This is a genomic window from Mesorhizobium tianshanense (assembly GCF_007830515.1).
Classification (GTDB): Bacteria; Pseudomonadota; Alphaproteobacteria; order Rhizobiales; family Rhizobiaceae; genus Mesorhizobium; species Mesorhizobium tianshanense.
Map to the genome: position 1 here is coordinate 1 of NZ_VLKT01000009.1, position 108,990 is coordinate 108,990.

Consider the following 108,990-nt stretch of genomic DNA (forward strand, 5'->3'; position numbering starts at 1 on the left):
TATGCCCTCTGCTGACTTCTGCACCGCGATCAGCGCGCCTCACGGCGGGCTCAGTCCGGAATTCCGGACACGGCACAGATCTCCCGAGGTAAGATCGACCGCCTTCCCCGCACACCCGCCGGATTTACCACCCCGGTCCTTGATGACCATGGACTTCGCGGTCATGTGCCCGCTCGTCCGGCCGGGTAGGCCTCGTATCCGGTTCTTGTCCATCGGGTCGCGGGTTTGCTCCACGCTTCCTTCAGACCCCGCCTTGCGACGACGCCCTTGCGCTTCGCTAACCCTTCGCCGCCATCAGGCTGGGTAGAGGACTTACACCTCCAAGCTGTCGATCATGCTCGGCACACACAAAAAACCGCCTGCGGGGGCAGGCGGCCTTTCGCCTTTGATAAAGCTGGTATTTCGATTACGCCCGTTTCGGCGGCCGCACGACCCTCAGGCGATATTCCTCACGAGTAATGTCGCCGGCGACATAGGCCGCCGTCGCTTCCTCCAGCACCGGATCGTGGGCGTAGCCCTGCCGGATATTGGCCGCGCGAGCCTGATCCGTCGCCTTGCGACGCCGGGCAACGGCCTCCGGCGAGTTGTCGGGACGGGTCGAATGAATGTTCATCAACAAATCTCCAATGGCAAAAAACCTTAGCAGAAAAACCGCTGAAAATCGAGCGGTTTGCCGCATTTATCGGCCTCGTGAAGGGATGCGCCCGGCTCAAGGCTCGGGGGTTACGGAAGGGGCGTATCAGATAACGCTGCGGCGTCAGCTCCAGACTTTGCAGTCGTGCTGGCTGGCGCGATAAAACCGCGTGTCCTCACTGGTGATGCCTGTGCGCGGCGCCTTTTAGCTGCGCCACGTGTTCAAACGGTCCCTGTCCAAGGCCGCCACCACAAGCAAATCGTGTCCTTGCCAGGCACTTATGGTCAAAATCATATGGGATCAGGAGTGCACAGGCAGTGAGTTTGGACGCCGACCAATGATGGCGCTGACCATGCGAGCCGTCACCGGTGCCAGCGTTAGGCCGAGATGGCCGTGGCCGAAAGCAAGTATGATGTTGCTGCCGCCACGCGATGAGCGGATCACTGGCACTGAGTTAGGCACGGAAGGCCGAAAGCCGAGCCAGGTGCGGTCCGGTTTGCCCAGTGTCGGAAAGATTGCCCGCGCGCCGCGTTCCAGAAGTTCGATCCGACGCGGACTGGGCGGGGCGTTCAGCCCACCTAACTCGACGGTTCCGGCAACTCGCAGCCGGTTGGCCATCGGCACCAGGTAGAAGGCGCGTGCAGTTGGGCAGACCGGACGCGAGAGCAGCGGCGTCTGCATGTCGAACTCGACGTGGTAACCGCGCTCGGTGTCGAGCGCTACGTGGTCGCCGGCTTGTGCAGCCAGCATCTTCGAATGCGCGCCGGCGGCAATGACGACGGTCTTGGCCAGGAGATCAAGCGCTTCGCCTGTGACATGGACTTGACCGTCGCCGCGCGCGATCCGTTCCGCTCTTGCGGTGATGAAACGAACGCCCGCCGCTGCCGCGGCTTTGGCCAGGCGTTCCATCATCGCGCCCGGATCTGTGAGATTGACCGCGTGGGGAAAAAGCACACCGCCACCCTCGAAAGGCGGCAGCTTCGGCTCGATTGCCGCAACCTCATCGGCGGTCAGAAACTCCTGCCCGATACCGTATTTCGTACGCAAACCGATGTCGGCGGAAGCTGAGGCGAATGCCTGTTTCGAGGAATAGAGATAAAGGCAGCCGTTCTGCCTCAGCAGATCATTAGCGCCGATCTGCGAGGCCAGTTCGCGCCACCCTGAAAGTGAATCCATAAGCAGTGTGGCGATCGCCGCAGCGTTCTTTTCCGCATTTTGTGGCAGCGACTGCCAGGCAAAGCGCAAGAGCCAGGGCATCAGCGCCGGCAGGGCCGAACGGCGGATCGACAGCGGGCTGTCGCGTTTGAACAGCAGCGACGGAAGGTTGCGCAGCACAGCTGGCGTGCCGACCGGGATCACCGCATAATCGGCAACCGTGCCGGCATTGCCGTAAGACGCGCCAGAACCCGGCTTGTTCGGTTCGACAAGCGTCACCTCGCGTCCCTCAGCCGCCAGCCGCATTGCGGTCGCCAGCCCAATGACGCCGCCACCTATGATGGCAATCTCGGTCGAATCCGGTGGCATCGATTCAGACCATCGTATCGAAGAGGCGGCGATCGCCCGAAAGGATGCCGCGCAGACTTTCCAAGGCGCGGCGGAGATCTTCACGAGAGCGGGCAGCACCGACATTAATGCGAACCGCGTGCGGAATCGAATCGCGACCCACGGCGAAAGCTTCCCCCGAAAGCACACCGACGCCGCTCTGATGCGCCGCACGCGAGAATGCGTTGCCGTTCCATGGTTCCGGCAGTTGCAGCCATGCATGGGTAGCGACATCGTCAGTCATGACGTCGAAGCCTGACAGGAGCTCCCTGACAATTGCCTGTCTATGCGCGAACTCTTTGCGCTGGCCGGCGATCACGCTGTCGACCAAACCGTCCTCGATCATGCGCGTGGCGATCAGCGCGTTGAGCGGACTGGTGCTCCAGCAATTGATGCGCAGCATCGCCGCGATGTCGGCGATCATCGATTTCGGCGCCAGCACCGCACCAAGCCGCAAGCCCGGCGCCACGCATTTGGACAAACCACCAATATGGATGGTGATGTCGGGATCAGAGGCGACGAAGGCAGGCGGCGACAGTTCCTTCAGCGGGCGATAGACGTCGTCCTCGATAATCAGCACATCATGCTTGCGCGCGATCGCCGCGATGGCCTGACGTCGCCCGGAATCAAGAGTGATGGTTGTCGGGTTGTGCAGTGTCGGCACCAGAAAAACCGCGCGCGGCTTATGTTCTGCGCACATCGCCTCGAACACTTCCGGGCGCATGCCGCCGCGATCCATGCCGACGGGCCTGAGGGTAAGATCGAGCGAGCGGCAGAGCGCGCCGATTCCTTGATAGGTGACCGCATCCGCAAGGATGGTATCGCCGGGCCGCGCCAATGCGCCAAGTACGCAAGCCAGGCCGTGCTGGGCGCCATTGGTCATGACGATCTGCGCCGGCTCGTTCACACCGGCCATAGCCGAAAACCAGCCGGCCATCGCCTCGCGCGCCCAACCAGGTCCCTCTGGCGCGTGGAAATCCTGCAACGCCGCGTAGCGACGGTCGAACGGCAGTTGAGGCATCAATGTCGCCAGCGCCTGCAGATAGCCGGTGGTTGCAGGGCGGTTGACGGAGAGATCGATGAAACCTTGCTCGTCGACGGGAGCGGATTGGAAGCTCGCTGTCATGGCGGGATCGGCGATGATCGAGCCACGCCCCGGCCGGCTTTCGACCAACCCGCGTTCCTGCAGGGATGCAAAGGCGCGTGTCACCGTTGTCAGATTGACGCCAGCCATGCGGGCGATGTCGCGCTGCGGCGGCAGCCGGTCGCCGGCGGCCAGCCTCCCTTCGGCGATCTTGTCAGCGATCAGGTCAGCGATCTGACGATAGATCGGCACGTCGCCTGTCGTGAACTGCGATTTTTCGAACATGCGCTGTGGCGAATCCTCTGCCTGCCATTTAGTGCCACAAGGTACGCCGTCATGCAATCATGCAGATTCCTGGAAATTGTATGACATATAATTCGCATTTTACGCCGTTGACGTGCTTCGAGAATGGGTGCTAGCGTAAGAGGGCTGAATTGTATGGTCATACAAATTAAAGCTGGGCACGACCCAAGCGACCAACAAAAAGAGGAGAACGACGATGACACTGCATGCCCTGAAACTGACGGCACGAATCCTGACTATCACGTCGGCTCTTCTGCTTGCCGGTGCCGCCCACGCTGAAACGCTGCGGCTTTCAACGCTGAAGCAGCCTGGCTCGGAAGGCGAAGCGGCTGCGCTGAAATTCGCCAAGTTGGTCGGCGATCGCACGGAAGGCCGCATCGAGATCAAGGTTTATCCGGCCAGCCAGCTCGGTGACTGGACGGAGGTCTACGAACAAGTCATGCAAGGCGCGGTCGACATGGCGATGCAGCCGCTCGCGACCGCCGATGACAAGCGGCTGGCGATCACCTGGTTCCCCTACGCATTCACCAACTACGACACAGCCAAGCAATCGCTGTCGCCAGGTGGCGCCGTCTTCGGCATCGTCAGCGAGGCAATTTCCTCCAAAGGCTTGACGCCGCTCGGCGTTTATGGCGAAGGCATGGGCGGCGCCGGTTTCGCGAAGGCCGTGGAGAACCCCGCCGATCCGGAACTGAAGCGCAACTTGAAGGTCCGGGTGTGGCCGGGCGGCACAACGCATCGTGTGCTTCTGGAACGCTTCGGCTTCAACACCGCAACACTGCCCTGGGCAGAGCTCTATACCGGCATGCAGACCGGCGTGGTCGATGGGCAGATCGGGGGCACAGCCGGCATGGCGCTGGAGTCTTTCAAAGACATCACCAAGACCTGGGTTCAGTACAACGATCATTTCGAAGGCGACTGGTTCATTGTGAATTCTGAAAAATACGCATCGCTGCCGGAAGCCGATCAGAAGATTCTGCTCGAGGCGGCTCAGGAGGTTAGCGCCGCGCGGTTCGAGCAGGTCAAGGCGGCGGACGCCAAGCATCTCGAGACGATGAAGGCCGCGGGCATCGAGGTGGTGACGTTCGATGACGCGACGCTGGAAAAGCTCGCCACCGTGGCGCGCAAGGATGTGTGGCCACAGATCGCCGACGAGCTCGGTGCGGAGACGCTCGGCCAGCTCAAGTCCTCGCTCGGCATCAACTGATCCAAGGGTAGGTCCCGGCCGCTCGCTCGGCCGGGACCACTCCGCCTGCGTTGCTTCGCTGGGAGGGCGATCCGTTGAAGGACGACGAAACGACGGTCGCGGTGGCACTGCCCGGGAGCATTCATTCCGGAGTCAACACGCCTCCCTTCCTCTCGGGAACGGCGCTTTCCATCTGGAACGCCAAGCTGCGGCTGCAGCGCTTCCTGCTGCTCTTGTGCGGCGCGGTCTTGACGGTATTGATCACGGTTCAGGTCTTCACCCGCTACGTGATGGGCATCTCGCTCTTCGGCATCGAGGAACTGGCAAGCTTCGTCGCCGTCTATCTCTATTTCATCGGCGCCTCGCATGGCGCCTGGGAACGCGGCCACATCTCGGCCAGCCTGGTCGAACTCGTTCTGCCTGAGGGCAGAGCTCGGGAGGCGATCGCGGCCTTCGCAAGCCTCATCACGCTCATACTGTGCGGATGGATGGCGCTGTGGGCCTGGCAGTATCTGGCTTTCACGCTGAAGCGCGGGACGATGTCGCTTGAGACCGGCATTCCGATGGCGTGGGTGCACGGCGTCATGCCGGTGTGCCTTACATTGATGACGGTCTACTTCGCGGTCGAGTTCCTCGACCGTCTCCGCCGCTTCGGCAGGGGCGGTGCTTAATGAGCACGCTGATCATCGTCGACGCGCTGCTGCTTACACTCCTCCTGGTCATCGGCGTCCCGGTTCCCTTCTGCTTCGCCGGCGCGGTGCTGCTGCTGATGACGTTCGGTGATCTCGGCGCCGCGACCTTCCTGGTCGGCGCTGGCTATTCGAAAATATCCTCGCTGGTGATCATCGCCATCCCGCTTTACATCCTCGCCGGTGGCATCATGAGCCAGGGCGGCATCGCCGCGCGCCTCGTCGACCTCGCTGACAGCCTGTTCGGGCGTATGAGGGGCGGGCTCGGCATCGTCGTCATCCTGACGACCGCCATATTTGGCGCGATCTCCGGAATGGCGTCGTCGGCAGTCGCCGCCATCGGCACCATCATGATCCCGCGCATGGAGGCGCGGGGCTATGACCGTGGCTATGCGACGGCGTTGGTCTCGGCATCCTCGGTGTTGGCACTGCTCATCCCGCCCAGCGCCTCGATGATCCTGTATGGATGGGTCACCGGCACCTCTATCCTCGCCTGCTTCCTAGCTCCGGTGGTGCCCGGCCTGCTACTTTGCCTTTTCCTAGGCTTCTGGAATTTCGTGCTGACGCGTAGCATGCCGATCGCCGGGCCTGAAAAGACCGACGCGCGCGAATTCGCCCGGGAGGTTGCGCGCCGCACCAAGCGAGCCAGCCTCGGGCTGGTAATGCCGGTCTTGATCCTCGGCTTCATCTATGGCGGCGTAACCACGCCAACCGAAGCCGCGGCAGTCGCCGTCGTCTACGCCATCCCGGTTTCGATCTACCTTTACAAGGACATCAATTGGCGCGATCTGAGCGAAGTGGTCTGGCGGAGCGGCCAAACGACGGGCGTGCTCCTGCTTTTGATTTTCTTTGCCGCCATGCTTGGCCGGGTTTGGACCCTGGAGAACGTGCCGCAGCAGATCATGGAGGGTTTTCTCACCATCAGCGAGAACCCGATCATCCTGTTGCTGCTCGCCAATCTCTTCCTGATGATCGTCGGCATGTTCATGGAAGATGTCAGCGGCATACTGCTCGCCTCGCCGCTGCTGATGCCGGTGATGACGCAAGCCGGCGTCGACCCGATCCACTTTTCTGCGATTGTTGCCACCAATCTCGGCATGGGGCTGATCACGCCGCCGACTGCGCCGATCCTCTATTTCGCCGCGCTGATCGGCAAGGTACCACTGGCGCGGATGCTGACGCCGACGCTGGTTTTCGTGTTCTTCGCCTATATGCCGGTGGTGCTTCTCACCACCTTCGTCCCAACCCTATCGATGACGCTGCCGCGGATGGTGCTTGGACTGCCTTGACCCCTTATCTCGCCGACGATGGGGCGGCTGTTTGACTAATGCATGTCGCCCAAAAGTGCGCAGCGGTTTTGGGACAACGACAGGCATAAAACAAGAACCTGAGGGCGCGTCGGATGAATCCCTTTGAATCCCTTCAGACGCGACGCGCTTTAGGCGTGACCGGCCGCCAGGCTGAGATGCGCGAGGTCGATGCCGATCGAAGCGAGAATCCGGTCGTATTTGCGCTCGATGTCGGTATCGAATAGGAGCTCGGCACTTGCCGGGCAGGTCAGCCAGCCGTTCTCGGCGATCTCGCTTTCCAGCTGGCCGGCGCCCCAGCCCGAATAGCCGAGCGCCATCAGCGCGTGCCGGGGCCCACGGCCCGACGAAATGGCGCGCAATATGTCGACGGTCGCGGTCAGGCAGATGTCGTCGGAGACGGTCAGCGACGATTCCACCCGGTAGTCGCCCGAATGCAGGACGAAACCGCGGCTGCGGTCCACCGGTCCGCCGTTACGCACGACGAAATCGCGGGCCTGCGCGGGCAAGCGGATCGCCTCCTGTTCGTTCAAAATGCCGAGTTGCACGAGCAGATCCGGAAACAACATCTGCTGCGTCTGGTTGATGACCAGGCCCATCGCGCCTTCGTCGCTGTGCGCGCAAATATAGATGACGGACCGCGTGAAGCGGTCGTCCTTCATGCCGGGCATGGCAATCAGGAACTGGTCATCGAGAAAGCCGCGTCCCGCGGCCATCTTCTTGTGGCGCAACAAGTCCATAAACGGGAGCGTAACGCGTTTCCGGAGCGCCGAAAAGATGCGCCGCGCGCGATTTGGTCTCTGGCGCGCATCTAAGGCCACGCAAAGCTGTGCCCGAGGTCACGCAAATATGATAACAGCGACGCCATGAAATCATTGTGCAGCCATGAACGGTCGTTCAAATCACCGCCATGCAAAGCTTGAAAATCCTGCTGATCAGCGCCGCTGTTGGATGTGGAACCGGCCTTCCCGCCGCAGCCTCCTCGTCGATCTGGTATGACACCGAGGGCGGCAAAGTGCGACTTGTGACCAGCGGCAAGCCCGACCAGGCCGGGCGCATCCATGGCGTCCTCGATATTGCGCTCAAGCCCGGCTGGAAGACCTACTGGCGCGATCCGGGCGACGCGGGCGTGCCGCCGCAACTCGATATCTCGGCCAGCACCAACATTGCCGACGCGACGTTTTCGTTTCCGCCGCCCCAGCGCCATGACGACGGCTACGGCAAGTGGGCCGGCTACGACTATCCGATTTCGCTGCCGGTGACGTTCACGCTACCGGCGCCGAACGAGCCGGCTGTCATCGATGCCGATATCTTTCTCGGCATTTGCGAGACGATCTGCATCCCGGTGCAGACAAGGCTGACCGTCGATCCCGGCGCCGATCCGGACAATGCCGAAGACGCCGCGCTGGTGAAGGCGGCGCTGGCAACCCTGCCTGCCCCCGCAAGCCCTGATTTCGGCATCAACATCCTGCCGGGAGACCACGAGACACTGATTGTCGAGGCGAGCTTTCCGGGCAATCCGGAGGCGGCGGATTTCTTCGTCGCCGGCGAGCGGGACTACATGTTCGGCGTGCCGGTTCGCAGCGAGAAGGACGGCAAGCTGGTGTTTACCGTGCCGATCCTCGACAGACCGACGACAACGCCGACCGATGGCGGACTTTACTACACGCTGACAACTGCCGACGGTGCGGTCGAAGGCCTGCTGCCTTTCCCTTGATCCCGAGCAAGGATGTTCAGGTCGAACATCCTTTGCTCCAAGCTCCCGACGGTTGCAGGAAACGTTTGATTTCGCTATCGCAGGGATACTTCCTTCCATTTGTCAAATGAGGACCATCAAGATGATTGCCGTTGGCGACAAGCTGCCCCAAACGACCTTCAAGACGATGACCGACGACGGCGCAAAAGCGATCACGACGGCCGAGATTTTCTCGGGAAAGAAGGTGGTGCTGTTCGGCCTTCCCGGCGCTTTCACACCGACCTGCAGCAACAATCATCTGCCTGGCTATCTGGACAATTACGACGCCATCCTGGCGCGCGGCGTCGACACCATCGCCGTCGTCGCCGTCAACGATGTTCACGTCATGGGCGCCTGGGCCCGCTTCAGCGGCGGTGAAGGCAAGATTCTTTATCTTGCCGACGGTAATGGCGAGTTCGCCAAGTCGACCGGCCTCGAAGCCGATCTTTCCGGCGGCGGCATGGGTCTGCGTTCGAAGCGGTTCTCGATGATCGTCGACGACGGCAAGGTCACCGCGCTCAATGTCGAGACAAAGCCCGGCGTTGATGAATCCGGTGCGGCTCACATTCTCGAACAGCTTTCCGTTTTGGCGGCAGCATAGGGGCTCGTGCGCTAGCTCTTCGGAATTGCCTGCCTTTTGGGGACCTCAACGATGTTCGACATCTTCTGGCGCGCTGTGGCGATCGGCATCGGCGCCACGGCACTCATGGACTTCTGGGCAATTTTCCTGAACACGGTGTTTGCTCAGCCGCGGCCGAACTGGGGACTGGTCGGCCGCTGGGTCTGGCATCTGAGGGACGGCAAGGTTTTCCACGATGATATCGGCGAGGCAGCACCCTACGCGCAGGAATCGGCGCTGGGCTGGGCCTTCCACTATTTTGTCGGCATCGTCTACGGAATCATCCTGGTCGTGCTGGCAGGAGCGGCGTGGCTGGCCACGCCGACCTTCCTGCCGGCCTTCATCCTCGGCATCGTCACCGTCGGCGCCGGCTGGTTCCTGCTGGCGCCCGGCATGGGCGCCGGCTGGGCCGCATCAAAACGCCCCAACCCAATGCAGATCCGCGCCCTCAACCTGGTGTCGCATACGGTGTTCGCGCTCGGACTTTTCGGCACGGCGCTGCTGATCCGCTGAACATGGCGGATCAGTGTCCTCAATAGCTCTGGGTCGAGCGCCGGACGGGTTTTGATGCCGCCGGCTTCCTGGCCTGAGTGCCTTCCTTCGGTGCAGCAGCGACAGCAGGCTTGACCGGGCCTTTCTTGAACGGCGCCATGCCTTCACGAGCGAGCTCGTCGGCGCGTTCGTTTTCCATATGGCCAGCATGGCCCTTGACCCAATTCCAGGTAACCTGATGGCGCATGTTGGCTTCGTCCAGCGCCTGCCATAGTTCACCGTTTTTGACTGGCTTTTTGTCGGCGGTCTTCCAGCCGTTCTTCTTCCAGCCGTGGATCCACTTGGAAATGCCATCCATGACGTATTTGCTATCGGTGTGAAGGTCGACCGAGCAAGGCTCCTTCAACGCATTCAGCGCCGAGATGGCAGCCAGCAACTCCATACGGTTGTTGGTGGTCGCGGCTTCGCCGCCCGACAGCTCTTTTGTGACACCGTTGAAGCGCAGAACCGCCCCCCAGCCGCCAGGCCCCGGATTGCCCGAACAGGCACCATCGGTGAAGATTTCAACGCGCTTGGTCATGTCAGTCCGTATTCGGAAGGAGAGCTGATCGCCCGATGGAAGCGCATCCGCCTGATATATTCGGTCGGGTCGCGTTTTATGACCAGCCCGCCGTTGGCAACAGTCAGCCAGTCGTAAAGCCGGGTCAGCATGAAGCGCAGTGCCGAGCCGCGCGCCAGCATCGGGAGCGCGGCTTTCTCGTCGCCGCTCAAGGGCCGTACGCTCTGGTAGCCGGCAAGCAGCGCCGTGCCCTTGGTCAGGTTGAAGGAGAAATCCTTTTCGAAGCACCAGGCGTTGAGGCAAGTGGCGACATCGTAGGCGTAGAGATCATTGCAGGCGAAATAGAAGTCGATCAGCCCAGACAGTTTTTCACCGAGGAAGAAGACATTGTCCGGGAAAAGATCGGCATGGATGATGCCTTGCGGCAGGCCTTTGGGCCAGCTCCGCTCGAAATCAGCGAAGTCGGCGTCGACCTCGGCCGCCAGTCCCGGCTCGACCTCGTCGGCGCGAGGGCGAGCGGCGCTCCACAGCTTGCGCCAGCCATCGATGGCAAGGGCGTTCGGGCGGGTCATCGGGAAGTCGGCGCCGGCAAGATGCAGTGCCGCTAGCGCCTTGCCGACCTCGCCGCAATGCGCTGAGGTCGGCCGCCGCAGCGAAAGGCCTTCGAGGAAGGTGATGATGACCGCCGGCCGGTCGGCAAGCGTTCCGATGACGCCGCCATCATGCGCGGTAACCGGAAGCGGGCAGGAAATGCCCTTCCTGGCGAGATGGCCCATGAGGCCGAGGAAGAACGGCAGGTCGGCCTTGTCGACGCGCTTTTCGTAGAGCGTCAGGATGTAGGAGCCGCTGGTCGTGTGCAGCAGGAAATTCGAATTCTCGGTGCCTTCGGCGATGCCCTTGTAAGACAGGAGATCGCCGACCGGATAGGCCTTCAGGAACGCGCCGAGCTCGCTTTCGTTGACGTCGGTGTAGACCGCCATGGGCTGTTCACGCGGCTCCGTTGACGAAGGCCATGTCGGCCTTCGTCAGTTCGACATCGCGCAAGACCCGCATCACCGGAAAATCCTCCGTTTCCGTCGCCGTCACCGCCAGCTCGATCGTGACGTCGAAGCGCTGCCGGAACGCATCGATGATCTCGTCGACGATGATTTCCGGCGCCGACGCACCCGCCGACAGACCGAGCGTCGAGATGCCGGCAATGTCATTCCACGGAATTTCGGAGGCGCGCTGTACGAGAAGCGACATCGAAGCGCCGGCGCGTTCGGCCACTTCGACAAGACGCCGCGAATTGGAGGAGTTGGGAGCGCCGACGACCAGGAAGAGATCGGCACCCGTGGCGGTCTCCTTCACCGCTTCCTGGCGATTGGTGGTGGCATAGCAGATCGATTCGGCGGCGGGCGCCTGCAAATCGGGAAAACGATCCTTAAGTGCCCGGATGATACCGGCCGTGTCCTCGACCGACAGCGTCGTCTGGGTCACGAAACCGAGCGCCTGCGGGTCGGCGGGTACTAAATTCGCAGCGTCGGCTTCGGTCTCGATCAGGGTGACGGCGCCGTCCGGCAATTGCCCCATCGTGCCGATCACTTCTGGGTGGCCGGCATGGCCGATCAGAAGCACATGGCGGCCGAGCCGCTGATGGCGCATCGCCTGCTTGTGAACCTTCGACACCAGCGGGCAGGTGGCGTCGAGATAGAAGAGGTTGCGCGCCTGGGCGTCCGCCGGCACCGACTTCGGCACGCCATGCGCCGAAAAGACGACTGGGCTCTGGCGATGCTCTGCCGGTATCTCGGAGAGCTCCTCGATGAACACCGCACCCAGACTTTGCAACCCCTCGACGACATAGCGGTTGTGTACGATCTCGTGGCGGACATAGACCGGCGCGCCGTATTTCTTCAGCGCCAGCACGACGATCTGGATGGCGCGGTCGACGCCGGCGCAGAAGCCCCGCGGCTGGCAGAGCCTTATCGTCAGCGGTGGCTTTGGGGTTGTGTGAAGCATGATTCCGGGCCGGTTGGTCATATCGTGAACTCAAGTCGTGAGCTCAAGGCGCGAAATGAGGTGTGCACCCCTGCCCTGTCAAGGGTGCCGGTGGCGATCAGTCCTCTTTCGCCGGGCGGCGAAGCCTGAAGATGAGGACGCCGGCAAGGGCGGCGGCAAGGCCGTACCAGGTCACGGCGTATTGCAAATGGCTGTTCGGCAGGTCGATGATGGTAACGCCGCCAACCGGCAGCCCACCCGGGTTCGGCGTGGCGTCCGCGTCGATGAAGAATGGCACCAGCCCCGCGCCGGCCGGCAGACCGGCGCTCGCCGCCATCGCGTCGCGATCCTTCCAGTAGAAGATGTTCTTCTGCGGATCATTGTCGGGCAGCATCATCGAGGGCTTCGCCGGCAGCGGGTTGCGGGCGAGCCCCGTCACCGTCACCCGGCCCGCTAGCTGGCTTTGCGGGCGCTTGGCCGCGTCCTTGAGATCGTAGGGCACGAAGCCGCGGTTGATCAGGACGAAGCGGCCATCCTCCAGATGCAAGGGAGTGAAGACATCGAAACCGGACTGGCCTTCCCAGGTCGCGAAGAAATGCCGCTCGCCTCGATGCAGGAAAGTGCCGGTTACCGTCACCGGCGTGTAGTCGACGTCGCCGGTGGCGGCGAACCGCTTTTCGACCTCGGCCAACGGCACAGGCGCCGAGTGCGTACGCTGGTCGATGGTCTGGAGAAGACCCTCCTTCCAGTACAGGCGCTGGACCTGCCAGGTGCCGAGCGTCAGCAGGGTAAACAACAGCACGAGACCGAGGCCAAGCAGCAATGCCGTCTTCGGCCGCGAACGGCCTGCAACCGAACCCGATGTCGCGCTCATTCGCCGCGATCCAGCCTGCCCTCGGCTGCCTTGTTGCGGTATTGCAGCGTCAAGAGCACACCCTTGATCAGCCTGAGCGCGCCCAGGCAAAGCACCAAGGTCAGCGGTATCCACAGCACGAGATGCAGCCAGAGCGGCGGATTGAGCGTCACCTCCATCCACAGCGCCAGCCCGACGACGATGAAGCCGATGATCAGAATGACGAACACCGCCGGCCCGTCGCCGGCATCGGCATAGGAATAGTCGAGGCCGCAATTGGCGCAGCGTTTGCCGACGGTGAGGAAGCCGGAAAACAGTCGTCCCTCACCACAGCGCGGGCAACGGCCGTGGAGGCCGGCCGAAATCGGATCGATCGGTGGCCAGATCGCCTTGTCGTCGCTCATTACACTACCTTAGTGCCGTTCGCCCCAAAAGATAAGGCGGCCACGTCGCCGCAGCCGCCCACTCAATTCCTCAAAAGGATTTCAGTGGCCTTCGATCACCGCGCCGCTCGAGGCCCAGACATAGACGGACGTGAACAGGAACAGCCAGACCACGTCGACGAAGTGCCAATACCAGGCGGCCGCCTCGAAGCCGAAATGCTGCTTGGGCGTGAAATCGCCCTTCATCGCGCGGACCAGGCAGACCAGCAGGAAGATCGTGCCGATGATGACATGGAAGCCGTGGAAGCCGGTCGCCATGAAGAAAGTGGCGCCGTAGATCGAATCCCTGAAGCCGAACGGCGCGTGCATGTACTCGTAAGCCTGCACCATGGTGAACAGCATGCCGAGACCGACAGTCAGCACCAGGCCGTTGATCAGCCCCTTGCGGTCGCCATGAATGAGCGCGTGGTGCGCCCAGGTCACAGTTGTGCCCGACAGAAGCAGGATGACGGTGTTGTAGAGCGGCAGGTGGAAGGGGTCGAGAACCTCGAGGCCCTTGGGCGGCCAGACGCCGCCGGTGAAGGCGGTGCGGGCGTATTGCTGTGCCTCGCCGGGAAACAGGCTGGCGTCGAAGAAAGCCCAGAACCAGGCGACGAAGAACATCACCTCGGAAGCGATGAACATGATCATGCCATAGCGCAGATGCAGCGACACGACATGTGTGTGGTGGCCTTCATGCGCTTCCTTGATGGTGTCCGACCACCAGGCATACATAGTGTAGACAATGATCAAAAGACCGATGAAGAACAGCCACGGATTGGCGATGTTGAAGCCGAAGAGCGAGAAGTCGCCGCCCTTGAGATACTGCATGTAAGAGACGCCGCCGATCGCGGTGACCAGCGCGCCGATCGAGCCTAGGAACGGCCACGGGCTCGGGTTGACGAGGTGGTAGTCATGTTCTGGTTTTGCGTGCGCGTCTGCCATATCAACCCCCGAGGCTTCCTTCGGTATGTGAAACTTTGTTGCTCTTGCCTTTGACCGGCGCTGATGAGACCACCGGTTTGTCTTTCTCGTTTTTCTCGATCGGGAACATCGTGTAGGATAGAGTAATCGTCGTCAGGTCCTTCAGTTCCGGCACATTGACGATGTCGGGATCCACGTAGAACACGACCGGCATGTCCAGCGTCTCGCCGGGCTTCAGCGTGGTGTCAGTGAAGCAGAAACACTCGACCTTGTTGAAGTAAGGCCCTGCCAGTTCCGGCTGCACGTTGAAGGTCGCGCGGCCGGCGGTGGCGTGGCTGAACTTGTTGGTCGCGCTATAATGCGCCTGCGCCGTCTCGCCTATCTTGACGGTGATCGAGCGGGCGACCGGCTGGAACTGCCACGGCACGCCGGCTGTGTTGGCGTCGAAACGGATGGTGATATCGCGGTCGAGCACGCGGTCGGCATATTGCTGCGTTGCGCGTTTCACGGTGCCGCCGTAACCGGTCGCCTGGCAAAACATCGCGTAGAGCGGCACCGCCGCGTAGGCCATGCCGATCATGCCGCCGAAGAAGGCGACGCAGACGCCGGCGACGATGCCGTTGGTGTTCTTCTTTTGGGGACGGGTCACAGCCTGATGGTTCATCTTGAGCCTCACATCGTTCCGGTGAGGTTGTGACCGAATTTCACGACAGTCGCGATATAGAAGATGACGACAAGCACCGCCAGCGCCAGGCCGATGGCTACCGAGCGGTTGCGCCGGGCCTTCTGCTGGCGCTCCGTCAGCGCGACGAGTTCAAGCTTGTTGTCGGCCATGGTCATGCTCCACCCGTAGCCAGGGCGCGCCCGACAACGCAGTCGGCAAGGTAGATGGCGAAGATGGCGAAGAGATAGAGCAGCGAGTAGCCGAACAACGCCTTGGCCGGCTTCATCACATGGTCGTCGTCGGACATCCGCAGCACCTTCCACGCATACCAGACGAAGCCAGCGCCAAGCAGGACCGCAAGGACACCATAGGCTGATGTGGTGAAACCGAGCGCCCAAGGCAGCACGCCAACCGGCGCAAGGATCAGCGCATAGGCGAAGATCTGGCGTCGGGTCGAAGCCTGGCCGGCGACATTCGGCATCATCGGGATGCCGGCCCTGGCATAGTCCTCGGACTTGAAGAGAGCGAGCGCCCAGAAATGCGGCGGCGTCCACAGGAAGATGATCAGGAACAGGACGATGCTTTCCAGGCTAACCGTTCCGGTCGCAGCCGTCCAGCCGATCACCGGCGGGATGGCGCCGGCAGCACCGCCAATGACGATGTTTTGCGGCGTCCAGCGCTTCAGCCACATCGTGTAGACGACGGCATAGAAGAAGATGGTGAAGGCCAGGAGCGTCGCCGACAGCCAGTTGACCAGCACGCCAAGCGTCATCACCGACAGCACCGACAGCACCAAGCCGAAACTCAGCGCCTCGCCGGGCCGGATGCGGCCGGCCGGCACCGGACGGCCGGCGGTCCTGGTCATCACCGCATCGATATCGGCGTCATACCACATGTTGAGCGCGCCGGAGGCGCCAGCACCAATGGCAATAGCCAGGATCGCGATCACCGCCAGAAGCGGATTGATGGTCACGGGTGCTGCGACCAGGCCGACAAAAGCGGTGAACACCACCAGCGACATGACGCGCGGCTTCAGCAGGGCGAAGAAATCGCCCGCCGTCGCTTCCGACATGCGAAAGCCCGGTTCATCAATCAATTGGTCGTCGACAAGGGCCATGCGTACTTAAAGTCCATCATTCCGTTGGCCAAAACCGCCGGGCGGGCCGGCGGTTTCGTATTCGCCCAGGCTGCCGCCTATTTGATCTTCGGCAGCTTTTCCCACTGGTGGAAGGGCGGCGGCGAAGGCAGTTGCCATTCGAGCGTCGTCGCCCCCTCGCCCCATGGGTTGGCGCCGGCCACCCGCTTCTTCTGGAAGGCCTCGAAGACGCCATAGAGGAAGATGACCACGCCGACGGCCGAAATGTACGAGCCGTAGGACGACACCATGTTCCAGCCGGCAAACGCATCGGGATAGTCGATGTAGCGGCGCGGCATGCCGGAGAGGCCGAGGAAGTGCTGCGGGAAGAAGACGAGGTTGACGCCGATGAAGGTGATCCAGAAGTGGGTGTTGGCGATGACGGGCGAATACATGTAGCCGGTCATCTTCGGGAACCAGTAGTACCAGCCGGCGAAGATCGCAAAGACCGCGCCCAGCGACAGCACGTAGTGGAAATGCGCGACCACGTAATAGGTATCATGCAGCGGGCGGTCGAGGCCGGCATTGGCAAGCTGGACGCCTGTAACGCCGCCGACGGTGAACAGGAAGATGAAGCCGATCGCCCACAGCATCGGGGTCTTGAGCGAAATCGACCCGCCCCACATAGTGGCGATCCACGAGAAGATCTTCACGCCCGTCGGCACCGCGATAACCATGGTGGCGAAGACGAAATAGCGCTGCGTGTCGAGCGACAGGCCGGTCGTGTACATGTGGTGCGCCCAGACGATGAAGCCGACCGCGCCGATCGCGACCATGGCATAGGCCATGCCGAGATAGCCGAAAATGGGCTTCCTCGAGAAGGTCGAGACGATGTGGCTGACGATGCCAAAGCCCGGCAGGATCAGGATGTAGACTTCCGGGTGCCCGAAGAACCAGAACAGGTGCTGGAACAGGATCGGGTCGCCGCCACCATCGGGCGTGAAGAAAGTGGTGCCGAAATTACGATCGGTCAAAAGCATGGTGATGCCGCCGGCCAGAACCGGCAGCGACAAAAGCAGCAGGAAGGCGGTGATCAGCACCGACCATGCAAACAGCGGCATCTTGTGCATGGTCATGCCAGGCGCGCGCATGTTGAAGATGGTGGTGATGAAATTGATGGCGCCGAGGATCGAGGACGCACCGGCGATGTGGATCGACAGGATCGCCAGGTCCATGGCTGGTCCGGGCTGCCCCGATGTCGACAGCGGCGGATAGATCGTCCAGCCGCCGCCGACGCCGTAGGCGCCAGGCGCGCTCGGCACGAAGGCCGAGATGATCAGCAGGATGAAAGCCGGCGGCAGCAACCAGAACGAGATGTTGTTCATGCGCGGGAAAGCCATGTCCGGCGCGCCGATCATGATCGGCACCATCCAGTTGGCGAAGCCGCCGATCAGCGCCGGCATGACCATGAAGAAGATCATGATCAGCGCATGCGCGGTGGTGAAGGCGTTGTACATGCTCTTGCCGCCGTCGAGGGCGGCGTCGGCGTTCAAGCCGTAGACCATCTGCGCCAGACCGGTGAAAATCTGGATTCCCGGCTCCTGCAGTTCCATGCGCATGACGACCGAAAGGGCACCGCCGACGCAGCCCGCGATGATCGCGAAGATCAGATAGAGCGTACCGATGTCCTTGTGGTTGGTCGAATACACCCACCGGACCCAGCCATGATACGGCTTATGGTCGTGATCGTCGTGAGCTGCAGCGTCTGCCATGTTCGGCTCCGTTCCCTGATCTTTTGTGGCCGCGGCATCAGTTGCCGGCGGCCGCTACCTTGTTTGCGCCGTCCACCTTAGCCATCAGCGCCTTGTTGGCGCCGGGAAGGTCGGTGCCAGCTGCCGCCAGCCAGGTCTTGTACTGGTCGTCGGAGACGACGCGGATCGCGATCGGCATGAAGGCGTGGTCCTTGCCGCACAGCTCCGAACACTGGCCGTAGTAGAGGCCTTCCTTTTCCGCCTTGAACCAGACCTCGTTGATGCGGCCCGGAACCGCGTCGGTCTTGATGCCGAAGGACGGCATCGCAAAAGCGTGGATCACGTCGGTCGCCGTCACCAGCACGCGGGTCATGGTGTTGACCGGCACCACCATCTCGTTGTCGACAGCGAGCAGGCGCGGATAGACGGCACGATCTTCCTTGCCGGCCGCCGCGCGGTCAGCATCCGCAAGGATCGCGGAGTTGAAGGAAAGCGTGTTTTCGATCTGGTATTCGTAGTCCCAGTTCCACTGGTTTCCCGTCGCCTTGACGGTCAGCTTGGCTTCCTCCGGCGGGGTGTATTGCGCGGTCAAGAGCTGGAACGAGGGGATGGCGAGGCAGAGCAGGACCACGACCGGTCCAACCGTCCAGATCACCTCGATCAGCGTGTTGTGGCTGGTGCGCGAGGGGGTCGGGTTGACGCTCGCGCGGAATTTCAAGATGCAATAGGCGATAAGAGCGAGCACGAAGAGCGTGATCGGCACGATGAACCACAGCGTGTAGTGCTCGAACCAGGCGATCTGCCGCATAATGTCGGTGGCGGCGGGCTGGAAGGTCACCTCCCACGGCGCAGGCTGGGCCGCGTGTGCGGACGCACCGGTGAACAGTGTGGCGGCGGCCCAAGCGCTTGCTAGGAATTTGGCGCCTGCTAGGAATTTTCTCATTGCCCTCATTATCTCCCAGTTCCTCGCGATCGGACCGCAAGAATATCGAACAACGCCAGGACGGGAATCCCGGACAGTCCCAAGGCTGGTTCAAACCATACTCTATTTGCCTCCGCAAGAAAGGAGCGGACGAAACCGTGCGGCATTTTTGCGCGCAAGCGCGGATGCGCCTTTTGGCGGCGGCCGCGGCGGTGGCGGATCGCGGAGGCCCAACCGGCGGAGTGTCCCGCCAAAATAGGCCGGCCGGTCGCAATTCGGGCGAATTTGGCACGGAAAAAGCGCACAATTCCCCTGGTCGTAGCAGGCTGGCAGTGGTCTCGTCCTTTACTTGCCCTTGGCGCGGCTTAAAGTGCCGTGATTCGCAATGGAGCCGTCATGAACTCTTGGCTTTGGGGACTTGGGCTTACGAGACTTAAGCTTGAGAGATTTGGGCTTTCGAGAGCCTTGCCGAAGGTCATCCTTCTCGCTGCCTCGTTTGGCATTGGCCTGTCCGGTGTCATCCCGGCCAATGCCGCGCAGCCAAGCGGCAAGGTGCAGTCGACGCATGGCGCGTGGTCGATCATCTGCGACACCCCGGCTGGCGCCACATCGGAACAATGCGTGATGATGCAGAACGTCGTCGCCGAGGACCGTCCCGAGATGGGGCTTTCCGTCGTCGTGCTGCGCACCGCCGACAACAAGGCCGAAATCCTGCGCGTGCTGGCGCCGCTTGGCGTGCTGCTGCCTAACGGGCTCGGCCTCAATGTCGACGGCAAGGACATCGGCCGGGCCTATTTCGTGCGCTGCTTCCAGGACGGCTGTTATGCCGAAGTCATTCTCGAAAAGCCGCTGCTCGACACGCTGAAGACCGGAACGTCGGCCACCTTCATCGTCTTCCAGACGCCGGAGGAAGGCATCGGCATCCCGGTCGAACTCAAGGGCTTCGCCGACGGTTTCGCCGCCCTGCCTTGAGACTGGGCCAGGATCCCAAAATCCTAACCAACGAAAAGAGATTGTGACCGGCTTTGGCGATGACAGTGGTCATTGCCGATTGTCTGGGCGCACCTTCGCGCCTACATCGTGAGGACAAACTCTTTCCACGGACGGACCTGCCATGAACAGCCTCATCGGCCAATTCGACATTTCCGACGATCGCATCAAGCAGATCGTCGCCGAGACCATCAACGGCGCCGACGATGGCGAGTTGTTCCTCGAATACAGCGAGAGCGAAGCGCTGATGTTCGACAATGGCCGGCTGAAAACCGCCAATTTCAACACCGACCAGGGTTTTGGGCTACGCGCCGTCGCCGGCGAAGCCAGCGGCTACGCGCATTCCAGCGATCTTTCCGAAGCATCGCTGCTGCGCGCGGCCGACGCCGTATCAACGGTCAAGGGCGGCTATTCCGGCACGCTCGCCGCGGCGCCCGCCCGCACCAATCGTCATCTCTATGGCGACGAGAACCCGATCCCTTCGCCCTCCTTCGAGGCCAAGGCCAAGCTCCTCCAGGAGATCGACGCCTGGCTGCGAGCCGAGGATCCGCGCGTGCGGCAGGTAACGGCGTCCCTCGCCGCCTCCTGGCAGCATGTCGAGATCGTGCGTGCCGACGGCCAGATGGTGCGCGACATTCGCCCGCTGGTCAGGATCAACGTGTCGGTGGTGGTCGGCAATGGCGACCGCCAGGAAAGCGGCTCCTACGGCATGGGCGGACGCAAGGGGTTTGGCGAATTCCTGGTCGAGGAGAGCTGGAAGCACGCGGCCAAGGAGGCGCTGCGGCAGGCGCTGGTCAACCTCGAAGCCATTCCGGCGCCCGCCGGCACCTTCGACATCGTGCTCTCCAGCGGTTGGCCGGGCGTGATGCTGCACGAGGCCGTCGGCCACGGGCTGGAAGGCGACTTCAACCGCAAGAAGACATCGGCATTCGCCGGGCTGTTGGGCCAGCAAGTGGCCGCGAAAGGCGTCACCGTCGTCGACGATGGCACGATGGCCGAGCGGCGCGGCTCGCTGACCGTCGATGACGAAGGCACGCCGTCTGCCCACAACGTGCTGATCGACGACGGCAAGCTTGTCGGCTACATGCAGGACCGCCAGAATGCCCGGCTTATGGGCATGAAAGCCACCGGCAACGGACGGCGCCAAGGTTACGCGCACCAGCCGATGCCGCGCATGACCAACACCTACATGACATCAGGCGACATGGAGCCGGAAGAGATCATCGCCTCGGTCAAGAACGGCATCTATGCCGTCTCCTTCGGCGGTGGCCAGGTCGACATCACGTCGGGAAAATTCGTGTTCGGCTGCACCGAGGCCTACATGATCGAGAACGGCAAGGTGACGCAGCCGATCAAGGGCGCCATGCTGATCGGCAACGGGCCGGACGCCATGCACCGGGTTGCGATGGTCGGCAACGACATGAAGCTCGACACCGGCATCGGCATGTGCGGCAAGGCCGGACAGGGCGTGCCAGTTGGCGTCGGCCAGCCGCATCTCAGGATGAACCAGATGACGGTCGGCGGCACGCGGGTTTGATGGAAGCTGACAACCTCGCTTCGTAGTCTTGAATTCGGCGCGGTCTCCATCTATCTTACGTTTGTCTTACATCAAGAGGGCAAGCAGTGATGGCTGGCGCGGAAAAACTCATAACCACCGTCTCGACCAAGGGACAGGTCATCCTGCCTAGCGCGATCCGCAAACGCAGGGAATGGGACGCAGGCACGCGCCTTCTGGTCGAGGATACCCCGGAAGGCGTGCTGCTGAAGTCAGCGCCGGTCTTCGCCGAGACACGGCCAGAAGACGTGTTTGGGTCCCTGCCTCATAAGGGCAGGCCGAAGACGCTGGAAGAAATGGATGCCGGTGTGCTCGCCGAAGCGCGGCGGCGCCATGCTCGCGATTGATACCAACCTGATCGTCCGCTACCTGACGGGCGATCACCCGACGCAGTCTTCCCGCGCCCGGGCGCTGATCGACAGCCAGCTAGTCTTTGTCGCCGTCACGGTGATCCTGGAAGTCGAGTGGGTGTTGCGCAGCACCTATGGTTTTGCGCCGCTCGAAATCGCTCGAACGCTACGGGCGTTTAGTGGACTCCCCACGGTGGAGGTAGAGGACGGAGCGGTCGTGTCGTCCGCGCTCGACCTCTCCGAAAGGGGATTGGATTTCGCTGACGCACTGCATCTGAGCAAGTCCGCTCACTGCACTGGCTTCGCGACTTTTGACCGCAAGTTCATCAAGGCCGCAAAGGCGGCCGGATATGACGGCGTGCAAGAAGCGTAGCGGACTCCCGGCCAACCACCCATGCTGTCCCGGTGCGGCACGAAGTTGTCAGGCATAGATACCGGCGCGGACGGCTTCCAGATAGGCAAACACCTTGTCCGTCTTGCCCTCGCGTACGAGATCGTAGGCGGTCTCTCCTGCCCAGCCGGGGATCGGCTGATGCTTGAACCAGATCGCCGCACGTTGCTCGCTATCCGCCATTTCCCCCGCCATCGTCAGAATGCGGACGATGGGGCTAAGCGCCGCGTCGACCTTGCGCGCGCCAGCCTTAGCGGCAAGCGTGCTGCGCGGGACACCGATCAGGCCAGCCAGTTCGGACAGGTTGACGCCGAGCAGTTCGGCAACCCGCCTCGCCGAGAGGAATGACGACTGTTCCTCGACGAAGCACAACGCTGGAATTTCGAAGGCTCCAGAGTTCATGACAACCTCTGAAAAAAGCGTCTGATGAACCTCTACTCATTTCACAGACGGTTCAAGCTTCACTATTGTCAATCCAGGTTTCTCCTTCCCTATCGCCTTCGCCTCGGCTTCTCCAGCAGCGCGACGGCCTCGACATGCGGCGACCACAGGAACTGGTCGATCGGGGTAATGCTTTTCAGGGCATAGCCGCCATCGATGAGAATGCGCAGATCCCTGGCCAGTGTCACCGGATTGCAGGATACCGCCGCAACCACCGGCACGTCGGAACGGGCGATCTGCTTCGACTGGTCCTCGGCGCCGGCGCGAGGTGGATCGAACACGACGCCGTCGAAGGTATTCAACTCCTTGGAGGTAAGCGGCCGCCGGAACAAGTCGCGCCGTTCGCTGGTCACCCGCTTCAATCCGATGGCGAAACGGAATGCCCGGTCGAGCGCCGAAAGCGCTGCCGCGTCGCCCTCCACCGCATGGACTTCCGACTTCGCGGCTAGGCGTAGCGCAAAGCTGCCGCAGCCGGCGAAGAGATCGGCGACCTTTTTGGCGCGTGCGAGGTGCCGGCCGACGATGTCCGCCATCGCCTGCTCGGCGGCCTCGGTCGCCTGAAGGAAGGCGCCCGGCGGGACCGCGACAGCGATGCCGCCGAACATGACAACGGGCTTTTTGGGCTCGATGATGATCTCGCCGTCGACCGAAAGCCTGGCCAATCCCTCGGCGATGAGGAAGTTGGAGGCGATGCGGCGCTGGTGCTCGCCAAGCTTGCCGGAATCGTGAACCGCGACATCGAGGCCGGAACCGGTCATCGTGACCGTCATGCGAAACGATTTGGTCGATGCGCAAACCAGTTCGGCGAGTGCTTTCAGACGGTCGAGCTTTGCGACGATCCCCGGCAGCGAGATCGGGCATTCCTGGATGGAAATGATTTCGGAGGACAGCGCGCGAACAAAGCCGAGCCGCATGCCGGCCTCGCTCCGTCGGGCGGTGAATACGACACGGCGACGCGTCTGCGGCGCGCACGGCACCAGCGCGTCGACGTCGCAGACAATGCCCTTGCTGTTCAGCGCATGCGCAACCTTATCACGCTTCCAGTGCCGGTAAGCTTCAGCCTCCAGATGCTGGACGGCGCAGCCGCCGCATTCGGTGAAATGCCGACAGGCGGGATCGATGCGAAGCGGCGACGCGTCCAGCACCGACATCAGCGTGGCGCGGTCCTTTTCGCGCGCGGCGGTGACGGTTTCATCGGGCAGCGTGAACGGAATGAAAACCTCGCCGGTTTCGGTTTCGGCAACACCGTCGCCCTGGGAGCCAAGTCTCGTGATCGTAAAGCGCGCGCTCATCGGCTCCCGATCCCCCTGTTCTTGACCCCGGCGAGCAGGAACTCGCGGTTGCCGTCGCCGCCCTCGATCGGGGACAGATGCAGCCCCAGTGAGCGCCAGCCGGGGACGCCGTCGAGCCAATCCTGCAGCAGGCCGGCGACCCGCGCGGCGTCGTAGGGGTCTTTCAGCAGGCCGCCCTTGCCGATCGCCTCGCGGCCGGCCTCGAATTGCGGCTTGACCAGAAAGACAGCCCTGGCGCCATCCTTGGCGATGGCGAGCGCCGGCGGCAGCGCCAGTTTCAACGAGATGAAGCTGACATCGCAGACGATGAAATCCGGAATGCGACCGGCAAGATCGGCGGCCGAAAGATCGCGGGCGTTCAATCCCTCGATGTCAGTCACGCGAGGATCGCCAGCGATATCCGGATGCATCTGACCATGCCCGACATCGATCGCCGTGACATGCGCCGCGCCGCGTTCGAGCAGCACCTGGGTGAAACCGCCGGTCGAGGCGCCGATGTCGAGCGCTTCGCAGCCGGCGGGATCGAGACCGAAATGGTCGAGCCCGGCGATCAGCTTCAGCGCAGCGCGCGACACGTAACCCTGCGCCGGATCATCGACGGCAATGAGGCAATCAGCCAAGACGGTCTGGCCAGGCTTGCGGGCGACGGCGCCGTCCACCGTGACGGTACCACGCTCGACTGCATCGCGGGCGCGCGAGCGGCTGGGAAACAGACCGCGCTGGACGAGCAGTTCGTCGAGCCGCTGGCGTGCGCTGGCTGGCAGAGGGGAATTCATCGGCCTTCATGGCGAAAGCCTGTCACGAAGGCAAGGACATTGGGGAAGACAACGAACATCTTCGGAAAGCGGCGAACGCATCAGGTCGCCCCACGATCAGTTGAATATCGTACCAGGTCCGGCACAATGCCAGGATGATATGCCGTTTTGCCGCCTGAACGCGAAGGAGGACGGGATGCTGACCGGAACCTGCCATTGCGGCGCCGCCCACTGGACGTTGGAGGGCGATCCCGGCTCGATAACAGCCTGCAATTGCACGCTTTGCCGCCGCTATGGCGCGCTCTGGGCTTACGATTATCTTGATGAACGCATCCACCTTGCGGGACCGACAAATTCTTATACGCGCGCTGGAGAGCATGCCCCGTCGCTCGAGATTCTGTTCTGTCCGACATGTGGCTGCGTCCTGGCCTGGCGTGGTTTGCGCTCCAGTAGCGCCGGTCGCACGCGAATCGCCGTCAATGTGAGGCTTGCGCCGCCCGACGCCGTCGCCGACCTCCCAATCGACCATTTCGACGGCCTCCATAAATTCGAGGATCTGCCGGGCGATGGCCGCTGCGTGCGCGATATGTGGTTCTAGCTCCTAATTTAGAACATCGTCCGCGACCGCCGGCATCAGATCGTCGTTGCCGGAGGCTTCCTTGCGAGGATGCAGCGCCGGCGCGGCCTCCGGCGAAACGACCAGCTGCGGCATCTGTCCATAGGAAAAACCGCCGCGGATCTCGCCGATCTTGCCGGCGACGATGTCCATCACCGCTTTTTCGAGGTTCCTATCATAGGGCGTTTCGGCCGAGGCCGGCATGGCAACGACGGCCAAAAGCGCCACGCCGCACAGAAGCGTTTTCATTGGTTCGGTCTCCCTGCCTGATCAAATCCTAGCAGAGTGCAGTTGAAAAACGGCCAAGAGACACGGTAAGCAAAACGCCAAATGGCAGCGTAAACAGTCAGTTACGACCGCCCGCCGGCAAACTGATTCAAGCCGTTGAGATTTTGATTCAGGCGCTTTGAGCGCTGGCGGCGTGTCCCAGCGCCACAAAGACGGTGCGCACGATGCCGGCGGCATCCAGCCCGGCATCGGCATACATCTTTTCGGGCTTGGCGTGATCGACGAAGGTGTCGGGCAACACCAGCGGGCGTACCTTCAGGCCGCTTTCCAGCAGCCCTTCATGAGCCAGGAATTGCAGCACGTGGCTGGCGAAGCCGCCGACTGCGCCCTCTTCCACCGTCACCAGCACCTCGTGCGAACGCGCCAGCCGCCGGATCAGATCCTCATCGAGCGGCTTGGCGAAACGAGCATCGGCGACCGTGGTGGAAAGCCCTGCCGCGCCGAGCTCCTCGGCCGCAGCCAGGCAGTCCTGCAGCCGCGTGCCGAAGGACAGCAGCGCAACCTTGGTGCCCTCCCGGACGATACGGCCCTTGCCGATTTCGAGGACCGAACCACGCTCCGGCATGTCGACGCCGACGCCGTTGCCGCGCGGGTAGCGGAAGGCGATGGGACCGTCATCATAGCTTGCCGCCGTGCGCACCATGTGGCGCAGTTCCGCCTCGTCCGCAGCGGCCATGACGACGAAACCGGGCAGTGTCGCCAGAAAGGTCGTGTCGAAGGCGCCGCAATGGGTCGCCCCGTCGGCACCGACGAAGCCGGCGCGATCGATCGGAAAGCGCACCGGCAGGTTCTGGATCGCCACGTCGTGGACCACCTGATCGTAGGCGCGCTGCAGGAAGGTCGAATAGATCGCGGCGAAGGGTTTTAGGCCTTCGGCGGCGAGGCCGGCGGCGAAGGTTACCGCATGCTGCTCGGCGATGCCGACATCGAAGGTCCTCGACGGGAACACCTCGCCGAAGAGGTCGAGGCCGGTGCCGTTCGGCATCGCGGCGGTGACGGCTACGATGCGATCGTCTTCCCGGGCCTCCTGGATCAGGCTTTCGGCAAAAACCTTCGTGTAGCTCGGCGCGTTGGCCGGCGCCTTGGCCTGCGCGCCGGTAATGACGTCGAACTTGTTGACGCCGTGATATTTGTCGGCAGCCGCCTCGGCCGGTCCATAGCCCTTGCCCTTCTGGGTCACGACGTGGATCAGCACCGGGCCGTCCGCATTGTCGCGGACGTTCTTCAGCACCGGGATCAGGTGTTCGAGATTGTGTCCGTCGATCGGGCCGATGTGATAAAAGCCAAGCTCCTCGAACAGCGTGCCGCCGGTGACGTAGCCGCGCGCATGCTCGACCGCCCGCGTGATCGCGCGATCAGCCCGCTCGCCGAGATAGGAGGTCAGCTTCTTGCCGAAATCACGCAAGCCCAAATAGGTCTTGCCCGAAGCCAGACGGGCCAGATAGGCGCTCATCGCGCCGGTTGGCGGAGCGATCGACATGTCGTTGTCGTTGAGGATGACGATCAGCCGAGCATCGAGGGCGCCGGCATTGTTCATCGCCTCAAAGGCCATGCCGGCCGACATGGCGCCGTCACCGATGACGGCAATGACATTGTTGCGGCCATCGGCGAGATCGCGCGCCATTGCCATGCCGAGGCCGGCGGAAATGGAGGTCGAGGAGTGGGCAGCGCCGAACGGATCGTATTCGCTCTCGGCGCGGCGGGTGAAACCGGACAGGCCGCCCTCTTGCCGCAGCGTGCGGATGCGATCGCGGCGACCGGTCAGGATCTTGTGCGGATAGGCCTGGTGGCCGACGTCCCAGATCAGCCGGTCGTCCGGCGTGTTGAAGACATAGTGCAATGCGACCGTCAGTTCGACCACGCCGAGGCCGGCGCCGAGATGACCGCCGGTGTGAGACACGGCGTCGATCAACTCGGCACGGAGCTCCGATGCCAGCTGCGGCAGCTCGCTTTCATCGAGCGTCCTGAGGTCGGCTGGGATACGGACCTTGTCGAGGAGCGGCGTTTGGAGCTTTGCGTTCACTGGTGGTAGGGCCTGCTTTTTATTCATGTGCGAAATAGGCCGCTGGCCGGCGAATGTAAATGCGTGTCAGTGACGCGGGGTAGATTCAAACTGTTAGAACGTCCCTTGCGCGTCCAAAAGGACGCGCGGCGTTTCAAACTAATTGTCCGGCAGCGGTATGAACTCTTCTTCATCTCCAGGAACGATATCGAAGCGGCCTGTCTTCCATTCTTCTTTCGCCTGTTCGATGCGTTCCTTGGACGATGAGACGAAATTCCACCAGATGTAACGCTTGGAGCCGAGCGAGGCGCCGCCGAACAGCATGAAATGCGCGCCTCCCTCCGACGACACGACGATCTCGTCGCCGGGCCGGAACACCAGCAGCCGCTCCGCCGGAAAGCGGTCACTAGCGATCGAAACCTCGCCTTCCAACGTATAGATGGCGCGCTCCTCGGCATCGGCAGGGATTTTGACGCTGGTGCCGGGCGCCAGCCTGAGATCGGCGTAGAGCGTGTCGGAAGCGGCCATGACCGGAGACCGTAGCCCGGAAAACGCGCCGATGACGATGCGGCCGCTGACGCCTTGGGCGTCGATTTCGGGCAGACTTATCGCCGCCGTGTTCTCGAAAACCGGCGCGACCTCCTCCTTGCCGTCCGGCAGAGCCAGCCATGTCTGCAGGCCAGAGACCGACATCGGCGCGCCGCGCAGCTCTTCCGGCGTGCGCTCGGAATGGACGATGCCGCGGCCGGCGGTCATCAAATTCACGTCTCCGGGCTGGATCACCATTTCGGTGCCGAGCGAATCGCGGTGCCGGATCTTGCCGTCAAACAGGTAAGTGACCGTCGACAGGCCGATATGCGGATGCGGACGGACGTCAAGCGCCTGGCCGGCCCGCAGAATCGCCGGCCCCATTCGGTCGAAGAAGATGAATGGACCGACCAGACGGCGCTTCGCGGTCGGCAGAGCGCGGCGAACCTGGAAGCCGTCGATGTCCTTGGCGTTGGGAATGACCATCAGTTCGATCTGGTCGCTGGCGAAAGCATCACCAGGCAGAGGGTCGTTTCCGGGGAAGAAGCTCATGCGCGCTCCTCAGGCGAAGCGGAGTGCAGATCTGGCTTTCGCCTTGGCCGCCACCTCTTCGCGATTGCGCGGATGCTGGGTCGTCTCGAGGCTGTCGAGCAAATCGCGTGCCGATGCGGCTATGGCCTCGACGGCGTGGTCGAACGCATGCTGGTTCTGTTTCGACGGCCGCGTCGTTCCGCTCAGCTTGCGGACAAACTGAAGTGCGGCATCGCGGACCTCGTCATTGGTTGCCGGCGGATCGAAATTGAACAGGGTCTTGATGTTTCTGCACATCGTTCGCAATCTCCTCTCGTCCTGGAGCCGTTTCAATCGGGATGAGTTTTATCCTCAATCATGATCATGTCCAAAAGCCGGTGAGGCGCGACCGTCATCCGGGGCCTTGCCTCAGTCCGCATCCAGCGGCTCTGTGCCCACCGGCTTGCCGTCGCGCGAAAGCCTGATCTTCTCGACCTTGTCCTCGGCCGCCTTGAGCAGCCGATCGCAATGCACCTTCAGCGCCTCGCCGCGCTCGTAGATGCGGATGGACTGGTCGAGCGGCACGTCGCCGCGCTCCAGATCATCGACGATTTTCTCCAGCGCGTCGAGCGCCTGCTCGAAGCTCATCGCCTTGACGTCTTCATTGATCTCACCAGCCATCGTCTATCCTTTCATCAGTCGCCCGACATGGGCGGCGACCGAAAATGCCAGTCCCTGCAGATCGTAGCCGCCCTCGAGCAGGCTGACGAGCCGGTTGCCGCTGTGGCGCCCGGCACGCTCAATCAACTGGCCGGTCGCCCAGTCGAAATCGTCCTCGGTCAGGTTGATCTCGGCCAGCGGATCGCGGTGGTGCGCGTCGAAGCCAGCCGAGATGATGATGAGGTCAGGTGCGAAATCGTCGAGCGTCGGCAAGATGCGCGACAGGAAAGCATCGCGGAAGACATCGCTGCCGGTCTGCGGCGCCAGCGGCGCGTTGACGATGTTGCCGGCGCCGGTTTCGCTCACAGCCCCGGTCCCAGGGTAAAGCGGCATCTGGTGCGTCGAGCAGTAGAGCACCGACGGGTCGTCCCAGAAAATGTCCTGCGTGCCATTGCCGTGGTGCACGTCCCAGTCGACGATGGCAACGCGCTCGGCCTGGTGGTGCCTTTGCGCGTAGCGCGCCGCGATCGCCGCGGTGTTGAACAGGCAAAAGCCCATGGCGGTGGTCTTCTCGGCATGGTGGCCGGGCGGCCGCGCAGCGACAAAGACATTGTCGGCGCGCCCCTGAAAGACATCGTCGACAGCGGCGTTGGCGGCGCCGATCGCCGTCACGGCCGCCTGCCAGCTCTTCGGGCTGGCCGTGGTGTCGGCGTCGACGCGGGCAATGCCTGTATCGGGTATCGCGGCACGGACCTTCTCGACGAATTCCTGCGGGTGCGCGAAGAGGATGGTGGCCTCGTCGCCTTCCGGAGCGTTAGCACGATCGAGGGCCGCAAAGGCCTCGTCGTCGAGCACGCGCTCGATGGCGCGCAAGCGGTCGGGCCGCTCCGGATGACCGGGAGGGGTTATGTGCTCTAGGAAGATCGGGTGTGTGTAAAGCCTGGTGACCATGCCCCCCGATATAGGCGCGCCTGACGGCTTTGACCATGTTTTCGCGCAGCCAAGGGCGAACGTTCAACAGGGTTTAAGCGGCTGGCGTCGGCTGGCTCCAGCGCGAACCATCGAGAGAAGCCAGCGCCTTATCCCTGAGTTGCCTGAATTTCGAGGAAGCCTCGGTCAGCCGCCGGTCCCAGTCGGCGTCCGGAACCTGGTCCTCGATGGTCTTGAAATAGACCTGCATCAGCGAAGCGACGGCGAACGGTTCGATGAAGGCGGCCTTGAAGGCCCAGGCAAAGACGATGGCCAGCACGAAAGCCCAACCGCCGAGTTGACCCGGCATGAAATACAGGACCGCGCCTGCCGGCGCCAGCATAGCCAAGAAAATGACGAAGGACACGCCCCACATGATGACCGCCAGCCATATGGCGTTCTTGACCATGGTCTTGCCGTTCTGCGCGTAAAGCACGACCCCTTGCCGCGCCGTCTCAAAGGGCGAGGCGGAATTGATGCGGATGTTGTAGCCGAGGATGATCTCGTCGACATAGGTCAGCGACAGGCGGATGACCGTATTGATGAAGCTGACCAGTCCACCGAGCCCTGGAATTGGCAGGAACGCTGCAACGCCGCCGAGCAGGCTGGTGATGGCGCGGATGGCGCCCTTGACCAATTGGTCGAGCACGAAAAGGGTGTTGGCCTCGGCGAAGCGTTCCTTCACGACATTCCTGGCATAGGCGATCTGGTTCTGGCCGCCGGGCACGTCGCGGCCATCGATCAGGTGGACCATCGCGGCAATGTGGCCGGCCTTGACGATGTAGAGGATGTATTCGCGGATCCAGTAGACGGCGAGCGAGACGACGCCGAAGCCGACCACCCCGCCCCACAAGGCAAATGACAGCGGTCCGTCAGGATCTGTGGAGATGTGGCCGACGCCATAGCCGACGCTGGCGCCCGTGCCGGTCGCCATGATGTAGGCCAGTGTGATGCCGAAATAGACGATCATGCGAAAGACGATGAAGGGCCACGTCCGCAGCATGATGGACAGCGACTTGCCGACTTGGAAATCCCACATGCCCCAGCTCTCCCCTCAGAGATGACTGAGAAGATGACCTCAAGTTGGCGGTTGTCAATCTTGGGTCGAACCGATCAATGCCGGCTGGTTCGAGTTCTGCGGCCTGCCAGCGTGCTTGAGCAGCCCCTCCAGAAGCACGTTGAATGCCTTCACCGCCTTTTTCGACGTCGCTTCTGGATCGTCCGAATTTGCGATCCACTGCGCGGCATGCAGCGAGGCGCCGCTGATCAGCCTTGCTGCGGCTTCGGGGTCAACGGCAAGGATGGTTCCCTCGTCCCTCAGCTTTTGAAGGTTCTCGCTCATCGAGCGGATGCATTCATTCTGGCTCGGCCATTGCGATGGATCGCCGAGCACAGCCGGTCCATCGCGAAGGACAATGCGCTGGATCTCCGGTTCCAGCGCCATCTCAATATAGGCCGTGCATTCGTCGACAAAGCCCTGCCAGAGACTGTCCGCCCTGGCCGAAACGACTTTCAGCCGGCCCACCATTTCCGCGTCGATCTCGGCGATGACCGCCTGGAGAAGGCCCTTCTTGTCGCCGAAATGATGATAGAGCGCGCCGCGCGTCAGCCCGGCCGACGCGGTGAAGTCGTCCATCGAGGCTTCGGCGTAGCCCACGGTGCCAAAGGCGTGGCGCGCCGCGGCAACCAGTTTGGCGCGGGTCTCGGCGATCATCTCCTTGCGTGGTCTGTGCCCCATTCGCCCATTTCCTTCACATACGTCTCGTATATTATTTGACATACGCCTCGTATGTCATTATCTCATTTGCATACGTCACGTATATAAGTGGCCCGGCCTCAATAATCCAGGAGTCTTCTCATGCCCAATCCCTATCGCGAAATCTTCAAGGCAAAGGGAGCCAAGGGCTTCGCCGCAGCCGGTTTCGTTGCCCGGCTGCCGATCGCCATGGCTCCGATTGGCATCGTCGCGATGCTGTCGCAGACATACGGCGAATACTGGCTGGCCGGCGCCGTCTCCGCGACATTTGCGCTGGCCAATGCGTTCGTCGCGCCGCAGGTATCGCGACTGGTGGACCGCCTCGGCCAGTCAAGGATCGTGGTGCCCACCACGGTCATTTCCGTCATCGCATTCGTGGTGCTGATTGCGGCGGCCAATCAGGACTGGCCGATATGGACGCTATTCGTGTCGGCGCTGCTGGCCGCCGCAATGCCCAGCATCCCGGCAATGGTGCGCGCGCGCTGGACGGAGATCTTCCGGGATCGCCCCGAGATGAACACCGCGTTCGCCTTCGAGTCGGCGGCCGACGAGTTGGTCTACATCGCAGGCGCATCGCTATCGGTGGGCCTGAGCGTCGCCCTTTTCCCGGAAGCGGGGATGTTGGCGAGCACATTGTTCCTCGCTTTCGGCTCGACGGCCTTCATCCTGCAGCGCTCGACCGAGCCGCACGTACGTCTGGTGGACCGTGGCTCGAGCGGCTCGGCTATCCGCCTGCGGCCGGTCCAAATCATCACCTTGGCCCTGATCTTCATCGGCGCGACCTTCGCGACCACGGAAGTGAGCACCGTTGCAATCACCAAGGAGCTTGGCCAGCCAAGCGCGGCCAGCCTCGTCATCGGCGTCTACGCCCTCGGATCGTTCGTCGTCGGTATTGTCATCGGCGCCCTGAATCTCAAGGTGCCGCTGCAGATTCAGCTTGCCATCGCGGTCGCCATCATCGCGCTCACCACGCTGCCGCTCCTCGTCGCCGACACTGTGCCTCTTCTGGCGCTCGCCGTCTTCGTCAGCGGCGTGGCGATCTCGCCGACCTTCATCACGGCATTCGGCCTGATCGAGCGGCGCGTGCCGGAGGCGATGCTGACCGAGGGTGTCACCTGGGTCATGACCGGCATCGGCATCGGCATGGCGCTCGGCTCCTTCGCCGCCGGATGGGTGGTGGATGCCTTTGGCGCACAGAACGGGTTCCTGGTGTCGGTGGCGGCGGGCACAATCGCATTGGCCATCGTGCTCGCCGGCCAGCGCAGTCTTGCCACGCCGGATTGCGACACCTCCGCATGCGACGCAGCCGCGGTTCCTGCCGAATAGTCGCCTGTGCGTCCGGTCCAGCTCACGGACCGGACGCAGGTCTCTTTGAAGAAGCCCGGCTTTTTAGGACTGTTCAAGCCGGTTGCGAATCTCGTCCCCGTCAACAACGACAACAGGACTCCCCAATGCCTCGACCATATCAGGGTTCAGATGGGGTATGGTCTCAGCGCGCCCAACCATTGGCGGGCACTCTCCAGCGCAATAAACGGCAGAATTGGTGACACGCAGAATCCCCCACAACGCTTTGTAGAGACGCGGATCATCTGGCGGCCGCGCGACGGTGAAGCCGGAACATCGCGACGCGTCATCAGGATCAAGGTTGAGATAGAGGTCGGCTTGAGCAAGGGTCGGCGAGACCTCGTAGGTGACGACCCAGCATGAGAATTCAGGCTCACGCCTGGTGATAAACGGCGCGAAGGCGTCGTCTACGATCGATGTGGGGAAATAGCTCTGCTCCCCATCCCTAAAACAACCGAGATATGCCTCGAAGCTCATCTCAATTGCCTCCAGTAGCCTAGAGAATCTCGGTTTTCGCTATATGGATGCCAAAGCCTTCCAACCCGACATAGTGGCGTTCGCGCGAGGCGATCAGGTTGATCGAGGAGATGCCGAGATCCTTAAGTATCTGGGCGCCAAGCCCGATCTCGCGCCACTCGTTCTCGCGGCGGCGCGCCTCTTCATGGTCCTCGCGGTCGCCGCTGGCCGGCCGCTTGCGCTCCTGATGGGCGACGCCGACCGAGCCCTCGCGCAGGTAGACGATGACGCCGCGCTTGCGCTCGCCCATCGCCTTCATGATGCCGTCCAGCCGGTGGCTGGTGCCGAAGACATCGCTCACGACATCCTCGGAATGCAGCCGCACCGGCACATCCTCGCCATCGCGGATGTCGCCGAAGACGATCGCCACATGGTGCATGGAGTCCCATGGCAGCGTGTAGGTGAAGACCTGCGCCTTGCCGCCTGGCGTGTCGATGTCCGAACAGGCGACGCGCTCGACCAGCGTTTCCTTGCGCTGGCGGTAGGCGATGAGGTCGGCGACCGAAATCTGCTTCAAACCGTTCTTTTCGGCGAAGGCCTGCACCTGCGGGCCGCGCATCACGGTGCCGTCGTCGTTGACCAGTTCGGAAATGACGCCGACCGGCGGCAGGCCGGCGAGCTTGCACAGGTCGACCGCAGCCTCGGTATGGCCAGAACGCATCAGCACGCCGCCTTCGCGCGCGATCAGCGGAAAGATGTGGCCGGGGCGGACGAAATCGGAGGCGCCGACATTGCCGTTGGCCAGGTTGCGCACGGTCAATGTGCGGTCCTCGGCCGAAATGCCTGTCGTGGTGCCGTGCTTGAAATCGACGCTGACGGTGAAGGCGGTGGTGTGGGCCGAATCATTGTCAGCGACCATCGGCTGCAGGTTGAGGCGCTTGGCTTCCCCACGCGGCATCGGCGTGCAGACGATGCCGGAGGTGTTGCGGACGATGAACGCCATCTTTTCCGGCGTGCAATGGACGGCGGCGACGATCAGGTCGCCCTCGTTCTCGCGCCCGTCATCGTCCATGACGACGACGATCTCGCCACGTTCGAAGGCGCGCAGGGCTTCGACGATTTTCTTCTGGTCGTAAGGCATGGATGCTCGCTTCGCTCGTAGGGGAGTAGGGCAGTAAGGGAGTAGGGAAAAGGAAAAAATTGGCTGTCTCGGTGGGCGGCGTAACATACTCCCCTACTGCCTTACTCCCCTACTCCCTTCCCGTTTGCCCGCGATGACGCAGATAGTGATCGGCAATGGCGCAGGCAACCATCGCCTCGCCGATGGGCACGGCGCGGATGCCGACACATGGATCGTGCCGGCCCTTGGTCATGATCTCGACGTCGTTGCCGTCCTTGTCGATCGACTTTCGCGGGGTCAGGATCGACGAGGTCGGCTTGACGGCGAAGCGCGCGACGATCGCCTGGCCGGTCGAGATGCCGCCAAGAATCCCGCCGGCATTGTTGGACAGGAAGACCGGCTTGCCATCATTGCCCATGCGCATCTCGTCGGCATTCTGTTCGCCGGTGATGCGGGCGGCCTCGAAGCCGTTGCCGATCTCGACACCCTTGACGGCGTTGATCGACATCAGGCCCGAGGCAATGTCCTGGTCGAGCTTGGCGTAGATCGGCGCGCCGAGGCCTGCCGGAACGCCCTCGGCGACGATCTCGATGACCGCGCCGACCGAGGAACCCGCCTTGCGGATGCCGTCGAGATATGCGGCAAAGACGGCGACCGATGCCGGATCGGGTGTGAAGAACGGATTTTCGGCGTCGCCGATGAAATTCCAGTTCCAGTTGGCGCGGTCTATTCGTTTTTCACCCATCGACACCAGCGCGCCGCGCACGATCATGCCGGGCACGACCTTGCGGGCCAAGGCTCCGGCCGCCACCCGCGCCGCCGTCTCGCGGGCCGAAGAGCGGCCACCGCCGCGATGATCGCGCAGGCCGTATTTGGTGTCGTAGGTATAATCGGCATGGCCCGGCCGGTACTGGCGGGCGATTTCGCCATAGTCCTTGGAGCGCTGGTCGACATTCTCGATCATCATCGACACCGGCGTGCCGGTGGTGATCATGGTCTCGCCGTCCTCGTCCAGGATGAAGCCGGACAGGATCTTGACCTCGTCGGGTTCGCGACGCTGCGTGACAAAACGCGATTGACCCGGGCGGCGCCTGTCGAGTTCCGCCTGGACCTCCGCGCGCGTGAAGCGGATGCCTGGCGGACAGCCGTCGACCACGCAGCCGAGCGCCGCGCCATGGCTTTCGCCCCAGGTGGTGACACGGAAAAGATGGCCAAACGTGTTGTGAGACATCAAAACCAGCCCTGCCGGCATCGAAGCCGGCTTAGCGCATGACCCCGAAAATCGGAGCGATTTTCGGAAAGGATCATGCGCAAAATCAAAAAGTGCTACAGCGTCCTTTGCGCGTCCAAGACGACGCGCGGCGCTGCAGTCTGCCTTCTATTGGCGTTTCCCGCAGTGGTCAAACTGTGATCTGGCGGATTTAGTTTTGACACATTCGGTTGGTTTCTGCTTCCCTCCACCCGTCTGTTGAACACCCTCGCCGCACCGTGCCGGCGCAATGATAAGAGGACGATGATGCGTATCCTGATCGGCGCCGTTGCCGCCACATTGCTGATTTCCACTGCCGCCTTCGCCGGCCAGGCCGAGGGCCTGATCAAAGAGGTCGACAAGGAAACACTGACGCTGACGCTCGACGACGGCAAATCCTACAAGCTGAATGCCGAAACCGATCTCGAGGCACTGAAACCCGGCATGGATATCGTGATCGCCTACGACGAGACAAACGGCGAGAACGTCATCACCGACATGCAATTGCCGGACAGCGAATCGACCGAATAGAGTCTTTCCGGCGGACCCGAAGGTCGCGCTCGGGGACTATATCATCAAGGGATGCGAATTATTGCCTCAAAACCGTTCTCGCGACCACGAGCAGGCGACGCAAGTTCGAGAGTGGCACCCATTCGCTGGATGAGCATCGCAGCAATGGCCAGACCAAGTCCTGAGCCCGTCGCTGTGGTCGCGCCACGCTTGAATCGCTTGGTCAGTGCCTGAAGCTCTAAAACGGGGACCACCGGTCCCGCGTTTGCGATGGCGATGGTTCCGTCAATACGGACGGAAACTGTGACCGGAATGTCGGGCAGTCCATGAATGAGCGCATTCTCTATCAGGTTGCGAAGGACGATAGCGAAGGCGTCGACGTCGACCTTGCGGATCAACGTGCCGCAGCCGTCGATATCGAGAATCAGTCGTCCGGCATTTTCCGGCCTTCGCCCGAAGTCCTCCACGACCAGCCGGACCGCCGGGACGAGATCGATCGCATGATCTGCGATGCCGATCCCCGACTCGGCCCGCGCGAGCTGAAGCAGTTTTTCGACGAGATGGCCGAGACTTGACAGAGATGTCTCGATGCCACGGGCCCGCGCTTTCGCCGGGCCCTGGGGAAGTTCAACGATCAGCCTCTGCGTTTGAGCGAGCGCGCCTGCGATCGGCGTGCGCAACTCATGTGCACTGTTGGCGGCGAACTCGCGCTCGGCGTCGAGGGCCGTCCGCAGACGTTCGAGAAGGCGGTCGACAGAGGCGGCGATGGTGTCCAGTTCGACTGGGAGACCGATCATTCCCATCGGTGAGAGATTGCCGCCGTCGCGCGCTCCGATCTCCCGTCGCAGTACTTCGATCGGCCCCAGCGACCGCCGGATCACGATCCAGATGACGGCCATGCTCAAGGGCGCGAGCACGAGGAGCGGAATGACAAGCGACAGTGCGCCTTCCATGGTCGCTTCGCGGCGATGAGCGAGCGGATCGGCAATCTGAAGAAACAGCGTGCCGCTGACGGCCTCCTCCGTATAGATGCGATGCGTAGCAGTGTCCCAGAAACCGCGACCCAACGGCGCGTCGAACGGTTGCGCCGGCGCGTCATGCGAATGCATAAGTACACGCCCCTCACGATCGCGAACCTGGTAGGTTAGATACTCTTCGTGCTCGAGCGCGCCGTCACCGATGCGACGTGGGTCCGGGGAATGCGCGCGCTGAAACAGATCATCGACCACCAGCGGCATCAGGCGCTGCGCCGTTTCCTGCAGGGCGCTGTCGAAAACCTCGTCGAACTCCTCGCGCATCACGAGCGCGCCAAAGGCGGCGGCGCAAACCCAAAACAGGAGCGTTGCGGCGCCCAGCCACAACATCAGCTTGCGCGTCATGCTGGCCGACCTCGTCATGTGTCGGCGAGCCTGTACCCGACGCCACGCACGGTCGCTATTCGGTCCGCGCCGATCTTCTTGCGGAGCCGGCTGACATAGACCTCCACCGCATTGCTCGCGATCTCCGAACCGAAAGAATAGAGTGCATCCTCGATCTGCGTCTTCGACACAATTGCACCGGACCGATGCAGAAGGCTGTCGAGCACCGCCCATTCCCGTGCGGTCAAGTCGACTGCCTGGCCGTCGCGATCGACGCGTCGTTCCGCCGGCACTATGGTCAGCGTCCCGATAGAGAATTTAGGTTCCGGACGGAGCCCGTAGCGACGGGCCACGGCATGGATGCGCGCGGAGAGTTCGCCGAGATCGAACGGCTTGACCAGATAGTCGTCAGCACCTGCGTTGAGTCCATCGATACGATCCGAGATCTGATCGCGGGCGGTCAGGATGATGACCGGAGTTGCATTCAGCCGCTTGCGCATCTCGCGCAAGTAGTCGATGCCGTTGCCGTCCGGCAAGTGAAGGTCAAGAAGGACAAGCCCGTAGGAGGCCACAGCAGCGTAATCCCGCGCTGTTGACAGGGTCCTGGCCCAGTCGACCGCGTGACCATCCGCCGCCGCATGTTCACGCACAGCACTGCCAATGGCCTTATCGTCTTCGATGAGCAGTATTCGCATCAGCTGTGCCGAGGTTCCAGGTCGAGGGCAAGACTCTTCCCTTATACGACAGAACCTGACGCCACGCTGAATCGCCGTCGCGCAACATCGACCGACGCTTTCAGGTTGCTGTCAGCTACGGCTGCCAGAAGGGCCGGCGTTGGAACAACCCAATGGAGACCCCCATGAAGAACATCCTGATCGGAGCACTTTTCCTGAACGCGACTGCCGTCGGCGCCGCACTGGCCGGCGAGAAATGCGACGTGCCGGTCGCCGAATGGCAACCGCGCGAAGCGCTACAAACCAAGCTTGAAGCTGACGGATGGCAGATCCGTTCGATCAAGACGGAGGACGGTTGCTACGAGGCTTATGCGGTCGATTCGAAGGGGAACAAGGTCGAAGCGTACTTCGATCCCAAAACCTTCAAGCGTGTGGACGGCGAGAGCGAAGGCTGAACCGATGCGCGCCACCGTGAACGTCTGGGATCCGTGTGTTCGGATCTTCCACTGGAGCCTCGTGGCCAGCTTTGCGGTGGCGTGGTTATCCGCCGATAAGATCAAGGACCTGCATGAATGGGCCGGCTATGCGGCGGCAGCACTCATCACATTCCGGCTGGCGATCGGTTTCGCCGGGTCTCGATATGCTCGCTTCACGCAATTCATCCGCGGTCCGAGGGAGACACTCTCCTACACCGGGGATGTGATCTTCAATCGCGAAGCGCGCTATCTTGGCCACAATCCGTTGGGAGCATTGATGGTTGTTGCCTTGCTGGCCTCGACGGTACTCGTTGCCGGCACGGGCTGGCTACAAACGACTGACGCCTTTTGGGGCATCGAATGGATCGAGGAGGCACATGAGATGCTGGCTAACGTCATGCTGGCTCTGGTCGCGCTTCACGTCGGCGGCGTCGTCCTGGGGAGCTTCCGTCACGGCGAGAACCTCGTGCGCGCCATGATCACCGGGCGCAAGCCCGCGCCTGAACCCGGCGATGTCGCGTGACAGGCAATCGTCCAAGCGCTGCAAGCGCAGCGTCCGTGTTGCACAATCTTTCTGGGCCGGAACTGGAACGCACCGTTACAGGAGCTTTTAGAGGAGCTTTTGTTCGGGCCGGCCTTCTTTTCGGGCCGATGGCACTGGCCCTGAGCTTTTTGCTGCTGCCATCCGATCTGTCGCACGACCGCAGGCACTTGAACGCCCGTTGCTCATCAGACGTCCGGCTACAGGGTGTGAGGCACAAGTGCCCGGAAATTCAGAATCCGTTCGGAGTTTCGCCATGACTTTTGTCCAATCGGCCAATGCGATTTTCCGTCGCCTAAGGCCGTTCGTCGTGCTCTTTCTCGCCGCACAGTTCCTGATCAGGCTTGGTTTGACCGTGGTCTCAATCGGCAATCTTTCGCTCGATCCGCTGGATTGGATGGTTCCATTTCTCACCGGATTCTGGTTCGACATCGTCACGCTGCTTCCAATCTTCGCGGTCTTCCTCGTCGTCCCTTCTCTCCTGCCGGCCTCGTGGGCCGGAAAGCGGTTCGATCGCGCGGTCGGGCTCTTAGCTTTCGCACTCTTCCTGTTCCTGATGGTCATGCAGGGGGTTGGCGAATATTTCTTCTGGGATGAGTTCACGACCCGCTTCAATTTCATTGCGGTCGACTATCTGGTCTACACGCAGGAAGTGCTCCAGAACATCATGGAGAGCTACCCGGTCGTGCCGCTGCTTGCTGGCATCGGCTTGTTGGCAGCCAGCGGCACCTTTCTGTTGCGCCGTCAGGTGACGGCAGGGTTCGCGCCACATCCGCCTTTTATGAACCGCCTGGCGATCTTCGCGGCGACAACGGGAGCGGCCGTCGCGGGCGTGTTGCTGACGCCCGATTCGATCACACGGCCGATGCCGAGCGCGATCGCCCGCGAACTCGGCGGCAACGGTCTCTATGGTTTGGTCAGCGCCTTCTTCTCCAATGAGATCGATTTCGCGAATTTCTACCGAACCTTGCCCGAGAGACAGGCGGCCGAACGGGCGCGCGACCTTCTGGCCGAAAACCACGAGCCGTTCGAAAGTGCCGACCTGAACGACATCACACGCGACATCCGGGCCGAGGGCCCGATGCTGCGCAAGAACGTTATCCTGGTCGGGATGGAAAGCATGAGTGCCGAGTTCATGGGCGCCTTTGGCAATCCGAAAGGGCTGACGCCCAATCTCGACCGGCTGGCGTCCGAAGGTCTGCTTTTCACGGAAATGCGAGCGACGGGCACGCGCACAGTACGCGGGCTGGAAGCGATTGCGCTTTCAGTCCCGCCGACCCCGGGGCAATCGATCCTGCGTCGCCCGGGCAGCAACAATCTCTTTACCATTGGCTCGGTGTTCCAGGATTCCGATTACGACACGCGTTTCATCTATGGCGGCTACGGCTATTTCGACAACATGAATGCGTTCTTTTCCGGCAACGGCTTCGGCATTGTCGACCGCGGCACGATGAACGCTGCTAATGTGAATTTTGCCAACGCGTGGGGGGTCAGTGACGAGGTTCTCTATGACGAGGTGATCCGCCAGGCCGACGCCTCGGTGAAGGAAGGCAAGAACTTCTTCAGCTTCGTCATGACCACATCGAACCACCGGCCATTCACCTATCCGGACGGTGCAATCGATATCCCGTCGCCAGGTGGTCGCGACGGGGCGGTCAAATATTCCGACCATGCGATTGGCGAGCTGGTGAACAAGGCCGCGGCGAAACCGTGGTTCAAGGACACAGTATTCGTTTTCGTCGCCGACCATACGGCAAGCGTCGCCGGCAGGATCGAGCTCGATATGGATAAGTACCACATACCATGCATCATCTGGTCGCCAGGCTTTGTCGCCCCCCGACGGATCGACCGCCTGGCGAGCCAGGTCGATATCGCGCCGTCGCTGCTTGCCATGTTGCACGCCAGCTATCGCAGCCGCTTCTTCGGCGACGACCTGATCAATGCGGACGAACCCGAGCGGCCGGTCTACATTTCCAACTACGAGAAGGTGGCGATGATCCTGCATGGTCGCACGACCATCCTTGAGCCCAAAAAGCAGATCGTCCAGCTGAAGGGTGACGAGGTGGTGCGGCAAGACGCCATCGATCAGCAGGCAGTCGACAGTACGGTGGCCATCTATCAATATGCCTCGCATTGGCGCGATATTTCACGCCGCATTCCAAGTGCTCTCGACAGCGTCACACTGGCACTTGGCCGGCGTTCTGTTGGGCAGCCAGCCCAACCCGAAGCGACCCGGGCTTCCGTCCAGGACCATACCCACCATACCGGTGCGCTCACAAAGCCGGCGCGCCAGCACATATTGGGAATGCCAGGTCGGTCCCGGTGATCTTACGAGGAGCGAGGACCGCTTAATAACCCTTTCAAGAGCTTCGTGCCTCGCATGGCAACGCATGGCAACGACGTAGGGTTGAACTCGGTCGTTCAGAGTGATTGGGTTTTGACCCCTTAAAGCCACTCCAGGCGCTGGCCCGCCAGCCTGAGCAGCCGATCCTGAGGCACATCCAGCTTTGCGGCTTCTTCCTCGGACATTCCGAGCACCACGCGGAACAGGGCACGCACGACGCCGCCATGGGTCACGCAGACCGTCTGGCGGTCCAGCGCATCGAACCAGGGTTTTACCCGTTCGAGCAGCATCTGATAGCTTTCGGCGCCCTCGCCGGGCGGTTGGAAATTCCATTTGTCGAGGCGGCGTTGCCTGGTCGAACCGGGATCCTTCGCCTTGAGTTCGGCAAAGGTGAAACCCTGCCAGTCGCCAAAGCTCAACTCTACGAGGAGCGGCTCGGTACGATAGGCGTACGGATCGAGCTTCATCGCCGTGCGCAGGCGCTCCATCGTCTCGCGTGTGCGCCGCATCGGGCTGGCGACAAAGTCGAAATCCTGGGGGTTATGGACGAGTTCGGCCAGCCGGCGCCCGTTGCGGCTGGCCTGCTCGCGGCCGAGCGCGTTGAGGTCGGTGTCGGCCTGCCCCTGCAGCCGGGACTCGGCGTTCCACTCCGTCTGGCCGTGGCGCGCGATGTAAACGAGCGGATACATCAGGTCATCCGGAGAGAGGTCGAGGGCAGGCTGGGAAGCGGGAGAATTCGAGGACGATTTAATCCTTGACGGTCGAAATATCAGGCGCGTCGACCGCCTTCATGCCGACGACATGGTAGCCGGAATCGACATGGTGGATCTCGCCGGTTACGCCGCGTGAAAGGTTGGACAGGAAATAGACGGCTGAATCGCCGACCTCCTCTTGCGTCACTGTCCGCTTCAGCGGCGAATTGTATTCGTTCCACTTCAATATGTAGCGGAAATCGCCGATGCCCGAGGCGGCCAGGGTCTTGATCGGACCGGCGGAGATTGCGTTGACGCGGATCTTCTTGGCACCGAGGTCGACGGCCAGATAACGCACGCTGGCTTCGAGCGCCGCCTTGGCCACACCCATGACGTTGTAGTGCGGCATCACTTTTTCCGCACCGTAATAGGTCAGCGTCAGCAGCGAGCCGCCATCGGTCATCAGCGCCTCGGCGCGCTTGGCGATGGTGGTGAAGGAATACACCGAAATGTCCATGGTGCGCAGGAAATTGTCGCGCGTCGTCTCGACATAGCGGCCCGTCAGTTCGTCCTTGTCGGAAAAGGCGATGGCGTGGACGAGAAAATCGAGCTTGCCCCAATGCTTGGCGATACCGTCGAAAACCGCATCGAGGGTTGCCGGATCGGTCACATCGCAATGGCCGGCGATATGGGCATTGAGTTCCGCCGCCAGCGGCTCGACGCGCTTCTTGAACGCCTCGCCCTGATAGGTCAGCGCAATCTCGGCGCCGTGGTCGACGCAGGCCTTGGCAATGCCATAGGCGATCGACCGATTGTTCGCGACGCCAAGGACAAGCCCCCGCTTGCCGGCCATAATGCCTTGTCCACTCGCCATGTGAGCGCTCTCCGCAAGATTTTCCCGCTTGTGGAGTGCCTATCGCACAGGCACGGAGACCCTTCAAGCGCTCAAGACGGACAGTTCGGGGGACAAAGGCGTCCAGTCAGCGTTTTCGGTTGCGCATCAGCGCTTCGAGATCGCTATCGCCACCTTCAGGCAGCATCAGCCGCACATGGGCGTAGAGATCGCCGTGACCGCCGGTTTTTTCCGGCAGGCCCCTGCCCTTCAGCCGCAGGACCTTGTCCGAGCTCGACCAAGCGGGAACATTGACCGCGAGCCGGCCCATCGGCGTCTCGACCGCCACCTTGGCGCCCAGCACGGCATCCTCCAGTGCAACCGGCAGATCGGCATGGAGGTCGCGGCCTTCGACGCGGTAGCGCGGATGCCGCCGGAAGCGGATCTTGACCAGCGCGTCGCCCGGCTGCCCCGGTCCTTGCTCGCCCTGGCCCTTCAGCCGGATGGTCTGGCCGTCCTCGACATAGGCCGGCAGCTTGACGGCGACCTTGCGTCCGTCGGGGAACATCGCCGTCACCTTCTCAGCGGTAGCCGCTTCATCGATGGTGATGTCGAGCGTTACGTTCAGGTCGGCGCCGGAGGGCGCCTGCCGGCCAGCGCCCATGCCGGCACCGCGGGAGAAGGTCTCGCCGAAAATCTGGCTGAAGATGTCGCTGTTGCCGTCGAACGGATCGCCGCCCGGACGGCCCGAGCGAAACTCGAAGCGTGAGCCGCTTGGCCCTTGCTGCCGGCGAAAACCACCAAAAGGATCGGCGCCGCCCGCGGCACCCTCGAAACCCTGGAAACGCGGCTTGCCGTCGGCGTCGATCTCGCCGCGATCGAAGGCCGCCCGGCTCTTCTCGTCGCCGACGATCTCGTAAGCCTGGTTGGCCGCGGCAAAACGATCTTTCGCCTTGGGATCATCCGGATTCTGGTCCGGATGATACTTCTTGGCGAGTTTTCGATACGCCGATTTTATGTCCTTGGCCGATGCGTTCTTAGCAACGCCCAGCACCTCATAGGGGTCGCGCATGCTTCCTGCCCTGGAGAAGGAGTGAGTCCACGATTGCCCCCTATATGCGCTCGCATAGGAAGAAATTCCAGTAGCGTGCGGTCATATGATGGCGGAAAATCAGAGCGCCTTGAAGTCCTGCATCCGCCAGGCGCCGGCGCCGGCCAGGCACACCTCGCCCTTGAACAGCGCGACACCGTCGAAGCTTTCGCGCGACGCGGTGAAGCGGCGGCAAAGTCGGCCGTTGTCCCTGGACTCCGCCAGTTCGGTGATCGAGCCGCGCGAACCGGTGTCGGAATTCGCCCAGGGAACGGCCTGCCCGCCAAGTTCCTGGATATCGGCGGAAGACACCGCGTTACCGATCGTCGCCTCGTCCGAGGCGCGATCCTGATCGATCGGCGGGGCGGAAGCAGTCGTGCTGCTGGTGAGGATCGTGCGGTCGACCTCCGCCTGCTCCAGGCTAAAGCCGCCGGCACCGCAGGCGGCAAGCGGCAAGGCGGCCAGCACGATCGCGACCTTGACCGCAGCCTGGGCGCTGGCCGAAGCGATAAGGCTCCATTGCCTGCTGTCAAAAGGTTGCGCGATACGCGACAATCGGCAATCTCCCCAGCCGGCAATAGAATTTGGAAAAACTATGAGCGAAACTGAGTTAACAAGCAGTGACTTTACCGAGGCTGCCGAGCCATTCCGCCTCTTTGCCGCATGGCTCGATGACGCGACGAAGAGTGAGATCAACGATCCCAACGGCGTGGCACTGGCGACCGTCGATGCCGACGGCATGCCGGATGTACGCATGGTGCTGCTCAAGGGGTTCGATGAAAGCGGGTTTGTCTTCTACACGAATTTCGAGAGCGCCAAGGGCCGTGAGATTCTCGGCAGCATGAAGGCGGCGATGTGCTTCCACTGGAAATCGCTGCGCCGGCAGGTGCGCGTGCGCGGGCCGGTAGAGATCGTCAGCGACGCGGAAGCGGATGCCTATTACGCGACGCGCCCGCGCGGCAGCCGTATCGGCGCCTGGGCGTCGAAACAATCGCGGCCGCTGGAGAGCCGCTTCGCGCTGGAAAAGGCCGTTGCCGAATACACGGCGCGCCATGCGATCGGCGAGATTCCGCGGCCGAAACACTGGTCGGGCTTCCGTATCGTGCCGCAGACGATCGAGTTCTGGCACGACCGGCCTTTCCGGCTGCACGACCGCGTCGTCTTTTCCCGCAACGCCAAGGGCGGCTGGGACAAGACGAGGCTTTATCCCTGAACCTTCCGAAGACGGTGCGGCAAGATATGAATTCATGCCGTTTCAAGTCGCAAAGAGGTGAACCATGAGCCTGTTCCTGGCATTCCTCGGCGTCTCGTTCATCGTCATCGCCACACCCGGACCGGACACGGCCATCACCATTCGCAACACGCTGCTCGGAGGTCGCGCCGGCGGCGTGTCCACCGCGCTTGGCATCGCCAGCGGCCAGACGATCTGGGCGCTGGCCACCAGCGCCGGCATTGTCGCCCTGCTGGTCGCTTCGGAGCCGCTGTTCCTCGCCGTCAAATATGCCGGTGCTGCCTATCTCGTCTATCTCGGCGTCAAGGCGCTGCAGGAGGCGCTGCGGCCATCGCACCAGGCGGAGGCGCTGGCCGTCGCCAACGCTGACGGCGACAAGCGCCTTTCGCCAGGGCCTGATTAGCGATCTCGGCAATCCAAAGATGGCCGTGTTCTTCGCCAGCCTTTTGCCCCAGTTCGTGCCGCCGGGCCAGGAAAGCTTCGCGGCGTTGCTTGGTCTCGGAGCCGTCTTCGCCGTCATGACCTTCACCTGGCTGGCTCTTTACGCGACGGTCGTCGCCAAGGCGGGAGATTTCCTGCGCCGGCCATCTATCCGCCGCATCATAGAGGGTGTGACCGGAATGCTGCTGATCGGTCTCGGCATTCGCATCGCGACCGAGCACCGCTAGATGGAGCGCACTTTCACCGACTGTCCTGGATGCCCCAGGGTAATCCTTGACGAACCACCTTGGTTCACCAATAATCATCAAGAACCAAACGAAAGATAAGACCATGACGGCTTTTACCGTGCGCGTCCCGGACGAAACCGCAAACAGGCTTGACCAGCTTGCCGAAAAGCTCGACCGCTCGCGCTCCTATGTGGCCGCGCAGGCCATTGAGGACTTTGTAGCCCGTGAAGAATGGCAACTCGCCGAGATAGAGGCCGGGTTGGCCGAAGCCGAGCGCGGCGATTTTGCCAGTGATCGTGATGTAGCCGCAGTTATCGGAAAATACGTCAAGTCCGCCCGCCAGGCATGAGCCGCAAGAGAATCCGCTGGACCAAACGAGCGCTGCGTCGGCTTGACGAAATCGGCGCACACATCGAGAAAGACAACCCTGAGGCGGCCGCCCGAGTCATTGCGCGCATCGTGACGGCGGCGGAACATCTCGCCGAGCAGCCGGCCATGGGGCGCATGGGGCGCATCAAGGCGACGCGGGAGCTCGTTTTGGTTGATATTCCGTATATCGTCCCCTATCGCGTCAACGGCGACACTGTCGAAATCGTCGCCGTCATGCACGCCGCCCTGCGGTGGCCGCGGACCTTGTAAAGTCGCCCAACACCGTGGCCCGCGTCATCAGGCCACACCGCCTCAGCCTGCCTTCCTAGTCATGAAGGCCATCAAGGCGGCGCGGGCCTCGTCGGACTTCAGCCGCTCGCGGAAATGCTCGCTTTCCTGGCCGATGCGGGCAACAAGCTCCTCGCGCGAACCGCGCATCAGGTCGCGCGCGATCTTCAGCGCTTGCGGCGGCTTGGCCGCGATCTGGCCGGCGGCGGCAAGCACGGAGGCTTCGAGCTCGTTTTCCTCGACCACCGCGTAGATCAGTCCGGCGGCCTTCGCCCGCTCGGCCGAAAAGCCTTCGCCAAGCCCAAGAAGCGCGAAGGCGCCTTGCCGACCCAGTATCTGCGGCGCAAGCAGGCTCGACCCCGCCTCGGGCACCAGGCCGAGATCGACGAAGGGCGTGCGGAACATTGTGCGCGGCGTGGCGAAGGTCAGGTCGCAATGCAGGTTGAGCGTGGTGCCGATGCCGACCGCGATGCCGTCGACGCCGGAAACCATGGGCTTTTCCGCCCTGGCCAGCGCCATCAGGAAATCCCAGACTTCCGCGCCGCCCTCGCCGCCGGTGGCGACGACCATGAAATCGGCAAGGTCGTTGCCGGACGAGAAGGCGCCTGGCACGCCGAGGAAGACATGGACGCGGACCGCTGGATCGGCATCGCCCTCGGCGAGGGTTTTGGACATTTTCGCATACATGGCGCGCGTCAGCGCGTTCTTCTTGTCCGGGCGGTTCATGCGGATGATCTGGATGGCGCCCTGGCGCTCGACGAGGATATGCTCTGTCACGGGTGATCCTTTGTGAACGTCAGGCCTTTGTGAAACGCCAAGCTCTGTGAAACGTCAGGCAGAAATCAGCGTCTTTCCGGCGGCGGCAAGGCTTTCGGCGCCGCCGATGACGCGCTCCTTCAGCGCGCCCGCTTCGCCAAGCAGGTTTTCGGCGAAGAAGCGGCAAAGCGCGATGCGATCCTGGTCGGCAAGTGCGCCGCGCGCCAGATAGGCGCCGCCCGCCGCAAGCGAGATCAGCCTCAGATACGGCGTCGCGCCGGCCAGCGCCTCGTCCGAGCGCCCGTCGGCAAGCAACCCTTGCAGGAAGCGCGTCGCCTGGCCGAGGTCGTCGAGCGCCCGGTCGAGACCATCGGCGGTGCGGCCGAACCCCCCAAGATTCGAGGTCCGCACTTGGTTGGCGATCGCTTTCAATTCGGCGATGTAGCCATGCACGTGCTCGCCGCCGGCAAGCGGCAGCTTGCGCGCCACCAGATCGATCGCCTGGATGCCGTTGGTGCCTTCGTAGATCGGCGCGATGCGCGCGTCGCGATAGAGCGCTGCAGCACCCGTCTCCTCGATGAAGCCCATGCCGCCATGCACCTGCAGACCGAGCGAAGCGACCTCGACGCCGACATCGGTGGAGAAGGCCTTGGCCAGCGGCGTCAGCAGATTGGCACGCTCCTGCCAGTGGGTAGCTTCACCGCCGTCCGAGACCCGCGCGACGTCGATGGCATGCGCACAGGAATAGCTGATGGCGCGCGCAATCTGGGTCAGCGCTTTCATGGTCAGGAGATTGCGCTGCACGTCCGGGTGATGGACGATCGGCGCCATGCCGTCGCCGTCATAACTCGCAGCCTTGCCTTGCCGGCGGTCATTGGCGTAGGCGATCGCCTTCTGCGTGGCTGTTTCGGCGACCGCCACGCCCTGCATGCCGACGGCGAGCCGGGCGTTGTTCATCATGGTGAACATGCAGGCGAGGCCCTTGTTTTCCTCGCCGATCAGCCAGCCGATCGCGCCAGGCACCATCCCTTCGAAACCATCGCCATAGATCATGGTGCAGGTCGGCGAGGCGTGGATGCCTAATTTGTGCTCCAGCCCGGAGCAGAACACGTCGTTGCGTGCGCCCAGCGCGCCATCGTCGCCGACCAGGAATTTCGGCACCAGGAACAGCGAAAGGCCCCGCGTGCCGGCCGGCGCGTCCGGCAGCCGCGCCAGCACCAGATGGATGATGTTGTCGGTGAAATCGTGCTCGCCATAGGTGATGAAGATTTTTTGCCCGAAGATGCGGTAGGTGCCGTCGCCGGTCGGCTCGGCACGGGCGCGCAAGGCAGCGAGGTCCGAGCCCGCCTGCGGCTCGGTCAGGTTCATCGTGCCCATCCATTCGCCGGAGACGAGCTTTTCCAGGTATTTGGCCTTCAGCGCCGGCGAGGCGTGCTTGTCGAGTGCTTCGACCGCGCCCATGGTCAGCGTCGGGCCGATGCCGAAGGCCATGGCGGCGGAGTTCCACATTTCGAGCGCTGCCACACCCAGCATGGTCGGCAGCGCCTGGCCGCCAAATTCCTGCGGTGCGGACAGCGCGTTCCAGCCGCCGTCGACCCAGCGGCGATAAAGTTCCTTCCAACCGGGCGGCGTGGTGACGGCAGCGCCGTTCAGCACCGCGCCTTGTTCATCGCCGATCTTGTAGAGCGGCGCGACCTCCTCTGTGGCGAAGCGGCCGGCTTCCGCCAGAATGGCGTCGACGAGGTCTTCGCCAAGCTCGCCAAAAATGCCGGCGTCGAGCGCCGGCTTCAGGCCGGCCACATGCTTCAGCGTGAAGGCGATTTCCTCGACTGGTGCCCGATACATGCCGCTCGCTCCTCCTCTGTCCGGCAGGTCAACTTAAGGTCCGTGGCGACACAAAACCATCCGCTTTTGGGTCGCCTCTCTCACCTTCTTTTTACGTAAACGTCAAATTTTGTCACGCAGATTTTGCAATTGCTGCGGCGCACGCTAAACTTGGCAAAAAGCCGCACCGTTCGACCGGCGACGGACGAAGATACCGGACACGACCGCCCATGCTCGCCAGATCTGACGCCTATCGCTGCATCGAATGCGGCCTGCCTTACCGAGCGGCAGGTTTTTCCTACCATCGGGGCAAGATCGAGGACGGCGCCGCCTATTGGTCGGATCGCGGCATTCTGTGTTCGCCCCAATGCTCGCTGGCCCATCACTGCAAACGCCAGGCCGAGGGAACGCTGCCGCAAACGCCGGCACCCGACCCGTTCTAAATCCAGCCGCTCTACCGCCAGTGACCGCCGGTCAGCGGTCATGCTGGTTGTGAAAAAGGTCTCATGTTTGAAATCTAGACCGCTGGGCGTTCCTTGATCACTCGACATCGAACGTTGCAAAGCGGCAAGATGCCGCCTATATCTACGGCAGATTGCCGAAGTATGCAAGGAGTCCGTCATGTCTACTACCATTGTCGAAGAGGTTGCCCGCAAGCTCGGCGGCCAGACGGTTCTTGGGGCCATTGTTCGGTCGCAGGCCGATCTGGCGCTCGCCGTACGTAACCGCCTGCCGCTGGCGACGCTCAAGGGGCTGACCCTTGCGGGGCTGAGTGATCAGGAGATCGAGAAATTCGTGATCCCCCAGCGGACCCGCCGGCACCGCGCCGATAAGCACCAGCCGCTGACGATCGATGAGTCCGATCGGGCCGTCCGACTCCTCCGGGTCCAGTCGCTGGCGGAAGATACCTTTGGCGACAAGGACAAGGCCAATCGCTGGTTACGCCGGCCTCTCACCGAACTTGGCGGCGAGACGCCTCTGGCGGTTGCCCAGACCGAGGCGGGCGCCCGCGTCATCGAAACCATTCTCGGCAAGATCGCCTGGGGCGCCGCCGCCTGATGCTGCTGTGGCGTCTGTCAGGCAGGCAGCACGCCTGGGCGCTTGACGGCGGCTATGGCCTGCATTTTGACGGCAGATGGAACTCGCTGGGACATGCGGTCACCTATTGCGCGACCTCTCCCTCGCTCTGTGTCCTGGAAAAACTCGTTCACATCGAGGATCCGGCCCTGCTTCCTGAACTTGTGATGGTCACTTACGATGTTCCGGATGCACTCGGCGTCGAGACCGTCGGTCTTGATGAACTTCCGCCGGACTGGCGCCGTCACGAGGCATGGACACAGCAACGAGGGGATGCCTGGCATCAGGCGCGCTCGACGCCATTGCTCCGGGTGCCGTCAGCAATTGTGCCGATCGTCCGTTCGCCTGATCTGAACATGGTCGTGAATCATAATCATTCCGCTGCAAGTGAGGTGAAGATCATTGCCGCCGACCCATTCGTCCTCGATCCGCGGCTATTCTAGGATGAGAACGCAATTAGGAATGGCCGAGTTAGGGTGGCTAGCCACCGTTGAGCTGTTCATCCCGACGCTCGACCGCTTACGTCGGAAAGGCCGCGCTTCAGAGCCGCCCGCTATCGTTGTTCCTGTCTATGGCAACAGCGTTGAAGCTATTTGACCGACAATCACGCTCGTCGCTTTGCCCTCAAACTTTGGGGGTGCGGTAATGATAGCTTCGCCAGCGCCCACTCAGCCTCGTCAGGACTCGAAGCATTTCCTTAACCATGGCGGTTCAGGATCGGGCTTTGGCCAGCAAGGATCTGCCGTTTGAAAACGCCGGCGCACCCTCTTCGCCGCTTCAAGTCTTTGTTTGTGCATGTCGTTATCCCAAAGCCGCTACGCGCTTTGGGCCGGCCTGCACTGGCGCTTCTCGCCATAATCGCCGCGATGGCGCTGGCGCAGGCGGCAAAAGCCTCCGACTTCTCCCGCCCGTGGAAGGATGCCGACCGGGCGCTGGTGATCGACGCCTACGAATACAATTCCATCGATTGGGCTAAGCTTACAACCGACAAGCGCATCGTCGGCTTCATCAACAAGGCGTCCGACGGGATGCCGCCAGCCTATTTCTGTTTCGGCAACGAAACCGAGACGAGGCTCTGCAAGGCGCTGTGGAAGCGCCATGCGGTGGCACAGGAACTGTTCCAGACGCGCAAGGTGGTGGCCAAGGCGCTCGGCCTGAAATGGGGCGCCTATCATCTCGCCCGCCCCGGCAACCCCGTGGGGCAGGCCAATAATTTCATCGATTTCGCGAAACCTGGGCCAGATGACCTGCTTGCTCTCGACATCGAGGACGACGACCCCACGCAATGGATGTCGCTCGAGGATGCCGAGGAATTCGTTCGCCATGTGCATCGGCGGCTTGGCCGCTTTCCGGTGCTCTACACCAACGGCAAGACCGCCAGGCACATCGCCGACAACAAGTACAAATACACGCTCCTGTCACGGCTGCCGCTCTGGTATGCGCGCTACAAGCCCGACATCGGCGTGCATTTTCCGATGGGCAACTGGCAAGGCTACGCGCTGTGGCAGTTTTCGGCGAAAGCCAATTGCGGCCGGTTCCGCTGCCCCTACCGGGTCGCGGGCACGCCGAACGATATCGACGTCAATGTCGCGCCGATGGATGCCGCCACACTGCGCGCGCAATGGCCGTTCGGCGGCCTGATCGACGTTCAGCCGGACTACCTCGCCTCGATTCCGGTGCCCCTGTCGCGCGAGGCCGGGCTAGCCGGCGACACCATCACCTACGCCACCGTGGCGACACCGCCGTCCTTCGGAGAAATGGTCGCCGTGTTCAGCGCACGCTGGGCCAAATTCCGCGATAGCTTTCAAATGCCTGCTGTGAAGGCGGCGCCACGCACTCCGCGCGGAATTGCCGAATATGTGGCCTCGACGCGGAAGGAAAATCGCTCCGCATCAGCCCTCGAAGCTACGCCCGTCGCCGGCGATCCGGTCAGCACCGCCTCGACCGAGTTCGATCACGGGGGCTGAAATCTGAAAACCCGTTCGAAGGGTCAGCGCGCCTGCTCGCGTGCGACGGCCTGCCAGCCAATGTCGCGGCGGCAGAAGCCTTGCGGCCAATCGATCCGGTCGAGTGCGGCATAGGCCCGTCTCTGCGCCTCGCCGACCGTGCCGCCGACAGCCGTGACGTCGAGCACGCGGCCGCCATTGGCGACCAGCGCACCGCTGTTGATGGCGGTGCTGGCATGAAAGACCTCGACGCCGTCGCGTGCGGCCTCTTCGACGCCGCGGATGACCGAGCCCTTTTCCGGCGTGCCGGGATAGCCCCTGGCCGCCATCACCACGGTGAGTGCCGTCTCGTCACGCCAGCGCACCGAAGTATGCGCAAGCTGGCCATCGGCGGCAGCGTTGAGCAGGACCAAGAGATCGTCCTTCAACCGCATCATCAGCACCTGGCATTCCGGATCACCGAAACGGGTGTTGTATTCGATCAGCTTCGGCCCCTCGTCTGATATCATCAGCCCGGCAAACAGCACGCCGGAAAACGGCGCGCCAAGTTCGGCCATGCCGCGCATGGTCGGCTCGACGATCTCGCGCATGGTGCGGTCGATCATCTCCGGCGTCATCACCGGCGCCGGCGAATAAGCGCCCATACCGCCAGTGTTCGGGCCAATGTCGCCATCACTGAGGCGCTTGTGGTCCTGTGCGGTGCCGAACGGCAGCGCGATGGCGCCGTCGCACAGGCAAAAGAAACTCGCTTCCTCGCCGACGAGAAACTCCTCGACCACCACCTCCGCGCCGGCTTGTCCGAAGGACCCTTCGAAACAGGCATCGAGCGCGGCCAGTGCCTCGGCCAACGTCATGGCGACGGTGACGCCCTTGCCGGCGGCCAGCCCGTCGGCCTTGATCACGATCGGCGCGCCCATCTTCTCGACGTAGGCCTTGGCCGACGCGAGGTCGCCGAAACGGCCATAGGCGGCGGTCGGGATGTCGTATTTCGCGCAAAGGTCCTTGGTGAAACCCTTCGAGCCTTCGAGCCGCGCTGCAGCTTTGGACGGGCCGAAAACGCGAATGTCTGCGGCGCGAAGGTCGTCGGCAATGCCGGCGACCAGTGGCCCTTCCGGCCCGACCACGACGAGATCGATCTTTTTCTCGGTGCAGAACCGGGCCACCGCCGCGTGATCGGCAATGTCGAGCGTCACCAGCTCGGCTTCTTGGCCGATGCCTGGGTTGCCCGGCGCCGCGTAGAGCTTCGTCAGCAGCGGCGAGGCTGCGATCTTCCAGGCCAAGGCATGTTCGCGGCCGCCGGAGCCGATCAACAAAACACGCATGCCCAGATCCCTTGCCATTCCACGATCAGGACTGCGCTATTGCGCCCCGGACGATGGGTCAAGACATTTGGGTGATTTGACACGACTTGCACACGGGAACGTGCGGCATCGATGTTTCCGATGCGCGCAATCCTGCCGGCTGCGATCAGCTCCGGAAGACGACCGGCGCCCTGCGCGGGCTGGTTTTCGCCCCTCAACAGGCCGTCATGAATCAGGAATACCCGTTAAGCGGATACCACTAGCTTCAGCAATTTGTTCGGCGGGCTAAATGTTCATATGTGATTTGCCAAGGGTCGCTCTCGGAAGATCTTTCCTCGCCGATCCAATGGAAGCTGTTGGCAGTGATCTCAGTGAAACGCCATCGAGTTTTCAGACCGCGCGAGTCATCGCCGAGCTGGACAATGTTCTTACCCTCGGCCCGCCCGATCTGGCGCGAGTAATCTCGGTTGAGCGGGTCATTCCATATGATGTGCCAGCCACCGATCCCAGGATCGAAGATGCGCAAAGTCGTGCCATACATCGTCGACGGCGCAGGGCGCTTGGGCCTGATCCAAACGTCCTGAATCGCACAGCCTTCGAGCACCCAGCCAAAATGGCATTCTCCAGTCCATTTCTGGATTGTGCCGTCGTCGAGGTGGCGGACCGTGTCGATTTCCCAGCTTCCGATTAGCCATCCATACAGGTCCATGTCTTTCGCTCGGTCGGCTGGGGGACCTTCGGATCCGAGAGCAGAGAGAAACGGGGAAATCGTCATCGTCATGGTTTCTCCTATGGATAAGCGAGCCGCCGCAAGGCGCCGGAGCATTGCCGCCACAACTTGCAGCGTTGCGGTTTCCAGGGCTTGGGAAAAATTGCTATAATGCCGCCATGGGCGGCTTCCTTGAATTTGTCGATTTGGGGCTTTTCAGCCTTTTGCGCAGGCCCTGCTGGACGAAATTAAATCGAGTGGTTCGAATTTCAAACTGACCCACCACCGACGAGACTTGACGCTTTCCGCCGCTGCTGCCACTCCAGCACAATGGAAACCGTCCAGTCGAAAGCGGCCCAGGGCCGCGTCGCCGATGCGCCGAGCGGCCACTGGGTCTACCGCGCTCTGCCACGCTGGCTATGGCCCTATGCGCAGCTTGCGCGATGGGACCGGCCGATCGGCTGGCAGTTGCTGCTGTGGCCGTGCTGGTGGTCGGCGGCGCTTGCGGCAAGCGCCTATCCTCGCCCCAGCGACCCGCTGCTCTCGCTGCTGCCGGCGCCGTGGTATCTCGTGCTGTTCCTGATCGGCGCCATCGCCACGCGCGGCGCCGGCTGCACCTACAACGATCTGGTCGACCAGGACATCGACAACCAGGTGGAACGCACGCGCTCGCGGCCACTGCCGTCGGGAAAGGTCACACGCCGGCAGGCGTGGGCGTTTCTCGCCATCCAGGCTTTGGTCGGCCTCGCAGTGCTTGTGCAGTTCAACAGCTTCGCCATCCTGCTCGGCATCTGTTCGCTTGTCGTCGTCGCCATCTATCCGTTCATGAAGCGGTATACCAACTGGCCGCAACTGGTTCTCGGCCTTGCCTTTTCCTGGGGTGCGCTGATGGGATGGGCAGTCGAGTTCGGCGATATCGATGGACCCGCCGTCATGCTCTATATCGGGTCGATCCTGTGGGTGATCGGCTATGACACGATCTATGCGCATCAGGACAAGGAAGACGACGCCATCGTCGGCGTGGGCTCGACCGCGCGCCTGTTCGGCGACAACACCAAGGCCTGGCTTGCCGGCCTTTATGGCGGAGCGCTGGTGTGCTTCGCCATCGCCTTTGCATCGGCTCAGGCGCCGATGCCGGCGCTGGCCGGGTTGATCGCCGCCGGCGCCCATATGGCGCGGCAGATAGCAAGGCTGAACATCGACGATCCGGACCAGTGCCTGCGTCTGTTCAGGTCGAACAACCAGGTTGGCTGGCTGATCTTCCTTGGCCTGATCGGCGGCGCTGTGTGGGTGGCGGTGAAGCCGCTGGTGTAGGAGCCTTGTTCCCTTCTCCCCAAGAAGGGAGAAGGAAGAGCTGCAGGACTATTCCCGCGAAATGATCTCCTGGCCGCCGATGACCAGCCTGAGGCCGAGGTCGCCGGCCCTGCGGCGGGCGAGGAAGCGCGGCCGGCGCGTGTTCGAAACACGGCCCTTGCGGCGATCCTGCGCCGGAAGCGTCTTGATGGCGGCGCCAAGCGATTCCTCCAGCGTACGGGCGACACCGTCGGCTTCGATCAGCAGCATCGGCAGACGGTAGGCATCGGCCCAGGCGCGCCAGTCGGCGGCGACATCCTCGAGATCGTCGGCCACCAGCAGCGGCACCGACAGCATCGGATCATTGTGCAGAAGCTCCAGCGTCACCGTGACATTGCCATCCGGATCCTCCATCGCGCGGGCGGCCACACCGCGAAACGCGTTGGCGGGGAGAGCGATGATCGCCGGCACGCCGCTCATCTCCAGCGTGCGGCGAATGACGGCGCCGCGGTGGTCGATGGTGAAGGTAACGTCGCCATAGTCGTCGCGCGTGGCGTAGCTCACCACCTGCGGCAGGCGGAATGGGTCGAGGCGCATGTTGCGGCCGGCCCAGACTGGCTTCAGTCCAGTGTTCATGTAATGCCTTCCTGTTTCTCCTGAGAGCCGGTTTTCCGGTGCTCCGGGCCGGTTTTTCCAGCCTCGTTGTGGGGAAACATTAGCGCGGGCTTCTTACCGCCCCGCTTAAGAAAGTCAGTTAAATTTTGCTGACCTCAGGCGATGGTTATCGGAATACGACCAGGCACAGGACGTCGAAAGGATCAGATAACCTTACCGGGATTCATGATGCCGGCTGGGTCGAAGGCCCTCTTCACCCTGCGCATCAGGTCGATCGCCATTGGCGGCGCCGTCGCGATCAATTCGTCGCGCTTCAGCTGGCCGATGCCGTGCTCGGCCGAGATCGAGCCGTGAAGGCTGCGCACGACGTCGTGCACGGCCTGGTTCATGGCGTGGTAGAGGCCGAGAAACGCGTCGTCGTCGCCGCCGACCGGCCGGGAAATGTTGTAGTGGAGGTTGCCGTCGCCCATGTGACCGAAACAGACCTCGCGCGCACCGGGGCTGACCGACTGCACGGCGCTGGCCGCCTTTTCGATGAATTGCGGGATGGACGCCACCGGCACCGAGATGTCGTGCTTGATCGAGGCACCTTCGGGCTTCTGCGCGTCGGGCAGCACCTCGCGGAAATTCCAGAAGGCGTCGCCCTGGGCGATGCTCGCCGCGATCACCGCGTCACCGACGATCTCCTGCTCGAGGCCGGCTGAAAGCACCTCCTCGATCAGGGCCCTCGCATCCTCCGCCGAGCGGCCCGAGGAGACCTGCATCAGCACATACCATGGCCAATCCCCGGCCAGCGGCCGCACGACGCCTTGCGCGTGGGCGAGCGTGAAGTCGTAGGGCCTCTGGCCGATCAGCTCGAAAGCGGTGAGTGCGGCGCCGGCGCGGTCCATCGCCAGGCTGAACAGAGACAGCGCCGCCTCCGGCGATGACAGGCCCGCAAAGGCCACCTCGCGCCCCTTGGGCTTGGGGAAAAGCTTGAGCACGGCGGCGGTGATGACGCCGAGCGTGCCCTCCGCCCCGACAAACAGGTTCTTCAGATCGTAGCCAGTGTTGTCCTTCTTCAGCTTGCGCAGGTCGTCGAACACCTCGCCGGTCGGCAGCACCACTTCGACGCCGAGGCAGAGCTCACGCGCATTGCCGTAGGCAAGGACGCCAGTGCCGCCGGCATTGGAAGAGAGATTGCCGCCGATCTGGCAGGAGCCCTGGGCGGCAAGCGACAGCGGAAACAACCGGTCGGCGGCATCGGCCGCTTCCTGCAAGGTCTGCAGGATGACGCCGGCCTCGACGGTGGCCGTGTTGGACAGGACGTCGATCTCGCGGATGCGGTTCAGCCGCGACAGCGACAGCACTATCTCGCGACCGGACGTATCAGGCACCTGCGCCCCGACCAGCCCGGTGTTGCCGCTTTGCGGCACGATAGGCGTGCCCGTCTCTGTCGCCAGCCGCATGATGCGGCTGACCTCGTCGACGCTGCCGGGTCTCAGCACCAGAGCCGTCCTGCCATGCCAGCGACCGCGCCTCTCAATGAGGTAAGGCGCGATATCCTGCTGGTCGCGAAGCGCATATTTGTCGCCTACGATGGCCGCGAAGCGGTCGATGAGGGCGGGGTCTGGGCCTGGGGATATGTCGTTCATCAGTGGAAACTACGGTCCTGCATCGATCTTGTCACGCGTGGCGGCCCGGTCACGAGGGGCGGCGGCGCGCGAAAGCCGGTCGTTGATCGCCTCGCCCAGCCCGTCGAACGGGATCGGCTCGACGGCGATTGTTTTGGCGCCGCTGCGATCGAGATCCTGCATGTGGGCGAAGAGATTGGCCGCCGCCTCGCGCAGGTCGCCTGCCTCGGACAGGTTGCGCAAGGCGACAGCGCCTTGCCAGCCTTCGGCACGGCGGGGGCCGAACGCCAGCAAGGCTTCGCCCTTTGCCACTTTTGCGGCGTTGACCCGCACCGCGGCACCCGGCGCATAATGCGAGGCGAGCATGCCCGGAGCCTCGATGCCCGCCGCACCGCGCGACAGCGTCACGCCGGCGGCAGCTTCGATGTCCTCGGCGGCAATGCCGCCCGGCCGCAGCAGCCGCAGCTTTCCGCCCTCGACCTTGACGATCGTCGATTCCAGCCCGACCGACGTTGCGCCGCCATCGACCACCAGCCTGATTTTCGAACCGAGATCGGCCGCCACGGCCTCGGCTGTCGTGGCGCTGATCTTGCCTGAAGAATTGGCGCTGGGCGCGGCAAGCGGGCGGCCGAGCCTGGCGATCAGTTCGCCGCCAAAGCCTTTCGGCATGCGCAGCGCGATCGTATCCAACCCGGCCGTGACCAGAGGATGAATACCGTTGCCAGGCCGTTGCGGCAACACCAGCGTCAGCGGTCCCGGCCAGAATGTCTGCGCCAGTTTTTTCGACAGAGGATCGAACAGCGCGATGCGCTCGGCCATCGCCAGATCGGCGACGTGGGCGATCAGCGGGTTGAAGCGCGGCCGGCCCTTGGCCTCGAAGATGCGCGCCACGCCCGCGCCATTGGTCGCATCGCCGGCCAGCCCGTAGACGGTTTCCGTCGGAATGGCGACGACATCGCCGCTTTCGAGCAGCGCCAGCGCCCGCTCCATCGCCTCGCCGGCGGCAAGTATCTCAGCCACTCTCGTCACCTCACATTTGCCGGGTGCGTAGTACGGTGACGTTCAGAGGGCAAGTCCGGCACGGGGGCAAGTCCGGACGTTGGCGAATGATCGATCGTTAAAATGCCGTCTTTCCCCGCAAGCCCGCATCAATTCCCGAACGGTATGGTGCCAGCCTGTTGGGCAAGGGGAACTGTCATGGTCTGGGTGCGTATCCTGGGAGCGCTTGGTCTCACTCTGGCGGCGGGCGGAGCGCAGGCTTCGTCCTTCGTCGTCCTCGGAGCGTCGACGTCAACGCCGTCCGTCGTCACGCTCAGCCCGCCTGAGCCAGCGAAGGCGGCTGAGAGCACAAAGGCCGGCTCCTCGACGCCATCGATCATCGCGCTCGGCAAACCGGTGCCCGATGTCACTTATGAAAAAGTTGCCGCGATCCCGAGTCAGCCCGGGCCCAAACATGATTTCAGGCAAAGCCCGATGATCATTCGCGGCGGTATCGTCGGCGACGCCTTCGCGAAACCGGCCCCCCTCGCCGCGCCGACTGCGACCACGGCTGCCGCGGCACCAGGGGCGGGCACCAGATCCGACGAAAAGATAACGGCACCGAACAGCTCGTCAGAACCCGCAACGCCGCAACCGGCGCCCATTCCCGACAGCGACCCGGCCGAATAACCGTTCGGCTTGACGCCGGTCCGGCGCCCTGCGCACCATCGTGCCAGGGAGATCGCTCAGGGCAAAGGGGGTTATCATGAGCAAGGCAAGACCATTCACCGTCGCTGGCCTTTTGCTGGCATCATTGCTGGGCACCGGCCCAACCTGTGCCGATGAAATGCTCGGGTCCTACGTCGCGCGCATTTCCGACCGGGATCATTTCGCCAGTGACGGCTACGCGCTGGGCAATGCCGCGCAGATGGTGCGGCAGGATCGCGCCAACTGGCACAAGTTCCGTAGGCGCGACAGCGACGACGAGAACGACGCCTGGTTCAAGACCAACGGCCAGCGCGCGGGACTGCAACGCATGCTGGAGCGCAGCGGCGCGATGAGTGGTTCTACGAGACGCGCCATCGTCGATGGCGAGCCACTGATCCAGGTCGACGTCTACACGAATCGCGTGCGCGTCAGCATTCTGGAAGACTGACAAGCGATCAGGGCTGCGCGTGACAGGCTGTGTGAGAACGTCGGCGCTTCGTTTCGACGAAGCGCCTGCAACAGCCCATCTGCATCTCAACCCAGCTCCAGCGCTTCCTCATCCTGGTGCCGACTGACCCATCGGTATTTGGCCTGCGTGCAGTTCGGCCTCAGGTCGCAGCCCGAGCAATCGCGCGACACATAGTTGATGCTGTTTCGGGCCACTGAGCCTTACGGGCCAGACTCTCCCGGCCGGACAGATGTAGAGGGCGCGCGTTGAAAGTACGCCAAACAACGCTAAGGGGGGACGAAGCCTGAACGCCATCATGCGGCGCGCTGCCCTCAAACCTAGCGATGCCCATTTCCTGGAGGAGTCTGAGTAGATCGACTTACTCCCAATGGTTGCGTTTGCCATCGCCACGCTACATCTATTGAGCAGCTTTGCCCCGAGCCCCGAGGCATGTGAGACTAACTGTTTGGCTTGGGCTTGACCGAGGCGTGCCGCGATGGCCACCTGCAACGTTTGCTCTGGGTATGGCTGGACGTACGGAAACTATCCGCCCTGCTACTCATGTGGCGGCAGCGGGCGAGGAGGCTTTACCGATATCTCCTGCGCAGCCTGCGGTGGATCGGGCCGCGGCTCGGCCAGAGAGCAGCTGGTGTGCATCGGCTGCGGTGGCAGCGGCAAGATACCTGGCTCGGAAAGCCCATCGTGGGCTACATCGACCGGAACGGTATCGCGCAAAGGTGCTCGTGCAAAACACCTCGCGCGGGCTTCGCCCGCGCGACCGGCGAAACCATGGACAAGAAACGAAGTTCTTGCTCTCGTGCCTGCGTTTGGTGTTAGCGCATGGGGGCTTCACAGTTATCTCAGCCTTACCGGCTGGTGGCTGATTGGCGCGGCGATATTCCCGGCCGTTGTCATTGTGCGGGCGTGGAAAGCGGTCGCAGCCATTTCGGTGGCCGCAGCTGCTCTGTGGTTCTATGCCAAGTAAGCTCTGAGGAAAAGGCGAATGTGGTTTGCTCGCAGGCAGAGAAACTGGCTTGTCGACTCAGACACACCGGACCCGCAGAGATCATCGTCATATGACTGTAGGGAGTCGCCGGTTGGGAGAAATATTCTTCCAAGCCTCAGCCGGCGATCTTCGAGAAATCCGCGACCTGGTCGGTCGCTGTCCGGATGCGCGCCAGCAACGCCAGACGATTGGCACGAACGGCCTGATCCTCGTCGTTTACGAGCACTTGCTCAAAGAATGAATCAACCGGCTCGCGCAACACGCTAAGCGCCAGCATGGCGGCGGAAAAGTCTTCGTTGTGAATCGCTTGGCCGGCTTCCTTCTCGGCCTGATTCACCGCCGCAAACAACGCTTTCTCGGCATCTTCGCGGAATAGAGCCGGCTCAACATGTTCAGCGATCGTGGTTTTCTTCTTCTCCTCGGCGGCCAGAATGTTGGCCGCACGCTTGGTGCCGGCAAGCAGGTTCTTGCCGTCCTCGGTATCGAGGAAGGAGCCGAGCGCTTCGACGCGGCGGACGATTTGAAGGAGGTCGTCGTTCTGCGAGGCCCCCTCATCCGGCCGCTTCGCGGCCACCTTCTCCCCGGAGGGAGAAGAGGTCACCAACGCCGGTGCCAGCCTCTTCTCCCCAGCGGGGAGAAGGTGGCCCGAAGGGCCGGATGAGGGGGCAGCGCCGCTTGCCAACACCGCATCGATCAAATCATGCCGCGCGCCCTGGTCGCGGAGGTAGACCTTGAGGCGGTCGTGGAAGAAGGCGAGGAGGTCGGCAATTATTTCAGCTGCAGAATGGTCTGGGTGTTCTACGCCACGTATCTCCGAGGATAACGAACCTGCTCGCTCACTGACCAGATCATCGGCCGATCCCACGCCGGTGGTGAAATCCCCCTCGTCATCCGCTCGCCAGACCACCGAAAACCGATTACCGCCATTGTGGGTAAGTCCGAACAGTGCGTTAAGAAACTGGCGCTGGACCGGTAGCCTCACGCCATTTTCGACCAAAATCCTGATCACCCCAAGCGCCGCCCTTCTCAGCGCATAGGGGTCCTTGCTGCCGGTCGGCTTCTCGTCGATGGCCCAGAACCCAACCAGCGTGTCGAGCTTGTCGGCTAGCGCTACGGCGATCGACACCGGGTCGGTCGGCACGCGGTCGGACGGGCCCTGCGGCTTGTAGTGTTCTTCCGCCGCCGCGGCGACTGACGGATGCTCGCCCTGCAGCAACGCATATTTGCGGCCCATGGCGCCCTGCAACTCCGGGAACTCGCCGACCACTTCGGTGGTGAGATCGGCCTTGGCCAGGACGGCGGCGCGACGTGCGAGCGCGGTAATCTCCCCCCTTGAGGGGGAGATGTCGCTGGAGGCGACAGAGGGGGTCGGCACGTCCTGACGCGAATCCCTATCGCGGACAGAGGATGCTGGCGCTTCACGCGAGGCGACCCCCTCTGGCCTGCCGGCCATCTCCCCCTCAAGGGGGGAGATCAAACTCGCGACGATCGGCGCCAATTCCTCGGCCAGCCGAGCGATCCGCTCCACCCGCTCGCCTTGCGTGCCGAGCTTGGCGTGGAAGGTGACGCCGAGATGGTCGAGGCGGGCCATGCGCTGGTCGAGCGGTTTTTTGAGATCGAGCCCGAACTTTTCCGCCGAGGCCTGCAACTGGTCGAGATCAGGCAGATCGCCCTGGTCGGTTTTCCAGAAATAGAGCGCGTCGGACAGGCGGGCGCGCACCACCTTACCGTTACCGTAGGCGATCTCCTTGCCGCCGTCGCTCGCTTCGATGTTGGCCGTGAGGACGAAGCGGTTGGACAGGTCCTCGCGGGCGCCGTGCGGCCGCGTCACAAAACACTTCTGGTTGGCGCGGATGGTCAGCCGGATCACCTCGGCCGGAATGGCCAGGAAATCCTGCTCGAACTCACCCATCAGCACCACCGGCCATTCGACCAGGCCGGACACTTCCTCGAGCAACCCCTCGTCCTCGACCAGATCGAGCCCGTTGGCGAAAGCGAGGTTGCTGGCGTCGGCAAGGATGATCTGCTTGCGCCGGTCAGCATCGAGCACGACCTTCGCCGCCTCCAGCTTGGCGGCATAGTCGTCGAAGCGGCGCACGGTGATCGCGCCTGGGGCTTGGAAACGATGACCGTAGGTGACGTTGCCCGAGCGGATGCCGTCGATCTCGAAATCGACCACCACCGGCTCCTCGGTCTCCGGGCCGAAGGTGCAGAGGATGGATTGCAGCGGCCGCACCCAGCGCAAGGAGCCGGGTTTCGCCGAGGCGGGCCCCCAGCGCATCGATTTCGGCCAGGGAAAGCCGCGGATGATGGCCGGCACCAGCTCGGCGATGATCGCCTCGGCCGCCCTGCCCGGCTTAGCAATATGGGCGACGTAGAAGTCGCCCTTCTTCGGATCGGCATGGACATGCGCCTCAGCGATCGAGGAAAGGCCGGCCTTGCGCAGGAAGCCCTGGATCGCCTGTTCGGGCGCCTTGGTCGAGGGCCCCTTGATCTCCTCGCTTATGTCCTTCGAGCGCGCGCTCACGCCGCGAACATCGAGCGCCAACCGGCGCGGCGTCCAATATTCGCGCGCCGCCTCATAGGTCAGCCCCGCCTCTACCAGACCGTCCGTCACCATCTTCTTCAGGTCGCCCCCCGCCTTGCGCTGCATGCGAGCGGGGATTTCTTCGGAGCGAAGTTCGAGCAATAAATCCGGCATTAGAGTTTCCCTCCCCGCATGCCTTTTCCTTTTTTGCACGTCCTTGCGCCTGCGGCGCTGCGGGCGTGCGGCTGCGCGGGGATTTCCTCGGAGCGAAGTTCTAGGAGCAGGTCGGGCATAGGGTCAGCTCATGCGGGAGAGTGGTCCGGGCGGGGCATAGCAACTCGGCTGGCCGCTGTCACCCTTCCCTGCAAGATCGGGCGTCTGCCGACGATTTCCGAAAAAATTCGGCGGACTGTCGGACCGAAGCGAACCCGCGCGTCCTTGGATCAAAGATTTCCATGAACCGAACGCAGGGCTGAAGCGACCCACGCTCAGGCAGAGAGCTATTGGCTGAACGACAATGAAAACGGCATCGACATTCCTGCAGATCCTCGCGCTCAGCGCCTGTTTTGCGGCGCAGGCTCATGGCACGTTCACGATGCCTGGCGTTAGACAAGCGCTGCGGACAATCGATGGCGCAAGCAGCCAGGGCGTGTTGCCAATCAGCGCCTCGGTCGAAATCGCCAACGGCCTTGGGAGCTAAGCCGCCAGGCCGCCAGCCTGAGTCAGCAGAAACGCCTCACCGCAGGCCTTGGCCAGATTGCGGACCCGCAAGATATAGCTCTGCCGCTCGGTGACGGAAATCACGCCGCGTGCGTCGAGCAGGTTGAAGACGTGGCTGGCCTTGATGCACTGGTCATAGGCGGGGAATACCATCCTGTGCATCGCCAGATTGTCGTTCGACGCCGGCGCGCCGGCATCGAGCAGCGCCTTGCACTCGGCTTCGGCGTCCTCGAAATGCCGGAGCAGCATCGCGGTGTTGGCGAATTCGAAATTGTGGCGTGAATATTCCTGCTCGGCCTGCAGGAAGACGTCGCCATAGGTGACCTTGTCGGCGCCCTCGCGGCCGTTGAAGTTGAGGTCGTAGACATTGTCGACGCCTTGCACATACATGGCCAGCCGCTCCAGCCCGTAGGTGAGTTCGCCCGCTACCGGCGCGCATTCGATGCCGCAGACCTGCTGGAAATAGGTGAACTGCGACACTTCCATGCCGTCGCACCAGCACTCCCAGCCCAGCCCCCAGGCGCCCAGTGTCGGGCTCTCCCAGTCGTCCTCGACGAAACGGATGTCGTGCAGCAGCGGATCGACGCCGATGGCCGCCAGCGAACCGAGATAAAGCTCCTGCAGATTGGGCGGGTTCGGCTTCAGGATCACCTGGTACTGGTAATAGTGCTGCAGCCGGTTCGGGTTCTCGCCGTAGCGCCCGTCCTTGGGTCGGCGCGAGGGCTGCACATAGGCCGCGTTCCAGCGCTTTGGCCCAAGCGCGCGCAATGTCGTCGCCGGATGGAACGTGCCGGCGCCGACCTCCATGTCATAGGGCTGGAGAACGACGCAGCCATAGTCCGCCCAGTAGTTATGCAAGGTCAGGATCAGCCCCTGAAACGAGCGGCTGGGATGCATATGGGCTGGGATGTCAACAGTCACGGAGGCCTCGACGGAGCGGCGGGATGCGGGCACCTGTTGGATCAGGCCGCATGATCTTGTCCGAAAAGTCTGCAACTTTTCGGGATCAGGCTCTAGAGCGCCGCCCGCCAAGCGTCAAGGCGAAGGGTCAGCCCTTCGGCGCGGGCGCCGGCTCGGGCTTGACCTTCGGGGTTTCCTGCGCCGTGTTGGATTCGATCGGCGGCAGGCCCTTCAGCAGTTTCTGCTGCAAGGCGGCGAGCACGTCGGGATCCGGCTTCAGGTCGCGGGCCTGGTTCCACTGGAAGGTGGCTTCCAGCCTGCGGCCGACGCGCCAATAGGCATCGCCGAGGTGATCGTTCAGCACCGGATCTTCCGGTTTCAGCGATACGGCCCGTTCCATTTCGCGCACGGCGTCATCGAACCTGCCCAGGCGGAAATAGGCCCAGCCCAGCGAATCGACGATGTAGCCGTCGCTCGGCCTAAGGTCGACGGCCTTCTGGATCATCTCAAGGCCTTCCTTGAGGTTCATGTTCTTATCCACCCAGGAATAGCCGAGATAGTTCAGAACCTGCGGCTGATCGGGGAACAATTCCAGCGCCTTGCGGAAATTCGGCTCTGCCTTCGGCCACTCCTTCAGCCGCTCATAGGCGATGCCGCGCTGGTAAAAAATGTTCCAGTCGGCGCGGGTCGGGGCCTTCAGCACCGCCACCGCCTTGTCAAAGAGCTCGGCCGCGGAGCGGAAATCCTCCTTCGAGGCATAGACGCCACCGAGCGCCTGATAGGTGCGCATGTCGTCGGGATGCGCTTCGACGAGGGCCTTCAGATGGGCGATGGCCTCGTCATGGCGGTCGAGATCGGCAAGGTTGAGGCCGAGCTGCAGTTCCGAAAGCTCTTTCAGCGGCGAACCGGCCGGAATGCGGCGATAGAGGGCGATGGCGCCCTCGCCGTCCTTCAACTGCTCGGAAACGGCGGCGAGCTGTACAAGGGCCGCGTCGCTGTCGGGCTTCAGTGCCAGTGCATATTGCAGATAGAGGCGGACGAACGGCTCGCCGCCGCCGCGATTGAGCGCGGTGGCAAGATCAAGCAGGATTTCCGAGGCGCCGTCGGACGGGCCGGCAACGAAGGGTTTGATCTTCTCGCCCTTGGTGATCTTGTCGCGAAGCGCTGATATCTCCACCTTGCCGGATGCAAATGCCTCGGCCTGATCGAGCACGGACAGCGCCTTGTCCTTGTCGCCCTTGCGGGCGAGGAAAGAGGCATAGGCCTGCGCATTGCGCATCCAGGTTTCGGGTGCGGCGCTCCCGGTCGCGGTGTCCTGGAGGGTCGCGGCGTAAATCGCATCCGCCTTTTCGGGCAAGCCCGACGCGTCCGCGATCAGCGCGCGATGGAAGGATTTGAAGAGGCCGAACCAGTCCGGACCCTGCAGCTTGTCGATGGAGGCCATGGCGTCACTGGCGTCGCCGGCGCCCTGCTTGGCCCAACCGGTCATAACGCCGGAGATCAGCCGGTCGAGATCGGATTCGAGCGAAAGCTTGAGCCAGTATTCTGCCTTGGAAAAGTCCTTCTTGTGAAAGGAGCCGACGGCCAGCGCCAGACGTGAGAATCGCTCGACGTCGGGAACCGCCTTGAGCTTGTCGGCATAGACCAGGGATTCTTCGAAGCGGCCTTGCGCGATCAGCGAGAGCATCAGGCTTTGCTGCAACGAGGTATCACCGGGAGCGAAGGCGAGCGCCTGCTTGTAGTAGGCGATGGCGCTTTCGAGATCATTGTCGCCTTCAGCGACCCGCGCAGCAAGATAGGCGCCCGAGAAGGATGTGATCTTGACCGGCTCGGTGGTCTCTTTGGCGTAGGCAGGCAGACCGGAGATCGCCATGCCCGTCACGATTGCCAGCCCTGTCAGCCAGCGCGCACATCCTTGCCGCATCGTATCCCTTTCAGTCAAAGCCGTGTCCGCGTCAGCGGGATCGCCGTAGACTCGATCTTTTCCAAGCAAAGCATGGCCTTTTTGGGGTCACGCTTCAACCCGGCCGAAATTCACAATCGGGTCAGGCGATTAACAAAACATGGCGAAGCGCGCCCTAACTGCGACCGTCGACCCCACTTTGCCGGCCTGGCAGGCTGGCCGGGCTTGTCCTGCTGCAGTACCGGCACCCGATGCCGTAAGCGGCGGGCGTTGAAAGTTTACGCAACGGATTGATACGTGGAACCATGCAGATGGATGCCGGTGCTTCGCCTGGGAAGATGCCGATGCTGGAAATGCCGCGGGACGCGCTGGCCTGCGCCATTGTCGACCGAATCTACGAAGCGGCGTTCGCGGCCGAGCTGTGGCCGGATGCATTGGAAGCGGCCAGCGCGCTGTCTCGCTTGGCAAGCGGCGCGATCTTCCTGGTCAGCGACCATTTGCCGGTTCGCGCCATTGGCGAGGCGCCGGCGGAAGCCCGGCTCGCCACCGAGCTTGCCTCCGGCCGTTCCGTGCAGGAAGCGGCCATTGAAATCGGCGTCGCCGTCAAATCGGCCCGCACCTATCTCGAACGAATTTTTCGCAAAACCGGAAACGGTCGTCAGAGCCAGCTCGAAGCGCTGCTCAGAAGCGCGCGGACGTTCTCATGATCTCGTCAATCGCCCCGTCCGATGTTGCTTGATGAGGATCTGCGGATCTCCCGGGAAGTTTCGTGCTGATCCCGCACGGTCGGCGAAGCTCAGAATCACCCGACAAGTCTGGCGTCCAGTGACTGCATCGCAACGTGACCAGCGCGTGCAGCCGCCCTTTCGGCACCCCTGCACAGAGCGACCGTACATGAGAGTGGCGTATTAGTCGCCCAGGCCCTCACCAAAGGATCAAGTCCGCCGGGCGTTGTCATGGGCGGCGACAGCGAGGGCACGGTGGCCGGGCAGTTCCGGCTGGAGCCGAAAGGCGACGAAGGCAACAACATCGCAGATTCACCAGCCTCGGTGACGAGGCGACGCATGATGACTTGACCTGCCGCCATACAGAAAAGCAATCAGAGTGCCAAAAGAGGTGGTGCCTGTCATGGCCAGTGGCGAGTATCGCCAAGGGCTGGCATTTCCGCCCGCTCCGCGTCGGCTGGAGTGCGGACTTTCGAGTGCCGCCTCATTTCATCACGGCGCGGATCGTCGACCTGCACTCCACCGCGCCTGCCGCGAATTGCTGCGCGCGGCTGCGGCTGTCCTGGTCGAGCAGCCGCTCGCCGAAGTCGAGATAGCAGTCCAGCAGCAGCTCGCACAGTGCCGTGGCGCGTTGCGACACGTCCGGCGCGACCCCATTGCTCAACAGGGGTGAAGGGCCAAATGGCTGTTGCGCGATGCTGAATGATCGTTCGCGCGCTTGACCTGCAAGGTCCCCCAGGCTCGACGCATCAGCTTCGGAAGCGTTAGCGGCCGCTGCCTGGAGATGCGCGGCCAACTGCAGCTCCAGTTCCGGCAGGTCGAGGACGGGCGCGCGCGGCCGCACATCCTGCCGGGCGTGAAAGGCTCGGCGTCTTTCGCGGCGAAGGGTGGCTAGGTGGCCTAGCTCCTCGCGTGCCATCTGCTCGGCGGCTTCCCGCAGCGGATCCTGGTCTGTCTGCGCCGCCACATAGGTCCAGAACAGGAAGGCCCTCTCCTCGTTGCGCACAGCCATCGAGAAGGCCCGATAGGCGCTGAGCAACTCGGGCGCGACCATGCTCGCCCCCTCGTCGTCGAAGGTATCTGTGGGTTCCCATTGCAGGTTGGAAAGGTCGGGCTTCTTGCCGCTGACCTTTTCGGACCAGTGCACGACATTCCCCAGATGCCGGCTTTCCTCGCCGACCAGTTGTTCGAACACAGCCACCATGTCCGGCCTGTTCTCCTGCCGCATATGGTCGGCCAGCTTAGAATAGCCGCCGATCGCCTCCTGCTCCATGGCGTAGGCGATCGCCAGCAGCTCATCCATCGACGTTACTGCCGCGAAAGGTTCCGATTTCAGAAGCGACATGTCTTCAATCTCCAGCCCGGCCTGCGGTCGTATCTATAGCAGAAAAGAAAAGCCATTAATTTGCGCTGGCACAAAGACGCTCCGGTTGAATGAGGTACCACTCGCGGTAGTTCAGTCGGGGCGAGGACGGGTGCGGAACCCTGTCCGACATGACATATCGGAAGCTAATCTTGAGCATATGGCCCTTCAGCAATCTCGTCCGGCGTACCGATCGCTCGGTCATCGCTTTCATAGCGATTGCGTTGGCAGTAATTGTCCTCTTGTCTTGTCCAATTCCGGCCTCGGCGGCAGGAAGGCTGGCGGAACTCCTGCAAAAGGCGCAGCCGTCTGAGCTAGTCCAAGGCGCCGACCGCTTCGGACAACCGCAGGGTGACCCGCCCATCACCCCCGTTTATCGGGGCGACGAACTGGCGGGATATGTCTATCTGAATACCGACTTCACCAGCTCGGTTGGGTATTCGGGAAAGCCGATCCACATCCTGGTCGGCATCGACCCCACCGGAATAATCCGCGGCTTCAAACTGGTCGGGCATTCCGAACCGATCGTTCTCATCGGCATCCCTGAAGAAAGGGTTGTCGGCGCCCTCAATTCTTTAATCGGCAAGGATCTCGCACGCGTGGCTGCGGGGGCTGAGAGGCACCCGCAGGTCGACATCGTCGGCGGCGCGACCGTGACAGTGCTCGTCATGGGCGACAGCATCGTGCGGTCGGCAGTCAAACTGATCCGAAGCGGCCGCCTTGGGGGCGGCGACGGCGCAGGGGCCGGTATCTCGCCGCCGTCCGTGGCGACACGCGCGCTTGACCTGTCGAGGCAGGAGGTTCGCGGCTGGCAGAGCCTGGTCGGCGACGGGTCGATCCGGAGCTTGCGGCTGACAGTAGGTGAGGTGACGCAGGCATTCCAGCAGGCGGGCCAGACGGAGGCGGCGAACCGCCCCGAGAGCCGGAAACCCGAAGACCTCTTCATCGAGCTCTACGTTGCTCCCGTTAGCGCCCCCACGATCGGGGTGAGCCTGCTGGGCGAGCGCGGTTACGAGCGCCTGCGACAGAAGCTGAAAGACGGACAGCAGGCGATCATCGTGGCGGGCGATGGGGCTTACTCCTTCAAGGGCTCCGGCTATGTCCGCGGCGGCATTTTCGACCGCATCGAGCTTCTGCAGGATGGCGGGGGCGTCCGCTTCCGGGACCGGAATCACACGCGCATCGGCGATCTCGCCGCGGAGGGCGCGCCGAGGCTTCGCGAGATTGCTCTTTTCACCGTCCCGGAGGACTTCAGTTTCAACGTGACGGAGCCTTGGGAGCTGCAGCTCCTCGTCCAGCGGAGCTTCGGTGCACGCGACAAGGCATCTCTTCCGTTCAACGTGGGTTACTCCCTTCCCGAGCAATATGTCGTGGTGAATCAGGCGGCGGCGCCGCCGGCTCAGGAACCAGCCGCGGCTGGAGCCACACCGCCTGCGGCAGCCGATGCCAACCTTGGGGCAGGAAGTCCCGGCGAGCCAGAGGCCGAGGAAGACGAGCTGTGGATGCGCATTTGGCAGATGAACACCGTGTCGATCAGCATCACGGTGGCTGCCCTTTTGGCGCTCACGGCCATCTTCTTCTTCCAGGACTGGCTGGTGCGGCGTCCGCGGCTCTACACCTGGGTGCGCCGTGGTTATCTGCTCTTCACGCTGGTCTGGCTCGGCTGGTACGCCAACGCGCAGCTTTCCGTCGTCAACGTTCTGACCTTCACAAACTCCCTGATAACCAGCTTCAACTGGGAGTTCTTCCTCTCAGCGCCACTCATCTTCATCCTGTGGGCGGCGGTGGCGGCAGGGCTCCTCTTCTGGGGACGCGGTCCGTTCTGCGGCTGGCTCTGTCCATTCGGCGCTCTTCAGGAACTGACCAACAACCTGGCCCAATGGCTGAAGGTGCCCCAGATCAAGGTGCCGTTCGGCCTTAACGAACGGCTATGGCCGATCAAGTACATCCTCTTCCTGGGGCTGTTCGGCCTGTCGTTCTACTCGCTCGCACTGGCGGAAGTTTTCGCCGAAGTCGAGCCCTTCAAGACTGCCATCGTCCTCAAGTTCGCCCGCGAGTGGCCGTTCGTCATTTTCGCTCTGACGCTGTTGGCGGCAGGGCTGTTCATCGAACGCTTCTACTGCCGCTATCTATGTCCCCTGGGCGCCGCGCTCGCCATTCCTGGCCGCATCCGGATGTTCGAATGGCTGAAGCGGTGGCCCGAATGCGGTTCTCCCTGCCAGCGCTGCGCCAAGGAATGTCCGGTTCAGGCGATCCATCCGGAGGGTCAGATCAACGTCAATGAATGCATCTACTGCATGCATTGCCAAGAACTCTACCATGACGATCACCGCTGCCCACACATGATCCAGGTGCGTCTCAAGCGCGAAAAATTCCAGGCCCTGTCTTCTCCCGCCACCAGCGGGAAGGGACCCGCCAAGCCCGTCATTTCCCACAAGGGAATCCCTGTCGAACGACCGGAAACGGTTGCCGGTCCATCGACTTAACAAGCCCAGCACCAGGAGAGCTGAATGTCACAGGAAGAAACAAGAAAAGGTCTGAGCAGACGCCAGTTGCTCGGCACAACCGCTTTCGCAGCAGCCGCCGGAGCGACCGGTACGGGCGGCGCGTTGGCTCTGGCGGGAGGCGCGCTATCCCCGGCTGCGGCACAAACCGCGCCGGCCGCCGGCGGCCGCTACGAAGTGAGGCCTGGGGAGCTTGACGAATATTACGTCTTCTTCTCGAGCGGACAGTCGGGCGAAATCCGGGTGGTGGGCGCGCCGTCCATGCGCGAAATGATGCGCATTCCGGTGTTCAATCGCTGTAGTGCCACCGGCTGGGGCCTGACCAATGAGAGCCGCAAAGTGCTGACCGAGGGTCTGCTGCCGGAGACGGTGGAGTTCCTGAAGGACAAGGGCGGGGTCTATCACAACGGCGATCTGCACCATCCGCATCCGTCCTTCACCGATGGGACCTATGACGGCCGCTATCTCTACGCCAACGACAAGGCCAACACCCGCGTCTGCCGCATCCGTCTCGACGTGATGAAATGCGACAAGATCATCCAGTTGCCGAACCAGCACACGGTTCACGGTTTGCGTGTCCAAAAATATCCGAAGACGGGATACGTATTCTGCAACGGCGAGGACCGCGTGCCGCTGCAGAACGACGGCACCACCATGAACGACAAGAGCACCTACCGCGCCATCTTCACAGCGGTCGACGGCGAGACCATGAAGGTGGCCTGGCAAATCATGGTCGACGGCAATCTCGACAACGTCGACGCCGACTACCAGGGCAAGTATTGCTTCGCCACCTGCTACAATTCCGAAGAGGGCGTGAACCTTGCCGAGATGATGGCGAACGAGCAGGACTGGGTCGTCATCTTCAACCTCAAGCGCATCGAAGACGCGGTTGCGAAGGGCGATTTCGAGGAAATCAACGGTGTTCCGGTGCTGGACGGCCGCAAAGGATCCCCGCTCACGCGCTACGTTCCCGTTCCCAACAGTCCACACGGCATCAACACCGCACCCGACGGCATCCATGTGGTGGCGAACGGCAAGCTGTCACCGACGGTGACGGTGTTCGACGTGCGAAAGTTCGACGATCTTTTCGACGACAAGATCCAGCCGCGTGACACCGTTGTCGCCGAGCCGGAACTGGGCCTCGGGCCGTTGCATACCGCCTATGACGGAAAGGGCAACGCCTTCACGACGCTGTTCATCGACAGCCAGATCTGCAAGTGGAACATAGAAGACGCCAAGCGGGCGTTCGCCGGCGAGCAGGTCGATCCGATCCGCCAAAAGCTGGACGTGCACTACCAGCCGGGGCATAACCACACCTCCATGGGCCAGACCAAAGAGGCTGACGGCAAATGGCTGATCTCGCTTAACAAGTTCTCCAAGGACCGCTATCTCAACGTCGGCCCTCTCAAGCCGGAGAACGATCAGCTCATCGACATCTCGGGCGACGAGATGGTATTGGTGCACGACAATCCGACTTTCGCCGAGCCGCACGACGCCACGCTCGTGCACCGCTCCAAGATCGATCCAGTGCATGTCTGGAACCGCGACGATCCGTTCTTCGCCGATGCGGTGAAACAGGCGGCGGCCGATGGCATCGATCTCATGTCGGACTCGGAGGTCATTCGAGACGGCAACAAGGTCCGCGTCTACATGACCTCGGTGGCTCCGGCGTTCGGTCTTGAGGAGTTCACCGTCAAGCAGGGCGATGAGGTGACGGTCTATGTCACAAATATCGACGAGGTGGAGGATTTGACCCACGGGTTCAGCATCATCAACTACGGCATCAACATGGAAGTGGCGCCGCAGGCCACCGCTTCGGTGACTTTCAACGCGAGCAAGCCCGGCGTTTACTGGTACTACTGCTCATGGTTCTGCCATGCGATGCACATGGAGATGAAGGGCCGCATGTTCGTCGAGCCGCAAGGCGTGTGAGCCGATGGCTCGACTGGGCATAATTGCATTGGGGATGGCGGCGTTTCTCGCCGCCCTCCCCGGTTCGCCCGCGTGGGCCGAGCTTATCCTGCAGGCTCCCGGCGCAGGGAGCCTGCAGGCCGTGATAGATGCCGCCTCACCCGGCGACGTCATCCGGCTGCAGGCGGGCAAGCATGAGGGCCCTGTCACTATCGGCAAGACGCTGACGCTGGAAGGCCAAAGCGGAGCCGTGGTCGCAGGCGGCGGGAGCGGCAGCGTCATCACCGTCACGGCGCCGCGGTCGATCGTCCGCGGACTGGAGATCAGGGGATCGGGACGGAACCTCTCCGAAATGGACTCCGGCGTCTTCGTTGCGAAGTCGGCGATTGGAACGCGCGTCGAGGACAACACGATCCTGGACAATCTCGTCGGCATCTACCTCCACGGCGCCGAGGATTCGCTGGCGAAGGGCAACAGGATCGTCGGCATGCGGCAGGGCCGGACCAGCGAGGCCGGAGACGGCATATCGCTCTGGAACGCTCCGGGCGCCCAGGTGATCGAGAACGACATCAGCTTCGGCAGGGACGGTATTTTCACCAAGACGAGCAAACGCAACGTCTTCAGAGGGAATACGCTGCGCAGCCTGCGCTTCGCGATTCATTACATGTACACCAATGACAGCGAGGTCAGCGGCAACGTTTCGGTCGGCAACAATGTCGGCTACGCCATCATGTATTCGAAGAACCTGCACGTCGAAGACAACATTTCGGACGGCGACCGCGACCACGGCCTGATGCTTAACTATGCGAACGGTTCCGTGATCACGGGCAATACGGTACGAGGACGGCTTCAGCCGGTCGAAAGGTGGACAGCCGCTGGCCGCGTGAGCGGCGCGCACGCCGTGCCGAACACGAAACCTGCCGACGCCGCGCCGAATGACCGCGGGATGCGTCTCGGTCCCGAAAAATGCGTGTTCATCTACAACGCCAACAAGAACGAATTCCGCAACAACCTGTTCGAGGGATGCTCAATCGGAATCCACTTCACGGCGGGTTCGGAAGGAAACGCTATGTCGGGCAACGCCTTCGTCAGGAACCGCAACCAGGTGAAGTATGTCGGAACCCGCCATCTCGACTGGTCGGAACAAGGCCGGGGCAATTATTGGAGCGACAATCCGGCTTTCGATCTCGACGGCGACGGCATTAGTGACAATCCTTACCGGCCGAACGATCTGGTCGACCGGGTCCTGTGGATCTCTCCGCAGGCGAAGGTCCTCATGAACAGTCCCGCGGTGCAGGTGATCCGCTGGGCGCAGACACAGTTTCCGGCGCTCCTGCCCGGCGGCGTGGTCGACAGCCACCCGCTGATGGCGCCGCCTTGGAGGAGCAGCCATGACTGACACCGTGGACGTGACGGGCGTGACCAAGTCCTACGGCAAGGTCCCTGCCGTAACCGACGTCACGTGCAGTCTCAAGGAGGGCGAGACAATCGCTCTGGTCGGCCATAACGGCGCCGGCAAGACAACGCTCATCAAGCTGATGCTCGGCCTCATCCGTCCGGACTCGGGAACGGTCCGGGTCCTTGGCGAAGACCCGGCGGCGGGCCAGTTCGCCGCACGCCGGAGGCTCGGCTACCTGCCGGAGAACGTCTCCTTCAATATGGCGCTGACCGGGCGCGAGACGCTGAGCTTTTACGCGCGCCTGAAACGCGTTCCGCTTGACACTGTTGGAGCCCTGCTCGAGCGGGTCGGCCTGGCAGGTGCGGACGACCGTCGCGTCGGCACCTACTCGAAGGGTATGCGCCAGCGACTCGGCCTTGCACAGGCGCTGCTCGGTCGCCCGAGGGTGTTGCTCCTCGACGAGCCGACGACGGGACTGGATCCGGCACTGCGGCGCAGCTTCTACGAGATCGTCGCCGAATTGCGGGCGGACGGTGCGACCGTCCTGTTGTCCTCGCACGCGCTGACGGAACTCGAAGGCAAGGCGGATCGCGTGGTGATCGTCAACCGCGGAGCCAAGATCGCGGACGGCACGATCGAGGAACTTCGACAAATCGCAAAGCTGCCAACGCGCATCCGCGTCAGGCTCGCGGACTGTGAAGCAGGCACGGTGGACGACTGGATAGGCCGGACGGGCGCATGGAAACGCGTCAACGGCCATGTGCTGGAGATCGACGCGGAACCAAGTGAGAAGATCTCGCTGCTCAGAAGCGCTGCCTCTAGCGACGCGCCGGTGGTCGACCTCGACGTTGCCCCTCCAACCCTTGACGAGCTCTACGCCCACTTCCTTGGCGCTGAGGAGGCACCTCAATGATGAATATCCTTATCGTTGCCCGCAAGGAAATCCAGGAGGGCTTGCGCAATCGCTGGGTCCTTGCCACGACACTGCTGCTTGCGGCGCTAGCCCTGACACTGACATTCCTGGGGAGCGCTCCAACGGGCAACGTCGGCGCCGGCGCGCTCGACGTGGTCATCGTCAGCCTGTCCAGCCTCACCATCTTCCTCGTCCCGCTGATCGCGCTCCTGATCTCGCATGACGCAATCGTCGGGGAAATGGAACGCGGCACGATGCTCTTGCTCCTCAGCTATCCCATCGGGCGCTGGCAGGTGATCATGGGCAAGTTCATCGGGCACCTAGCCATCCTGTCCTTCGCCACGCTGCTCGGTTACGGTGCGGCCGCGGCTTCGATGGCTGCAACCGGGGTGCCGATCGATACGGCGAGTTGGACGGCATTCGCATCGATGATACTTTCCTCGATCCTGCTGGGGGCGGTGTTCATCGCCATCGGATACCTCGTCAGTGCGCTCGTCGCCGAGCGCGGAACAGCGGGTGGGATCGCCATCGGGGTCTGGCTGGTCTGCGTCCTCATCTACGACATGGCGCTGCTTGGGGTGCTGGTCATCGACCAGGGCCGGACGATCGGCGGCGGGCTGCTGAGCGCGCTACTACTGGCTAATCCGACCGACGCCTACCGTTTGCTGAATCTGGGGTCGGAGAGCGTCGGAGCCCTGTCCGGCATGGGCGGCGTAGCCGACAATGCGGCGCTCGGGCCATCTGCTTTGATCGCGGCGCTGCTCGCCTGGACGCTTGCGCCGCTGGCGGCTGCCGCGATGGTGTTTGCCAGGAGAGAACTTTGAGACTGCTTCTTCCCGCGGCGATTGCCGCCTTCATGGTGCTTGCCGGGTGCAGCGACAACGGCGAGATCGAAATCCCGAAACCTGTCGCCCTGACGGAGGCTGCTGTCGGCCATTACTGCGGCATGAACGTGCTCGAGCACCCCGGGCCGAAGGGGCAGGTCATGCTTGGGCAGATTCCCGAACCGATCTGGTTTTCGTCGGCTCGCGACGTGGTCGCCTTCACCATGCTGCCGGAGGAGCCGAAGAACATCTCGGCCATCTATGTCTCCGACATGGCCAAAGCTCCGAGCTGGGAGGCGCCGGGAGCGGAAAACTGGATCGAGGCCAGGCAGGCCTTCTACGTCATTGGAAGTTCGGTGCGTGGCGGCATGGGCGCGCTGGAGACGGTTCCATTCTCGACGGAAGCCGCGGCCGCCGAGTTCGCCGAGAAGAACGGCGGACAAGTTGTTAGCTTCGTCGATATCCCACGCGACTATGTGCTGGGAGCGGCCGGTTCCGCCGCGGAAGACGATGTTCCGCCGGAAACCACCGGTGCAACCCACCAGGAGCCGGATCATGGCCCATAAGCTGAGTCGCCGCCGTTTTATCTCCATAACCGCTTCGGCCGCGGGCCTTGGTCTGCTTCCCGCGGGCGCCGCGACCAAGGGAGGAGTCCAGACGGTGACCTGGGAGGGACAGGCGCTCGGGGCCTCCGCCTCGCTGACCATCTATCATCATGACAGGGCCACAGCCGAGCTGCTGGTGAAGCAGGCTGTCGTCGAAGTGGCGCGGCTTGAACGCATCTTCAGCCTTTACCGGGCCGATTCGGCGCTTTCGGAGCTGAACAGGATGGGCGCACTTGCCACACCGCCGCCGGAACTCGTAGCTCTCCTTGAGAAAAGCCGCGTGGTCTGGGAGCTGAGCGGCGGCGCGTTCGATCCGACGGTCCAGCCCCTGTGGACGCTTCTTGCGAGCCATTTCGGCGGGACCAATCCCGACCCCGCAGGACCATCGGAGGCGCAGCTGCGCGAATTCCTGGACCTCGTGGGTTTCGGCAACGTGCTCTTCAGCGAAGACAGGATCGCCTTCGCCCGGCGGGGCATGGCGCTCACCCTCAACGGCATCGCTCAGGGCTTCATCACAGACCGGATTGTGGACATGCTTCGTCGAGGCGGCGTCACGAAGAGCTTGGTCGACATGGGCGAAATCCGTGCCATCGGGTCCCGGCCTGATGGCGGTCCCTGGAAAGTCGGCGTCGAGCGCGCGCCGGGCGAGGCCGGGCTTTTTGCCATCCTCGAGATTGAGGACAATGCAGTCGCGACGTCCAGCCCGGATGGGTTCCGTTTCAACGATACGAGCCGTTTCAGCCACTTGATCGATCCGCGCAGCGGGCTCGGCGCAAGCCTCTACCGGGGCGTGACCGTCCTTGCGCCGGACGCGACCACGGCAGACGCGTTTTCGACAGCCTTCAGCCTGTTGCAGCCGGATGCCGTCCGAAGGATCGTGGCTGAGTGGCCAGGACTGCGGGCGCGGTTGTTGGAGAACTCGGCTTCGGGTCAGCTTGTGGAGTTCGGGCGCGGGTAGAGGCGACCGATAGCTGGCCGCGCTCCTGAAGCGCTATCTCTGCGAGGACCACCGCGGGTTGTCGCCGCCTCCCAGCAGGGGGAACCCGTGCAACTGACTTCGCCGCAGGGTCGAGTCGCAAATGCTGCTGGCTTGAAATGGCTCGTGTTTGCGCAACAGCAACGACGGTGGGGCCGAAGTCCGGGGAAAATCCGCGTTTGGAAGGAACCTGGAATGGCTCGCAAGCCCGCAGTTGACCCGGATATGTCTGTCGACGAAATCATGCGACGTTGGCCAACGACTATTCGCGTGATGATCCGCCACCGCATGCTATGCGTGGGATGTCCTATCGGGGCGTTCCACACTGTCGCCGATGCCTGCCGCGAACACGAAATCTCCGAAGAGGATTTCGTGCTAGAACTTGAGGCGGCGATGGTAGGCTGAGTGGCTCAGGCTTTACTGTGGTTCTCGGCAACCAGCATCAGCCGGTGCGGATCAATAACCGTAACTTTCTTTCGCCCGCCGTTGATGTCGCGAGCAATAACCTGATGGCCTTCCTGCGAGGTCCGCATACGCGGACGTGGCCGGAGAGAACGAGGTGGAACGAACGCGCCTCCTCGCCCCGGGAGAATATCTCTGAACCTTTGACAGACCGAGAGGACCGGGCGTGTTTGTGTACGTCGTCGGTCTCCTCGCCGGACAGCCGCAGAAGGCTGGCAAACGCCCGATAACGGAGCTGTCGAGTGATGGCATCCGACGGGAATCTTTCCATCTAAAGCGAGTCACGAGCCTGATCCTTCGCTGAAGCCAACAGGCCGATGTTTGAATCTTAGATCACCGTGCGACAATGCTGGTTGACGTGGATCAAGGATACAACTGGGATGGGGTGCGGATCGACAAGGCACGTTCGGTGGCCTCTTCGGGGCCGCATTTGGTCCAATCCACACCGTATTGCCCAGTTTCCCTTCGCAATTTCCTCTGCTTGCGCTCGGTCGCATCCTAGCCAAACCGCTAAGTCTGATTTCCAGCCTCGAAGTGCACCTTCATCGTACATCGTTATCTCGGATCGCCTCAGCTCATCTGCCGATCAAGGCACGATGAAACCTCAGGGATTCGGCAACTGCGTATGCAACCAGATTACCTCTGAAGGGTTCTTGCTATGATTTTGAGCACTGCCAGCTTCGATCGCCGAAGGTAGTACTTCATGGAAGTATCCATTTCGCAAAATACGCACGACAACATCAAAGCAGGCAAAAGCGGCTTGCTACTCCTCCCGGACAATTTTGACGCTTTCGCCGGGCGCGTTCTGGCGGCAAGGAGTTCCGTTCGCAGTCTCGACCTCATGTACTACCTCTGGCACGATGATCACACTGGCCGCTTGCTTCTGCAGGAAGTCTTCCGGGCCGCTGAGCGCGGCGTGCGGGTGCGCATTCTCCTTGATGACGTCAATCCGCGCAAAAACGATTCTGCATATCTGGCGTTGAGCAATCACCCAAACATCGAGTTGAAGTTGTTTAATCCGAGCGGCGTCAGACGATGCAGCGTCATGCGCGGGGTGGAAATTGCGTTGCGGCTTTTTGCGTTGACCCGAAGGATGCACAACAAGGCTTGGATCGCTGACGACAGCATCGCCATCGTAGGCGGGCGAAACGTTGGCGATGCCTATTTCGACGCAGCAGAAACCAATTTCCGCGACCTTGACGTGCTGCTCCTTGGTCCTGCCGTGCAGCAAACCGCCGAAATATTTGAGGCGTTCTGGGCTTGCGAGGACGCAAAACCAATTGGTGCCATGGGTTCGGCCGCTGAGAACGAGCGTTCTTATTTGTTCTCAGGAAACGACGTCGAAACCGAATCGAAGCTCTTGAATGGGATCGGTGACCGAGGGTCCATCGCTGAGTTCATCGCGGCCCGCGACGACGTGCATTGGGTGGATCGAGTTCGGGTGATTTCCGATCCTCCAGAGAAGGTGAAAGGCTGGAGACGTCGCAGTTGGCTTATGAAGGAGTTGCTCCCCATCATTCTGTCAGCGCGCACCTGTGTGGAAATTATATCCCCTTATTTCATCCCTGGCAAAAGGGGCTCCGTGATCCTGCAAGACCTCGTCAGCAACGGGGTTGACGTTTCGGTGTTGACCAATTCGTTGGCCGCTACAGACGTCGCCGCGGTCCACGGGGCTTATGCAAACTATCGCAAGCGACTGCTCAGGAATGGCGTGAGACTTTTCGAGCTGCAGCCCTTCACTCGCCGACAGGCAATCTCGGTGTTTGGCTCCAAGGGTGCCAGTCTGCATACCAAATCTTTCACGGTTGACGACAGGACCGGCTTCATCGGTTCCTTCAATTTTGATCCACGGTCAGTGTCTTTGAACTCGGAAATGGGCGTGCTCTTTGAGGATGAGGAATTGGTCGGTGAACTTCGGCGCCTTTTTCAAACTGAGATATCACCAGAAACCAGCTATCGGCTGGAACTAAAAAAAAATGTGTTGCACTGGCATGGATGCGACGAAGGCATGCTCCAAGAATACACACACGAACCCGAAGCCGGAATATCTCGCCGGGTTCTAGCGGCCTTGGTCCGCCACCTTCCGATCGAGTCTCAGCTTTAGCCAGACCCCATATGATAGCAAAGGTTCTTGCTTGGGGTGGTCGCCGATAGCCGGTGCAATATCGCGCCGTGATATTCATGCAGCGGCGCAGGGAGATTGCCAAATGCGGCGGACGGGGAGATCCATTCTCGGAGCTACATGCGGCGCATGGCGGAGCCGTATGTCATCGCCTGACCTTGGAGGAAAGCCCCTAACCTTGGACGAAAGCCAACGATGTTGAGCAACATCATCGACTGCGGCCGGGATCGCTCATGATCGGCACGGAGATCGAAGCGGGTGGGCGAAAGCAGATCCTTCGGTCGACAGCGTTGCAAGGAGTTAGGGGAGGCCTGCCCCATAAGAAATCCTTCGACAGTTCTCACTCACCCGCCACACCGAAGAAGATAACGCAGATTATCTGAATGTGGTGAGCGGCCCGAGACATAGACGACGCATTGTACCGGACACATCGTGTAGTGCACCCCTGAACGTAGACGCGAAAAGGGTAACAGGTCTCCGCAAGGAGACTGATGGGGCAAGAGCACTCGGAGCGACGTTTCAGTCGCGAGTTGAAGCTTGCCACGGTGCAGCGGATGGCGATGGGCGTGAATTTGAGAAAGCTGTCGCGGGAACTCGGCGTCTCGCGCAAGGATTTCTTTCAGTGGCAGAAGCAGTTTGGCGTTGGCGGGTCTTCTGCGCTCCGTGGTGCGGCTGTCCGCGGCGCGCCGAAGCGCTGCGGCTGAGGCAGATGGTCGTGCAGTGCGAAGCCCATGAATCGACGCGCGAGCTGCCGTCATCGACGCCTTCGCCCGCCTCTTTTCAGAACGCGGCCTGCCGGCGGCAGTAAGAAGCGACAACTGGCTTCCTTCGCGTCCCCAACACCAGGCTTCCGGTCTGGTGGCCGCGGCAGGGCGTCGGGACCGAGTGGATCAGGTCGGGTAACCCGCAACATCGGCTGGCATGAACGTAAGCACACCCTCAAACAGCACACAATCGGGCCGGCGGACATGAACAGCCTGCAACAGCGGGCCCGCTTCGATGCTTTCGTCCACGAATTCAATGCCGATAGGCTGCATGAAGCGCTCGGCATGAAGCCGCCCGTGAATCTCTATGAACGTCCGCGAGACCCTATGGAGACCTGCCGGAGGTGGAATATTCCATTCACGACCGAGACATTCTCGTCATCGCCTGCGGCTGCTTCTGCATGCACAGAAAGAAAAAACAACCTCTCCACCGTGCTCGCCGGCCAGAGGCCCGCCATCAAGCAAGTCGACGACGGCATTTGGCTCATAAGCTTCATCTTGGTGGACCCGGAGGGCGTCGCGTCAGCGATGGCCCCCACCATGCTCCATGTCGGCAATGCAGTTGGCATGGCGTTGTTGATCGCAATCGCCAACCGCCATGTCGGGGGATTGTCAGATGATACCTTGAAGATCGCTGTTGCCGACGGCATCCAGGTCGCCTACTGGCTCGCCGCGGCAGGGGAAACCAAGATGAAGAGCGGGCGCCGCGCCGGCCAAATATCGGCGATGTCCCTCAGTTTACCCGGCTGATGCAGAAATCGATGACGTCGACCAGCGCCGATTTCTGCGGGGTCGCTTCCAGCGGCGCCAGCGCGTCGCGGGCGATCTCGCCGAAATGGCCGGCGCGTCCGATGGTGTCGGCGATCGCCCCGTGGCGGGTCATCAATCCGATCGCCTTTTCCAGCCCGGCGTCGTCGGTGACATTGTCCTCAATGGCGCGCTTCCAGAAGGTGCGTTCGGCCTTGGTGCCGCGGCGGTAGGCGAGGATCACCGGCAGCGTCACCTTGCCCTCGCGGAAATCGTCGCCGACATTCTTGCCCAGATCCTTGCTGGTGCCGCCATAATCCAGCGCATCGTCGATCAGCTGGAAGGCAAGGCCGAGATTCATGCCATAGGAGCGCAGCGCCGCGCGATCGTTTCGCGTCGCCTGAGCGATGACCGGACCGACCTCGGCGGCGGCCGAAAACAGGGCCGCGGTCTTGGCCTTGATCACCGCGAAATGTTCATCCTCGGTGGTTTCGAGGTTCTTGGCGGCGGCGAGCTGCATCACCTCGCCCTCGGCAATGATCGAGGCGGCGCTGGACAGGATATCGAGCGCTTCCAACGAGCCGACATCGACCATCATGCGAAAAGCCTGGCCAAGCAGGAAATCGCCGACCAAAACGCTCGCCTGATTGCCCCAGATCATGCGGGCGGTCTTCTTGCCGCGCCTCATGCCGCTCTCGTCGACGACATCGTCGTGGAGGAGCGTGGCCGTGTGCATGAACTCGACCGATGTGGCGAGCTTGACATGGCCCTCGCCGGAATAGCCGAACATCTGGGCCGAGGCGAGCGTCAGCATCGGCCGCAGCCGCTTGCCGCCCGAGGAGATCAGGTGGTTGGCAATCTCCGGGATCATCTCGACGTCGGAACCGGCCTTCGACAGGATCAGTTTGTTGACGCGCCCCATATCGGCCGCGGTCAGGTCGATGAGGTCCTTGATGGAGGCGGCTTCCCGCTTCCCGTTTTCGATGTTGAGAACGACACCCACCACAAACACTCCCGTCTATTAAGTCACGCGCACGACGGCACCCTGATCCCGCCACGGACTCTAGGGCGGTACCCACGGGCACGGCAAGAGGCGATTTGGCGCGGTCGAGGCTGGCGACAGGAGCCACCCACGTTTACATAACGGCTGCAACCTGCGAGTTTCATCCGATGATAGAGCTTATCCGCACCAACGACGCCGTGATCATCTCCTTTGTCGAATCGCTGATGCGCGATGCCGGCATAGGCTGTTTTGTCGCCGACCAGAACATGAGCGTGCTCGACGGTTCGATCGGCATCCTGCCCCGGCGTATCATGGTCGACGCCGGTCAGGCCGATGCGGCGCGGCGCATCCTGACGGACGCCGGCATCGCCAACGAGATCCGCCAGAAATAATGTCCGCGGCACGCGCCACCCTTGGCCGGGATACGCCGGCCCACACGGTCGATGCCTTCCATCGCGGGCGGTTCTGGCTGGTGCAGCCGAAACAGGTCGGCCATCGCGCCGGCATGGACGCCATGATGTTGGCCGCTACCGTGCCGTCCTCTTTCGCCGGGCGCCTTGCAGATTTCGGCGCGGGCGCCGGTGCCGCAGGGCTGGCGGTGCTGTCGCGCTGTCCCGATGCCAAGGCCGTGCTCATCGAACGGTCTCCGGAAATGGCCGCCTTCGCCGCAACGACGCTTGCCCACCCCGGCAATGCGCATCTCAACGACCGCGCCTCGGTGCTTGCAGCCGACGTCGCGCTGTCGGGCCAAGCGCGAACAGCCGCCGGCCTTGCCGACAAGTCCTTCGATTTCGTCATCATGAACCCGCCCTTCAACGCCGTCGAGGATCGCGCCACGCCCGACCCGCTCAGAAAGGCGGCGCATGTCATGGAGGACGGGCTGTTCGACCGCTGGATCCGAAGTGCAGCTGCAGTGGTCCGGCCGCGCGGCGGTGTTGCCGTGATTGCCAGGCCGGATCAGCTCGGCGCCATCCTCGATGCGATATCGGGCCGCTTCGGCGACGCCGAGATGCTGGCCGTCCACCCTCGGCCGGAGGCAGCAGCGATCCGCATCGTCGTCAGGGCAATACTCGGCGCACGCGGGAAACTGTCGATCCGCCCGCCGCTGATGCTGCACGCGCAATCGGGCGACGGCCCAACGGAACAGACCGAGATGATCAACAACGGACTTGCATCGCTGTTCGGCGACTGACTTTTGGGTTTATGCATGTCGTTGTCCCAAGGCCGCTGACACTTTTGGGCGACATGCATTGCGGCATTGCCGTTGGCCGACGAATCCCTACATGCCATCAAGCCAATTGACCGGAGACCCCGTGAAACGCTTTCTCAACCGCCTGCTGCCGAAATCCTGGCGCTCCGATATCGTCACCATTCCCGTCATCCGGCTGCATGGCACCATCATGGCCGGCGGCGGCCAATTCCGGCCGAGCCTGTCGCTGGCGTCCACCGCCGGCCCTATCGAGAAGGCGTTTTCCTTCGAAGCGCCCGCGGTCGCCATTTCCATCAATTCGCCGGGCGGCTCGCCGGTGCAGTCGCGGCTGATCTTCAGGCGCATCCGCGACCTGGCGACCGAGAAGAACAGAAAGGTCCTGGTCTTCGTCGAGGACGTGGCGGCGTCGGGCGGCTACATGATCGCGGTCGCCGGCGACGAGATCTTTGCCGATCCGTCCTCCATCGTCGGTTCGATCGGCGTGGTGTCGGCCTCGTTCGGCTTTCCCGAGCTGATGAAGAAGATTGGCATCGAGCGCCGCGTCCATACAGCAGGGCAGAACAAGGCGGTGCTCGACCCGTTCAAGCCCGAGAAGAAGGAAGACATCGAGCGGCTGAAGGCGCTGCAGCTCGAAGTCCACGAGACCTTCATCGACCTCGTCAAGGACCGGCGCGGCGCCAAGCTCAAGGATGACCCGGACCTGTTCACCGGCCTGTTCTGGACCGGCAAGAAGGGGCTGGAGCTCGGGCTTGTCGATGCGCTCGGCGATATGCGCAGCGTGTTGAAGACCCGTTTCGGGCCGAAGACCCAGCTCAAGCTGATCACGGCGCCGCGCGGCCTGTTCGGCCGGTTCGGCTGGTTCGGCTCGAGTAAAGGGGGCTTTTCGGCGCCCGATATCGCAGCTGCCGCCGCAAGCGGCGTGATCGATGCGGCGGAAGAGCGCGCGCTATGGGCTCGCTTCGGGCTTTGAAAAACGGTTGAAAACGTCTAGCATGAGGCCTTGGAGCGTGGCGTATCCGAAGAAGTCCATGCGGCGCGCTTTGAGTTTTTTATGCATGTCGTTGTCCCAAAACCGCCGCGCACTTTTGGGCGACATGCGTTAACCGACCCGACCGGCCTCTGCCGGCCTTGCGAGGGAGGAGTTACGACATGCCGCAGATCATTTTCTTCGCCCTCGTCGGCGCCGTCGCCTATATCGGCTATCGCTCCTTCGTCAGGGAAGCCGAGCGCGTGACGGCCAAGATACGGCGGACCGAAAAGCAAGCGAGCAACGGCACAATGGGCACGCTGGTCAAGGATCCGAAGACCGGCGAATACCGCCTGGCCAAGGACTGACATCATCCCCCTCGCGACTGACACAGTGGATTCCGGCATCACCGTGCGGGCTTTGCACGCGCATGCCAAGATAAATCTCGCGCTGCACGTCACCGGCAGGCGCGCCGACGGCTATCATATGATCGATAGCCTGGCGGTGTTCACGCGCTTCGGCGACAGGGTCGAGATCGAGCTGGCCGACAGCGACGGGTTTTCCGTGTCGGGCCGATACGCCTCCGCGGTCCCGCTCGACGGCAACAACCTGGTCGTGAAAGCGCGCGACGCGCTGCGAGATCAAGCCGGTCCGCGGCATACGCCGCCGGTGGCCATCAGGCTCGAAAAGAACCTGCCGGTCGCATCCGGCGTCGGCGGCGGGTCGAGCGATGCCGCAACGGTGCTGCGCGGGCTGGCTGAGACATGGAGGCTGGACCTCGACGACGCCCAACTGGCTCGGATCGGCCTCTCGCTGGGCGCGGACGTTCCCATGTGCCTCGCGGCAAAGCCGCTGATCGCGCGCGGCGTTGGTGACGACCTGTCGACCGTGCCGCGCTTTCCGGCACTTGGGCTGGTTCTCGTCAATCCCGGCACCGCCGTCTCCACGGCCGAGGTGTTCAATGCGCTTTCCGATCGCGACAATGAGGGGCTGCCGCCGTTGCCGCGCAGCCTCGACTTCCACAGCATCCGCAATTGGCTGGAGATCACCCGAAACGATCTCGAGCCCGCGGCGCGGACGATCCAGCCGGCCATCGGCAAGGCGCTTTCGGTGCTCAACAGGGCCGGAGCGGGGTTCGCCCGGATGTCCGGTTCCGGCGCGACCTGCTTCGGGCTGTTCGAGACCGGCAATGTGGCCAAGCGCGCGGCCGTCGATATCCGCAGCCGCCATCCCGACTGGTTCGTCGCCGCGACCCGAAGCATGACATCGGAGGGCTGACGCAGATGGCCAGAATTGACGAGAGCCGCTCCTTCATTCCCGTACGCATCGCGGTGCTGACGGTCTCCGATACGCGCAGCCTCGCCGACGATAAATCGGGCCAGACGCTGGCCGACCGCATCGTGGAGGCCGGCCATATCCTGGCTGCCCGCGACATCGTCACCGACGACCGCGAAAAAATCCGCGACAGGGTTCTGGGCTGGTCGAGGGACGAAGCGATCGATGTCGTCATCACCACCGGCGGTACCGGCTTTACCGGCCGCGACGTGACGCCGGAGGCGCTGGAGCCGATCTTCGAAAAGCGCATGGACGGCTTTTCCGAAGTGTTCCACCGCATTTCCTACGACAAGATCGGCACCTCGACGATCCAGAGCCGGGCGACCGGCGGCGTCGTCAACGCGACCTTCGTCTTCGTGCTGCCGGGCTCGCCCGGCGCCTGCAAGGACGCCTGGGACGGCATTTTGAAGCCGCAGCTCGACTACCGGCACATGCCCTGCAACTTCGTCGAGATCATGCCGCGCCTGGACGAGCATCTGCGTCGCGGCACCAAGGCAAATTAGGCTGGTTTCCGGGAAAGTCTGTTTCGGGCTTCCCAAAACCAGCGCCACAGACCAGCGGCAAAATCAGCGCCCAAAATCAGCGGATGACGGGCTCGCCATGGAAGCGCCGGCGCGAGGGCGGCGAAACGCCGAAGCCGACTTCCATCATCAGCCGCGGCTTACGCGTCGGCACGGTGCCCATGTGAAAGCCGAAGGGATCCTCGACAAAGCCCAAACCCGCCTGGCCGGTCAGGGTAACCGGGCTCTGCGCGCCGTAGACGTCCAGGACCTCTTCCGCCGGATGGCCGACAAGAAGCGTCAGCTGATGCTTGAGGCTGCGGCGGTTGTGGCTGCCCCTGACATAGACATGCGGACCGGTGTCGGCATCGACCGGATTGAGATAGAAGAAGAATTTCAGCATCCGCCAATCGTCGAGGTCGAAGTGGTATTTGCCAAGCGACGCCAAGTTCTTCTCGGCATCGGAGACGGAGTTCGTCGGAAAGCTCCACCAGACGCGCGTGGTGATCAGCTTCGCCTGGCTGCCCAGATAGTGGGCGGCGATGTCGAGAAGCAACGGGTCGCGCTGCACGGTAAGCGCGGCATTGCAGTCGAGGATCCTCTCGAAAAAGTGCCCGCTGAGCAATGGGCGGCCGAAGTGTTTCTCGGCCTCCGCATGCTTGGTCGGCAGGAACTCCAACCGACGGTCGAAATTGCCGAAGCAAGGCGTGCGCTGCGCGAAGCTGGCGATCTCCTCGTGGATCGACGACGGCAGAACAAGCCCGGAAAACAGGCCTTCCGAGCGGAGCGCACCGACCACCGCACCACGATCGACACCGGTGAACATCGTTTCCTGGACGTTTTGTGCCGGTCGGACGGGTTTTGCGCCGCGCCAATGCAACCGCCGCGCCGGCATGGTGCGCGCCAGCATGAACATCGGCAGCCATGCCGGATTCTCGCGAAGGTCCGTCAGATAGGTCGGAATCCGCACGGCAATGCGGCGCAGCAGGCTGCCGTTTCGAGCGATCGACTCGAGGCTTGCAGCACCGGATTTGTCAGGGCTTGAAGGGGTCATCGGTATCCTCAACTATCAAAGCAGATCGCTCACTGCTCTGGCGCTACCCACCCAACCGTCCGCCTCAAAAAGAATGGTAACCCGAGGTCAGTTTTTGTGCAATGCACAATAAACGACGACCTCGGCAAAAACTTCGGCGAAGGACGCGACTTTCCTCGCCCGCTTACGGGGAGAAGGAAGACCTCACTTCGCCGGCGCCACCCAGATCTCGGCGTCGAGCCTCCTGGTCGCAAGGCCGCGCGCGATGGCTTCGGCGCTGCGGGCATTCTTCGACAAGGCCGCGGCCTGACGCTTGCTGATCAGCAGCCCTTCGGCCAATGCCCGGTTCCCCGAAAACACCCGCGACAGGAACGGCACGCGACTGCCGCGCGCCCGCGAGAACCGCGCCGGCATGGTTTGCCTGGCCGCATGGGCGGCGACCTCGTCGATCCAGCCTTCCGCCAGCCGCGCACCCGGCTCCAGCAGCAGCAGCCAATCTCCCTTGGCCTGCCTGATGCCGGCAGCGATGCCGCCGCTCGCCACGTAAAGGCAGCCGGCATGTTCGGCAACGCGGTGCGTCTGGTCGGTCGAGCCGCTGTCGCAGACGACGACATCGCGCACCACGCCCTCGACCGCGCCGCCGATCAGCGAGGCGAGCGTGCGGGCAAGTCTCTCTTCGTCATTCAGGGTCTGGATGAGAACGCTGAGCATCATTAGCCGAATAGCGGAAAGCCGGGCGCAGCGCCAGTTTTGCGTCGCACCATAAAAATGTTCTTGATTTGTTCCCATGAATGAAATAGGAATAATTTCATGAACAGAGCGATTCGACAGCCAGCCGACAGTCCGTGGGAGAGGGCGAAAATGGAACAGATCGTACGTGCCGACATTGCCGCCTTCGGGGCTGGAAGAGCCGAGATGGCCAATGCAATGATCGAGCAGAGCGGCGTCCGTATCCGTCCGGAGCGCAATCGCGGCCGGTCCGCCGGCATCAACCCATCCGGCCGGTTCGAACCGGTCAGCCGGCATGTGTTCGACGACGGCTGGAATTCGCTGGAGGAGCTGCCGCCTTTCAAGACCGAGGTCCAGGTCGAGAAGCCGCGCACCATCATCACCCGTAACGAATCGCCCGACATTTCCTTCGACCGCTCGATCAATCCCTATCGCGGCTGCGAGCATGGCTGCGTCTACTGCTTCGCCCGGCCGACGCACAGCTTCATGGGTCTGTCGCCGGGGCTGGATTTCGAATCGAAGCTGTTCGCCAAGCCGGATGCGGCGCGGCTGCTCGACAAGGAACTGTCGAAGGACGGTTACCAGCCGCGCACCATCGCCATCGGCACCAACACCGATCCCTACCAGCCGATCGAGAAGCAATACCGGATCATGCGCGAGATCCTCGAAGTGCTGGAGGCGCGCGGCCACCCGGTCGGCATCGTCACCAAATCCGCGCTGGTGACGCGCGACATCGACATTCTGTCGCGCATGGCCGAACGCGGGCTGGCCAAGGTGGCGCTGTCGGTGACGACGCTCGACCGGATGCTGGCCAGAACGATGGAGCCACGCGCGTCGACGCCGACCAAGCGGCTGGAGGCGATCAGGCAGCTTTCGGATGCGGGCATTCCGGCCTCGGTCATGGTCGCGCCGATCATCCCCGGCCTGACCGATCAGGAGATGGAACGCATCCTCGATTCGGCACGTGCAGCAGGAGCGCGCGAGGCCGGCTATGTCGTGCTGCGCCTGCCGCTGGAGGTCTCGCCGATCTTCAAGGATTGGCTGCTGCGCCATTATCCGGACCGCTACCGTCACGTGATGTCGCTGATCCGCTCGATGCGCGACGGCAAGGATTACGATTCGGAATGGGGCAAGCGCATGAAAGGCTCCGGCCCCTATGCCTGGCAGATCGGCCGGCGCTTCGAGATCGCCGCCAAAAGGCTTGGCCTCAATGCCGAGCGGCGGTCGCTCAGGACCGACCAGTTCATCGCCGCGGCCAAGGCGACCGAGCAACTGATGTTGCTGTGAAGACATCATGCGCCGCCGTTGCCGGCGGCACATGAAAAAATCCCGTCCGGCCTGTCCTGTCCCCGGGCTTGCAGACGGTGCCCTCTGGGTCCGGTGCCCCACCCGACCCGGAGGGGCTTGCGGAGAATCGGAGCCGATGCGAACCTCGCCGCAACATGGCTCGCGCGCGCTCTGATTCTCCGCTTCTCTTCGAAATCGTCGAGAGACCCGATTTCGCCTTCGAGACGAAGGCGATGGCCGAAGGTCTATGGCCGGTGGCGGGAATGGACGAGGCTGGCCGCGGCCCGCTCGCCGGACCGGTCGTCGCGGCAGCGGTGGTGCTCGATCCCGCCAACATTCCCGACGGTCTCGACGATTCCAAGCGCCTTAACCATCTGCAGCGTGAGGCGCTGTTCCTAAAAATCCTCGGATCCGCTCTTGGCGTGTCAATGGCCTCGGTCAGCGCGGAAGGCATCGATGACAGCAATATCCTCAAGGCCAGCCTCGAGGCGATGCGTCGCGCGCTGGTCGGCTTGCCGGTGCAGCCGAAACTGGCGCTCGCCGATGGCCGCGACGTGCCGCCGGGCCTGCCTTGCCCGGGCCGCGCGCTGATCAAGGGCGACCAGCGCTCGCAGTCGATCGCCGCCGCCTCGATCGTGGCCAAGGTGATGCGCGACCGCATGATGTGCGGCTGCGGCAGCCATCACGCGCAATACGGTTTCGAGGTCCACATGGGTTACGCCACGGTCCGCCACCGCACGGCGATCGAGGTGCATGGACCGGTGGCGCGGCTGCACCGCGCCTCCTTCGCACCGTTCCGGCTCGGCGGCACCGAAGTGGCTGATGAAGAGAGTCTTGCTGGCTTGGATTGAGGAGAAAGCGACGGCGACAGCCAATCTCCCTCCTTGAGGGGTGAGATTATCCGCGCCACAATAAAAAGCCGCCAGGTCTCCCAGGCGGCTTTCGAAGAACTCCTCGATAAACTCTCGCTTAATTCAGTTTGGACTTCACGTCCTGAAGCGAGGCCTTGAACAGGTCGGCGCCGGCCTTGGCGTCGATCTTGCCGGCGAGCAGCGTGCGAGCGGCTTCGACGGCGATATCGACGGCACTGGCGCGCACCTCACCAATCGCCTCGCGCTCGGCTTGGCCGATCTTCAGTTCGGCAAGTGCGGTGCGCCGGGTGACGTAGTCCTCGGTCTTCTTGTGCGCCTCGGCGGCCAGCATGTCGGCCTCGCGCTTGGCGGCTGCGACGATGTCGGCGGCCTCCTGCTCGGCTTCCTTGCGCTTGCGCTGATATTGGCCGAGCAGTTGCTGGGCCTCCTCGCGCAGCCGGCGCGCGTCCTCAAGCTCGTTGCTGATCTTGTCGGCGCGAGCATCGAGCGCCTTGGCGATCAGCCCGGGCACCTTGATGTAGACGGCGATGCCAAGAAAAATGACGAGGGCAACCGTGGCCCAAAGCGTTGCAAGTGATGTGGCGTCCATGATGCGTTCCTCACCGGGCCACGGATTTGACGGCCGCCGCGATCTCGGCCTTGCTGGCCTTGCCGCCGACAAGCGCCTCGACGATGGCCGAAGCAGTGTCCTCGGCGATCGTGCCGACTTCCTTCATGGCGGTGGCCTTGATGGACGAAATGCGCGCCTCGGCTTCGCCAAGCTTCTGGTCGAGGGCAGCCTCGACCTTCTTGCGGGCAGTCTCGGCTTCCGCCTTGGCAGCATCGCTGGCCTGCTGGCCGATTGCATTGGCCTTTGTCTTGGCCTCCGCCAGTTCCTGCTCATAGGCAGCAACGGCGGCATCGGCCTCGCCCTTCAGCCGGGCGGCATGGTCGAGGTCCTGCGTGATGCGGTCGTTGCGGACGTCGATGATGCCGCCGACACGCGGCATCACCACCTTCTTCAGGAACAGGTAGAACAGCCCGAAGGTGATCGCCAGCCACAGAATCTGCGACGGAAACGTCGCCGGATCGAATGGCGGGAACACGCCGTGCCCCTCGGCGGGCACGCCGGTTTCGGAATGCGTATCGCCTTCCGTGCCGGTATGGCCGCCTTCGACGGCGGGCGCGGACTCTTGCGCAAAGGCAGATGTCACGAACATGGACTATCCCCGATATTCAGGCCCGCCGCTGGATTGCGGCCGGCCCGTCCAAACCCAATGTTAGCCGAACAGGGGCTCAGCCGAACAGGGCCAGAAGCGCGATGAGAAGGGAGAAGATGCCCAGCGCTTCGGTCACGGCGAAGCCGAAGATCAGGCGGCCGAACTGGCCATCCGCGGCCGACGGATTGCGCAGCGCGCCCGCCAGATAGCTGCCGAAGATGTTACCGAGGCCAATACCGGCGCCACCCATGCCGAGGCATGCGATGCCGGCACCGATATACTTTGCTGCTTCTGCTTCCATGTTTTCAACTCCTTTGGATCTAAAATTCCGTTGCGATTCCATCCGGCAGCAATGCCGGAAACTCTTGGTCAGCCTGGGTCAGTGCCCGGGATGCAGGGCGTCGTTCAGATACATGCAGGTCAGCACGGCAAAGACGTAGGCCTGCAGGAAGGCGACCAGCAGTTCCAGCGCCGTCAGCGCCACGGCCATCGCCAGCGGCAGGACCGATCCGGCAATGCCAAGCGTGCCGAGCGCGCTCAGGCTCACCACGAAGCCCGAGAACACCTTCAGCGTGATGTGGCCGGCCAGCATGTTGGCGAACAGACGAACCGAGAGGCTGACCGGGCGCGAGACGAAGGAAATCACCTCGATCAGCACCACCAGCGGCAGCAGGTAGACCGGCACGCCATGCGGGACGAATAGTTTCAGGAAACCAATGCCGTGCTTCATGAAGCCGTAGACGATGACGGTTCCGATCACCAGCGCGGCAAGGCCGAAGGTGACGATGATGTGACTGGTGACGGTGAAGAAATACGGGAAAAGACCGAGCAGATTGGCGACGAGCACGAACATGAACAGCGAAAACACGAAGGGGAAAAACTTCATGCCTTGCGTTCCGGCTGCGTCCCTCAGCATGTTGCCGACAAATTCGTAGGCCATTTCCGAGATCGACTGAAGACGGGTGGGCACGAGGCTGCGGCTCGAGGTGGTGAGATAGAGAAACGCCGACGCGACGGCGACTGTCGCGACCATGAAAAGAGCCGAATTGGTGAAGGACAGATCGTAGCCGCCGATGTTGATTGGAATCAACTTGACGATGTTGAACTGGTGGATCGGATCGACCTTGTCAGCAGCCACTTTAAATCCCCATCAAAGCCGCAAGCGGCTTTAGTGTCCTGTTCGTTGCGCCGGCAAGCGGCCTCAAGTTCATTCTTTCGGATCGCGCGTTTTATCGCCCTGTCCGAATTCCGCCATAAGCCCTGCGGAACGCAGGACGTTGAGCACGCCGGCGCCAAAACCCAGCAGCAAGAAAACGATCAGACCCCATGGCGATGTCCCCGCCAGACGGTCGATGATCCAGCCGATGCCGGCGCCAACCACTATCCCGGCGATGAACTCGCTGGACAGCTTGAGCGCCTGGCCATATCCGGCCGCACTGCCCGCTTTCGCGTCGTCTTTCCCCTCGAGCCGGTCCGGCCGCCTTGTCGCAAGCGATGCTTCAAGGTCACGCCGGCGGCGCTCAAGATCGTCGTCGCGGATGTCGGCTTGACGCTGTTTGCCGCGGCCGGTTTCTCCGGTTCCGTCTGGCCCATTCATGTCGGCCATCGCAACCCCCTTGCCCGGTCAGATCGTCGCCGTCCGTCCGCTCTTAAGTCGCCGGCAACATAGTTAGAGGGTCCGCGCCCGTCAAGCCACGGGCAGAACTTCAGCCTTAAGTATTTTTCTAATTAAAATCAATAACTTGCCAAGGTGCGACATCGTGCCCGATACCGTCGTTGGCGTGCCGCGGCCGAATCCCTCCGGCGACGGGTCTTCGATCGACCGCGCCTGGAGCCTTGCCGAACCGCTCAGCTCCAACCGCCGCCATAGGTGCGGTAGAAGATATGCAGGCCGATCTTGGTCATTTTTTTCATCGTTCGCGCCCAGCCCGGATTGACGTAGTTGGCGTAGTAATGGGTCGACGATCCCACTTCCGGGATGAAGACCTTGCCGGCGGTGACCGCCATGGCGACATCCTGCGCAATTCTGTAGTTGGCGGGGCTCTGGATGCGCTTCTTCCTGCCGTCGCAGGCGAAGGAGAACTGGCAGCGGTTGAACCACTTGTCGTTCTGGTAGACGACGCCGCAGATCGAGTTTGGATAGGCCGGATTGCGGACGCGATTGAGGATAACCTGGGCGACGGCAGCCTGGCCGCGCACGGTTTCGCCGCGCGCCTCGAAGTAGATGCCATTGGCGAGGCAAGTCTGTTCCTTCTTGGAGAAGACGCTCGCCGGCAGCGGAGTCTGCATCCACGAATGATCGCCCTTGGCTATCGGCGGAATGAAGCGGCCATCGTTCGGCTTCTCGTCCTGAAGCAAGGCCTCGAAGGGCGAAGCCTGCGCATAGTCGGGCGCGGCCGGGGCGTAGGCGGTCGCCAGGACGTCGGGGTGGTCATTGTTGACCAGTGCGGCAAGCATGGCCGGCACGCCGGGATCCGGCTTCTTGTCGACGCGCGCGTGGAACGCGGCGGCAATCTGGATCTCCTTGCCTTTGATCTCGGGCTTGGCGAAAGCCATCTTCAGGCCGCCGTCCATGCTCGGGCGAAGCAGCGAGGAGGTGCGCTCGAAGATCGAGCCGGCATTGAAGTTCTTCGGTGGCGCGACCGGAGAGACCATGATGATGCGGCCCTTCTTGTCGGCACGCATGATGCGGTCCTCGTCGGGCGTCGCGCTGGCCACGCTGCCCTTGCCGCGAAACGAGACGGCGCCGATGCCGGGCAGCCGGACGCCGGAACCCGAGATCGAACCGGTGGTGTCGGAATCAAGGAAAGGCATTTCGGCGGCATGGACCGAGCCGGCGACGGATTTCTCGACATAGGCGTTCCAGCGGGCGTTCGGCGCCTTGAGGCCGGAAACCAGGCTTCCCATGTCCTGGTAGGCGATGACAGAGGGAAAGCCGACCCAGATGCCAAGCCCAATGACCAGAGGAGAGACAAGTGAACGTCCTTTCTGACCGGCGGCGGCGAGCTGCGTCAAAATACGTCGATGCGCGGAACTCTTGGGAAAGCCGACCCGAGCGCACAGACCAACAATTGACGGAGACAGGAGCGAACTTTTTTTCTCACCGGCGGCGGCAATCAGCCGCTTCATTACACGTCGATGCACGGAACTCTCCAGAAACGCAACGGACCCCACTGGAGAGGCACGATGATGCATTAACCTTGATGGGGCGTTAACAGGTTCGATCGTGTTTTCCCTGTCGATCTGAAGTCAGGCGCTTTTGCGGCCATGTTCGGGCCGAAGAAAGATCGGCCAGGCGATCAGCGCGCAAAAAGCCGCACCCATCCACACGCCCGTCCACGCCCAAAACGCGCGGTGCTCAGCGGCGTTTTTTCGCCCTGCCGGCGAACGGATTTTCCGAGGTGCGCAAGGCGATGCGGATCGGCACGCCTGGCATGTCGAAGGCTTCGCGCAGACTGTTGGAGAGATAACGAACATAGGATTGCGGCATAGCGTCCGGCCGTGAGCAGGACACGACGAAGCCCGGCGGCCGCGTCTTGGCCTGCGTGACATATTTGATCTTCAGCCGGCGCCCCGCCACGGCGGGCGGCGGATGATGCGTGAGAATGCCTTCCAGCCATGCCTTGGACGCCTCGAAGTTAGGCACCGCTGTCCAGCGCTTCTGACCCGTCGATGGTGACATCCGTAGCCAAGGCTCTGCGGTGGGAGCGTTCAATTTTCCGGTCGCAGCCGAGTTGCGGTTGGCTAAATTAAGTTCGATGACCACTGGGGTATGAGCTGGAGCCGCCGCCGCGGCGCAGATCGCAGTGAATGGGTGGCCGAGTGGCGAATTATTTCAATCACTTGGAGAGCGGCGGGGTCTGGAAGTTTGGCGTTTGTCTCGCTGGCCGAGAGCGACCCCCATGCGCGCCGTGCACCAAGCCCATGACCGCAACGAGAGCGCAGCAACGGTTCAGGTGGAAAGCGTTTGTTCATTGAGCCGCAACCAAGACCATCAGCGACTCCTGAAATGGCGAGCGGTGGCGTGCTGGTCCGGTCACGGGATAATTCCCCGAGGGCCCCGGCGTAGCTGGATCTGGCGGGTACCGCAGCATTTCTTGAACTTCATACCTGAACCGCAAGGACATTGATCATTGCCGCCGCGTTGCAGCCGGCCGACCAGGGGCAGCATCGCTGCGGAAGGCAGGAGCGCTGCCGCAAGAGCAGCCAACTTGGCCGAGATTCCCGGTACGACGAGGCGACGACCGGATTTGAACCCTCGCCACGCACGTTCGGCCACATACTCCGGATCCACCTTGGGCAAGATGTTGAAGAGCACCGTCTGATTGGCGCCTGACCTTGCGAGAAACTCCGTCGACACCGGGCCTGGTGCCACGCATGTGACGGTCACACCGGTTCGGCGCAACTCCTGGTGAAGCGCCTCTGAGAAGAAGCGCACGAAACCTTTGCTAGCGAAGTACAGAGCCATATAAGGCCCGGGAACGAACCCGGCCACGGAACTGAGATTGAGCACCCCGCCCCGTCGGCGCGCCACCATTCCCGGCAGAAAATGGAGGGTCAGTTCTGTGAGGGAATGTATGTTGAGATCGATGATGCCGAGTTGACCATCAATAGGCAGCGCCGTCGCCGCGCCCCGCAGGCCATAGCCGGCGCTGTTGACCAGGACATCACAGACCAGGCCGTGTGCGGACAGAAAGCCCTCTAGGCGCGTTGGCGCATCGCCTGCCACGAGATCCAACTCGAGCGTGAATGCCTCGCCACCCCCCTCCCGAACCTCAGACGCCGCGGCGGCCAAACCCTCGGGCGAGCGGGCAACCAGCACAACCGCACCGCGCTCCCGTGCAGCGACGCTCGCAATTGCCCGGCCAATTCCACCCGAGCCGCCAATCACGACGACGGCTGGCCGGAATTCACAGTGCGAAATCATGTCGCGTTCCTCTGTCTTGCAGGAGCGGCAACACTTTGACCGAGCAGCACCACTTCATCGGCGACAGTGCCGTTCAGAATCTTTTCGAATCTCTCCAGTGCTCGTGCGACGTTCGCTCCATCCATTACCCGGTGATCGTAGTGGATGCGGACATTCACCGATCCGTCTTTGCCGATCGGACCGTAGTTTAGAAGCGTGGTCAATGGTGTCAGCGGGTTGAGTGACTCCGCACCGAGACCCGAATAGACGGACAGTTGGAAGGTACCAAAGTAATTTGCCCTTTGCCGGGCGATGTTCAACCCTAGCCACATAAGCAGCCACCTGACGGGCGCGGGCGCACCTGCCATCCGCAAGGCACGCCGGAACTCCGGGACCTCCAGGATCGGCCGTGATCGAGCCGCATGGATGGATCCCTCAAGTTCCGTGATAGAGTAGCGCTCCGGGCACTTGATGCAGCTCAGCAGAACGGCCGGCTCGCCATCATATTCGCGCTCGTGGGCAATCGAGGCTACGCTTGCCGGATACTCGTAAAGCTGCGGCCAGGGCAACTTGACATAGGCGCGCCGCAGTTCCGGCATCTCTAGGGCGAGAAGCGCATATCCTTTCAGGAAGATCGCGGTCCACGAGGGCCTGGTCTGCTGCGCCATTCTAGCCCTTACGAGTGGGCCGAGGTTCATCTGACGCTGCACCGCGACCCGTGGCACGCCGATCGAAAACCTCATCAGATCGCCAACAAGGCGCCGGGGCGCCGAAAGCTTGAGGGCTCGGCCTCGCATCAAACGACCTCTAATAAAGATAAGGGAATATTCGCTTGGTCCTTTCCATATAGACACGGTATTGCGAGCCTAAATTCTCCAGCATCATACGCTCTTCCTTATCCACTCTCAGCAGGAAAAGCACTGCGAAACCAATCAAACCCGATATGCCCGCAACCCAGTTCGGCAGCAGAAAGGCCTGGCCGAGCCCCATAAGCAGGAACGAGGTGTACATCGGGTGACGGACCAAGGCATATGGCCCGGCGCTGACCAGTTCATGCCGTTCGCGAATCTCGAGCGTAATCGACCAGTTGCGGCCAAGTTCCTTGTGGGATAGGCGAAAAATCCACAGCGCGGAGCAGAAGATGGTGGTTCCGAGCGCCACGGACCACGCGCTGGCCGGATGGTCAGCCGCTCCTGGGATGCCGGTGACGACATAGAAGCCAGGCAGGATCGCGAGGCCAAGGAGAGCCGATGCAAGCCCGACGGTGTCGGAACTCGAGCGGCCGCCAGCTACAATTCGCACGCGCCTTGCCCGGCGCTCGAAGGGATACCGGATCACGTACCAAGCAACGATCCCGATCACCCATATGATCTCGCCAAGTGAGGCAACAGCAATGGTCACTTCAGGTCACCGGAGCCTTTCTCGATCTGAGACCACGATAAGCCGTCGCAACGATGTCACCGTCCGAGTTGTCGACCGATAGACATTCAGAGCGCGTTCCTTTCGGACTTAACCGGGGCAATGAGACGCGAAAGCGGATTTTGCCAATCGCATTTCAACCCCCGTTCATCTCCCGAAGCTTGGTTATGAATTGTTGCGGCCGGAGCCAAGTACCGGGGGTCTTATACCCCATGGATCTGGCGATGTCCGCTACGAATGCGTTGCAGTTGTAGAGCGACGCGTGCCAAAGCGGAGAACTGGCCTGCAGCCTTCGTATGCTCGCGACGACTTTCCTATATTCGCCTTCGGTAAGTGAAACACGCCAGCTTGCCGACCGGTAGGCATCTTCCAGGTCGCCGTCCGTCCACCCGGTCGAGGCTGGCACGGGCGCCAAATGGCCGAGAACATAGACATTGGGATCATCGGACTTCGGAGCGAGCCCCGCGACTTCGGGGTTGACCATCCGTCCCGCCTGGTTCAATCGTCCAAAAATCACGAAGGAATGGCCGTAGGTAAGGGCGTACCGGGAGCGGAACTCGATGAAATGCCGTTGGGCTTGAGTTGATGCCGCCGCGCGCGCCGGCATCGCCGCAGTTCTCAGTGCCCGATCATTGGACACGAAAGTCGGCTGGGGCTTGTTGTCCTGCGACTGACATGACGCTGCGACAAGCGCGAGCAGGGCCACAATTGTTGAACGGCCACTTACAAGCGTCATCTCATCCCGAACTCCGAGGACCGCAGACCTAGTGCCGGCCTATGCCCGCTAACCGCACGTAGGCTACGAATCCGGCCTTGGCCCCTGCGTATCGATGGGGAAGGGCCCGGCGGCCCTTCCCGAAATCACCGAAAGCCGGTCCTTATTTAATTACGGGCTCCTCTACGGAAACGGGTTCCGGCGGAGGAGCCTTCCCCTTTCCTTTGCCGATCCCGTTCGCGCAGCCGCTCAGGCTGGCAACGGCGAGGGTGGCAACCATTACAATCAAGATCCTGCTCATCAAGCAATCCTTTCCCCGGGGGCGGAATAGCCTATAGAATCGCCACAAATAAAAACAATATGCAGCTCCGCCAAGTTACCTGCGATCTACACCAAAGCCTAGTGCAGAAATGACACAGTTGGCACCCGGCTGCCGGCGGCAACTTTGCGATGACGTGCTGGCAGGGTTCACCATCCAACGGAGATTAGGCCTGCCCACCATCAAACAACCACCACCGTCGTGCCCAAAGGAGTACGGTCGTAGAGGTCAATGATGTCGTCATTTATCAAACGGATGCACCCGTTCGATACCGCTGTGCCTATCGTCCATGGCTCGTTTGTACCATGTATCCGGAAGTGGGTGTCGCGCCTGTCGCGAAAGAGATAAAGGGCACGCGCACCAAGCGGGTTGTTTGGTCCGCCAGGGACCCCCCCTGCATACTGCACCAGGCGCGGCTTGCGCTTCATCATGTTGGCGGTGGGTGTCCACGACGGCCAGTCCGCCTTGCGGTCGACGGTCGCTGTACCCTTGAACGAAAGTCCCTGCTCGCCGACGCCGACGCCGTAGCGCGTCGCCCACCCGTCCGCCTCGACGGCATAGAGAAAACGTTGCGAAGTATCGACGACGATCGTTCCAGCCGGCTCGTTTCCGTAGTACCGCACACGCTGCCGTCGGTAACGAGGACTCAGGCCACGCCTTGGTGCGAACGCGGATGAAATCGGCTCCGCCGCCTGTCGTAACGCTAACGTACATCCGGAAACCATCAGAGCCAGACTACCCAGCACGAGCCCCCGGCGCGCAATGTGGTGTTCTTCCATTTCTGCCTGCTAAGAAACTGGTCAACCTACCGCCGCCCTCGTCTCTAACATCCCGAGGCCTGCGGGCCAAGGCTCGCTGTGTGGTGCCTTGAAATCCAGTCAGGCCGGTTACCTGCTGTAACCGTTTGCCAGCGTTAGGCGGCCGCAGGTAAGATGGTAAGGGGCAAAATGAATTCACAGGATTGACAAGCGAATTGGAGCGAAACTTCTTGCGATAACCGTATGCCTCTGTTCGGTTATGTCACAATGGGCATGGGACAGAGACGATGAAGCCTGACTTCCATGGTAAAGTCGCGATTGTGACCGGCGCAGGCTCCGGAATAGGAGCGGCTGTTTCACGGCAACTCGCGCAAGAAGGAGCCGAGGTTGTTGTCGCCGACCTTGACGCCGAGGCCGCGCACTGCAAAGCCGCCGAAATAAGCTCGCAAGGAGGCAGGGCCTACGACTTTGCGGTCGATGTCACGGATGCGGCAGCCGTGGAAAAGCTGATCGAGTTCACTGTCCAGAAATGCGGCGGACTGGATATGGCGGTAAACAATGCAGGTATCGACGGCGTTCGAAAAGCAACGGCAGACTATCCGCTCGACAACTGGCACAAGCTGATAAACGTCAATCTAAATGGCGTTTTCTACAGCATGAAGTACGAGATCGCCGCCATGCTGAATCGAGGCGGAGGCGCCATCGTGAACATGTCCTCCGTTCTCGGTTCCGTCGGCTTGCCAACTGCGTCCGCATACACGGCAGCGAAGCACGGGGTCGTTGGACTAACCAAGGTTGCGGCGATTGAATATGCGAGAATGGGCATCCGGATCAATGTCGTCGGCCCCGGCTGGATCGAAACGCCTCTTTTATCGGAGCAAATGGAGGCATTAGCCACCCGGCGCATGGCAGGCCTTCAGCCGATGGGCAGGCGCGGGAAACCGGAAGAGGTAGCGGCTCTTGTGTGCTTCCTCTTGTCCGATCAGGCCAGCTTTGTCACTGGGAGCTACCATCTGGTGGACGGAGCTTACACCGCCCATTAGGTGCAGACGCTGTCCCCACTCGTGCTGGCTACTGTCAGGGCGATGACGCCGCAGATCGCCGGGCTGCCCGCACTGCCTGAGATGGCGCTGTTCCCGCATCGCAAGAAAGGCCGAGCCAGACCCGGTGGCGGCGGTCTTGTCGACATCCTGCTGCAGGCGGCGCTGGAATTGCTACCCGAACAGGCGCTGTCCGCGCCTGTCCTGCGCAATGTGGCGTAGCTTGAAAGGTTCGGCGCGGTGGAGCTCAGCGGCGTTTTTTCGCCCTGCCGGCGAACGGATTTTCCGAGGTGCGCAAGGCGATGCGGATCGGCACGCCTGGCATGTCGAAGGCTTCGCGCAGACTGTTGGAGAGATAACGAACATAGGATTGCGGCATCGCGTCCGGCCGTGAGCAGGACACGACGAAGCCCGGCGGCCGCGTCTTGGCCTGCGTGACATATTTGATCTTCAGCCGGCGCCCCGCCACGGCAGGCGGCGGATGGTGCGCCAGGATGCCTTCCAGCCAGCGGTTGAGCTTGCCTGTCGAGACACGGCTGTTCCACACTCTGTGCGTCCTGATGACAGCGTCCATCAGCTTGTCGAGACCGCGCCCGGTTTCGGCCGAAACCGGCACCGCCTGCAAGCCGCGCGCCTGGGGAAGAAGCCGCTCGGTCTTCTCGCGCAGTTCCGCCAGGAGTTCCTGCGGGTAGTCGATCAGATCCCATTTGTTGAAGGCGATCACCGGCGCGCGGCCCTCGCGGATGATCAAATCGGCGATCTGCAGATCCTGCTTCTCGAAGGGAATGGTCGCATCGAGCACGATGATGACGATCTCGGCAAAGCGGATGGCGCGCAAGCCGTCCTGCACCGACATGACTTCCAGCTTTTCGTGAATCCTGGCCTTGCGGCGCATGCCGGCAGTGTCGAACAGTTTGAGGCGGCGGCCATGCCAGTCCCAGTCGACTGAGATGGAATCGCGGGTGATGCCGGCCTCCGGCCCGGTCAGGAGCCGTTCCTCGCCGATCAGCGCGTTGATCAGCGTCGACTTGCCTGCGTTCGGACGGCCGACGACGGCGATGCGCATCGGCTTGGTGTCGTCATAGCTCGGCTCGGCGTCCGGGTCGGTGATGTCCTCGCCGATCAGCACTTCGCTGGCGGCGACCTCCTCGTCCGTATCCTCTTCTTCTTCGCCGAAGGCGCGCGCCTCGCCAAGTGCTGATATCACCGCATCGCGCAAATCGGGCAGGCCCTGGCCGTGTTCGGCCGAGACCGGGATTGGCTCGCCAAGGCCGAGCTCCCAAGCCTCAAGCATGCCGCCCTGGGCGCCGCGCGCCTCGGCCTTGTTGGCGACGACGACAACCGGCTTGCCGGACTTGCGCACGATCTCGGCGAAGGTCTTGTCGTCGGGCATCAGCCCGGACTTGGCATCGATGGTGAAAAAGATCAGGTCGGCTTCGCGGATGGCGATTTCGGTCTGGGCGCGCATGCGGCCGGGCAGCGAAGAAGCGGCAGCGTCCTCGAAGCCGGCGGTGTCGATGACATCGAAATGCAGATCGTAGAGCTTGGCGGCATGGACGCGACGGTCGCGGGTGACGCCCGGCGTGTCGTCGACAAGCGCCAGCTTCCTTCCCACCAGACGATTGAAAAGGGTCGATTTGCCGACGTTAGGCCGGCCGATGATGGCGACTTTGAATGTCATGCATCACGACGCGCTGCCCGACCCACGGATCAGCTCGGACATCAACGTCGCCCGCTCGCGCGCGTTGCGCGGGGCGCCGTCATCCGAGGCGATCTGGTCGAACAGTTTCAGCGCGTCCGTCGCCTTGCCTTCCTTCCAGGCGGCAAGGCCGAGCGCCTCGCGCGCCGTGTGGCGCAGCGTGTTGGTGTCGGCGGTGAGCGCCTCGACGCGGCTGGAGACATCGGCGAAGGAACCATGGTCGACGAGCAGCAGTGCCGCCCGGAGGCGCGCCATGTCGCGAAGACCGGCGGGAATATCCGTGTCGGCGGCAACCTCGTCGAAGTCCTTGACGGCAGCGTCGACGTCGCCCTTGTCCGCCTTGACGGTCGCGGCTCGCATGCGGGCCAGCAACGGATAGGCGCCGTAGCCATCCTTCTCCAGTGCAGCGAGGGCCGTCAGCGCTTCGTCGCTCTTGCCGTCATTGGCAAGCTTCAGCGCCTGCGAGAAGGCATCGCCCGAGCGATTGGCGCGGGTCTCGTCCCAATAGCGATAACCGACGAAAGCGGCGGTTCCGACCACCACCAAGACTGCGAGCCCAAGCAGGAACGGACCAAAACGGTCCCATAGCGCATGCGCCTGGTCGCGACGCATCTCTTCGTTGACTTCGCGGATAAAACTGTCGTCCGACATGGATAAAAACCATTCCTGCCCCGGCGGGGCGGTACATGAGCCCGCGTTTTAGCGAAATTTTGTCGGCATGGAAGGGGTACGGCAGGAAAATCGGCTAATCGGTGGACAGGTGGCCGCCAGAGGCGACCGTACCCACGCCACATTTCGCCGATAGCCGGTGCCGACCATTGCAAAATCCAGACCGGATGCTGATGCCTCGTTTGTCCCGCGTTGTTGCGTTTTCTCTTGCCTCGCTTGCGATGGCAGGCACTGCCCTCGCCGATCCGCCCGCAGCGCATGCACCGGCAAAGCCGAAGCAGGCCGTCATCATCTCGTTCGACAGCGCCCGCGACATTTCGCAGTGGAAACGCAGCCGGGCGCTGGCCGCCCGCACCGGCGCGCATTTCACCTATTTCGTGTCCTGCGTCTTCCTGCTCTCGCCGCAGACGCGCAAGGAATACACGGCGCCCGGCAAGACATCAGGCAAGTCCAACATCGGCTTTGCCGCCTCGAAACAGGAGGTCATCGAGCGGCTCGAACAGATCCGGCTCGCCGCCTCGGATGGCCACGACATCGGCAGCCACGGCTGCGGCCATTTCGACGGCAAGGACTGGAGCGAGGCCGACTGGCTGAGCGAGTTTGGCTCGTTCTCGCATATTCTCGAGAACGCCTATTCGATCAACGCCATTGCCCCCGAACCCGCTGGCTGGCGCGACATCGCACACAAGGTGGTGGGCTTTCGCGCGCCCTATCTGTCGGCAAACGAGGCGCTCTACAGGGCGCTGCCGGCGGTGGGCTTCCTGTTCGACGCGAGCGGAGTGTCGCGCGGCCCTGCCTTGCCACCGACCGGCAACGGCATCACGCGCTTTTCGCTGCCGCAGATTCCGGAAGGCCCAAGGTCACGACCGGTGATCGCCATGGACTATAATCTCTATGTCAGGCACTCCGGCGGCTTCGAGCGGCCGAGCAAGGCGGACGAATTCGCCAACCGGACTTATGACGCCTTTCGCGCCGCCTTTGACGCCCAATACCAGGGCAAACGCATTCCGCTGGAAATCGGCTTCCATTTCACGCTGATGAATGACGGCGCCTATTGGAACGCGCTGGAGCGCTTTGCCGGCGAGGTCTGTACCAAGCCCGATGTCGAGTGCATCAACTATCGCGACTATGTTACGCGCCAACGCACCGGCGAAAAGCAGGCGTCGGTGGGCGGCTGAGCCAGAAGCTGGCCGCCTGCTACTCTTAGCTTACCGGCTGATCCTCAGGGCGCAAGCCGGCTTTCTCACGCTCCAGATAGTCTTGGTCGATTTCCGGCAGCGGCTCCCCTTCGAGCGTCGCCTCGAAGGCGCGCAAGCGCTTGTGAATGGAGAGCAGTTCGACGATCGTTGGCCAGGCATTGACCAGATACTGAAATGAAGAACTGACCTGGCTGAAGGCGGTGGAAATCTGCTGCCATATGCCCAAGGTAATAGTTCCGGCAGCAATCGTGGGAATGAGGATCAGGCTGGAGAAGATGGCATCTGCCTGCAGATAGCCGGATCGCACGATATTGAAGTAGGCGTAGTGGAAGTAGAGGGTGAAGTAGTTGCGTCGGACATGCGAAAAGAGTTCTGCCACCGTCGGCGGTGCGGCACGCGCCGCATCGTCTTCGCCGTATACAAGTTCCTTGCGGTAGGCCGCCTCGACTCGCTGATTCTTGAACTCCAGCCCCGGCAGTTTGACGCCAGCCATCATGAGAAGGATCGTACCGAAGATTGACCAGGTGACTGCGGCTACAACCAGAGAATAGGGAATTTCGCCAACGAGGGGCAAGATCTTCACGTGGCTGGAGAGTTGCGCGAGCAATGGCAGGAACGCTATCAACGTCATCGCGGCGTCAACAAGCGACACACCAAGGCCTTCCATCGTAGTGGAGAACCGCATCGTGTCCTCCTGCACGCGCTGAGAGGCGCCTTCAATGTGCCGCAACCTCTGCCAGTGCGTCATGTAGTAGTCATTCATGGCGGTGCGCCAGCGGAAGATATAATGGCTGACGAAGAACCGGGTGATGACGAACAAGCCCATACCCGACGCGCCAATCCAGGCGTAGATCCAGAACATCGAATAGAGTTCGCCGGCGGTCACCGAGTCGGGTGTCGTAATCGCTTTCTGGAAGAGATCAAAGAAAGGTCCGCGCCAAGTATTCAGCGCCACATAAATCTGCACATTAATATATGTCGAAAACAGGATGAGCGCCGAACCGAGGATCGACCAATTCTGCCACGGGTGAGGAGAATAAAAGCGCCAGAAGGCGTAGAAGGCGCCAACCAGAAAACCAAAATAGATATAGAACCAGATAAACGGCTTGGTCCAGAAGATCGTCATTCCAAGGACCGGAGGAACGCCAGCCTCGGCAGGCGGCAGCCCAACAACAGCACCCAACTGCTCGCCGCCGAAAAACCAGAATAAAATAGCGGCAAGGCTCCACAGGACCGCCGAGGTGAAGAAGAGCTTCGGCTGCGGGAAGAAGGATACGAACACTGTGGGGGAATCCTCGGTCGATGCGCAAATCAGCGGCGTTGCTGTTCAGCGGGCATAAGGTCACACATCGGCTGGAAAGAAAACGGTGACCTAAGCCCAGCACCGAGCAAGACCACAATCATGGCGATTTTGGCGCAGCCGACCAGGTGATCACGCCAGAGACAAGCAGAACGGCGGCGGCCACGATCGACGCGAGGAAGAAGTCGCCCGAGGCTTGCGCAAGCAGACCGGCAACGATCGGACCGATGATCTGACCGAGGCCGAAGGAAGCCGTCATCAACGCCAGGATCCGGCGTGGCGCTTGCGGGACAAGCTGCCTTCCCGTCTGCAGGCCGAGCGCGGTGATGGCGATGAAGGTTCCGCCAAGCAGAAGCCCGCCCAGCAGCGGCCCAATGTGTCCGCCCATGGCAACGCTCGCGGTGACGCCAACCACCTCGACGAGGCACCCGAAGGCATAAGCCGCATACAGGCCGACCCTTGCGGCGATCTTCTGCCAGAGCCAGACCGAAGGAATCCCGGCAAGGCCGGTGACCATCCATACCACTGCTTCGAAGACGCGTCCGCCGCCACCCTGCCGGACAATGGCGATCAGAAACGTCGCCGTCACGATATAACCGAAGCCAAACAGGCCATAGGCGATGATGATCTTCATCAGCGAGCGGTCCTTCGGCAGCGCCGGTTCGCGACCGTCGACGCCGTTGGCGGTCGCGGTGCTGCCGACCAGCAGCGCCACGACGACAAAGGCGCATGCTGAGATCGCGGCGGACCAGAACCAGCCCGCCGCCCAGCCGGCATGTTCCATGACGAGGATCGCCATCAGCGCCGAGGACGCCGCAATGCCGAGGCCGACGCCGCCGAAATGCAGAGCCTGCAGGTCGTTTCGGCCGGCTGCGGCCAGATGGCCGAAAACGATGCTGGACATGAAGACCAAGACGAAGGCGCTGGCCAGACCGGCAAGAAACCGGATGACGAGAAAGGCCGCCATGGTACCGGCCAGGCCCATTACCCCGGTGAGGACTGCGGTGGCGGCAAGACCAGCGAGCATCAGCAGGCGCTCGCGGCCGTGCGCCCAGCCACCAACCGCTGCAAGCGCGCCGACGAGATAGCCGAGATAGTTGGCGGATGCGATCCAACCGGCGTCCGCCGCCGACAGGCCGAGCTCTTCCATCATGCCGGGCAGAATCGGCGTATAGACGAAACGGCCGATGCCCATGGCGACAGCCAGGGCAACCATGCCGGCGAGGGCGAGACGCAACGGGGATGGCGAAGCGGCTTTCATTGCGGTGCACAATAGATGCACGAGCCTGTCAAACAATCCGCTTCCTGTTGGGCCAGAATGGCTCGCAGCGGTCGTCGGCAACCAGCCTCAGCCCGGCCCTACCAGCAGCAGAGGGCGACGGCCCGTTGCCGTTTCGGCAGCTTCAACCGCAACCTGCTTGCACGGCAGCCGTCTCGTAGGCAGTGCGCCGGGCCGTCAGCCTGAACGGCACGTCGCCGAGTTCGCGCTCCGACATGGCGTCGAGCACAGGATGCGACAGCGGGTCGATCACCCATCGGATGGTCTCGCTTTCATGCGACCGGCTCTGCCGCGTGCCGGGATTGGAAAAGACCCTGAGCAGCGATAAAATCTTCATCGGATTTTTCCTCCAGAGGTCTGCTTGCCCGCTAGAATCTGCCACTCCGCTCTGTGTTTCAATCGAGATTTCAACCGTGGAAGTTTAGAAAAACTATATGGCCATGCTGAACCGCGTCCACCTCAACGGCCTGCGCGCCGTGGAAACCGTCGCCCGCCTGGGATCGCTTTCGGCCGCGGCGAGCGAACTCAACGTGTCCCCCAGCGCCGTCAGCCAGCAGATCAAGCGGACAGAACAGCAACTCGGCCAGGCGTTGTTCGAACGAACGGCAAGCGGTCTCGTGCCGACCGAATTCGGCACCGTCTTCACCGCGCGGCTCGGGGCAGGTTTCCGCGAGCTTGCGCAGGCCGTGGCGCTCGCCGACGAGGTCTCCGAATGCACACTGGTGGTTTCGGTGGCGCCGGCTTTTGCCTCGAAGTGGCTGCTGCCGAGACTGTCACGGCATTTCGCCCGGCATCCGAATGTGCTTTTGCGCATCGACGCCTCGGTACGG

General features: G+C 62.4%; 118 protein-coding genes and 2 pseudogenes (1 of these 120 only partly in view). 52 read left to right on the plus strand and 68 right to left on the minus strand.

Annotated elements, in window-relative coordinates:
* Positions 1 to 406: 406 nt before the first annotated feature.
* The 3 genes from IQ26_RS08660 to IQ26_RS08670 all read right to left on the minus strand — a co-directional run bounded on the left by IQ26_RS08660 (position 407) and on the right by IQ26_RS08670 (position 3,545).
* Positions 407 to 613: an antitoxin VbhA family protein gene (locus IQ26_RS08660; protein WP_145715886.1), complete on the minus strand. Its 207-nt coding sequence runs from the start codon at positions 611 to 613 to the stop codon at positions 407 to 409.
* A 321-nt stretch (positions 614 to 934) separates the two neighbouring features.
* Positions 935 to 2,158, minus strand: a complete 1,224-nt coding sequence (locus IQ26_RS08665; RefSeq protein ID WP_145715888.1) for an NAD(P)/FAD-dependent oxidoreductase — start codon at positions 2,156 to 2,158, stop codon at positions 935 to 937.
* A gap of 4 nt (positions 2,159 to 2,162) precedes the next feature.
* Positions 2,163 to 3,545, minus strand: a complete 1,383-nt coding sequence (locus IQ26_RS08670) for an aminotransferase-like domain-containing protein (RefSeq protein ID WP_145715890.1) — start codon at positions 3,543 to 3,545, stop codon at positions 2,163 to 2,165.
* Between the two features lie 214 nt (positions 3,546 to 3,759).
* On the opposite strand from IQ26_RS08670, the gene dctP reads away from it, so the two are divergent.
* The 3 genes from dctP (at position 3,760) to IQ26_RS08685 (ending at position 6,727) form a co-directional block, all read left to right on the plus strand.
* Positions 3,760 to 4,770, plus strand: coding sequence for a TRAP transporter substrate-binding protein DctP (gene dctP / locus IQ26_RS08675; RefSeq protein WP_145715892.1), 1,011 nt, complete (start codon positions 3,760 to 3,762; stop codon positions 4,768 to 4,770).
* Between the two features lie 74 nt (positions 4,771 to 4,844).
* Positions 4,845 to 5,420, plus strand: coding sequence for a TRAP transporter small permease (locus IQ26_RS08680; protein ID WP_145715894.1), 576 nt, complete (start codon positions 4,845 to 4,847; stop codon positions 5,418 to 5,420).
* The gene (locus IQ26_RS08685) at positions 5,420 to 6,727 is read left to right on the plus strand and encodes a TRAP transporter large permease (RefSeq protein WP_145715897.1); all 1,308 of its coding nucleotides are present in this window, start codon (positions 5,420 to 5,422) and stop codon (positions 6,725 to 6,727) included. The genes IQ26_RS08680 and IQ26_RS08685 overlap by 1 nt, the downstream gene beginning before the upstream one ends.
* A 149-nt stretch (positions 6,728 to 6,876) precedes the next feature.
* Here IQ26_RS08685 and IQ26_RS08690 read toward each other — a convergent pair whose 3' ends face one another.
* The gene (locus tag IQ26_RS08690; protein WP_145715899.1) at positions 6,877 to 7,485 is read right to left on the minus strand and encodes a YqgE/AlgH family protein; all 609 of its coding nucleotides are present in this window, start codon (positions 7,483 to 7,485) and stop codon (positions 6,877 to 6,879) included.
* Between the two features lie 170 nt (positions 7,486 to 7,655).
* Here IQ26_RS08690 and IQ26_RS08695 point away from each other — a divergent pair, with 170 nt between their 5' ends.
* From IQ26_RS08695 to IQ26_RS08705, 3 genes are all read left to right on the plus strand, one after another.
* On the plus strand, positions 7,656 to 8,462 hold the full coding sequence (locus IQ26_RS08695; protein ID WP_145715901.1) for a protein-disulfide reductase DsbD domain-containing protein: 807 nt from the start codon (positions 7,656 to 7,658) through the stop codon (positions 8,460 to 8,462).
* Between the two features lie 121 nt (positions 8,463 to 8,583).
* On the plus strand, positions 8,584 to 9,081 hold the full coding sequence (locus tag IQ26_RS08700) for a peroxiredoxin (protein WP_145715903.1): 498 nt from the start codon (positions 8,584 to 8,586) through the stop codon (positions 9,079 to 9,081).
* A 51-nt stretch (positions 9,082 to 9,132) separates the two neighbouring features.
* Positions 9,133 to 9,612, plus strand: a complete 480-nt coding sequence (locus IQ26_RS08705) for a DUF2938 domain-containing protein (protein WP_145715905.1) — start codon at positions 9,133 to 9,135, stop codon at positions 9,610 to 9,612.
* A 19-nt stretch (positions 9,613 to 9,631) separates the two neighbouring features.
* On the opposite strand, the gene rnhA is transcribed toward IQ26_RS08705, so the two are convergent.
* From rnhA to coxB, 11 genes are all read right to left on the minus strand, one after another.
* Positions 9,632 to 10,171 carry a ribonuclease HI gene (gene rnhA, locus IQ26_RS08710; protein ID WP_145715907.1) on the minus strand — a complete coding sequence of 180 codons (540 nt, stop codon included), beginning with the start codon at positions 10,169 to 10,171 and terminating at the stop codon, positions 9,632 to 9,634.
* On the minus strand, positions 10,168 to 11,130 hold the full coding sequence (locus tag IQ26_RS08715; protein WP_145715909.1) for a homoserine kinase: 963 nt from the start codon (positions 11,128 to 11,130) through the stop codon (positions 10,168 to 10,170). The genes rnhA and IQ26_RS08715 overlap by 4 nt, the downstream gene beginning before the upstream one ends.
* 7 nt (positions 11,131 to 11,137) lie before the next feature.
* Positions 11,138 to 12,148 (minus strand): 4-hydroxy-3-methylbut-2-enyl diphosphate reductase, encoded by a 1,011-nt coding sequence (gene ispH / locus IQ26_RS08720; RefSeq protein WP_145715911.1) that lies wholly within the window; start codon positions 12,146 to 12,148, stop codon positions 11,138 to 11,140.
* A 97-nt stretch (positions 12,149 to 12,245) separates the two neighbouring features.
* Positions 12,246 to 13,001 carry an SURF1 family protein gene (locus IQ26_RS08725; protein ID WP_162457901.1) on the minus strand — a complete coding sequence of 252 codons (756 nt, stop codon included), beginning with the start codon at positions 12,999 to 13,001 and terminating at the stop codon, positions 12,246 to 12,248.
* A complete protein-coding gene (locus IQ26_RS08730) occupies positions 12,998 to 13,384 on the minus strand; it encodes a DUF983 domain-containing protein (protein WP_145715913.1) in 387 nt (128 codons plus the stop codon). Before IQ26_RS08730 ends, IQ26_RS08725 begins: the two co-directional genes overlap by 4 nt.
* Before the next feature lie 81 nt (positions 13,385 to 13,465).
* Positions 13,466 to 14,347, minus strand: coding sequence for a cytochrome c oxidase subunit 3 (locus tag IQ26_RS08735; protein WP_145715915.1), 882 nt, complete (start codon positions 14,345 to 14,347; stop codon positions 13,466 to 13,468).
* 1 nt (position 14,348) lies between these two features.
* Positions 14,349 to 14,990: a cytochrome c oxidase assembly protein gene (locus IQ26_RS08740; RefSeq protein ID WP_145715917.1), complete on the minus strand. Its 642-nt coding sequence runs from the start codon at positions 14,988 to 14,990 to the stop codon at positions 14,349 to 14,351.
* Positions 14,991 to 14,998: 8 nt separating this feature from the next.
* On the minus strand, positions 14,999 to 15,160 hold the full coding sequence (locus IQ26_RS08745) for a hypothetical protein (protein WP_126039715.1): 162 nt from the start codon (positions 15,158 to 15,160) through the stop codon (positions 14,999 to 15,001).
* Between the two features lie 2 nt (positions 15,161 to 15,162).
* On the minus strand, positions 15,163 to 16,107 hold the full coding sequence (locus IQ26_RS08750; RefSeq protein ID WP_145715919.1) for a heme o synthase: 945 nt from the start codon (positions 16,105 to 16,107) through the stop codon (positions 15,163 to 15,165).
* Positions 16,108 to 16,184: 77 nt separating this feature from the next.
* Positions 16,185 to 17,837: a cytochrome c oxidase subunit I gene (gene ctaD / locus IQ26_RS08755; protein WP_145715921.1), complete on the minus strand. Its 1,653-nt coding sequence runs from the start codon at positions 17,835 to 17,837 to the stop codon at positions 16,185 to 16,187.
* A gap of 37 nt (positions 17,838 to 17,874) precedes the next feature.
* Positions 17,875 to 18,759, minus strand: a complete 885-nt coding sequence (coxB, locus tag IQ26_RS08760) for a cytochrome c oxidase subunit II (RefSeq protein ID WP_145715923.1) — start codon at positions 18,757 to 18,759, stop codon at positions 17,875 to 17,877.
* Positions 18,760 to 19,134: 375 nt separating this feature from the next.
* On the opposite strand from coxB, the gene IQ26_RS08765 reads away from it, so the two are divergent.
* The 4 genes from IQ26_RS08765 (at position 19,135) to IQ26_RS08780 (ending at position 22,006) form a co-directional block, all read left to right on the plus strand.
* Positions 19,135 to 19,710 (plus strand): invasion associated locus B family protein, encoded by a 576-nt coding sequence (locus IQ26_RS08765; RefSeq protein WP_162457902.1) that lies wholly within the window; start codon positions 19,135 to 19,137, stop codon positions 19,708 to 19,710.
* A gap of 142 nt (positions 19,711 to 19,852) precedes the next feature.
* Positions 19,853 to 21,265: a metalloprotease TldD gene (gene tldD / locus IQ26_RS08770; RefSeq protein WP_145715925.1), complete on the plus strand. Its 1,413-nt coding sequence runs from the start codon at positions 19,853 to 19,855 to the stop codon at positions 21,263 to 21,265.
* A gap of 89 nt (positions 21,266 to 21,354) precedes the next feature.
* The gene (locus IQ26_RS08775) at positions 21,355 to 21,630 is read left to right on the plus strand and encodes an AbrB/MazE/SpoVT family DNA-binding domain-containing protein (RefSeq protein WP_145715927.1); all 276 of its coding nucleotides are present in this window, start codon (positions 21,355 to 21,357) and stop codon (positions 21,628 to 21,630) included.
* Positions 21,617 to 22,006 carry a type II toxin-antitoxin system VapC family toxin gene (locus IQ26_RS08780; protein WP_145715930.1) on the plus strand — a complete coding sequence of 130 codons (390 nt, stop codon included), beginning with the start codon at positions 21,617 to 21,619 and terminating at the stop codon, positions 22,004 to 22,006. Before IQ26_RS08775 ends, IQ26_RS08780 begins: the two co-directional genes overlap by 14 nt.
* 48 nt (positions 22,007 to 22,054) lie before the next feature.
* On the opposite strand, the gene IQ26_RS08785 is transcribed toward IQ26_RS08780, so the two are convergent.
* The 3 genes from IQ26_RS08785 to IQ26_RS08795 all read right to left on the minus strand — a co-directional run bounded on the left by IQ26_RS08785 (position 22,055) and on the right by IQ26_RS08795 (position 24,533).
* On the minus strand, positions 22,055 to 22,426 hold the full coding sequence (locus IQ26_RS08785; protein WP_145715932.1) for an antitoxin Xre-like helix-turn-helix domain-containing protein: 372 nt from the start codon (positions 22,424 to 22,426) through the stop codon (positions 22,055 to 22,057).
* Between the two features lie 89 nt (positions 22,427 to 22,515).
* The gene (locus tag IQ26_RS08790; RefSeq protein ID WP_145715934.1) at positions 22,516 to 23,757 is read right to left on the minus strand and encodes a class I SAM-dependent RNA methyltransferase; all 1,242 of its coding nucleotides are present in this window, start codon (positions 23,755 to 23,757) and stop codon (positions 22,516 to 22,518) included.
* Complete coding sequence (locus IQ26_RS08795; protein WP_145715936.1) at positions 23,754 to 24,533, minus strand: TlyA family RNA methyltransferase; 780 nt, start codon at positions 24,531 to 24,533, stop codon at positions 23,754 to 23,756. Before IQ26_RS08795 ends, IQ26_RS08790 begins: the two co-directional genes overlap by 4 nt.
* Positions 24,534 to 24,708: 175 nt before the next feature.
* Between IQ26_RS08795 and IQ26_RS08800 the strand changes: the two genes are divergently transcribed.
* A complete protein-coding gene (locus tag IQ26_RS08800; RefSeq protein WP_145715938.1) occupies positions 24,709 to 25,110 on the plus strand; it encodes a GFA family protein in 402 nt (133 codons plus the stop codon).
* A gap of 3 nt (positions 25,111 to 25,113) precedes the next feature.
* On the opposite strand, the gene IQ26_RS08805 is transcribed toward IQ26_RS08800, so the two are convergent.
* The 8 genes from IQ26_RS08805 to IQ26_RS08840 form a co-directional block, all read right to left on the minus strand.
* Complete coding sequence (locus IQ26_RS08805; RefSeq protein ID WP_145715939.1) at positions 25,114 to 25,377, minus strand: hypothetical protein; 264 nt, start codon at positions 25,375 to 25,377, stop codon at positions 25,114 to 25,116.
* A 148-nt stretch (positions 25,378 to 25,525) separates the two neighbouring features.
* A complete protein-coding gene (dxs, locus tag IQ26_RS08810) occupies positions 25,526 to 27,466 on the minus strand; it encodes a 1-deoxy-D-xylulose-5-phosphate synthase (RefSeq protein WP_208760126.1) in 1,941 nt (646 codons plus the stop codon).
* A 111-nt stretch (positions 27,467 to 27,577) separates the two neighbouring features.
* The gene (locus IQ26_RS08815; protein ID WP_145715943.1) at positions 27,578 to 28,498 is read right to left on the minus strand and encodes a pirin family protein; all 921 of its coding nucleotides are present in this window, start codon (positions 28,496 to 28,498) and stop codon (positions 27,578 to 27,580) included.
* Positions 28,499 to 28,507: 9 nt separating this feature from the next.
* Positions 28,508 to 28,774: a DUF2277 domain-containing protein gene (locus IQ26_RS08820; protein WP_145715945.1), complete on the minus strand. Its 267-nt coding sequence runs from the start codon at positions 28,772 to 28,774 to the stop codon at positions 28,508 to 28,510.
* Between the two features lie 111 nt (positions 28,775 to 28,885).
* Positions 28,886 to 29,137, minus strand: a complete 252-nt coding sequence (locus tag IQ26_RS08825) for an exodeoxyribonuclease VII small subunit (RefSeq protein WP_140671818.1) — start codon at positions 29,135 to 29,137, stop codon at positions 28,886 to 28,888.
* A 3-nt stretch (positions 29,138 to 29,140) separates the two neighbouring features.
* Positions 29,141 to 30,067, minus strand: a complete 927-nt coding sequence (locus IQ26_RS08830; protein WP_145715947.1) for a histone deacetylase family protein — start codon at positions 30,065 to 30,067, stop codon at positions 29,141 to 29,143.
* A 73-nt stretch (positions 30,068 to 30,140) separates the two neighbouring features.
* Positions 30,141 to 31,124, minus strand: a complete 984-nt coding sequence (locus IQ26_RS08835) for a hypothetical protein (protein ID WP_145715949.1) — start codon at positions 31,122 to 31,124, stop codon at positions 30,141 to 30,143.
* A 54-nt stretch (positions 31,125 to 31,178) separates the two neighbouring features.
* Positions 31,179 to 31,823 carry a TetR/AcrR family transcriptional regulator gene (locus IQ26_RS08840; RefSeq protein ID WP_145715951.1) on the minus strand — a complete coding sequence of 215 codons (645 nt, stop codon included), beginning with the start codon at positions 31,821 to 31,823 and terminating at the stop codon, positions 31,179 to 31,181.
* Positions 31,824 to 31,943: 120 nt separating this feature from the next.
* On the opposite strand from IQ26_RS08840, the gene IQ26_RS08845 reads away from it, so the two are divergent.
* Positions 31,944 to 33,167, plus strand: a complete 1,224-nt coding sequence (locus IQ26_RS08845; RefSeq protein ID WP_145715953.1) for an MFS transporter — start codon at positions 31,944 to 31,946, stop codon at positions 33,165 to 33,167.
* A gap of 63 nt (positions 33,168 to 33,230) precedes the next feature.
* Here IQ26_RS08845 and IQ26_RS08850 read toward each other — a convergent pair whose 3' ends face one another.
* The 3 genes from IQ26_RS08850 to aroC form a co-directional block, all read right to left on the minus strand.
* Positions 33,231 to 33,662, minus strand: coding sequence for a hypothetical protein (locus IQ26_RS08850; RefSeq protein WP_145715955.1), 432 nt, complete (start codon positions 33,660 to 33,662; stop codon positions 33,231 to 33,233).
* 19 nt (positions 33,663 to 33,681) lie between these two features.
* Positions 33,682 to 34,782, minus strand: a complete 1,101-nt coding sequence (gene ribB, locus IQ26_RS08855; RefSeq protein ID WP_145715957.1) for a 3,4-dihydroxy-2-butanone-4-phosphate synthase — start codon at positions 34,780 to 34,782, stop codon at positions 33,682 to 33,684.
* A 109-nt stretch (positions 34,783 to 34,891) separates the two neighbouring features.
* Complete coding sequence (gene aroC / locus IQ26_RS08860) at positions 34,892 to 35,992, minus strand: chorismate synthase (RefSeq protein WP_145715958.1); 1,101 nt, start codon at positions 35,990 to 35,992, stop codon at positions 34,892 to 34,894.
* Positions 35,993 to 36,277: 285 nt separating this feature from the next.
* On the opposite strand from aroC, the gene IQ26_RS08865 reads away from it, so the two are divergent.
* Entirely contained in the window at positions 36,278 to 36,541 is a 264-nt protein-coding gene (locus IQ26_RS08865; RefSeq protein ID WP_145716227.1) for a DUF1344 domain-containing protein, read from the plus strand.
* A 44-nt stretch (positions 36,542 to 36,585) separates the two neighbouring features.
* Here the strand turns inward: IQ26_RS08865 and IQ26_RS08870 are convergent, their stop codons facing one another.
* Together IQ26_RS08870 and IQ26_RS08875 are read right to left on the minus strand one after the other, a co-directional pair.
* On the minus strand, positions 36,586 to 37,899 hold the full coding sequence (locus IQ26_RS08870; protein WP_240547037.1) for a sensor histidine kinase: 1,314 nt from the start codon (positions 37,897 to 37,899) through the stop codon (positions 36,586 to 36,588).
* Positions 37,900 to 37,913: 14 nt separating this feature from the next.
* Complete coding sequence (locus tag IQ26_RS08875) at positions 37,914 to 38,573, minus strand: response regulator (protein WP_145715962.1); 660 nt, start codon at positions 38,571 to 38,573, stop codon at positions 37,914 to 37,916.
* A gap of 164 nt (positions 38,574 to 38,737) precedes the next feature.
* Here IQ26_RS08875 and IQ26_RS08880 point away from each other — a divergent pair, with 164 nt between their 5' ends.
* From IQ26_RS08880 to IQ26_RS08890, 3 genes are all read left to right on the plus strand, one after another.
* Entirely contained in the window at positions 38,738 to 39,007 is a 270-nt protein-coding gene (locus IQ26_RS08880; protein WP_145715964.1) for a PepSY domain-containing protein, read from the plus strand.
* 4 nt (positions 39,008 to 39,011) lie between these two features.
* Positions 39,012 to 39,551: a cytochrome b/b6 domain-containing protein gene (locus IQ26_RS08885; RefSeq protein WP_145715966.1), complete on the plus strand. Its 540-nt coding sequence runs from the start codon at positions 39,012 to 39,014 to the stop codon at positions 39,549 to 39,551.
* 274 nt (positions 39,552 to 39,825) lie between these two features.
* The gene (locus IQ26_RS08890; protein WP_145715968.1) at positions 39,826 to 41,895 is read left to right on the plus strand and encodes an LTA synthase family protein; all 2,070 of its coding nucleotides are present in this window, start codon (positions 39,826 to 39,828) and stop codon (positions 41,893 to 41,895) included.
* A 119-nt stretch (positions 41,896 to 42,014) separates the two neighbouring features.
* Here the strand turns inward: IQ26_RS08890 and IQ26_RS08895 are convergent, their stop codons facing one another.
* The 4 genes from IQ26_RS08895 to IQ26_RS08910 all read right to left on the minus strand — a co-directional run bounded on the left by IQ26_RS08895 (position 42,015) and on the right by IQ26_RS08910 (position 45,082).
* A complete protein-coding gene (locus IQ26_RS08895) occupies positions 42,015 to 42,602 on the minus strand; it encodes a histidine phosphatase family protein (RefSeq protein WP_145715970.1) in 588 nt (195 codons plus the stop codon).
* A gap of 58 nt (positions 42,603 to 42,660) precedes the next feature.
* A complete protein-coding gene (fabI, locus tag IQ26_RS08900; RefSeq protein ID WP_145715972.1) occupies positions 42,661 to 43,479 on the minus strand; it encodes an enoyl-ACP reductase FabI in 819 nt (272 codons plus the stop codon).
* A gap of 106 nt (positions 43,480 to 43,585) precedes the next feature.
* Positions 43,586 to 44,509, minus strand: a complete 924-nt coding sequence (locus IQ26_RS08905) for a DnaJ C-terminal domain-containing protein (protein WP_145715974.1) — start codon at positions 44,507 to 44,509, stop codon at positions 43,586 to 43,588.
* Positions 44,510 to 44,608: 99 nt separating this feature from the next.
* The gene (locus IQ26_RS08910) at positions 44,609 to 45,082 is read right to left on the minus strand and encodes an RT0821/Lpp0805 family surface protein (RefSeq protein ID WP_145715976.1); all 474 of its coding nucleotides are present in this window, start codon (positions 45,080 to 45,082) and stop codon (positions 44,609 to 44,611) included.
* Between the two features lie 40 nt (positions 45,083 to 45,122).
* Between IQ26_RS08910 and pdxH the strand changes: the two genes are divergently transcribed.
* The 5 genes from pdxH to IQ26_RS08930 all read left to right on the plus strand — a co-directional run bounded on the left by pdxH (position 45,123) and on the right by IQ26_RS08930 (position 47,065).
* Entirely contained in the window at positions 45,123 to 45,740 is a 618-nt protein-coding gene (gene pdxH / locus IQ26_RS08915) for a pyridoxamine 5'-phosphate oxidase (protein ID WP_145715978.1), read from the plus strand.
* Between the two features lie 64 nt (positions 45,741 to 45,804).
* Positions 45,805 to 46,161 (plus strand): LysE family translocator, encoded by a 357-nt coding sequence (locus IQ26_RS41040; protein ID WP_276316410.1) that lies wholly within the window; start codon positions 45,805 to 45,807, stop codon positions 46,159 to 46,161.
* Between the two features lie 19 nt (positions 46,162 to 46,180).
* Positions 46,181 to 46,426: a LysE family translocator gene (locus IQ26_RS41045; RefSeq protein ID WP_276316411.1), complete on the plus strand. Its 246-nt coding sequence runs from the start codon at positions 46,181 to 46,183 to the stop codon at positions 46,424 to 46,426.
* A gap of 103 nt (positions 46,427 to 46,529) precedes the next feature.
* Entirely contained in the window at positions 46,530 to 46,775 is a 246-nt protein-coding gene (locus IQ26_RS08925; protein WP_145715980.1) for a CopG family ribbon-helix-helix protein, read from the plus strand.
* The gene (locus IQ26_RS08930) at positions 46,772 to 47,065 is read left to right on the plus strand and encodes a type II toxin-antitoxin system RelE/ParE family toxin (RefSeq protein WP_145715982.1); all 294 of its coding nucleotides are present in this window, start codon (positions 46,772 to 46,774) and stop codon (positions 47,063 to 47,065) included. Before IQ26_RS08925 ends, IQ26_RS08930 begins: the two co-directional genes overlap by 4 nt.
* A gap of 42 nt (positions 47,066 to 47,107) precedes the next feature.
* Here the strand turns inward: IQ26_RS08930 and IQ26_RS08935 are convergent, their stop codons facing one another.
* Positions 47,108 to 47,860 (minus strand): crotonase/enoyl-CoA hydratase family protein, encoded by a 753-nt coding sequence (locus IQ26_RS08935; protein WP_145715984.1) that lies wholly within the window; start codon positions 47,858 to 47,860, stop codon positions 47,108 to 47,110.
* A 54-nt stretch (positions 47,861 to 47,914) separates the two neighbouring features.
* Complete coding sequence (locus IQ26_RS08940; RefSeq protein ID WP_145715986.1) at positions 47,915 to 49,684, minus strand: acyl-CoA dehydrogenase family protein; 1,770 nt, start codon at positions 49,682 to 49,684, stop codon at positions 47,915 to 47,917.
* A 209-nt stretch (positions 49,685 to 49,893) separates the two neighbouring features.
* Between IQ26_RS08940 and IQ26_RS08945 the strand changes: the two genes are divergently transcribed.
* From IQ26_RS08945 to IQ26_RS08960, 4 genes are all read left to right on the plus strand, one after another.
* Positions 49,894 to 50,106: a hypothetical protein gene (locus tag IQ26_RS08945; RefSeq protein WP_145715988.1), complete on the plus strand. Its 213-nt coding sequence runs from the start codon at positions 49,894 to 49,896 to the stop codon at positions 50,104 to 50,106.
* Positions 50,107 to 50,284: 178 nt separating this feature from the next.
* A complete protein-coding gene (gene parS, locus IQ26_RS08950; protein WP_145715990.1) occupies positions 50,285 to 50,722 on the plus strand; it encodes a type II RES/Xre toxin-antitoxin system antitoxin in 438 nt (145 codons plus the stop codon).
* Positions 50,722 to 51,183: an RES family NAD+ phosphorylase gene (locus IQ26_RS08955; protein ID WP_145715992.1), complete on the plus strand. Its 462-nt coding sequence runs from the start codon at positions 50,722 to 50,724 to the stop codon at positions 51,181 to 51,183. Before parS ends, IQ26_RS08955 begins: the two co-directional genes overlap by 1 nt.
* 423 nt (positions 51,184 to 51,606) lie before the next feature.
* The gene (locus IQ26_RS08960; RefSeq protein WP_162457906.1) at positions 51,607 to 52,707 is read left to right on the plus strand and encodes a glycoside hydrolase family 25 protein; all 1,101 of its coding nucleotides are present in this window, start codon (positions 51,607 to 51,609) and stop codon (positions 52,705 to 52,707) included.
* A gap of 23 nt (positions 52,708 to 52,730) precedes the next feature.
* Here the strand turns inward: IQ26_RS08960 and purD are convergent, their stop codons facing one another.
* Both purD and IQ26_RS08970 read right to left on the minus strand, forming a co-directional pair.
* Entirely contained in the window at positions 52,731 to 54,008 is a 1,278-nt protein-coding gene (gene purD, locus IQ26_RS08965; RefSeq protein ID WP_145715996.1) for a phosphoribosylamine--glycine ligase, read from the minus strand.
* Between the two features lie 244 nt (positions 54,009 to 54,252).
* Positions 54,253 to 54,768, minus strand: coding sequence for a hypothetical protein (locus IQ26_RS08970; protein ID WP_240547038.1), 516 nt, complete (start codon positions 54,766 to 54,768; stop codon positions 54,253 to 54,255).
* Positions 54,769 to 55,026: 258 nt separating this feature from the next.
* Between IQ26_RS08970 and ubiA the strand changes: the two genes are divergently transcribed.
* Positions 55,027 to 56,010: a 4-hydroxybenzoate octaprenyltransferase gene (gene ubiA, locus IQ26_RS08975; RefSeq protein WP_145715998.1), complete on the plus strand. Its 984-nt coding sequence runs from the start codon at positions 55,027 to 55,029 to the stop codon at positions 56,008 to 56,010.
* A 48-nt stretch (positions 56,011 to 56,058) separates the two neighbouring features.
* Here ubiA and IQ26_RS08980 read toward each other — a convergent pair whose 3' ends face one another.
* From IQ26_RS08980 to IQ26_RS08990, 3 genes are all read right to left on the minus strand, one after another.
* Positions 56,059 to 56,625: a DUF6101 family protein gene (locus IQ26_RS08980; protein ID WP_145716000.1), complete on the minus strand. Its 567-nt coding sequence runs from the start codon at positions 56,623 to 56,625 to the stop codon at positions 56,059 to 56,061.
* 182 nt (positions 56,626 to 56,807) lie between these two features.
* Positions 56,808 to 58,238 (minus strand): FAD-binding oxidoreductase, encoded by a 1,431-nt coding sequence (locus IQ26_RS08985; protein ID WP_145716002.1) that lies wholly within the window; start codon positions 58,236 to 58,238, stop codon positions 56,808 to 56,810.
* Positions 58,239 to 58,247: 9 nt separating this feature from the next.
* Complete coding sequence (locus IQ26_RS08990; protein ID WP_145716004.1) at positions 58,248 to 59,237, minus strand: L-threonylcarbamoyladenylate synthase; 990 nt, start codon at positions 59,235 to 59,237, stop codon at positions 58,248 to 58,250.
* Positions 59,238 to 59,414: 177 nt separating this feature from the next.
* On the opposite strand from IQ26_RS08990, the gene IQ26_RS08995 reads away from it, so the two are divergent.
* A complete protein-coding gene (locus IQ26_RS08995) occupies positions 59,415 to 59,885 on the plus strand; it encodes a hypothetical protein (protein ID WP_145716006.1) in 471 nt (156 codons plus the stop codon).
* A gap of 76 nt (positions 59,886 to 59,961) precedes the next feature.
* Positions 59,962 to 60,351, plus strand: coding sequence for a hypothetical protein (locus IQ26_RS09000; protein ID WP_145716008.1), 390 nt, complete (start codon positions 59,962 to 59,964; stop codon positions 60,349 to 60,351).
* Positions 60,352 to 61,472: 1,121 nt separating this feature from the next.
* On the opposite strand, the gene IQ26_RS41235 is transcribed toward IQ26_RS09000, so the two are convergent.
* From IQ26_RS41235 to IQ26_RS09020, 4 genes and pseudogenes are all read right to left on the minus strand, one after another.
* Positions 61,473 to 62,042 (minus strand): DALR anticodon-binding domain-containing protein, encoded by a 570-nt coding sequence (locus IQ26_RS41235; RefSeq protein ID WP_338101599.1) that lies wholly within the window; start codon positions 62,040 to 62,042, stop codon positions 61,473 to 61,475.
* Positions 62,037 to 64,058: pseudogene (glyS, locus tag IQ26_RS09005) on the minus strand (glycine--tRNA ligase subunit beta); the annotation flags it as partial. The gene IQ26_RS41235 and the pseudogene glyS, both read right to left, overlap by 6 nt.
* Positions 64,059 to 64,580: 522 nt before the next feature.
* Complete coding sequence (locus tag IQ26_RS09015) at positions 64,581 to 65,501, minus strand: glycine--tRNA ligase subunit alpha (protein WP_206616857.1); 921 nt, start codon at positions 65,499 to 65,501, stop codon at positions 64,581 to 64,583.
* Positions 65,502 to 65,652: 151 nt separating this feature from the next.
* On the minus strand, positions 65,653 to 67,428 hold the full coding sequence (locus IQ26_RS09020) for a tetratricopeptide repeat protein (protein WP_145716231.1): 1,776 nt from the start codon (positions 67,426 to 67,428) through the stop codon (positions 65,653 to 65,655).
* A 290-nt stretch (positions 67,429 to 67,718) separates the two neighbouring features.
* Between IQ26_RS09020 and IQ26_RS39915 the strand changes: the two genes are divergently transcribed.
* Positions 67,719 to 68,114, plus strand: coding sequence for a helix-turn-helix transcriptional regulator (locus tag IQ26_RS39915; RefSeq protein ID WP_208760127.1), 396 nt, complete (start codon positions 67,719 to 67,721; stop codon positions 68,112 to 68,114).
* Positions 68,115 to 68,616: 502 nt separating this feature from the next.
* Here the strand turns inward: IQ26_RS39915 and IQ26_RS09030 are convergent.
* Positions 68,617 to 69,477, minus strand: a complete 861-nt coding sequence (locus tag IQ26_RS09030; protein WP_145716014.1) for a ferritin-like domain-containing protein — start codon at positions 69,475 to 69,477, stop codon at positions 68,617 to 68,619.
* A 176-nt stretch (positions 69,478 to 69,653) separates the two neighbouring features.
* Here IQ26_RS09030 and IQ26_RS09035 point away from each other — a divergent pair, with 176 nt between their 5' ends.
* From IQ26_RS09035 to IQ26_RS39920, 11 genes are all read left to right on the plus strand, one after another.
* Positions 69,654 to 71,981, plus strand: coding sequence for a NosR/NirI family protein (locus IQ26_RS09035; protein ID WP_240547042.1), 2,328 nt, complete (start codon positions 69,654 to 69,656; stop codon positions 71,979 to 71,981).
* Positions 71,982 to 72,005: 24 nt separating this feature from the next.
* The gene (gene nosZ, locus IQ26_RS09040) at positions 72,006 to 73,931 is read left to right on the plus strand and encodes a TAT-dependent nitrous-oxide reductase (protein WP_145716018.1); all 1,926 of its coding nucleotides are present in this window, start codon (positions 72,006 to 72,008) and stop codon (positions 73,929 to 73,931) included.
* Positions 73,932 to 73,935: 4 nt separating this feature from the next.
* Positions 73,936 to 75,309: a nitrous oxide reductase family maturation protein NosD gene (locus tag IQ26_RS09045; RefSeq protein WP_145716020.1), complete on the plus strand. Its 1,374-nt coding sequence runs from the start codon at positions 73,936 to 73,938 to the stop codon at positions 75,307 to 75,309.
* Positions 75,302 to 76,222, plus strand: coding sequence for an ABC transporter ATP-binding protein (locus IQ26_RS09050; RefSeq protein WP_145716022.1), 921 nt, complete (start codon positions 75,302 to 75,304; stop codon positions 76,220 to 76,222). The genes IQ26_RS09045 and IQ26_RS09050 overlap by 8 nt, the downstream gene beginning before the upstream one ends.
* Positions 76,219 to 77,046 carry an ABC transporter permease gene (locus IQ26_RS09055; RefSeq protein WP_145716024.1) on the plus strand — a complete coding sequence of 276 codons (828 nt, stop codon included), beginning with the start codon at positions 76,219 to 76,221 and terminating at the stop codon, positions 77,044 to 77,046. Before IQ26_RS09050 ends, IQ26_RS09055 begins: the two co-directional genes overlap by 4 nt.
* A gap of 32 nt (positions 77,047 to 77,078) precedes the next feature.
* Positions 77,079 to 77,612 (plus strand): nitrous oxide reductase accessory protein NosL, encoded by a 534-nt coding sequence (locus tag IQ26_RS09060; RefSeq protein ID WP_162457907.1) that lies wholly within the window; start codon positions 77,079 to 77,081, stop codon positions 77,610 to 77,612.
* Complete coding sequence (locus tag IQ26_RS09065) at positions 77,557 to 78,609, plus strand: FAD:protein FMN transferase (RefSeq protein ID WP_240547039.1); 1,053 nt, start codon at positions 77,557 to 77,559, stop codon at positions 78,607 to 78,609. The genes IQ26_RS09060 and IQ26_RS09065 overlap by 56 nt, the downstream gene beginning before the upstream one ends.
* Before the next feature lie 213 nt (positions 78,610 to 78,822).
* Positions 78,823 to 79,032: a DUF1858 domain-containing protein gene (locus tag IQ26_RS09070; RefSeq protein WP_145716028.1), complete on the plus strand. Its 210-nt coding sequence runs from the start codon at positions 78,823 to 78,825 to the stop codon at positions 79,030 to 79,032.
* 760 nt (positions 79,033 to 79,792) lie between these two features.
* Positions 79,793 to 81,193 (plus strand): phospholipase D family protein, encoded by a 1,401-nt coding sequence (locus tag IQ26_RS09075; RefSeq protein ID WP_145716030.1) that lies wholly within the window; start codon positions 79,793 to 79,795, stop codon positions 81,191 to 81,193.
* Between the two features lie 509 nt (positions 81,194 to 81,702).
* The gene (locus IQ26_RS09080) at positions 81,703 to 81,915 is read left to right on the plus strand and encodes a transposase (protein WP_145716032.1); all 213 of its coding nucleotides are present in this window, start codon (positions 81,703 to 81,705) and stop codon (positions 81,913 to 81,915) included.
* Between the two features lie 264 nt (positions 81,916 to 82,179).
* Entirely contained in the window at positions 82,180 to 82,725 is a 546-nt protein-coding gene (locus IQ26_RS39920) for a hypothetical protein (RefSeq protein WP_208760128.1), read from the plus strand.
* On the opposite strand, the gene IQ26_RS09090 is transcribed toward IQ26_RS39920, so the two are convergent.
* Positions 82,709 to 83,725 carry a polyprenyl synthetase family protein gene (locus IQ26_RS09090; RefSeq protein WP_145716034.1) on the minus strand — a complete coding sequence of 339 codons (1,017 nt, stop codon included), beginning with the start codon at positions 83,723 to 83,725 and terminating at the stop codon, positions 82,709 to 82,711. The genes IQ26_RS39920 and IQ26_RS09090 overlap by 17 nt on opposite strands.
* A 167-nt stretch (positions 83,726 to 83,892) precedes the next feature.
* Between IQ26_RS09090 and IQ26_RS09095 the strand changes: the two genes are divergently transcribed.
* From IQ26_RS09095 to moaB, 6 genes are all read left to right on the plus strand, one after another.
* Positions 83,893 to 84,117, plus strand: a complete 225-nt coding sequence (locus IQ26_RS09095) for a putative signal transducing protein (protein ID WP_145716036.1) — start codon at positions 83,893 to 83,895, stop codon at positions 84,115 to 84,117.
* Positions 84,117 to 84,917 carry a tRNA1(Val) (adenine(37)-N6)-methyltransferase gene (locus IQ26_RS09100; RefSeq protein WP_145716038.1) on the plus strand — a complete coding sequence of 267 codons (801 nt, stop codon included), beginning with the start codon at positions 84,117 to 84,119 and terminating at the stop codon, positions 84,915 to 84,917. The genes IQ26_RS09095 and IQ26_RS09100 overlap by 1 nt, the downstream gene beginning before the upstream one ends.
* 121 nt (positions 84,918 to 85,038) lie before the next feature.
* Positions 85,039 to 85,905: a S49 family peptidase gene (locus tag IQ26_RS09105; protein ID WP_145716040.1), complete on the plus strand. Its 867-nt coding sequence runs from the start codon at positions 85,039 to 85,041 to the stop codon at positions 85,903 to 85,905.
* 179 nt (positions 85,906 to 86,084) lie between these two features.
* Complete coding sequence (locus tag IQ26_RS09110; RefSeq protein WP_126039610.1) at positions 86,085 to 86,270, plus strand: hypothetical protein; 186 nt, start codon at positions 86,085 to 86,087, stop codon at positions 86,268 to 86,270.
* A 25-nt stretch (positions 86,271 to 86,295) separates the two neighbouring features.
* Positions 86,296 to 87,180, plus strand: a complete 885-nt coding sequence (locus IQ26_RS09115; RefSeq protein ID WP_145716042.1) for a 4-(cytidine 5'-diphospho)-2-C-methyl-D-erythritol kinase — start codon at positions 86,296 to 86,298, stop codon at positions 87,178 to 87,180.
* Between the two features lie 5 nt (positions 87,181 to 87,185).
* On the plus strand, positions 87,186 to 87,740 hold the full coding sequence (moaB, locus tag IQ26_RS09120) for a molybdenum cofactor biosynthesis protein B (RefSeq protein WP_145716044.1): 555 nt from the start codon (positions 87,186 to 87,188) through the stop codon (positions 87,738 to 87,740).
* Between the two features lie 76 nt (positions 87,741 to 87,816).
* On the opposite strand, the gene IQ26_RS09125 is transcribed toward moaB, so the two are convergent.
* Positions 87,817 to 88,791, minus strand: coding sequence for a phytanoyl-CoA dioxygenase family protein (locus IQ26_RS09125; protein ID WP_145716046.1), 975 nt, complete (start codon positions 88,789 to 88,791; stop codon positions 87,817 to 87,819).
* A gap of 183 nt (positions 88,792 to 88,974) precedes the next feature.
* Positions 88,975 to 89,481 carry a glycosyltransferase gene (locus IQ26_RS09130; protein ID WP_145716235.1) on the minus strand — a complete coding sequence of 169 codons (507 nt, stop codon included), beginning with the start codon at positions 89,479 to 89,481 and terminating at the stop codon, positions 88,975 to 88,977.
* A 150-nt stretch (positions 89,482 to 89,631) separates the two neighbouring features.
* Between IQ26_RS09130 and IQ26_RS09135 the strand changes: the two genes are divergently transcribed.
* Positions 89,632 to 90,786: a PA0069 family radical SAM protein gene (locus IQ26_RS09135; protein WP_145716048.1), complete on the plus strand. Its 1,155-nt coding sequence runs from the start codon at positions 89,632 to 89,634 to the stop codon at positions 90,784 to 90,786.
* Between the two features lie 155 nt (positions 90,787 to 90,941).
* Entirely contained in the window at positions 90,942 to 91,637 is a 696-nt protein-coding gene (locus tag IQ26_RS09140; RefSeq protein ID WP_145716050.1) for a ribonuclease HII, read from the plus strand.
* A 118-nt stretch (positions 91,638 to 91,755) separates the two neighbouring features.
* On the opposite strand, the gene IQ26_RS09145 is transcribed toward IQ26_RS09140, so the two are convergent.
* The 13 genes and pseudogenes from IQ26_RS09145 to IQ26_RS09205 all read right to left on the minus strand — a co-directional run bounded on the left by IQ26_RS09145 (position 91,756) and on the right by IQ26_RS09205 (position 100,995).
* The gene (locus tag IQ26_RS09145) at positions 91,756 to 92,247 is read right to left on the minus strand and encodes a F0F1 ATP synthase subunit B (protein WP_145716052.1); all 492 of its coding nucleotides are present in this window, start codon (positions 92,245 to 92,247) and stop codon (positions 91,756 to 91,758) included.
* 10 nt (positions 92,248 to 92,257) lie between these two features.
* On the minus strand, positions 92,258 to 92,857 hold the full coding sequence (locus IQ26_RS09150; protein ID WP_145716054.1) for a F0F1 ATP synthase subunit B: 600 nt from the start codon (positions 92,855 to 92,857) through the stop codon (positions 92,258 to 92,260).
* 76 nt (positions 92,858 to 92,933) lie between these two features.
* Positions 92,934 to 93,158 (minus strand): F0F1 ATP synthase subunit C, encoded by a 225-nt coding sequence (locus IQ26_RS09155; RefSeq protein WP_056103679.1) that lies wholly within the window; start codon positions 93,156 to 93,158, stop codon positions 92,934 to 92,936.
* 78 nt (positions 93,159 to 93,236) lie between these two features.
* A complete protein-coding gene (locus IQ26_RS09160; protein ID WP_145716056.1) occupies positions 93,237 to 93,995 on the minus strand; it encodes a F0F1 ATP synthase subunit A in 759 nt (252 codons plus the stop codon).
* A 69-nt stretch (positions 93,996 to 94,064) separates the two neighbouring features.
* Entirely contained in the window at positions 94,065 to 94,463 is a 399-nt protein-coding gene (locus IQ26_RS09165; protein ID WP_145716059.1) for an AtpZ/AtpI family protein, read from the minus strand.
* Positions 94,464 to 94,705: 242 nt separating this feature from the next.
* On the minus strand, positions 94,706 to 95,872 hold the full coding sequence (locus IQ26_RS09170; RefSeq protein WP_208760130.1) for a cell wall hydrolase: 1,167 nt from the start codon (positions 95,870 to 95,872) through the stop codon (positions 94,706 to 94,708).
* Positions 95,873 to 96,215: 343 nt separating this feature from the next.
* Positions 96,216 to 96,476, minus strand: a pseudogene (locus IQ26_RS09175) (ribosome biogenesis GTPase Der); the annotation flags it as partial.
* Positions 96,477 to 96,893: 417 nt separating this feature from the next.
* Positions 96,894 to 97,784, minus strand: a complete 891-nt coding sequence (locus IQ26_RS09180) for an SDR family NAD(P)-dependent oxidoreductase (RefSeq protein WP_145716060.1) — start codon at positions 97,782 to 97,784, stop codon at positions 96,894 to 96,896.
* Entirely contained in the window at positions 97,781 to 98,560 is a 780-nt protein-coding gene (locus IQ26_RS09185) for a 2-oxo acid dehydrogenase subunit E2 (RefSeq protein ID WP_145716063.1), read from the minus strand. Before IQ26_RS09185 ends, IQ26_RS09180 begins: the two co-directional genes overlap by 4 nt.
* Before the next feature lie 10 nt (positions 98,561 to 98,570).
* On the minus strand, positions 98,571 to 99,158 hold the full coding sequence (locus tag IQ26_RS09190; protein ID WP_145716239.1) for a protein-S-isoprenylcysteine O-methyltransferase: 588 nt from the start codon (positions 99,156 to 99,158) through the stop codon (positions 98,571 to 98,573).
* 160 nt (positions 99,159 to 99,318) lie between these two features.
* A complete protein-coding gene (locus IQ26_RS09195) occupies positions 99,319 to 99,918 on the minus strand; it encodes a hypothetical protein (protein WP_145716065.1) in 600 nt (199 codons plus the stop codon).
* A 142-nt stretch (positions 99,919 to 100,060) separates the two neighbouring features.
* A complete protein-coding gene (locus IQ26_RS40315; RefSeq protein WP_145716067.1) occupies positions 100,061 to 100,198 on the minus strand; it encodes an ABC transporter in 138 nt (45 codons plus the stop codon).
* Between the two features lie 200 nt (positions 100,199 to 100,398).
* Positions 100,399 to 100,995 carry a L,D-transpeptidase gene (locus IQ26_RS09205; RefSeq protein WP_145716069.1) on the minus strand — a complete coding sequence of 199 codons (597 nt, stop codon included), beginning with the start codon at positions 100,993 to 100,995 and terminating at the stop codon, positions 100,399 to 100,401.
* Between the two features lie 266 nt (positions 100,996 to 101,261).
* On the opposite strand from IQ26_RS09205, the gene IQ26_RS09210 reads away from it, so the two are divergent.
* Both IQ26_RS09210 and IQ26_RS09215 read left to right on the plus strand, forming a co-directional pair.
* Positions 101,262 to 102,017, plus strand: a complete 756-nt coding sequence (locus IQ26_RS09210; RefSeq protein ID WP_145716070.1) for an SDR family NAD(P)-dependent oxidoreductase — start codon at positions 101,262 to 101,264, stop codon at positions 102,015 to 102,017.
* On the plus strand, positions 102,018 to 102,236 hold the full coding sequence (locus tag IQ26_RS09215) for a hypothetical protein (RefSeq protein WP_145716072.1): 219 nt from the start codon (positions 102,018 to 102,020) through the stop codon (positions 102,234 to 102,236).
* 25 nt (positions 102,237 to 102,261) lie between these two features.
* Here the strand turns inward: IQ26_RS09215 and der are convergent, their stop codons facing one another.
* Both der and IQ26_RS09225 read right to left on the minus strand, forming a co-directional pair.
* A complete protein-coding gene (der, locus tag IQ26_RS09220) occupies positions 102,262 to 103,695 on the minus strand; it encodes a ribosome biogenesis GTPase Der (protein WP_145716074.1) in 1,434 nt (477 codons plus the stop codon).
* 3 nt (positions 103,696 to 103,698) lie between these two features.
* On the minus strand, positions 103,699 to 104,364 hold the full coding sequence (locus tag IQ26_RS09225) for a tetratricopeptide repeat protein (RefSeq protein ID WP_145716076.1): 666 nt from the start codon (positions 104,362 to 104,364) through the stop codon (positions 103,699 to 103,701).
* Between the two features lie 191 nt (positions 104,365 to 104,555).
* Here IQ26_RS09225 and IQ26_RS09230 point away from each other — a divergent pair, with 191 nt between their 5' ends.
* Positions 104,556 to 105,560 carry a polysaccharide deacetylase family protein gene (locus tag IQ26_RS09230; RefSeq protein WP_145716078.1) on the plus strand — a complete coding sequence of 335 codons (1,005 nt, stop codon included), beginning with the start codon at positions 104,556 to 104,558 and terminating at the stop codon, positions 105,558 to 105,560.
* A gap of 25 nt (positions 105,561 to 105,585) precedes the next feature.
* Here IQ26_RS09230 and sbmA read toward each other — a convergent pair whose 3' ends face one another.
* The 3 genes from sbmA to IQ26_RS09245 all read right to left on the minus strand — a co-directional run bounded on the left by sbmA (position 105,586) and on the right by IQ26_RS09245 (position 108,497).
* Positions 105,586 to 106,863 carry a peptide antibiotic transporter SbmA gene (sbmA, locus tag IQ26_RS09235; protein WP_145716080.1) on the minus strand — a complete coding sequence of 426 codons (1,278 nt, stop codon included), beginning with the start codon at positions 106,861 to 106,863 and terminating at the stop codon, positions 105,586 to 105,588.
* A gap of 118 nt (positions 106,864 to 106,981) precedes the next feature.
* Positions 106,982 to 108,097, minus strand: a complete 1,116-nt coding sequence (locus IQ26_RS09240; RefSeq protein ID WP_162457908.1) for a YbfB/YjiJ family MFS transporter — start codon at positions 108,095 to 108,097, stop codon at positions 106,982 to 106,984.
* Positions 108,098 to 108,284: 187 nt separating this feature from the next.
* A complete protein-coding gene (locus IQ26_RS09245) occupies positions 108,285 to 108,497 on the minus strand; it encodes a hypothetical protein (RefSeq protein ID WP_145716082.1) in 213 nt (70 codons plus the stop codon).
* Between the two features lie 97 nt (positions 108,498 to 108,594).
* Here IQ26_RS09245 and IQ26_RS09250 point away from each other — a divergent pair, with 97 nt between their 5' ends.
* On the plus strand, positions 108,595 to 108,990 hold the 5' end (the start) of the coding sequence (locus IQ26_RS09250) for a LysR substrate-binding domain-containing protein (protein ID WP_145716084.1). Its footprint extends 519 nt past the window's final position; only the first 396 of its 915 coding nucleotides appear in the window; the start codon lies at positions 108,595 to 108,597; its stop codon lies off the right edge, out of view.

Excerpts from the sequence above, each read along its gene's own strand:
- IQ26_RS08930 (WP_145715982.1), top strand. The coding sequence starts at position 46,772 with ATGAGCCGCAAGAGAATCCGCTGGACCAAACGAGCGCTGCGTCGGCTT.
- IQ26_RS09065 (WP_240547039.1), top strand. The coding sequence starts at position 77,557 with ATGTTCCGCCGGAAACCACCGGTGCAACCCACCAGGAGCCGGATCATG.
- IQ26_RS08670 (WP_145715890.1), bottom strand. The coding sequence starts at position 3,545 with ATGTTCGAAAAATCGCAGTTCACGACAGGCGACGTGCCGATCTATCGT.
- IQ26_RS08890 (WP_145715968.1), top strand. The coding sequence starts at position 39,826 with ATGACTTTTGTCCAATCGGCCAATGCGATTTTCCGTCGCCTAAGGCCG.
- IQ26_RS08715 (WP_145715909.1), bottom strand. The coding sequence starts at position 11,130 with ATGGCGGTCTACACCGACGTCAACGAAAGCGAGCTCGGCGCGTTCCTG.
- IQ26_RS09130 (WP_145716235.1), bottom strand. The coding sequence starts at position 89,481 with ATGCTCAGCGTTCTCATCCAGACCCTGAATGACGAAGAGAGACTTGCC.
- tldD (WP_145715925.1), top strand. The coding sequence starts at position 19,853 with ATGAACAGCCTCATCGGCCAATTCGACATTTCCGACGATCGCATCAAG.
- IQ26_RS08835 (WP_145715949.1), bottom strand. The coding sequence starts at position 31,124 with ATGTGGGATTTCCAAGTCGGCAAGTCGCTGTCCATCATGCTGCGGACG.
- IQ26_RS09045 (WP_145716020.1), top strand. The coding sequence starts at position 73,936 with ATGGCTCGACTGGGCATAATTGCATTGGGGATGGCGGCGTTTCTCGCC.
- IQ26_RS09075 (WP_145716030.1), top strand. The coding sequence starts at position 79,793 with ATGGAAGTATCCATTTCGCAAAATACGCACGACAACATCAAAGCAGGC.
- IQ26_RS41040 (WP_276316410.1), top strand. The coding sequence starts at position 45,805 with ATGAGCCTGTTCCTGGCATTCCTCGGCGTCTCGTTCATCGTCATCGCC.
- IQ26_RS08820 (WP_145715945.1), bottom strand. The coding sequence starts at position 28,774 with ATGTGCAGAAACATCAAGACCCTGTTCAATTTCGATCCGCCGGCAACC.
- aroC (WP_145715958.1), bottom strand. The coding sequence starts at position 35,992 with ATGTCTCACAACACGTTTGGCCATCTTTTCCGTGTCACCACCTGGGGC.
- IQ26_RS08695 (WP_145715901.1), top strand. The coding sequence starts at position 7,656 with ATGCAAAGCTTGAAAATCCTGCTGATCAGCGCCGCTGTTGGATGTGGA.
- IQ26_RS08870 (WP_240547037.1), bottom strand. The coding sequence starts at position 37,899 with ATGACGCGCAAGCTGATGTTGTGGCTGGGCGCCGCAACGCTCCTGTTT.
- IQ26_RS09185 (WP_145716063.1), bottom strand. The coding sequence starts at position 98,560 with ATGCGAGGCCGAGCCCTCAAGCTTTCGGCGCCCCGGCGCCTTGTTGGC.
- IQ26_RS09205 (WP_145716069.1), bottom strand. The coding sequence starts at position 100,995 with ATGGAAGAACACCACATTGCGCGCCGGGGGCTCGTGCTGGGTAGTCTG.
- IQ26_RS39915 (WP_208760127.1), top strand. The coding sequence starts at position 67,719 with ATGGATGCCGGTGCTTCGCCTGGGAAGATGCCGATGCTGGAAATGCCG.
- IQ26_RS09020 (WP_145716231.1), bottom strand. The coding sequence starts at position 67,428 with ATGCGGCAAGGATGTGCGCGCTGGCTGACAGGGCTGGCAATCGTGACG.
- IQ26_RS08705 (WP_145715905.1), top strand. The coding sequence starts at position 9,133 with ATGTTCGACATCTTCTGGCGCGCTGTGGCGATCGGCATCGGCGCCACG.
- IQ26_RS08795 (WP_145715936.1), bottom strand. The coding sequence starts at position 24,533 with ATGAATTCCCCTCTGCCAGCCAGCGCACGCCAGCGGCTCGACGAACTG.
- IQ26_RS09240 (WP_162457908.1), bottom strand. The coding sequence starts at position 108,097 with ATGGTTGCCCTGGCTGTCGCCATGGGCATCGGCCGTTTCGTCTATACG.
- IQ26_RS09210 (WP_145716070.1), top strand. The coding sequence starts at position 101,262 with ATGAAGCCTGACTTCCATGGTAAAGTCGCGATTGTGACCGGCGCAGGC.
- IQ26_RS09055 (WP_145716024.1), top strand. The coding sequence starts at position 76,219 with ATGATGAATATCCTTATCGTTGCCCGCAAGGAAATCCAGGAGGGCTTG.
- IQ26_RS09135 (WP_145716048.1), top strand. The coding sequence starts at position 89,632 with ATGGAACAGATCGTACGTGCCGACATTGCCGCCTTCGGGGCTGGAAGA.
- ispH (WP_145715911.1), bottom strand. The coding sequence starts at position 12,148 with ATGCTTCACACAACCCCAAAGCCACCGCTGACGATAAGGCTCTGCCAG.
- IQ26_RS08765 (WP_162457902.1), top strand. The coding sequence starts at position 19,135 with ATGAACTCTTGGCTTTGGGGACTTGGGCTTACGAGACTTAAGCTTGAG.
- IQ26_RS08725 (WP_162457901.1), bottom strand. The coding sequence starts at position 13,001 with ATGAGCGCGACATCGGGTTCGGTTGCAGGCCGTTCGCGGCCGAAGACG.
- IQ26_RS08875 (WP_145715962.1), bottom strand. The coding sequence starts at position 38,573 with ATGCGAATACTGCTCATCGAAGACGATAAGGCCATTGGCAGTGCTGTG.
- moaB (WP_145716044.1), top strand. The coding sequence starts at position 87,186 with ATGGCCAGAATTGACGAGAGCCGCTCCTTCATTCCCGTACGCATCGCG.
- IQ26_RS09080 (WP_145716032.1), top strand. The coding sequence starts at position 81,703 with ATGGGGCAAGAGCACTCGGAGCGACGTTTCAGTCGCGAGTTGAAGCTT.
- IQ26_RS09150 (WP_145716054.1), bottom strand. The coding sequence starts at position 92,857 with ATGTTCGTGACATCTGCCTTTGCGCAAGAGTCCGCGCCCGCCGTCGAA.
- IQ26_RS08865 (WP_145716227.1), top strand. The coding sequence starts at position 36,278 with ATGCGTATCCTGATCGGCGCCGTTGCCGCCACATTGCTGATTTCCACT.
- IQ26_RS09000 (WP_145716008.1), top strand. The coding sequence starts at position 59,962 with ATGAGCAAGGCAAGACCATTCACCGTCGCTGGCCTTTTGCTGGCATCA.
- IQ26_RS09140 (WP_145716050.1), top strand. The coding sequence starts at position 90,942 with ATGGCTCGCGCGCGCTCTGATTCTCCGCTTCTCTTCGAAATCGTCGAG.
- IQ26_RS08960 (WP_162457906.1), top strand. The coding sequence starts at position 51,607 with ATGGCGCTGGCGCAGGCGGCAAAAGCCTCCGACTTCTCCCGCCCGTGG.
- ribB (WP_145715957.1), bottom strand. The coding sequence starts at position 34,782 with ATGCCTTACGACCAGAAGAAAATCGTCGAAGCCCTGCGCGCCTTCGAA.
- IQ26_RS08690 (WP_145715899.1), bottom strand. The coding sequence starts at position 7,485 with ATGGACTTGTTGCGCCACAAGAAGATGGCCGCGGGACGCGGCTTTCTC.
- IQ26_RS08660 (WP_145715886.1), bottom strand. The coding sequence starts at position 613 with ATGAACATTCATTCGACCCGTCCCGACAACTCGCCGGAGGCCGTTGCC.
- IQ26_RS08745 (WP_126039715.1), bottom strand. The coding sequence starts at position 15,160 with ATGGCCGACAACAAGCTTGAACTCGTCGCGCTGACGGAGCGCCAGCAG.
- pdxH (WP_145715978.1), top strand. The coding sequence starts at position 45,123 with ATGAGCGAAACTGAGTTAACAAGCAGTGACTTTACCGAGGCTGCCGAG.
- IQ26_RS09050 (WP_145716022.1), top strand. The coding sequence starts at position 75,302 with ATGACTGACACCGTGGACGTGACGGGCGTGACCAAGTCCTACGGCAAG.
- parS (WP_145715990.1), top strand. The coding sequence starts at position 50,285 with ATGTCTACTACCATTGTCGAAGAGGTTGCCCGCAAGCTCGGCGGCCAG.
- IQ26_RS09100 (WP_145716038.1), top strand. The coding sequence starts at position 84,117 with ATGTCCGCGGCACGCGCCACCCTTGGCCGGGATACGCCGGCCCACACG.
- IQ26_RS08880 (WP_145715964.1), top strand. The coding sequence starts at position 38,738 with ATGAAGAACATCCTGATCGGAGCACTTTTCCTGAACGCGACTGCCGTC.
- IQ26_RS08825 (WP_140671818.1), bottom strand. The coding sequence starts at position 29,137 with ATGGCTGGTGAGATCAATGAAGACGTCAAGGCGATGAGCTTCGAGCAG.
- IQ26_RS41045 (WP_276316411.1), top strand. The coding sequence starts at position 46,181 with ATGGCCGTGTTCTTCGCCAGCCTTTTGCCCCAGTTCGTGCCGCCGGGC.
- IQ26_RS09070 (WP_145716028.1), top strand. The coding sequence starts at position 78,823 with ATGGCTCGCAAGCCCGCAGTTGACCCGGATATGTCTGTCGACGAAATC.
- IQ26_RS09030 (WP_145716014.1), bottom strand. The coding sequence starts at position 69,477 with ATGTCGCTTCTGAAATCGGAACCTTTCGCGGCAGTAACGTCGATGGAT.
- IQ26_RS09060 (WP_162457907.1), top strand. The coding sequence starts at position 77,079 with ATGGTGCTTGCCGGGTGCAGCGACAACGGCGAGATCGAAATCCCGAAA.
- rnhA (WP_145715907.1), bottom strand. The coding sequence starts at position 10,171 with ATGACCAAGCGCGTTGAAATCTTCACCGATGGTGCCTGTTCGGGCAAT.
- IQ26_RS08730 (WP_145715913.1), bottom strand. The coding sequence starts at position 13,384 with ATGAGCGACGACAAGGCGATCTGGCCACCGATCGATCCGATTTCGGCC.
- IQ26_RS08785 (WP_145715932.1), bottom strand. The coding sequence starts at position 22,426 with ATGAACTCTGGAGCCTTCGAAATTCCAGCGTTGTGCTTCGTCGAGGAA.
- IQ26_RS09145 (WP_145716052.1), bottom strand. The coding sequence starts at position 92,247 with ATGGACGCCACATCACTTGCAACGCTTTGGGCCACGGTTGCCCTCGTC.
- IQ26_RS08985 (WP_145716002.1), bottom strand. The coding sequence starts at position 58,238 with ATGAACGACATATCCCCAGGCCCAGACCCCGCCCTCATCGACCGCTTC.
- IQ26_RS08665 (WP_145715888.1), bottom strand. The coding sequence starts at position 2,158 with ATGCCACCGGATTCGACCGAGATTGCCATCATAGGTGGCGGCGTCATT.
- IQ26_RS08815 (WP_145715943.1), bottom strand. The coding sequence starts at position 28,498 with ATGAGCTTCTTCCCCGGAAACGACCCTCTGCCTGGTGATGCTTTCGCC.
- IQ26_RS09155 (WP_056103679.1), bottom strand. The coding sequence starts at position 93,158 with ATGGAAGCAGAAGCAGCAAAGTATATCGGTGCCGGCATCGCATGCCTC.
- IQ26_RS08940 (WP_145715986.1), bottom strand. The coding sequence starts at position 49,684 with ATGTATCGGGCACCAGTCGAGGAAATCGCCTTCACGCTGAAGCATGTG.
- coxB (WP_145715923.1), bottom strand. The coding sequence starts at position 18,759 with ATGAGAAAATTCCTAGCAGGCGCCAAATTCCTAGCAAGCGCTTGGGCC.
- IQ26_RS08905 (WP_145715974.1), bottom strand. The coding sequence starts at position 44,509 with ATGCGCGACCCCTATGAGGTGCTGGGCGTTGCTAAGAACGCATCGGCC.
- der (WP_145716074.1), bottom strand. The coding sequence starts at position 103,695 with ATGACATTCAAAGTCGCCATCATCGGCCGGCCTAACGTCGGCAAATCG.
- IQ26_RS09015 (WP_206616857.1), bottom strand. The coding sequence starts at position 65,501 with ATGCATCCCAGCCGCTCGTTTCAGGGGCTGATCCTGACCTTGCATAAC.
- IQ26_RS08685 (WP_145715897.1), top strand. The coding sequence starts at position 5,420 with ATGAGCACGCTGATCATCGTCGACGCGCTGCTGCTTACACTCCTCCTG.
- IQ26_RS08925 (WP_145715980.1), top strand. The coding sequence starts at position 46,530 with ATGACGGCTTTTACCGTGCGCGTCCCGGACGAAACCGCAAACAGGCTT.
- IQ26_RS08885 (WP_145715966.1), top strand. The coding sequence starts at position 39,012 with ATGCGCGCCACCGTGAACGTCTGGGATCCGTGTGTTCGGATCTTCCAC.
- IQ26_RS08740 (WP_145715917.1), bottom strand. The coding sequence starts at position 14,990 with ATGAACCATCAGGCTGTGACCCGTCCCCAAAAGAAGAACACCAACGGC.
- IQ26_RS09180 (WP_145716060.1), bottom strand. The coding sequence starts at position 97,784 with ATGATTTCGCACTGTGAATTCCGGCCAGCCGTCGTCGTGATTGGCGGC.
- IQ26_RS08790 (WP_145715934.1), bottom strand. The coding sequence starts at position 23,757 with ATGAGCGCGCGCTTTACGATCACGAGACTTGGCTCCCAGGGCGACGGT.
- IQ26_RS08945 (WP_145715988.1), top strand. The coding sequence starts at position 49,894 with ATGCTCGCCAGATCTGACGCCTATCGCTGCATCGAATGCGGCCTGCCT.
- IQ26_RS09095 (WP_145716036.1), top strand. The coding sequence starts at position 83,893 with ATGATAGAGCTTATCCGCACCAACGACGCCGTGATCATCTCCTTTGTC.
- IQ26_RS08955 (WP_145715992.1), top strand. The coding sequence starts at position 50,722 with ATGCTGCTGTGGCGTCTGTCAGGCAGGCAGCACGCCTGGGCGCTTGAC.
- dxs (WP_208760126.1), bottom strand. The coding sequence starts at position 27,466 with ATGAATAAAAAGCAGGCCCTACCACCAGTGAACGCAAAGCTCCAAACG.
- IQ26_RS08780 (WP_145715930.1), top strand. The coding sequence starts at position 21,617 with ATGCTCGCGATTGATACCAACCTGATCGTCCGCTACCTGACGGGCGAT.
- IQ26_RS39920 (WP_208760128.1), top strand. The coding sequence starts at position 82,180 with ATGAACAGCCTGCAACAGCGGGCCCGCTTCGATGCTTTCGTCCACGAA.
- IQ26_RS08895 (WP_145715970.1), bottom strand. The coding sequence starts at position 42,602 with ATGTATCCGCTCGTTTACATCGCGCGCCACGGCCAGACGGAGTGGAAC.
- IQ26_RS09195 (WP_145716065.1), bottom strand. The coding sequence starts at position 99,918 with ATGACGCTTGTAAGTGGCCGTTCAACAATTGTGGCCCTGCTCGCGCTT.
- dctP (WP_145715892.1), top strand. The coding sequence starts at position 3,760 with ATGACACTGCATGCCCTGAAACTGACGGCACGAATCCTGACTATCACG.
- IQ26_RS40315 (WP_145716067.1), bottom strand. The coding sequence starts at position 100,198 with ATGAGCAGGATCTTGATTGTAATGGTTGCCACCCTCGCCGTTGCCAGC.
- IQ26_RS08840 (WP_145715951.1), bottom strand. The coding sequence starts at position 31,823 with ATGGGGCACAGACCACGCAAGGAGATGATCGCCGAGACCCGCGCCAAA.
- IQ26_RS08750 (WP_145715919.1), bottom strand. The coding sequence starts at position 16,107 with ATGGCCCTTGTCGACGACCAATTGATTGATGAACCGGGCTTTCGCATG.
- IQ26_RS08970 (WP_240547038.1), bottom strand. The coding sequence starts at position 54,768 with ATGACGATGACGATTTCCCCGTTTCTCTCTGCTCTCGGATCCGAAGGT.
- IQ26_RS08850 (WP_145715955.1), bottom strand. The coding sequence starts at position 33,662 with ATGAGCTTCGAGGCATATCTCGGTTGTTTTAGGGATGGGGAGCAGAGC.
- ubiA (WP_145715998.1), top strand. The coding sequence starts at position 55,027 with ATGGAAACCGTCCAGTCGAAAGCGGCCCAGGGCCGCGTCGCCGATGCG.
- IQ26_RS09225 (WP_145716076.1), bottom strand. The coding sequence starts at position 104,364 with ATGTCGGACGACAGTTTTATCCGCGAAGTCAACGAAGAGATGCGTCGC.
- ctaD (WP_145715921.1), bottom strand. The coding sequence starts at position 17,837 with ATGGCAGACGCTGCAGCTCACGACGATCACGACCATAAGCCGTATCAT.
- purD (WP_145715996.1), bottom strand. The coding sequence starts at position 54,008 with ATGCGTGTTTTGTTGATCGGCTCCGGCGGCCGCGAACATGCCTTGGCC.
- IQ26_RS08805 (WP_145715939.1), bottom strand. The coding sequence starts at position 25,377 with ATGAAAACGCTTCTGTGCGGCGTGGCGCTTTTGGCCGTCGTTGCCATG.
- IQ26_RS08735 (WP_145715915.1), bottom strand. The coding sequence starts at position 14,347 with ATGGCAGACGCGCACGCAAAACCAGAACATGACTACCACCTCGTCAAC.
- fabI (WP_145715972.1), bottom strand. The coding sequence starts at position 43,479 with ATGGCGAGTGGACAAGGCATTATGGCCGGCAAGCGGGGGCTTGTCCTT.
- nosZ (WP_145716018.1), top strand. The coding sequence starts at position 72,006 with ATGTCACAGGAAGAAACAAGAAAAGGTCTGAGCAGACGCCAGTTGCTC.
- IQ26_RS08830 (WP_145715947.1), bottom strand. The coding sequence starts at position 30,067 with ATGGTCACCAGGCTTTACACACACCCGATCTTCCTAGAGCACATAACC.
- IQ26_RS09165 (WP_145716059.1), bottom strand. The coding sequence starts at position 94,463 with ATGGCCGACATGAATGGGCCAGACGGAACCGGAGAAACCGGCCGCGGC.
- IQ26_RS08700 (WP_145715903.1), top strand. The coding sequence starts at position 8,584 with ATGATTGCCGTTGGCGACAAGCTGCCCCAAACGACCTTCAAGACGATG.
- IQ26_RS09125 (WP_145716046.1), bottom strand. The coding sequence starts at position 88,791 with ATGACCCCTTCAAGCCCTGACAAATCCGGTGCTGCAAGCCTCGAGTCG.
- IQ26_RS09230 (WP_145716078.1), top strand. The coding sequence starts at position 104,556 with ATGCCTCGTTTGTCCCGCGTTGTTGCGTTTTCTCTTGCCTCGCTTGCG.
- IQ26_RS08980 (WP_145716000.1), bottom strand. The coding sequence starts at position 56,625 with ATGAACACTGGACTGAAGCCAGTCTGGGCCGGCCGCAACATGCGCCTC.
- IQ26_RS08995 (WP_145716006.1), top strand. The coding sequence starts at position 59,415 with ATGGTCTGGGTGCGTATCCTGGGAGCGCTTGGTCTCACTCTGGCGGCG.
- IQ26_RS08775 (WP_145715927.1), top strand. The coding sequence starts at position 21,355 with ATGGCTGGCGCGGAAAAACTCATAACCACCGTCTCGACCAAGGGACAG.
- IQ26_RS08800 (WP_145715938.1), top strand. The coding sequence starts at position 24,709 with ATGCTGACCGGAACCTGCCATTGCGGCGCCGCCCACTGGACGTTGGAG.
- IQ26_RS08845 (WP_145715953.1), top strand. The coding sequence starts at position 31,944 with ATGCCCAATCCCTATCGCGAAATCTTCAAGGCAAAGGGAGCCAAGGGC.
- IQ26_RS09245 (WP_145716082.1), bottom strand. The coding sequence starts at position 108,497 with ATGAAGATTTTATCGCTGCTCAGGGTCTTTTCCAATCCCGGCACGCGG.
- IQ26_RS09110 (WP_126039610.1), top strand. The coding sequence starts at position 86,085 with ATGCCGCAGATCATTTTCTTCGCCCTCGTCGGCGCCGTCGCCTATATC.